Origin of the sequence: Streptomyces sp. NPDC002889 (genome assembly GCF_042888425.1) — a bacterium.
In the GTDB taxonomy this organism is placed as follows: domain Bacteria; phylum Actinomycetota; class Actinomycetes; order Streptomycetales; family Streptomycetaceae; genus Streptomyces.
The window spans coordinates 57,672-147,355 of record NZ_JBIAPT010000017.1 but is presented as its reverse complement, the minus strand read 5'-3'; the positions used below and the strand labels follow the sequence as shown (position 1 = coordinate 147,355).

Annotated in this window: 83 protein-coding genes, 1 tRNA gene and 1 riboswitch (1 of these 85 only partly in view); of the genes, 32 read left to right on the top strand and 52 right to left on the bottom strand. The window is 71.2% G+C overall.

Annotated features, from left to right (window positions below):
* Nucleotides 1-133 precede the first annotated feature (133 nt).
* Nucleotides 134-1,291 carry an acyl-CoA dehydrogenase gene (locus ACFYWI_RS25250; protein ID WP_389236641.1) on the bottom strand — a complete coding sequence of 386 codons (1,158 nt, stop codon included), beginning with the start codon at nt 1,289-1,291 and terminating at the stop codon, nt 134-136.
* Nucleotides 1,292-1,459: 168 nt separating this feature from the next.
* On the opposite strand from ACFYWI_RS25250, the gene ACFYWI_RS25245 reads away from it, so the two are divergent.
* Entirely contained in the window at nt 1,460-2,800 is a 1,341-nt protein-coding gene (locus ACFYWI_RS25245) for a UDP-glucose dehydrogenase family protein (protein ID WP_389236639.1), read from the top strand.
* A 156-nt stretch (nt 2,801-2,956) separates the two neighbouring features.
* Nucleotides 2,957-3,499, top strand: coding sequence for a hypothetical protein (locus ACFYWI_RS25240; RefSeq protein ID WP_389236637.1), 543 nt, complete (start codon nt 2,957-2,959; stop codon nt 3,497-3,499).
* Nucleotides 3,500-3,602: 103 nt separating this feature from the next.
* Here the strand turns inward: ACFYWI_RS25240 and ACFYWI_RS25235 are convergent, their stop codons facing one another.
* On the bottom strand, nt 3,603-4,130 hold the full coding sequence (locus ACFYWI_RS25235) for a CGNR zinc finger domain-containing protein (RefSeq protein WP_389236635.1): 528 nt from the start codon (nt 4,128-4,130) through the stop codon (nt 3,603-3,605).
* 87 nt (nt 4,131-4,217) lie between these two features.
* Between ACFYWI_RS25235 and ACFYWI_RS25230 the strand changes: the two genes are divergently transcribed.
* Nucleotides 4,218-4,580 (top strand): VOC family protein, encoded by a 363-nt coding sequence (locus ACFYWI_RS25230; RefSeq protein WP_389236633.1) that lies wholly within the window; start codon nt 4,218-4,220, stop codon nt 4,578-4,580.
* A 4-nt stretch (nt 4,581-4,584) separates the two neighbouring features.
* Here ACFYWI_RS25230 and ACFYWI_RS25225 read toward each other — a convergent pair whose 3' ends face one another.
* From ACFYWI_RS25225 to ACFYWI_RS25210, 4 genes are all read right to left on the bottom strand, one after another.
* Nucleotides 4,585-5,820, bottom strand: a complete 1,236-nt coding sequence (locus ACFYWI_RS25225; protein ID WP_389236631.1) for a membrane dipeptidase — start codon at nt 5,818-5,820, stop codon at nt 4,585-4,587.
* Nucleotides 5,821-6,153: 333 nt separating this feature from the next.
* Complete coding sequence (locus tag ACFYWI_RS25220; protein WP_389236629.1) at nt 6,154-7,362, bottom strand: dipeptidase; 1,209 nt, start codon at nt 7,360-7,362, stop codon at nt 6,154-6,156.
* 6 nt (nt 7,363-7,368) lie between these two features.
* Complete coding sequence (gene purE / locus ACFYWI_RS25215; protein WP_389236716.1) at nt 7,369-7,866, bottom strand: 5-(carboxyamino)imidazole ribonucleotide mutase; 498 nt, start codon at nt 7,864-7,866, stop codon at nt 7,369-7,371.
* 32 nt (nt 7,867-7,898) lie between these two features.
* A complete protein-coding gene (locus tag ACFYWI_RS25210; RefSeq protein ID WP_389236714.1) occupies nt 7,899-9,017 on the bottom strand; it encodes a 5-(carboxyamino)imidazole ribonucleotide synthase in 1,119 nt (372 codons plus the stop codon).
* 302 nt (nt 9,018-9,319) lie between these two features.
* On the opposite strand from ACFYWI_RS25210, the gene ACFYWI_RS25205 reads away from it, so the two are divergent.
* A complete protein-coding gene (locus tag ACFYWI_RS25205) occupies nt 9,320-9,856 on the top strand; it encodes a GtrA family protein (RefSeq protein WP_389236627.1) in 537 nt (178 codons plus the stop codon).
* Nucleotides 9,857-9,866: 10 nt separating this feature from the next.
* Here the strand turns inward: ACFYWI_RS25205 and ACFYWI_RS25200 are convergent, their stop codons facing one another.
* Both ACFYWI_RS25200 and ACFYWI_RS25195 read right to left on the bottom strand, forming a co-directional pair.
* Nucleotides 9,867-11,135, bottom strand: a complete 1,269-nt coding sequence (locus ACFYWI_RS25200; protein WP_389236625.1) for an ATP-binding protein — start codon at nt 11,133-11,135, stop codon at nt 9,867-9,869.
* A gap of 57 nt (nt 11,136-11,192) precedes the next feature.
* The gene (locus ACFYWI_RS25195) at nt 11,193-11,870 is read right to left on the bottom strand and encodes a response regulator transcription factor (protein ID WP_389236623.1); all 678 of its coding nucleotides are present in this window, start codon (nt 11,868-11,870) and stop codon (nt 11,193-11,195) included.
* A 471-nt stretch (nt 11,871-12,341) separates the two neighbouring features.
* Between ACFYWI_RS25195 and ACFYWI_RS25190 the strand changes: the two genes are divergently transcribed.
* A complete protein-coding gene (locus tag ACFYWI_RS25190) occupies nt 12,342-13,838 on the top strand; it encodes a peptide MFS transporter (protein ID WP_389236621.1) in 1,497 nt (498 codons plus the stop codon).
* Nucleotides 13,839-13,914: 76 nt separating this feature from the next.
* Here the strand turns inward: ACFYWI_RS25190 and ACFYWI_RS25185 are convergent, their stop codons facing one another.
* The 6 genes from ACFYWI_RS25185 to ACFYWI_RS25160 form a co-directional block, all read right to left on the bottom strand.
* On the bottom strand, nt 13,915-15,252 hold the full coding sequence (locus tag ACFYWI_RS25185; protein WP_389236619.1) for a hypothetical protein: 1,338 nt from the start codon (nt 15,250-15,252) through the stop codon (nt 13,915-13,917).
* Nucleotides 15,253-15,266: 14 nt separating this feature from the next.
* A complete protein-coding gene (locus ACFYWI_RS25180) occupies nt 15,267-16,355 on the bottom strand; it encodes a hypothetical protein (protein ID WP_389236712.1) in 1,089 nt (362 codons plus the stop codon).
* Entirely contained in the window at nt 16,352-17,164 is an 813-nt protein-coding gene (locus ACFYWI_RS25175) for a hypothetical protein (protein ID WP_389236617.1), read from the bottom strand. Before ACFYWI_RS25175 ends, ACFYWI_RS25180 begins: the two co-directional genes overlap by 4 nt.
* Before the next feature lie 12 nt (nt 17,165-17,176).
* Complete coding sequence (locus ACFYWI_RS25170) at nt 17,177-17,839, bottom strand: peptidase (protein ID WP_389236615.1); 663 nt, start codon at nt 17,837-17,839, stop codon at nt 17,177-17,179.
* A 135-nt stretch (nt 17,840-17,974) separates the two neighbouring features.
* Entirely contained in the window at nt 17,975-18,565 is a 591-nt protein-coding gene (locus tag ACFYWI_RS25165; RefSeq protein ID WP_389236613.1) for an ATP-binding protein, read from the bottom strand.
* 185 nt (nt 18,566-18,750) lie between these two features.
* Nucleotides 18,751-19,119, bottom strand: a complete 369-nt coding sequence (locus ACFYWI_RS25160; protein WP_389236611.1) for an STAS domain-containing protein — start codon at nt 19,117-19,119, stop codon at nt 18,751-18,753.
* Nucleotides 19,120-19,444: 325 nt separating this feature from the next.
* On the opposite strand from ACFYWI_RS25160, the gene ACFYWI_RS25155 reads away from it, so the two are divergent.
* From ACFYWI_RS25155 to ACFYWI_RS25130, 6 genes are all read left to right on the top strand, one after another.
* Nucleotides 19,445-20,350 (top strand): RNA polymerase sigma factor SigF, encoded by a 906-nt coding sequence (locus ACFYWI_RS25155; RefSeq protein ID WP_389236609.1) that lies wholly within the window; start codon nt 19,445-19,447, stop codon nt 20,348-20,350.
* Nucleotides 20,351-20,522: 172 nt separating this feature from the next.
* Entirely contained in the window at nt 20,523-21,773 is a 1,251-nt protein-coding gene (locus ACFYWI_RS25150) for a DegT/DnrJ/EryC1/StrS family aminotransferase (RefSeq protein WP_389236710.1), read from the top strand.
* Nucleotides 21,774-21,903: 130 nt separating this feature from the next.
* Nucleotides 21,904-23,940 (top strand): lipopolysaccharide biosynthesis protein, encoded by a 2,037-nt coding sequence (locus tag ACFYWI_RS25145; protein WP_389236607.1) that lies wholly within the window; start codon nt 21,904-21,906, stop codon nt 23,938-23,940.
* Between the two features lie 64 nt (nt 23,941-24,004).
* The gene (locus ACFYWI_RS25140; protein WP_389236605.1) at nt 24,005-25,795 is read left to right on the top strand and encodes a glycosyltransferase; all 1,791 of its coding nucleotides are present in this window, start codon (nt 24,005-24,007) and stop codon (nt 25,793-25,795) included.
* Nucleotides 25,792-26,250 (top strand): hypothetical protein, encoded by a 459-nt coding sequence (locus ACFYWI_RS25135; RefSeq protein ID WP_389236603.1) that lies wholly within the window; start codon nt 25,792-25,794, stop codon nt 26,248-26,250. The genes ACFYWI_RS25140 and ACFYWI_RS25135 overlap by 4 nt, the downstream gene beginning before the upstream one ends.
* A gap of 47 nt (nt 26,251-26,297) precedes the next feature.
* Nucleotides 26,298-27,371, top strand: a complete 1,074-nt coding sequence (locus ACFYWI_RS25130) for a glycoside hydrolase family 26 protein (protein ID WP_389236601.1) — start codon at nt 26,298-26,300, stop codon at nt 27,369-27,371.
* Nucleotides 27,372-27,375: 4 nt separating this feature from the next.
* Here ACFYWI_RS25130 and ACFYWI_RS25125 read toward each other — a convergent pair whose 3' ends face one another.
* The 3 genes from ACFYWI_RS25125 to ACFYWI_RS25115 form a co-directional block, all read right to left on the bottom strand.
* Entirely contained in the window at nt 27,376-28,188 is an 813-nt protein-coding gene (locus ACFYWI_RS25125) for a polysaccharide deacetylase family protein (protein WP_389236599.1), read from the bottom strand.
* Nucleotide 28,189: 1 nt separating this feature from the next.
* Nucleotides 28,190-29,548: a glycosyltransferase gene (locus ACFYWI_RS25120; RefSeq protein WP_389236708.1), complete on the bottom strand. Its 1,359-nt coding sequence runs from the start codon at nt 29,546-29,548 to the stop codon at nt 28,190-28,192.
* 114 nt (nt 29,549-29,662) lie between these two features.
* Nucleotides 29,663-30,724: a GNAT family N-acetyltransferase gene (locus tag ACFYWI_RS25115; protein WP_389236706.1), complete on the bottom strand. Its 1,062-nt coding sequence runs from the start codon at nt 30,722-30,724 to the stop codon at nt 29,663-29,665.
* A gap of 220 nt (nt 30,725-30,944) precedes the next feature.
* Between ACFYWI_RS25115 and ACFYWI_RS25110 the strand changes: the two genes are divergently transcribed.
* Together ACFYWI_RS25110 and ACFYWI_RS25105 are read left to right on the top strand one after the other, a co-directional pair.
* Entirely contained in the window at nt 30,945-32,150 is a 1,206-nt protein-coding gene (locus ACFYWI_RS25110) for a cytochrome P450 (protein ID WP_389236704.1), read from the top strand.
* Between the two features lie 182 nt (nt 32,151-32,332).
* Nucleotides 32,333-33,211 (top strand): NmrA family NAD(P)-binding protein, encoded by an 879-nt coding sequence (locus ACFYWI_RS25105; protein WP_389236597.1) that lies wholly within the window; start codon nt 32,333-32,335, stop codon nt 33,209-33,211.
* Nucleotides 33,212-33,221: 10 nt separating this feature from the next.
* Here the strand turns inward: ACFYWI_RS25105 and hutI are convergent, their stop codons facing one another.
* From hutI to hutU, 4 genes are all read right to left on the bottom strand, one after another.
* A complete protein-coding gene (gene hutI, locus ACFYWI_RS25100; RefSeq protein WP_389236595.1) occupies nt 33,222-34,409 on the bottom strand; it encodes an imidazolonepropionase in 1,188 nt (395 codons plus the stop codon).
* 129 nt (nt 34,410-34,538) lie between these two features.
* Nucleotides 34,539-35,873 carry a formimidoylglutamate deiminase gene (locus tag ACFYWI_RS25095; protein WP_389236593.1) on the bottom strand — a complete coding sequence of 445 codons (1,335 nt, stop codon included), beginning with the start codon at nt 35,871-35,873 and terminating at the stop codon, nt 34,539-34,541.
* Entirely contained in the window at nt 35,864-37,069 is a 1,206-nt protein-coding gene (locus ACFYWI_RS25090; protein WP_389236702.1) for an allantoate amidohydrolase, read from the bottom strand. Before ACFYWI_RS25090 ends, ACFYWI_RS25095 begins: the two co-directional genes overlap by 10 nt.
* A 107-nt stretch (nt 37,070-37,176) precedes the next feature.
* Complete coding sequence (gene hutU / locus ACFYWI_RS25085; protein ID WP_389236591.1) at nt 37,177-38,835, bottom strand: urocanate hydratase; 1,659 nt, start codon at nt 38,833-38,835, stop codon at nt 37,177-37,179.
* 159 nt (nt 38,836-38,994) lie between these two features.
* Here hutU and ACFYWI_RS25080 point away from each other — a divergent pair, with 159 nt between their 5' ends.
* From ACFYWI_RS25080 to ACFYWI_RS25055, 6 genes are all read left to right on the top strand, one after another.
* Nucleotides 38,995-40,320, top strand: a complete 1,326-nt coding sequence (locus tag ACFYWI_RS25080) for a diaminopimelate decarboxylase (RefSeq protein ID WP_389236589.1) — start codon at nt 38,995-38,997, stop codon at nt 40,318-40,320.
* 65 nt (nt 40,321-40,385) lie between these two features.
* Nucleotides 40,386-40,850: an SRPBCC domain-containing protein gene (locus tag ACFYWI_RS25075; protein ID WP_389236587.1), complete on the top strand. Its 465-nt coding sequence runs from the start codon at nt 40,386-40,388 to the stop codon at nt 40,848-40,850.
* A gap of 220 nt (nt 40,851-41,070) precedes the next feature.
* Nucleotides 41,071-41,451 carry a hypothetical protein gene (locus ACFYWI_RS25070; RefSeq protein ID WP_389236585.1) on the top strand — a complete coding sequence of 127 codons (381 nt, stop codon included), beginning with the start codon at nt 41,071-41,073 and terminating at the stop codon, nt 41,449-41,451.
* 11 nt (nt 41,452-41,462) lie between these two features.
* Nucleotides 41,463-42,203, top strand: coding sequence for a transcriptional regulator (locus ACFYWI_RS25065; protein ID WP_389236583.1), 741 nt, complete (start codon nt 41,463-41,465; stop codon nt 42,201-42,203).
* Nucleotides 42,204-42,241: 38 nt separating this feature from the next.
* Nucleotides 42,242-42,634 carry a roadblock/LC7 domain-containing protein gene (locus tag ACFYWI_RS25060; RefSeq protein WP_389236581.1) on the top strand — a complete coding sequence of 131 codons (393 nt, stop codon included), beginning with the start codon at nt 42,242-42,244 and terminating at the stop codon, nt 42,632-42,634.
* 105 nt (nt 42,635-42,739) lie between these two features.
* Complete coding sequence (locus ACFYWI_RS25055) at nt 42,740-43,114, top strand: hypothetical protein (protein ID WP_389236579.1); 375 nt, start codon at nt 42,740-42,742, stop codon at nt 43,112-43,114.
* 7 nt (nt 43,115-43,121) lie between these two features.
* On the opposite strand, the gene ACFYWI_RS25050 is transcribed toward ACFYWI_RS25055, so the two are convergent.
* The 4 genes from ACFYWI_RS25050 to ACFYWI_RS25035 form a co-directional block, all read right to left on the bottom strand.
* A complete protein-coding gene (locus tag ACFYWI_RS25050) occupies nt 43,122-43,682 on the bottom strand; it encodes a hypothetical protein (RefSeq protein ID WP_389236577.1) in 561 nt (186 codons plus the stop codon).
* 250 nt (nt 43,683-43,932) lie between these two features.
* A complete protein-coding gene (locus tag ACFYWI_RS25045) occupies nt 43,933-44,769 on the bottom strand; it encodes a MurR/RpiR family transcriptional regulator (protein ID WP_389236575.1) in 837 nt (278 codons plus the stop codon).
* 131 nt (nt 44,770-44,900) lie between these two features.
* The gene (locus tag ACFYWI_RS25040) at nt 44,901-45,182 is read right to left on the bottom strand and encodes a glyoxalase (protein WP_389236573.1); all 282 of its coding nucleotides are present in this window, start codon (nt 45,180-45,182) and stop codon (nt 44,901-44,903) included.
* Nucleotides 45,179-45,310, bottom strand: coding sequence for a hypothetical protein (locus ACFYWI_RS25035; RefSeq protein WP_389236571.1), 132 nt, complete (start codon nt 45,308-45,310; stop codon nt 45,179-45,181). The genes ACFYWI_RS25040 and ACFYWI_RS25035 overlap by 4 nt, the downstream gene beginning before the upstream one ends.
* A 103-nt stretch (nt 45,311-45,413) precedes the next feature.
* Here ACFYWI_RS25035 and ACFYWI_RS25030 point away from each other — a divergent pair, with 103 nt between their 5' ends.
* Nucleotides 45,414-45,833: a hypothetical protein gene (locus tag ACFYWI_RS25030; protein WP_389236569.1), complete on the top strand. Its 420-nt coding sequence runs from the start codon at nt 45,414-45,416 to the stop codon at nt 45,831-45,833.
* Nucleotides 45,834-45,844: 11 nt separating this feature from the next.
* Here ACFYWI_RS25030 and ACFYWI_RS25025 read toward each other — a convergent pair whose 3' ends face one another.
* On the bottom strand, nt 45,845-46,606 hold the full coding sequence (locus ACFYWI_RS25025; protein WP_389236567.1) for an SDR family oxidoreductase: 762 nt from the start codon (nt 46,604-46,606) through the stop codon (nt 45,845-45,847).
* 138 nt (nt 46,607-46,744) lie between these two features.
* Here ACFYWI_RS25025 and ACFYWI_RS25020 point away from each other — a divergent pair, with 138 nt between their 5' ends.
* A complete protein-coding gene (locus tag ACFYWI_RS25020) occupies nt 46,745-47,602 on the top strand; it encodes a helix-turn-helix transcriptional regulator (RefSeq protein WP_389236565.1) in 858 nt (285 codons plus the stop codon).
* Nucleotides 47,603-48,096: 494 nt separating this feature from the next.
* Here ACFYWI_RS25020 and ACFYWI_RS25015 read toward each other — a convergent pair whose 3' ends face one another.
* Nucleotides 48,097-49,488 carry a cystathionine beta-synthase gene (locus ACFYWI_RS25015; protein ID WP_389236563.1) on the bottom strand — a complete coding sequence of 464 codons (1,392 nt, stop codon included), beginning with the start codon at nt 49,486-49,488 and terminating at the stop codon, nt 48,097-48,099.
* Nucleotides 49,489-49,657: 169 nt separating this feature from the next.
* Between ACFYWI_RS25015 and ACFYWI_RS25010 the strand changes: the two genes are divergently transcribed.
* The 3 genes from ACFYWI_RS25010 to ACFYWI_RS25000 all read left to right on the top strand — a co-directional run bounded on the left by ACFYWI_RS25010 (nt 49,658) and on the right by ACFYWI_RS25000 (nt 53,259).
* The gene (locus ACFYWI_RS25010) at nt 49,658-50,713 is read left to right on the top strand and encodes an SGNH/GDSL hydrolase family protein (RefSeq protein ID WP_389236700.1); all 1,056 of its coding nucleotides are present in this window, start codon (nt 49,658-49,660) and stop codon (nt 50,711-50,713) included.
* Between the two features lie 113 nt (nt 50,714-50,826).
* Entirely contained in the window at nt 50,827-52,047 is a 1,221-nt protein-coding gene (locus ACFYWI_RS25005; RefSeq protein WP_389236561.1) for an acetyl-CoA C-acetyltransferase, read from the top strand.
* Between the two features lie 363 nt (nt 52,048-52,410).
* A complete protein-coding gene (locus ACFYWI_RS25000; RefSeq protein WP_389236698.1) occupies nt 52,411-53,259 on the top strand; it encodes a hypothetical protein in 849 nt (282 codons plus the stop codon).
* A 163-nt stretch (nt 53,260-53,422) separates the two neighbouring features.
* On the opposite strand, the gene ACFYWI_RS24995 is transcribed toward ACFYWI_RS25000, so the two are convergent.
* Nucleotides 53,423-53,749 carry a hypothetical protein gene (locus tag ACFYWI_RS24995; protein WP_389236559.1) on the bottom strand — a complete coding sequence of 109 codons (327 nt, stop codon included), beginning with the start codon at nt 53,747-53,749 and terminating at the stop codon, nt 53,423-53,425.
* Between the two features lie 98 nt (nt 53,750-53,847).
* Here ACFYWI_RS24995 and ACFYWI_RS24990 point away from each other — a divergent pair, with 98 nt between their 5' ends.
* Nucleotides 53,848-54,078: a DUF4287 domain-containing protein gene (locus ACFYWI_RS24990; RefSeq protein ID WP_389236696.1), complete on the top strand. Its 231-nt coding sequence runs from the start codon at nt 53,848-53,850 to the stop codon at nt 54,076-54,078.
* A gap of 95 nt (nt 54,079-54,173) precedes the next feature.
* On the opposite strand, the gene ACFYWI_RS24985 is transcribed toward ACFYWI_RS24990, so the two are convergent.
* Together ACFYWI_RS24985 and ACFYWI_RS24980 are read right to left on the bottom strand one after the other, a co-directional pair.
* Nucleotides 54,174-55,046, bottom strand: a complete 873-nt coding sequence (locus ACFYWI_RS24985) for a Bax inhibitor-1/YccA family protein (RefSeq protein WP_389236557.1) — start codon at nt 55,044-55,046, stop codon at nt 54,174-54,176.
* A 210-nt stretch (nt 55,047-55,256) separates the two neighbouring features.
* Nucleotides 55,257-55,339 (bottom strand) — tRNA-Leu (locus ACFYWI_RS24980).
* Nucleotides 55,340-55,672: 333 nt separating this feature from the next.
* Here ACFYWI_RS24980 and ACFYWI_RS24975 point away from each other — a divergent pair.
* Both ACFYWI_RS24975 and ACFYWI_RS24970 read left to right on the top strand, forming a co-directional pair.
* Entirely contained in the window at nt 55,673-56,482 is an 810-nt protein-coding gene (locus ACFYWI_RS24975) for an ABC transporter ATP-binding protein (RefSeq protein ID WP_389236555.1), read from the top strand.
* A 207-nt stretch (nt 56,483-56,689) separates the two neighbouring features.
* On the top strand, nt 56,690-59,230 hold the full coding sequence (locus ACFYWI_RS24970; protein ID WP_389236553.1) for an ABC transporter permease: 2,541 nt from the start codon (nt 56,690-56,692) through the stop codon (nt 59,228-59,230).
* Between the two features lie 143 nt (nt 59,231-59,373).
* Here the strand turns inward: ACFYWI_RS24970 and ACFYWI_RS24965 are convergent, their stop codons facing one another.
* The 13 genes from ACFYWI_RS24965 to ACFYWI_RS24905 all read right to left on the bottom strand — a co-directional run bounded on the left by ACFYWI_RS24965 (nt 59,374) and on the right by ACFYWI_RS24905 (nt 73,097).
* Nucleotides 59,374-60,669 carry a class I SAM-dependent methyltransferase gene (locus ACFYWI_RS24965; RefSeq protein WP_389236551.1) on the bottom strand — a complete coding sequence of 432 codons (1,296 nt, stop codon included), beginning with the start codon at nt 60,667-60,669 and terminating at the stop codon, nt 59,374-59,376.
* A 247-nt stretch (nt 60,670-60,916) separates the two neighbouring features.
* A complete protein-coding gene (locus ACFYWI_RS24960; protein WP_389236549.1) occupies nt 60,917-62,302 on the bottom strand; it encodes an NAD(P)/FAD-dependent oxidoreductase in 1,386 nt (461 codons plus the stop codon).
* A gap of 364 nt (nt 62,303-62,666) precedes the next feature.
* Nucleotides 62,667-63,593 (bottom strand): exopolyphosphatase, encoded by a 927-nt coding sequence (locus tag ACFYWI_RS24955; protein ID WP_389236547.1) that lies wholly within the window; start codon nt 63,591-63,593, stop codon nt 62,667-62,669.
* Nucleotides 63,590-64,129: a DUF501 domain-containing protein gene (locus tag ACFYWI_RS24950; RefSeq protein WP_389236545.1), complete on the bottom strand. Its 540-nt coding sequence runs from the start codon at nt 64,127-64,129 to the stop codon at nt 63,590-63,592. Before ACFYWI_RS24950 ends, ACFYWI_RS24955 begins: the two co-directional genes overlap by 4 nt.
* A gap of 56 nt (nt 64,130-64,185) precedes the next feature.
* Nucleotides 64,186-64,659: a septum formation initiator family protein gene (locus ACFYWI_RS24945; RefSeq protein ID WP_389236543.1), complete on the bottom strand. Its 474-nt coding sequence runs from the start codon at nt 64,657-64,659 to the stop codon at nt 64,186-64,188.
* A 134-nt stretch (nt 64,660-64,793) separates the two neighbouring features.
* Nucleotides 64,794-66,080 (bottom strand): phosphopyruvate hydratase, encoded by a 1,287-nt coding sequence (eno, locus tag ACFYWI_RS24940; RefSeq protein WP_389236541.1) that lies wholly within the window; start codon nt 66,078-66,080, stop codon nt 64,794-64,796.
* Nucleotides 66,081-66,414: 334 nt separating this feature from the next.
* Entirely contained in the window at nt 66,415-67,062 is a 648-nt protein-coding gene (locus ACFYWI_RS24935; RefSeq protein ID WP_389236539.1) for a transglycosylase family protein, read from the bottom strand.
* 3 nt (nt 67,063-67,065) lie between these two features.
* Nucleotides 67,066-67,236, bottom strand: a riboswitch (cyclic di-AMP (ydaO/yuaA leader).
* A gap of 265 nt (nt 67,237-67,501) precedes the next feature.
* A complete protein-coding gene (locus tag ACFYWI_RS24930; RefSeq protein ID WP_389236537.1) occupies nt 67,502-68,437 on the bottom strand; it encodes a transglycosylase family protein in 936 nt (311 codons plus the stop codon).
* Between the two features lie 147 nt (nt 68,438-68,584).
* Nucleotides 68,585-69,823, bottom strand: coding sequence for a cytochrome P450 (locus tag ACFYWI_RS24925; RefSeq protein WP_389236535.1), 1,239 nt, complete (start codon nt 69,821-69,823; stop codon nt 68,585-68,587).
* Nucleotides 69,824-69,864: 41 nt separating this feature from the next.
* Nucleotides 69,865-70,857, bottom strand: coding sequence for a nucleoside triphosphate pyrophosphohydrolase (locus ACFYWI_RS24920; RefSeq protein WP_389236533.1), 993 nt, complete (start codon nt 70,855-70,857; stop codon nt 69,865-69,867).
* A gap of 19 nt (nt 70,858-70,876) precedes the next feature.
* Nucleotides 70,877-71,527 (bottom strand): SurA N-terminal domain-containing protein, encoded by a 651-nt coding sequence (locus tag ACFYWI_RS24915; protein WP_389236531.1) that lies wholly within the window; start codon nt 71,525-71,527, stop codon nt 70,877-70,879.
* 146 nt (nt 71,528-71,673) lie between these two features.
* A complete protein-coding gene (locus tag ACFYWI_RS24910; protein WP_389236529.1) occupies nt 71,674-72,123 on the bottom strand; it encodes a GtrA family protein in 450 nt (149 codons plus the stop codon).
* Nucleotides 72,120-73,097 carry a glycosyltransferase family 2 protein gene (locus ACFYWI_RS24905; protein WP_389236527.1) on the bottom strand — a complete coding sequence of 326 codons (978 nt, stop codon included), beginning with the start codon at nt 73,095-73,097 and terminating at the stop codon, nt 72,120-72,122. Before ACFYWI_RS24905 ends, ACFYWI_RS24910 begins: the two co-directional genes overlap by 4 nt.
* Nucleotides 73,098-73,230: 133 nt before the next feature.
* Here ACFYWI_RS24905 and ACFYWI_RS24900 point away from each other — a divergent pair, with 133 nt between their 5' ends.
* Together ACFYWI_RS24900 and ACFYWI_RS24895 are read left to right on the top strand one after the other, a co-directional pair.
* Entirely contained in the window at nt 73,231-75,621 is a 2,391-nt protein-coding gene (locus ACFYWI_RS24900) for a YfhO family protein (protein ID WP_389236525.1), read from the top strand.
* 95 nt (nt 75,622-75,716) lie between these two features.
* The gene (locus ACFYWI_RS24895; protein ID WP_389236523.1) at nt 75,717-76,643 is read left to right on the top strand and encodes a class I SAM-dependent methyltransferase; all 927 of its coding nucleotides are present in this window, start codon (nt 75,717-75,719) and stop codon (nt 76,641-76,643) included.
* A gap of 93 nt (nt 76,644-76,736) precedes the next feature.
* On the opposite strand, the gene ACFYWI_RS24890 is transcribed toward ACFYWI_RS24895, so the two are convergent.
* A complete protein-coding gene (locus tag ACFYWI_RS24890; RefSeq protein ID WP_389236521.1) occupies nt 76,737-77,582 on the bottom strand; it encodes a trypsin-like serine peptidase in 846 nt (281 codons plus the stop codon).
* Between the two features lie 503 nt (nt 77,583-78,085).
* On the opposite strand from ACFYWI_RS24890, the gene ACFYWI_RS24885 reads away from it, so the two are divergent.
* A complete protein-coding gene (locus ACFYWI_RS24885) occupies nt 78,086-78,763 on the top strand; it encodes a DUF4328 domain-containing protein (protein WP_389236519.1) in 678 nt (225 codons plus the stop codon).
* A 22-nt stretch (nt 78,764-78,785) separates the two neighbouring features.
* Here ACFYWI_RS24885 and ACFYWI_RS24880 read toward each other — a convergent pair whose 3' ends face one another.
* From ACFYWI_RS24880 to ACFYWI_RS24870, 3 genes are all read right to left on the bottom strand, one after another.
* The gene (locus tag ACFYWI_RS24880) at nt 78,786-80,312 is read right to left on the bottom strand and encodes a protein kinase (protein ID WP_389236517.1); all 1,527 of its coding nucleotides are present in this window, start codon (nt 80,310-80,312) and stop codon (nt 78,786-78,788) included.
* Nucleotides 80,309-80,950, bottom strand: coding sequence for a hypothetical protein (locus ACFYWI_RS24875; protein ID WP_389236515.1), 642 nt, complete (start codon nt 80,948-80,950; stop codon nt 80,309-80,311). Before ACFYWI_RS24875 ends, ACFYWI_RS24880 begins: the two co-directional genes overlap by 4 nt.
* A gap of 123 nt (nt 80,951-81,073) precedes the next feature.
* Nucleotides 81,074-83,254, bottom strand: coding sequence for an N-6 DNA methylase (locus ACFYWI_RS24870; protein WP_389236513.1), 2,181 nt, complete (start codon nt 83,252-83,254; stop codon nt 81,074-81,076).
* Nucleotides 83,255-83,465: 211 nt separating this feature from the next.
* Between ACFYWI_RS24870 and ACFYWI_RS24865 the strand changes: the two genes are divergently transcribed.
* Complete coding sequence (locus ACFYWI_RS24865) at nt 83,466-84,290, top strand: DUF4352 domain-containing protein (RefSeq protein WP_389236511.1); 825 nt, start codon at nt 83,466-83,468, stop codon at nt 84,288-84,290.
* A gap of 90 nt (nt 84,291-84,380) precedes the next feature.
* Here ACFYWI_RS24865 and ACFYWI_RS24860 read toward each other — a convergent pair whose 3' ends face one another.
* From ACFYWI_RS24860 to ACFYWI_RS24850, 3 genes are all read right to left on the bottom strand, one after another.
* The gene (locus ACFYWI_RS24860; protein WP_389236509.1) at nt 84,381-85,127 is read right to left on the bottom strand and encodes an N-acetyltransferase; all 747 of its coding nucleotides are present in this window, start codon (nt 85,125-85,127) and stop codon (nt 84,381-84,383) included.
* Nucleotides 85,128-85,326: 199 nt separating this feature from the next.
* Complete coding sequence (locus ACFYWI_RS24855; RefSeq protein WP_389236507.1) at nt 85,327-86,088, bottom strand: HNH endonuclease family protein; 762 nt, start codon at nt 86,086-86,088, stop codon at nt 85,327-85,329.
* A 280-nt stretch (nt 86,089-86,368) separates the two neighbouring features.
* Nucleotides 86,369-87,235 carry a hypothetical protein gene (locus ACFYWI_RS24850; RefSeq protein ID WP_389236505.1) on the bottom strand — a complete coding sequence of 289 codons (867 nt, stop codon included), beginning with the start codon at nt 87,233-87,235 and terminating at the stop codon, nt 86,369-86,371.
* A 95-nt stretch (nt 87,236-87,330) separates the two neighbouring features.
* Between ACFYWI_RS24850 and ACFYWI_RS24845 the strand changes: the two genes are divergently transcribed.
* Entirely contained in the window at nt 87,331-87,888 is a 558-nt protein-coding gene (locus ACFYWI_RS24845; RefSeq protein ID WP_389236503.1) for a TetR/AcrR family transcriptional regulator, read from the top strand.
* A 185-nt stretch (nt 87,889-88,073) separates the two neighbouring features.
* Here the strand turns inward: ACFYWI_RS24845 and ACFYWI_RS24840 are convergent, their stop codons facing one another.
* Both ACFYWI_RS24840 and mfd read right to left on the bottom strand, forming a co-directional pair.
* On the bottom strand, nt 88,074-88,733 hold the full coding sequence (locus ACFYWI_RS24840) for a C39 family peptidase (RefSeq protein WP_389236500.1): 660 nt from the start codon (nt 88,731-88,733) through the stop codon (nt 88,074-88,076).
* A 24-nt stretch (nt 88,734-88,757) separates the two neighbouring features.
* Nucleotides 88,758-89,684, bottom strand: the 3' portion of a protein-coding gene (gene mfd, locus ACFYWI_RS24835; RefSeq protein ID WP_389236498.1) for a transcription-repair coupling factor. 2,604 nt of this gene lie beyond the right edge of the window; only the last 927 of its 3,531 coding nucleotides appear in the window; its start codon lies off the right edge, out of view; its stop codon occupies nt 88,758-88,760.

Sequence of the window (89,684 nt, the reverse complement as noted above, 5' to 3'; positions counted from 1 at the left end):
GGGCGTGGGGGGGGGCGGGGGGGGCCGTGCTCGGGGTGGGCGGGCCCGGTCCCGGTGGGGGCCCGGCGGTCGGGGGGGTACGTGCCCCCCCCGGAGGGGTGCCTCTTCCCGCGCTTGCGGCCGGAACATCCGGTTACGGGAGGTTCCTCGCCATCACGATCCGCTGGACCTGGTTCGTGCCTTCGTAGATCTGCGTGATCTTGGCGTCACGCATCATGCGCTCGACCGGGTAGTCGCGCGTGTAGCCGTAGCCGCCCAGGAGCTGGACCGCGTCCGTGGTGATCTCCATGGCGGCGTCGGAGGCGTAGCACTTGGCCGCGGCGCCGAAGAAGGTGAGGTCGGCGTCGACGCGCTCGGACTTCGCGGCTGCCGCGTAGGTGAGCTGGCGGGCGGCCTCGAGCTTCATGGCCATGTCGGCGAGCATGAACTGGACGCCCTGGAAGTCGGCGATCGGCTTGCCGAACTGCTTGCGCTCCTGGACGTAGCCCTTGGCGTAGTCGAGGGCGCCCTGGGCGATACCGAGGGCCTGGGCCGCGATGGTGATGCGGGTGTGGTCCAGGGTCTTCATCGCCGTGGCGAAGCCGGTGCCCTCCTCGCCGATCATGCGGTCGGCGGGGATACGGACGTTGTCGAGGTAGACCTCGCGCGTCGGGGAGCCCTTGATGCCGAGCTTCTTCTCCGGGGCGCCGAAGGAGACACCTTCGTCGCCCTTCTCGACGACGAAGGCCGAGATGCCCTTGGAGCGCTTGGTCGGGTCGGTGACGGCCATGACCGTGTAGTACTCGGATACCCCCGCGTTGGTGATCCAGCGCTTCACGCCGTTGAGCACCCAGAAGTCGCCGTCGCGGACGGCCTTGGTCTTCATGCCCGCCGCGTCCGAGCCGGCGTCCGGCTCGGAGAGACAGTAGGAGAACATTCCGTCACCCTGGGCGAGCGGGCCGAGGTACTGCTTCTTCAGCTCCTCGGAGCCGGAGAGGATCACCGGCAGCGAGCCCAGCTTGTTCACGGCCGGGATCAGGGAAGAGGACGCGCAGACGCGGGCCACCTCCTCGATCACGATGACCGTGGCGAGCGCGTCGGCGCCGGCGCCGCCGTACTCCTCCGGGACGTGGACGGCCTGCAGGTCGGCGGCGACCAGGGCGTCCAGCGCCTCCTGCGGGAAGCGGGCCTCCTCGTCCACCTGCGCGGCGAACGGTGCGATCTTCGCCTCGGCGAGTGAGCGGACCGTCTCACGAAGCATGTCGTGCTCTTCGGACGGGCGGTACAGATCGAAGTCAGGCGTTCCCGCCAAGGTCTTTCACTCCCCAGAGCTGCTGCTAACGACCGTTAAGTAACTCAAATTTTAATGGGCTCGCCCCGACGAGGCATACGTGACCTTGCCGACAGCGAAAAACTGCCCCCGCTCCGGCCCGACTATGCTCGGGCCCGCTGTCCCGTCCGTACCCCCAGGAGCATCTCAATGGCCCTCAAGATCACCGTGATCGGCACCGGCTATCTCGGCGCCACCCACGCCGCGGCCATGGCTGAGCTCGGCTTCGAGGTGCTCGGCCTCGATGTCGTACCCGAGAAGATCGCGATGCTCGCGGCAGGCCGGGTGCCGATGTACGAGCCGGGGCTCGAGGAGCTGCTCGCCAGGCATGTCGCCGGGATCGAGGGGTCCAGCGGGCGGCTGCGGTTCACGACGTCGTGGGACGAGCTCGAGGAGTTCGCCGGCGATGTGCACTTCGTGTGCGTGAACACGCCGCAGAAGCACGGCGAGTACGCCTGCGACATGTCGTACGTGGATGCCGCCTTCGACGCGCTCGCCCCGCGGCTGAGGAGCGGCGCGCTGGCCGTCGGCAAGTCGACCGTGCCGGTGGGGTCGGCGGACCGGCTCGCCCGGGTGCTCGCCGAGCGGGCGCCGGAGGGCGTGGAGCTGGCCTGGAACCCGGAGTTCCTGCGCGAGGGCTTCGCCGTGCAGGACACGCTGCACCCGGACCGGATCGTGGTGGGTGCACACAGCGAGCGCGCGGAGAAGCTGCTGCGCGAGGTGTACGCGACGCCGATCGGCGAGGGGTCGCCGTTCGTGGTGACGGACTTCCCGACGGCGGAGCTGGTGAAGACCTCCGCGAACTCCTTCCTCGCGACCAAGATCTCCTTCATCAACGCGATGGCGGAGGTGTGCGAGGCGGCCGGCGGCGACGTGGTGAAGCTCGCGGAGGCGATCGGCCATGACGAGCGGATCGGGAAGAAGTTCCTGCGGGCCGGGATCGGGTTCGGCGGCGGCTGTCTGCCCAAGGACATCCGGGCGTTCATGGCGCGCGCGGGCGAGCTGGGCGCGGACCAGGCCCTGACGTTCCTGCGCGAGGTCGACTCGATCAACATGCGCCGCCGCGGGCACATGGTGGAGCTGGCGCGGGACGCTGTGGGCGGTGACTCCTTCCTGGGGAAGCGGGTGGCCGTGCTGGGCGCGACCTTCAAGCCGGACTCGGACGATGTGCGTGACTCGCCCGCGCTCAATGTCGCCGGGCAGATCCATCTGCAGGGCGGCCAGGTGACGGTGTACGACCCCAAGGGCATGGACAACGCGCGCCGGCTCTTCCCGACGCTGGGTTACGCGGACACGGCGCTGGAGGCGGTGCGCGGCGCGGATGTGGTGCTGCACCTGACCGAGTGGCGTGAGTTCCGCGAGCTGGACCCGGCGGAGCTGGGGGCGGTGACGTCGTCGCGGATCATCCTGGACGGCCGGAACGCGCTGGACCCGGTGGCGTGGCGCGAGGCGGGATGGACGTACCGGGCGATGGGGCGGCCGCGCGCCTGACGCACGGCACCGGCGAAGGCCCTCGCGGGCCGTGCCGTCGACGTGGCGGTGAACACATTTCGTGAGTGAGCGTCAATTCCCGCAACCGGAACGGGTTGAGCTGCTGTCATAAGCGGCTGACAGGAAGATCACGCGTCACTACACGGAGGTTCCTGCGTGACCAAGCTCAACCGCACGGCCATCACCGCTCTGCTCACCGTGACCGCTGTCGCGGGCACCGTGGTGGCGACCGCCGCCCCGGCCTCGGCGCTCAGCTACCGGTGCAACACCAGCACCAAGAGCATCGACGACCCGGCGTACGACGGCCCTTGGGCCGACAACTGGGACTTCAAGGTGACGGTCTGCGCGGCCCGCTCGGGGTCCACCGTCTACACCTACTCCAAGGTGTCCTGGGACGGACCGGTCTACGGCGCAGTCGACGACACCGGGATATTCAACGCCGCCTACCTCCGGCAGCAGGTGAAGAAGTCGGTCTCCGGCACGGATCCCGTGCTCAAGAAGACCGACTTCACCGCGATCGAGGGCAAGTTGGAGAACAGCGACGGCAACGCCAACTACAACGGCTCCTACACCACCGGCACGGTCAGCTACCGGGTCGGTTCCGCGAGGGGACTGGGCGACGCCGAGCTGAAGCTCGAGTGGGCGAACGACGGGGCCGGGTACAAGACGTACCTGTTCACCGCTTCCCCGGTGGTCTGATCCCCACCGTTCGACCGTGCCCCCGGCCGCCGGCCGGGGGCACGGCTGTGTCCGGGAGTGCCGCGCGGTCTCGTGGAGCGGGGTCGGTGTTTCACGCGCAGGTTCAGGCCGACGGTTCGGGCGAGGACGACCGCCGCGCGCGGTAGGTGCGCATCTTGGTGCGGGCGCCGCAGACCGACATGGAGCACCAGCGGCTGCGGGCCGCCGGACTGCGGTCGTAGTACGCCCACCGGCAGGTCCGCGCCTCGCATGCCTTCAGGCGTGCCCACGTTCCGTCGGCCGCTGCCGCCGCGATGGCCTCGGCTATACGCGAGGCGAGGGTGGGCGGGCCCGCCGGCCGGAGGACGGCCGTGCCGTCGTCGGTCACCGTGACCCGCAGCGGGGCCTGCGCCAGGAGACTGTCGAGTGCCGCCGGTGAGCGGCCGGGGACGGGGTGGCCCGCATGGGCCAGGCAGGCGTCGCGCAGCGCCTCGCGGAGTTCGCGCGCGGCGGGGACATCGGCCTCGGTGAGGCGGAACGCGGCGCGGCCGCCGGGCGTGTCCAGCTGATCCGCGCCCGTCTCGACGTCCAGCGTGTTCACCAGGGCCTCGACGAGAGCGAGGCCGCCGGGTGCGGGCGGCCGGTCATTCATGCTTGCGACGTTACCTGCCAGGGGCGAGTATGGGGTAACCGTTACTGGATGAAGAGGTCTACCGGTAACACTATCGAGGAGGGCATCATGGGCATCGCCACACTGGGGGCCGTCGTGCTGGACTGTCCCGACCCCGTCAGGCTCGGCCGTTTCTACGCCGAGGTGCTGGGCGGGCAGATCGAGGACGACGGCGAGGGCTGGGTCGACCTCACCGGCGTACCGGGCGCGTCCCTCGCCTTCCAGATCGCACCCGGTCATGTACCGCCGAAGTGGCCGTCGCCGGACGCCTCGCAGCAGTTCCATCTGGATCTGACGGTCGACGACCTGGACGCCGCCGAGGCGCGGGTGCTCGCGCTCGGCGCTACGGCGCTGGATGCGGCGGACCCGTCCCGGACGTGGCGGGTGTACGCGGACCCGGCCGGGCACCCCTTCTGCCTCTGCGCCTGCTGATCGCTCAGGCGTCCAGGATGTCGATAGTGGCCCGTGACGGCGGCCGGCGGGCCTGGATCGCGCGGGCCGCGAAGTCCGCGTCCCGTACCACCCTGGCGATGTTCGACCAGGTCAGGGCGGCGACATCCGCCTCGGACCAGTCACGTTCCAGGAGCTCGGCGATCAGGCCCGGGAAGCACGAGACATCCCCGAGGCCGGCAGCGTGCGGAAGCCCGGTGTCGTACGCGCCGCTGAGCGCGACCGACTCCGGGCCCGCGACATCGCGTACGTGCTCGAGGAGGTCGACGGTCTCGGGCAGCGTGCCGGCCGTGCACATCACCATGCACACGCCGCAGTTGGCGCTCACCCCGCGCAGGATGTCGTCCGGCGGCGGCTCGGGGTGGTGCGAGAGCAGGACCGGGGCCTTGGCGACCGCGAGCGCACGGCGCATGGTGTCGGGCGAGCAGCCGGAGAGGTCGACGAGGATGCCGAGCCGGTTCATCTCCCGGACCACCTCGTGGCCGAAGGGGGTGAGTCCGTCGCCGCGGGTCCATCGGGTGCCTGCGAGGGAGAGGCTGCGGACGCCGAGGGTGTGGCAGGCACGCAGGGCGGCGAGCGAGTCGCCGATGGCGGGCCCCGCCACCGGACCGAGCAGGGCGGCGACGCGTCCGCAGTTGCGGGCGTCGGCCATGTCGCCGGCGCTGAGCGCGAGCCGCAGCCCTTCGGGGCAGTCGGCCACCGTGGAACAGATCAGGTCGATCAGGTCGAGGGTCGCGGCGAGCGCGTGAGGGCCGGCGGGGTCCGGGACGTGCAGCGACCAGAACTGAGCGCCGACGCCGCCGGCACGCAGCCTGGGAACGTCTGTCTCCAGCAGGTTCTCGCCGGTCTCCAGGTCGTACGAGTGCATGCCGCCCAGCACCGGGCCGAGGCCGCTGCAGCCGTCGGCAACGGGGTGGGTGCGCAGGATCTCCCGGGCCCGTACGAGCGGTGGGACGGCCACCGGGGTCTCCGTGGCGGGCTCGGGGGCGGCGGGGGCGTCGTGCTCTGCCGGCGTCTCCCCGGGGGCGTCGGACTCGATCGCCACCTCCCCGAGGGCATCGAGCTCGACCGGCACCTTCCCGAGAACGAAGGACTCGACCGTCACCTCCCCGAGGGCATCGGACTCGGCCGGCGCCTCAGCCGGGCTCACCGGGTCCTCGAGGTCACCGAACGCGGTGGCCGGGGCGGTCACGGTATCGGGGCCGTCCTGCAGATCTGCCATCTGGTGCTCCGAGCGTTGCCGACGTGTGCCGTACGGCCACCGTGGCACGGGAGCGGCGAGGGTTCTCGGCGGATGGCGCGTTCGGGCGTACGCGGCACGCTCCGTACGGGAGGCCTTCCCGCCCGCGCCCGGGGCCCGGGACCATGGGGCGAACGGTCGCGCCCGGACCCGGGCGCGACGGGGAGGACCACCGCTCGCCCCGCGCACACGGCCGGCGGAACTCGAGCCGGCGGCAGGCGTACCGGGGGCCCTGCGTACGGAGAACTGCCCTGCCCGCTCACCGGGCGCACGGCACCGGGGCGCCGAACGCCCCGGCCCCGTACCCGCTCGCGCTCAGGCGGTCGTGGCGCCGTCCAGTTGGTCGATCGTCGCGTTGGACGGCCCGCGGCGCGCCCGCAGGTCCGTGGCGACGTCCTCGGCGGCCCGCAGCACCCGGACCGCGTTCTGCCAGGTCAGCTTGGCCAGGTCGGTGTCCGACCAGCCGCGGGCGAGCAGTTCCGCGATCAGGTTCGGATACCCGGCGACGTCGTCGAGACCGGCCGGGGTGAACGCCGTTCCGTCGAAGTCGCCGCCGATGCCGATGTGGTCGATACCGGCGACCTCGCGCATGTGGTCGAGGTGGTCGGCGACCGTCGCCGCCGTCGCGATCGGACGCGGATGCACCGCCTCGAACGCCTCGTGGATCTCCATCGCCCGGGGCGTGGTGTCCAGGTGGTGCAGCCCGTGCGCGCGCATGTTCTCGTCCGCCGCCTGCGTCCATTCGACTGCCGCGGGCAGGATGAACTTCGGTACGAACGTGGCCATGGCGACGCCCCCGTTGCCGGGCAGCAGCGCCAGCACGTCGTCGGGGATGTTGCGCGGGTGGTCGCAGATCGCCCGGGACGAGGAGTGCGAGAAGACGACCGGCGCGACCGACGTGGCGATCGCGTCACGCATCGTCGTCTCGGCGACGTGCGAGAGGTCGACGAGCATGCCGGTGCGGTTCATCTCCCGCACGACCTCGTGGCCGAACGCCGAGAGGCCGCCGACGCCCGGCTCGTCGGTCGCCGAGTCGGCCCACGCGATGTTGTCGTTGTGCGTGAGCGTCATGTAGCGCACGCCCAGCGTGTACAGGGCGCGCAGGGTGGCGAGCGAGTTGTTGATGGAGTGCCCGCCCTCGGCGCCCATCAGCGAGGCGATCCGGCCGTCCGAGCGGGCCTTCTCCACGTCGTCGGCGGTCAGGGCACCGGCCAGGTCCGCGGGGTAGCGGGCCAGCAGCTGGGTGACGGCGTCGATCTGTTCGAGGGTCGCGCTGACCGCTTCGTCTCCCGCCAGGTCGCTGCGCACGTACACCGACCAGAACTGCGCGCCGACGCCGCCGGCGCGCAGCCGCGGGATGTCGGTGTGCAGCCGGCCGGTCTGGTCGCTCGCGATGTCCATACGGTCCAGGTCGTAGCGGACGTGTTGCCGCAGTGCCCAGGGCAGGTCGTTGTGGCCGTCGACGACGGGGTGCGCGGCGAGCAGCTCGCGCGCCCGGCTGAGGTGGTCCGTGGGGGATTCCATCCGTTGTTACTTCCCGAAGCCGAAGGACTCCGCACCTGCGACCTTGACCCGCAGCCGCTTGCCCTTCTCGGTGGCCTGGTCGTTCAGCTCCTGCTGGAACTCACGCATGCGGCCGAGGAGTTCGTCGTCCTGCGTGGCCAGGATGCGGGCGGCGAGCAGTCCGGCATTGCGGGCGCCGGCGACGGAGACCGTGGCGACCGGCACACCGGCCGGCATCTGCACGATGGACAGCAGCGAGTCCATGCCGTCGAGGTACTTCAGCGGGACGGGTACGCCGATGACCGGGAGCGGGGTGACGGAGGCGAGCATGCCCGGGAGGTGGGCGGCTCCGCCGGCGCCGGCGATGATCACCTTGAGCCCGCGGTCGGCGGCCCCCTCGCCGTAGGCGACCATCTCGCGCGGCATGCGGTGCGCGGAGACGACATCGACCTCGTACGCGATCTCGAACTCGTCGAGGGCCTGGGCCGCGGCCTCCATGACCGGCCAGTCGGAGTCGGACCCCATGACAATGCCAACGACGGGGCGGGTCTGGCTGTTCACTCGACGATCGTTCCTCGCAGATAGCCGGCGGCGTGGCGGGCTCGCTCGAGCACGTCGTCCAGGTCGTCGCCGTAGGTGTTGACATGACCCACCTTGCGGCCGGGCTTCACGTCCTTGCCATACATATGGATCTTGAGCTGCGGGTCGCGGGCCATGCAGTGCAGATAGGCCGCATACATGTCGGGGTAGTCGCCGCCGAGCACGTTGCACATGACGGTCCACCTGGCGCGCGGTCGCGGATCTCCGAGCGGCAGGTCGAGCACGGCACGGACATGGTTGGCGAACTGCGAGGTGACCGCGCCGTCCTGGGTCCAGTGGCCGGAGTTGTGCGGGCGCATCGCGAGCTCGTTGACCAGGATGCGTCCGTCCGTCGTCTCGAAGAGCTCGACCGCGAGATGGCCGACGACGCCGAGTTCCTTGGCGATCCGCAGGGCGAGCTGCTGGGCCTGGCCGGCCAGCTCCTCGTCCAGACCGGGAGCGGGGGCGATCACGGTGTCGCACACGCCGTCGACCTGCTGCGACTCGACGACCGGGTAGGCGACGGCCTGGCCGTGCGGGGAGCGGACGATGTTCGCCGCGAGCTCGCGGGTGAAGTCGACCTTCTCCTCGGCGAGGACGGGCACCCCGGCCTTGAAGGGGGCCTCGGCGTCGCCCTGCGTACGGACGAACCAGACGCCCTTGCCGTCGTAGCCGCCGCGCACGGTCTTGAGGATGACCGGGAAGCCTCCGACCTCCTCGGCGAAGGCCGTCACATCGGCGGGATCGGACACGATGCGGTGGCGCGGGCAGGGAACGCCGATGTCCATGAGCCTGGCGCGCATGACGCCCTTGTCCTGGGCGTGCACCAAGGCGTCGGGCCCCGGCCGGACGGGAATGCCGTCCGCCTCCAGGGCTCTCAGGTGCTCGATCGGAACATGTTCGTGATCGAAAGTGATCACGTCACAGCCGCGCGCGAACTCACGCAGCGTGTCCAGGTCGCGGTAGTCGCCGACGACGACATCGCTCACCACCTGGGCCGCCGAGTCCTGGGGGGTGTCACTGAGGAGCTTGAATCTGAGGCCGAGGGGGATGCCCGCCTCGTGGGTCATGCGGGCGAGCTGACCGCCGCCGACCATGCCGACTACCGGGAACGTCACGGTCCTAGGGTATCCGCCGCCCGTGCGGTGCCCAGCCGCCACCGCTTCCGGGGCCCGCCGCCACCGTTTCCTGGCCCTGCCACCAGCCGCTTCCGGGCCCTGCCACCACCGGTTCCGGAGCGTGACAGCAGACCTCCGCGACTCCGTACGCAGGTGTCACGCTCGCCACACCACCCTCACCACTCCCGGGCACTGCCGCCGGGCGCTGGTTAGCATGACTGATGTATACGCGTGGACGCGCCCGCGTCGGCGGTGTCGAATCGATGGGCTGGACTCTCACGATGAGTGAACGAGGCAGAGGGCTGCGCGATCAGCTGAGCCGGCTCCTGCGCGAGGTCGCCAAGTTCGGTGCGGTCGGCGGCGCGGGCCTGCTGGTCAACCTCGGGGTCTTCAACCTCGTGCGGCACACCACCGACATCCCGGTTGTCCGGGCGTCCGTCCTGGCCACCGTCGTCGCGATCGCGTTCAACTACGTGGGCTTCCGCTACTTCACCTACCGCGACCGCGACAAGAGCGGACGGACCAAGGAGCTGACGCTCTTCCTGCTGTTCAGCGTCGTCGGCCTGGTGATCGAGAACGGCATTCTCTACGCGGCGACCTACGGCTTCGGCTGGGACAGCCGGCTGCAGAGCAACATCTTCAAGTTCCTCGGCATCGGTATCGCGACGATGTTCCGGTTCTGGTCGTACCGCACCTGGGTGTTCCGGACCCTGCCCGCACGCGAGGCCGTGGCGACCGCAGAATCGTTCCTGGAGGAGTCCCCGCCCGAGGTACCGAAGATACGCAGTGAGGCCGGGCGGGGCCGGGCCGTCCGCTGAGCGAGGGGGGTCAGCGGACCGTCGGCCGCGGCGGGTGCTTGGGCTTGCGCGCCACCCTGCTGAGGAACAGCGCGAAGACCGGGGGGTGCTGCTGGAGCAGCTCCAGGCGTCCGCCGTCCGCCTCCGCCAGGTCCCGCGCCACGGCCAGTCCGATGCCGGTGGAGTTGCGGCCGCTGATGGCCCGCTCGAAGATCCGCGCCCCGAGGTCCGCCGGTACGCCCGGCCCCTCGTCGGTCACCTCGACGACCGTCTGGTTCCCGGTGACCCGGGTCCGCACGGCGACGGTGCCGCCGCCGTGCATGAGGGAGTTCTCGATCAGGGCCGCGAGCACCTGTGCGACCGCGCCGGGCGTCCCGACGGCCTGCATGCCCCGCCGTCCGGAGTGGACGATGGCCCGGCCCGCGCTGCGATAGGCGGGGCGCCACTCCTCCAGCTGCTGCTTGACGACCTCGTCCAGGTCGAAGACGACGGCCGAGCCCGTGCGCGGGTCGCGGGAGTTGGTGAGCAGCCGCTCCACCACGTCCGTGAGCCGCTCCACCTGGTTCAGCGCGATGCTCGCCTCCTCCTTCACGGTCGCCAGGTCGTCGGTGACGGTGATCTCCTCCAGCCGCATGGACAGTGCGGTCAGCGGCGTACGCAGCTGATGCGAGGCGTCCGCGGCGAGTCTGCGCTCCGCGGTCAGCATCCGGGCGATCCGCTCGTTGCTCGCGTCGAGCACATCGGCGACCCGGTCCAGCTCGGGGACGCCGTAACGGCGGTGGGCGGGGCGGGGGTCGCCGGAACCCAGGCGTTCGGCGGTCTCGGCGAGGTCGGTCAGGGGGGAGGCGAGCCGGTTCGCCTGGCGTACGGCGAGCAGAACCGCGGCGACGACGGCGAGCAGCGCGACCGCTCCGATGATCAGCAGACTCCGGCCGACCTCACCGGTCACGACGGAGCGCGACTCCTCGACGGTGACACTCGTGCCCCGCCGGCTCTCCGCGTGGCCGCGGATGACGCTGCCGGTGGGCCGCTCGCCGATCTCGATGGGGCCCCGGCCGGGGATGTGGACCAGGGCGTACCGCCTGGCGCCGCTCTGCCCGGCGAGAATGCCGGGGCTGACCGGCTCACCGCCGATGAGCCTGCCGTCGACGATGCTGACCAGGCGCAGGGCTTCGGAGTCCACGCGCTCCTGGGCGCTGCTGCTGATGGTGCGGGTCTCGACGAACACGAGGGAGACCCCGAACACGGCGATCACGACAAGCACCACGGCCAGCGTGGAATTGATCAGACGGCGGCGCACGGTGCCCTCCGGGCGGGTTCAGCAGGGGTTACGGGGGAAATGAGACCCCCGCCCCCTTCAGCTCTTCTCGAAGCGGAAACCGACGCCGCGCACCGTCGCGATGTAGCGAGGGTTCGCCGCGTCGTCACCGAGCTTCTTGCGCAGCCAGGAGATGTGCATGTCGAGAGTCTTCGTGGACGACCACCACGTGGTGTCCCAGACCTCGCGCATCAGCTGGTCGCGGGTGACGACCCGGCCGGCGTCCCGGACCAGGACCCGCAGCAGGTCGAACTCCTTGGCCGTGAGCTGGAGCTCCTCGTCGCCCATCCAGGCACGGTGGGACTCGACGTCGATCCGCACACCGTGCGTCGCCGGTGCGGGTACCGGCTCGGCGGCACCGCGGCGCAGCAGCGCCCGGACGCGGGCGAGGAGTTCGGCGAGGCGGAACGGCTTGGTGACGTAGTCGTCGGCACCGGCGTCGAGACCGACCACGGTGTCCACCTCGTCGGCGCGCGCGGTCAGCACCAGGATCGGGATGGTGTGACCCTCGGCACGCAGCCGCCGGGCGACCTCGAGACCGTCCATGCCGGGCAGTCCGAGGTCGAGCACGACGAGGTCGACTCCGCCCGCGAGCCCGGCGTCCAGGGCGGTCGGCCCGTCCTCGCGCACTTCGACCTCGTAACCCTCCCGACGCAGTGCGCGGGCCAGTGGCTCCGAGATGGATGCGTCGTCCTCGGCGAGCAGTACACGGGTCATGGGGTGATGGTAGTCCGCGTTGCGCAGCCGTCGGAGCGTGATCGCCAGGCCCTTCACGTATGGGATGCGATCCTGGTGACAGCCTTCGAATCATGGAGACTGGTTCCACGATTACCTGTGATTCATCTCTCAAGTCCTTCCATATGCCGCAGTGTCGTGTCGTATGGTGGCGATAAGCCTGAAGTAGTGATGAGGGACCTTTGGCGCGCCCTGCGCACCAAAGGTCTCTTTTCTGCGCAGGGTTGGGTTGCCGGCTCCGACGGCAGCGAGAACTGAATGACCTGCGGGCCGGGCCTCGCGCGCATTGGTGTGCGGGGCAGGGACCCCGGTGCGGACTGTCCTTCGTCTCCGTCACGAGCGGAGCCGACCCCCAACGCGTGGGGCTGGGACCACCCGTGCCGGTGCCGGCCTCCCCCCACCGGGCGCGTACCGCTCACGAAGCGCCGCGTCCCGAGCAAGCAAGGATCGACCATGGCGTCCAGCCTGACGAAGGACTCGGCCACCGCTGGTTCCGAGAAGACCTTCCTCGGCCACCCCCGCGGCCTGGCCAACCTCTTCATGACCGAGATGTGGGAGCGGTACAGCTTCTACGGAATGCGGGCCCTGCTCGTGCTCTACCTGGCCACCGAGGTGGCCGACGGTGGACTCGGCATGAACGACGCGACCGCCGTCGCGATCTACTCCGTCTACAACGCGATGGTCTACCTGCTCGCGCTTCCCGGCGGCTGGCTCGGCGACCGCGTCTGGGGCGCCCGCAAGGCCGTCGCGGTGGCGGGTGTCATCATCATGACCGGCCACTTCCTGCTGGCGGTCCCGGCACAGATCTCCTTCTTCGTCGGCCTCGCGTTCATCGCGGTCGGATCCGGCGTCCTCAAGGCCAACATCTCCACGATGGTGGGCCATCTCTACCGGGACAAGAACGATCCGCGCCGTGACGGCGGCTTCACGATCTTCTACATGGGCATCAACCTCGGTGCCTTCGTCGCCCCGCTGACGATCGGCTGGGTCGGCCAGAAGGTGAGCTGGCACCTCGGCTTCGCGATGGCCGGTGTCGGCATGGCCATCGGCCTGATCTTCTTCTTCCTCGGCTTCCGCAACCTGGCTCCCGACTCCAGCCGCGTCCCGGCTCCGCTGGACGCCGCCGGACGTGCGGCCCTCATGAAGAAGGCCATGATCTGGCTGGCCGTCGCCGCGGGCACGTACGCCGTCATCGGCCTGTCCGGCGTCTTCACCATCGACTGGGTGCTGTGGCCGCTGACCATCCTGGGTCTGGCGCTGCCGGCCTGGTACCTGATCCGCGTCAGGCGGGACAAGGACCTCGAAGAGGTCGAGCGCAGCCGGATGTCGGCGTACGTGTGGTTCTTCGTGGCCGCCGCCGCCTTCTGGGCGATCTACGACCAGTCCGGCTCGACCCTGTCGCTGTTCGCCAAGAACAGCACCCAGTCCACGCTGTTCGGCTTCTCCTTCCCGGAGAGCTGGTACCAGTCACTGAACCCGCTGTTCGTGATGGCTCTCGCACCCCTCTTCGCCTGGGTGTGGGTGGCGCTGTCGAGGCGCTCCAAGGAGCCCAGCACGCTCAGCAAGTTCGCCTTCGGCCTGGTCCTCATCGGCGCCTCGTTCGGCGTGATGATGCTGGCGCAGGGAGTCGCCTCGGGCGACACCAAGGTGACCCCGATGTGGCTGGTCTCGGTGTACTTCATGCAGACCATCGGTGAGCTGACGCTCTCCCCGGTCGGCCTGTCGCTGACCACCAAGCTGGCACCGCAGAAGTACGCCTCTCAGATGATGGGTGTCTGGTTCCTGGCCGTGACGGCGGGCAACTCGGTCATCGCGCTGCTGCAGCTGCTCGGCGCCCCGACCGACACGCAGGGCTGGTTCGCCAGCCTGGGTGCGCTCGCCGCGGTCGCCGGTATCGCGATCTTCATGTACCGCAAGAAGGTTCAGCCGCTCATGGGCGGCGTGCACTGAGGACGTCCGTACGGTCGTAAGGGCTGCCGCACCGGCTTCCGGTGCGGCAGCCCTTCGCCGTTCACGTGGCCGATCGTCAGCGCCCGAGCCGCTGCCACGGGGTGAACGTGAAGACCGCGCCGCCCAGCAGGATCACCGTGCCGGCGACCAGGGCGAGGGCGCGCAGAGCGCCGGTGTCCTCCGCGCCGGTCTGGGCGAGGCCGCCGCTGCTGTTCGTGCCCCCCGCGCCGGAACCGCCGCTGGTGCCTCCTGAGCCCGTGCCGCCGGACGCGCCGCCCGGCTGGGCCGCGCTGTCGAGCTCCAGGGAGACCTGGACATCGGCGGGCGGCGTGCAGGTCGTCGTCGTACCGAGCGCCTTGACCGTGAGGACGCCCGGGCTGAGCGTCGCCCTGCCCGTGGCGCCGGGCCTGTACGTACCCGTCAGATCGGGGACCTCGATGGGGTCTCCGGACTTGATGGGCTCCTTGTTCGTCGGACCCTCGACATGGACGAAGCCCTTGTCGGCGCCGCCGAGTTTCACCTCCATGGACGGCTTGACGGAGTCGGCCGGTATGTCCGCCGGGCTGTCCATGACGGACTTGGAGAACTTCACGGTCAGGTCGTAACTGCCGCCGCTCTTCTTGGCGTTGATCTTCACAGGGGAGACGGCGTCCTTGTCTCCGATGGGCGTCTTGCAGGAGTAGGCGACACTGACCTCCTTGCCCTCGAAGTCCGTCCCGCCTCCGCCGCCCCCGCCTGTGCTGCCGCCGGAGGACGTACCGCCCGAGCTGGTTCCCCCGGACGTGGTGCCGCCGGACGTCGTTCCGCCCGAGGTGGTACCACCGGACGTGGTGCCGCCGGAGGACGTACCGCCTGCGGTGCTGCCGCCGGAGGTGGTACCGCCCCCGCCCTCCGACACCTTGATCGTCGCCGCGACCGGGACCGTCTCCTTGGGCGCGCACTTGGTGTCCGTCGAAATCGGCTTCGAGACATTGATGTTGTAGGCACCGGGCGTCAGCGTGATGTCGCCCGCCTTCTCCAGCTTCAGCGTGCCCTTCATGTCGGGCAGCACCATCGGGCTGTTCTTGGGGATCGGCGGGTTCTGCCGCGGCCCCTGCGTCCTCAGTTCCCCCGTGGCCGCGCCGCCCAGCGTGATGGTGCCGGTCGGTTTGACGGTGTCCTTCCCCAGGTCCAGCACGTCCGGGTTCCTGGACGCTGCCTCCACCGTCTTCCACACCACCTCGACCGTGTCACCGACCTTGGCCTCGGCCGGCGCGGTGATCAGCACCTTGGTGGTGCCCTGTACCGGTGGCAGACCCGAGATGGGCGGGGGAATGCACTCCGTCCGGTACGAGACCTCGGCGGCATGGGCGGGGCTCGCGGCCAGCAGGATCCCCGCGCCGCCGAGCATCAGCGCGACCCCGGCCGCACTCATCCTCCGTTGCGTACTCACGAATGTCCCTTCGTCGTGGGCCGGTTCTCTGACGGTGCGGAGTCAGGGCTGAACCACGGCAGCGGGGCCGTGGTGGCAGGTAGGGGTGGTTCGGTGCCGTTGACCGCCCCGTCGTGGAGACGGCCGGGGCGGGCAGGACGGGTCCGGGCGTGCCGGGCGGCCGGAGGGCGGGCCTTGTCGACGATCGCCATGCCGATACGGAACAGGGCGGCCGGTACCACCACGGCCAGCAGGATCCAGAACAGCGTGACGCCCCAGGGCCGGCCGACGCCCCAAGGCTGTTCGGCGAGCACCTTCGTGCCGTACTTCACCGAGACCGAGTAGTCGCCGTGGGCGCTCGCCGGCAGCTGCACGGGCAGTTTGATCTGCGCCTTGCGCCCCGGCGCGATGGTGCCGCGCCACTGCTGCTCCTCCCATTGCGGGGCGAACACCCCGTGGGCGGTGCCGATCTGGAATACGGGGTCGACGACGGGGTCGGAACCGAGGTTGCCGACCGTGAACTCGAGCCGCCGGGAGGGTGGGGCGCCGAAGAAGACGAGGATGCCGGAGTCACCCTGCAGCCGGGTGGTGGTGAGCACGGCGAGCCTGCCGCCGACGCTCTGCCGCGGGAGGGGGGCGGTGGGGTGCCCCGCGACGATGAACGCGGCGTCGGCCGTGGCCTGTTCACCGGTGACGGTGGCGACGTGTACGACACAGGGGCAGGGCGTGGGCGGCTCGGCGACCGGCATCTTCTTGCTGAAGGCACCGTCCGCGCCGGTGGTGACGGCCCGGCCGTCGGCGTTGGCGCAGGAGTTGGTGCCGCCGATCACGCCCTTGCCCGGGGCGGACTGCCCGCAGATGAGCAGCATCAGCAGGGTCTTGGGCCGCCACCCGGTCCCGCTGACGGCGAGGTCGTTGCCCTTGCCGGCCTGGGGTGCGGAGAGCTTGACGTCGGGGCGGGGTTCGGCGGCGGCCGCCCGGGCGGCGGGCACGAGCAGGAGGACGGCGGTGAGGAGGCCGGCCAGGACATCCCGCAACGCTGCCGGCCTGTGGGGCCGCGTCCGGAGCAGGGGCCGGGACCCGAGCGGGGCGCCTTGCATGGTCAGGCTCCTGATCTCGCCGGGCGGCGGTCGGCGGCGGGGGCACGGCGGCGCAGGTACCACCAGGTGGCGGCGGCCGGCAGGAGCAGCAGCGGGGGTGCCAGCCATCGCCAGGGGACGAACGTCGTCGAGAGGGTCGACTCGGCGCGGGCGGCGCCGGGAGCTGTGACGCTGAGGCGGATGTCGACCGAGTCCAGGGGCGGGGGGTCGGGCCACTTCTCGGTGAGGGTGACGCGCGCCGCCGGGGGCAGCCGCAGCGCGAGCGTGCGCGGCGGGCGGTCGAGGAGCTCGCCGAACAGCCCGTCGGCGCGCAAGGACAGGCGCGGGGCCAGGGTCGTGTTGCCGCGGTTGACAAGGGAGTAGCGGAGCTCGCGGCCGGAGTACGTCACGTCCTCGACGGTGAGCGCGGCGAGCCTCGGGCCGCTGATCCGCAGCCGGAGACGTACCGTCGACTCGCGGCCCCCGGCCGCCGCCGTGATCGCGAGCGGGTGGTCACCCGGCGGCGCGTCCGCGGGGACGGTGACCGTGAAGGGGATCTCGGCCCTGGTACGGGCCGGGACGGCCACGGTGCCGGTGGCCAGTGCGAGCCACGGGCCGGTGGCCTCGGTGCGGTGCGACGGGCGCAGCCGGAGGGTGATCGGCCCGGTGGCCGGGTTGGTCACGGAGAGCCGGTCCTCGAGCACGCTGCCGGACACGCCCTCCAGGTAGACGTGCTCCCTGTCGAACGTCCACCCCGGGGACGCCGCCGCGGGGGTGAGGGGCGCACCCGTCGCGCACAGCAGTGCGGCGAGGAGGAGGGCGGGGCGCACCGGCACGGCCCGCACGGCTCAGCTCGCGGTCCGGCCGCCGCGCCGGGTCAGCCACAGGACGCCCACGGCCCCGGACAGCAGGACCGTTCCGCCGAGTGTGGCGAGTGCTCTCGCCGAGTCGAGGGGACCGGTCCTCGGGAGCTCGCCGGGCGCCGACGCCTGGCTGGTGCCTCCGGCGGCCGTGACGTCCAGTTCCAGGGAGGGCCTGGGGTTGTTCCTGGGCGTGCAGGTCGTGGTCGTGCCGAGCGCCTTGATGGTGAGCACACCGGCCGTGAAGGTGACCTTCCCGCTCTTCCTCGGGGTGTACGTACCCGTCAGATCATTGATCTTGATGGGGGTGTTGGCCGGGATGGCCGCGGCGTTGGACGGCCCCGAGACCTGCAGCTTTCCCGCCTCCGCACCGCCCAGTCCGATCACCGCGCTCGGGTTCATCGCCCCCTTGCCCAGTTCGACGGGGCTGGAGGAGACCCCCTTTCGGAAGGACATGGTGAGCCTGTACGAGCTGCCGGTCCTGACTGCCTTGATGTCGATCGGCGAGACCGCGCCCTTGGGACCGATGGGGGTCCGGCACTGGTAGTCGACGTCGACGACGGTGGCGTGCGCGGCGGGGGCGGCCATCAGAACCACCGAGCCCGCCACCGCTGCTGCCAGCGCGCGAGCTGTCCGCTTCTGGTACGACACTCGTTCTCCCCTCATGCCGCGCCCTATTGACTGACGACACATCAGATCGGGCGCTCAAGGTACGCCTGAGGCCTTGGGGAGGGAAGACAAAGAGCACGCCTTGTCGACGTGCTCTCCAAGAGTTTCAAGAACGCCTCACACGGGCGCCGCGAGCTCCGCCCAGACCGTCTTGCCCGCGGCGCCGGGGGTCCGTACAACTCCCCAGTCCAGACAGAGCCGTTGGACGATGAACATGCCGTGCCCGCCGGGCCGGCCGGCCCGGTGCGGGGTGCGCGGTGCGGGCTGCCCGGCGCCACGGTCGGTGACTGCCAGGCGCAGTACCTTGCCGTCGCATGCGACGCGGAGCTCTTCCGGACCGTCCGCGTGCAGGCACGCGTTCGTGACCAGTTCGGAGACGACCAGCAGCACGTCCTCGGCGGCCGCCCTGCGGTCGGCGGTCGCGGCGGGCAGCCAGCCCCAGTCGTGGAGCGCCTGCCGGGTGAAGTCCCGGGCGAGCGGAACGATGCCGCTCGCACTGCCCAGTGCGAGGCGGCGCAGGCCGCCGTCGGGCGACGCGGCTCCCCCGGGAGCTCCGGGCGCGGCGGCGCCAGGCATCGCGGACAGGCCGGGCGCGACCGGAGCCGCGGCTGCGGGCTCGGGGGGCACGACGGGCAAGGCGGGCGCGGCGTCGGCCCCGTCCGGCTCGGGGCCGAGGTCGCCCGGCGGTTGCTGCCGGGTGGTGCTCATCAGCGCTTCACCTCACCGATTCACCGGTTCACCATTGACTTCATGTACACACACAGCGCAAGGCTGTAAACGTTCTGAGGGGTACTCCTGCCCGGCCGAATCGCGAAAACACCCCTGATGCCTGCGTGAGCCGCGTGACGCGGACAACACCGTCAGGTCCGTCGGGGCGGCCGGCCGGCCGCGCGCTAGTCGGCCAGTGCCGCTTCGAGGGAGTCGTGCACGGTGAAGACCGCTTCGGCTCCGGTGATCTCGAAGACTCTGGCCACCACAGGCAGCATTCCGGCCAAGTGCACCCCTTCCCCGCCCGCCTCGGCCTTCAGCCGGGCGCCGAGCAGCACGTTGAGTCCGGTGGAGTCGCAGAACTCCAGCTGTGAGCAGTCGATGACCAGCCGTACCCGGCCCCGCTCGATGGCGTCGTCCAGGGGCGCGCGCAGCAGATCGGCGGTGTGGTGATCGAGCTCACCCACCGGTTTCACCACCTCGCTGCGGCCCTCGGTCCGAACCTCGACCTGAAGCCGGCCCCGATTCGCGCTGCCGACCGTCCCGCGGTCCATGCCCGTCCCTCTTCGCCGTGTCGTTCGCTGTCGTTGGCTGTCGCCGGCCCCCGAGGGCCGTATACCTGCCGTGTCGTCCGCCATGCCGTGCGGCACGTCACACGCCCTCCTGCCGGAGGGCGCGGATGCCGGTTGAACCCTACGCCCTCGCCACGCCGTCCGGTAGCCGAACTAACCACCAAATCAGACATACAGGACATACGCTACTTGCGATGGCCGGTACCGAACCGGTAGGGCTAGTAGGGACACAACCGACCCGGCCGGCTTTGGAGGCGCCGCTCACCGCAGCAGCATGCACGGCATCGGCAGCCATATGCCGAGAACGATGGAGGAGACCATGTCACCCCGGCTCGACGATTCGCGTACCCCTACAGCGCCGTCGACACTGCCCACCGCCACCGGCGAGCAGTCCGCGGACCCGGAACACCTTCCTGAGATTCCCGGGACACCGTCGCTGGACGAGGTACGTCCGCTGGACGCACGCGAGCTGTCCAAGACACTCTTCGCGCGCCTCGCCTCCCTCGAAGAGGGCACGCACGAGCACGCATACGTCCGCAACACCCTCGTCGAACTGAACCTGGCCCTGGTCAAGTTCGCCGCCTCCCGCTTCCGCTCACGCAGCGAACCGATGGAGGACATCATCCAGGTCGGCACGATCGGCCTGATCAAGGCGATCGACCGGTTCGAGCTCAGCCGCGGTGTGGAGTTCCCGACCTTCGCGATGCCGACCATCATCGGCGAGATCAAGCGCTTCTTCCGCGACACCAGTTGGTCGGTGCGGGTCCCGCGCCGCCTGCAGGAGCTGCGGATCGAGCTGGCGAAGGCGGGCGACGAACTCGCCCAGCAGCTCGACCGTGCGCCGACCGTCGGCGAGCTCGCCGAGCGCCTGGACATCACCAAGGACGAGGTCGCCGAAGGCATGGCGGCGAGCAACGCGTACACCGCGAGTTCGCTGGACGCCCAGCCCGAGGAGGACGACGCCGAGAGCGCGCTCGCGGACCGTATCGGCTACGAGGACCACGGACTCGAGGGCATCGAGTACGTCGAGTCGCTGAAGCCGCTGATCGCCGGCCTTCCCCCACGGGACCGTAAAATCCTCTCCCTCCGTTTCGTCGCCAACATGACGCAGTCGGAGATCGGCGAGGAGCTCGGGATCTCGCAGATGCATGTGTCCCGGCTGCTGACGCGCACCCTGGTCAGGCTGCGTAAGGGGCTGACCGTCGAGGAGTGACGGGGACGCGCCGCCCAGGCCGACCGAAGGGCCCGTTCCGTCAAGGAACGGGCCCTTCCCCGTTATTGACGGGCAGTCCGGTTTGGTCCACATTGAGCCAGGGGTAAATGGGGGGAAACCAATGGCTCTTGGGGAGGGCTGCCCGGCGGCGTACGCACCACTCGAAGAGCTCATGCGCCGCCGCCTGGGCAGGGAATGCCTGTATGTGCCGTCCTGCCGTCTCGGGCTCTATCTGGCACTGCGCCACTGGTGCCCGCCCGGCGGTCGTGTACTGATGTCGCCGGTCAACGACGACGTGATCTTCTTCGTGGTGCTCGCCGCGGGGCTGCGGCCGGTGCAGGCACCGCTGCGCGCCGACGACGGCTCCATCGACAGCGCTGCCGTCCCGGAATCCACCTGGCGCGGGCTGTCGGCGGTACTGACCGCCAATCTGTACGGAAACCCCGACCCCGCGCCCGAACTGCGGGCCCGCTGCGACCGGTTGGGGATACCGCTGATCGAGGACGCGGCGCACGCCATCGGCAGTGTGGTGGCGGGCCGGCCGGTGGGCGGCATCGGTGACGCGTCCGCCTTCAGCCTCTCCAAACACACCGGCGCCAAGACCGGCGGCTTCCTCACCGTCGCCGACCCAACGCTTCGCGAGGAGCTGGCCCGGGCCAGGGACCTGCTGCTGGAACCGGCACGGCTCACCGCGGAACTGGCGTACGGACTGCGTCCCTACGCCGAGGCGGGGGTGCGGGGGCTGCGGCTGACCGGGGCGGCCCGAGCCGCACTGCGGCTGCTCGGCCGCGAGGAGCGCACCGGCATCCGGATGGAGCTGCGGCCGAACGAGCTCGCGCGGGCGCTGACGGCGGCGCCCGCGCTCGACACTCTCCACCCCTGGGTACGGGTGGATCTGCACGACTACCGACTGGCGCCGGGCCGGCTGCGGCTGCGGCGCACCGAGCGGCTGCTGACGGGTCTTGACGAGCGGCTCGCCGCCCATCTGGAGGGCACTCAGCGGCTGTTGGACACCCGATGGGCGCTGCCCCGGCCGGGCCCCGCCCAGCCGTTGTTCCGGGTGCCGCTGCTGGTCGCCCACCGGGACGCCGCCATCGCCGCGCTCGCCCGCCGCCGGATCACCGTCGGCTATCTCTACGATCCGCCGCTCGACACCTACGCCGGGGAACGCTTCACGGATCCCTCTCCCCGGCCGGGGCCCGCGGCCTGGTTCGCGCGGCACGCCCTGCCGGTCGATCCGCTGCGGGCACGGCAGGTGATCTCCGTCCTGACGGAGATCGACGCACAGCCCGCGCGGCCGCCGGTGACGCGGCACGCACCGGTGCGGGTACCGCGGATGCAGAAGTACGCACCGCCGACGACCCCACCGACGGCACGGACTCCACCGGCGCAGCTGCCGGTACGGGGCGAGCCCGGTGTCTGACACCACCCGGCTGCGACGCGAGCAGCCGGCGACGGGGGGCGCCGCGGGCGCGCCTGCCGCGGGCGGCTCCGCGGCTCCGCGGGCCCGGCAGGGGCCGGCCGGCCCTCCTGCGCGCGCAACCGCTCCGGCCATGGCCCGCCGAGCCGGCCAAGGGGCCGGGCACGGGTCCCGCGGCGGTGACTCGATGTTCCGCAACGCCTACGCACTGATGCTCTCCACCGGCGTCTCGGCCGCGCTGGGACTGGGCTTCTGGCTGTTCGCGGCCCGCTACTACTCGCAGGAGGCCGTCGGCCAGGGCTCCGCCGCCATCGCAGCGATGCGGCTCCTGGCGTCCGTCACCGCCACCACCATGATCGGAGCGGTGGTGCGCTACGTGCCCCGGGCCGGGCGGGCGACGGGTCCGCTGGTGTGGCGGGCCTATGCGGTCAGCTCGCTGGTGGTGTGTCTGGCCTCCATGGCGTTCTTGTTCACGCTCGATCTGTGGGGGCCTTCGTACGCTCCGCTGCGCGGCCCCACCGCCGGCCTGGTCTTCACCGCGGCCTGCGTCGGCTGGGCACTTCTGACCCTCCAGGACGGTGTGCTGACCGGGCTGCGCCGGGCCGTGTGGGTGCCTATCGGCAACGCGGTGTTCTCGATCGGCAAGCTGGCGCTGCTCGCCGTCCTGGCCGGTGTGCTGCCCGCCCTCGGCATCTTCGTGTCCTGGGCCGCGGCCATCGCCCTGTCCGTCCTGCCGCTCGGCTGGCTGATCTTCCGGCGGCTCATACCCCGCCAGGCCGCCGCCGACCACGACCGCGAACCGCTGAGCCTGCGCGACATGGGGCGCTTCCTGGCGGGCGACTCGGTGGGGGCGCTGTTCTCCCTGGCGATGATCAACCTGCTGCCGGTCATGGTCGCGGTCCGCTTCGACGCCGCGCACAACGGCTTCTTCTACATCGCGTACACGGTCGGCGGAACGATGGAGTTCATGGCCATCAACATGGCCTCGTCGCTGACCGCGCACGCCTCGCACAGCCCCGGGACCCTGGCGGCGGGGGTGCGCGGCGCGCTGCGCCGGATGGCGTTGCTGCTGGTGCCGGTGGTCCTGCTCCTCGTCGTCCTCGCCCCGCAGATCCTCGCCCCGTTCGGCGAGGACTACGCCGCCCAAGGCACCACCGTGCTGCGCCTGCTGGCCGCCGCGGCGCTGCCGCGTGTGGTGGTCGAGCTCTATATCGGCGTACTGCGTGTGCAGGGGCGTACGGGGATGCTGGCCGTGCTCCAGGGCGTGATGTGCGCCCTGGTTCTCGGCAGTGCGGCGCTGTTGCTCGGCCGCAGCGGGATCGACGGGGCGGGCTGGGCCGTGCTCCTGTCGATGACGGTGATGGCCCTGGCGTCCGCGCCCGGCCTGCGCGCCGCGCTCACCGGCCGGGAGGGCCCGCCACGGCGGCACGCCGGTCCGCCGCCCGGGGAGTACGGCACGACCTGGGCGCGGCGTGCGGCCGAACGGCGCGGCGAGGCTGCGGCCAGGTACTCGTCGCGGTACGGCACCGGGCGGGCACGCGGGACGCCGTACCCGCGGGCCGCTCACGAAGCCACGACGCCCGCGTCCGGCACCCGGCCGACCGCCGACGCCGGAGCGGCGCAACAGGCCGGCCGCGAGCCCTCGCGCGCAGAGGATTACGCCGTCACCGCGCTGTGGATGCTGCTCGGGGTCGTCTGCGGGCTGTTCTGGGCTCCCCTGGTACGGGCGCCCGACCTCTCCGCTGCCGCCCCGCTGTCCGGGGTCGAACTGGTGCAGGTCCTACCCCTGTTCACCGTCGGGGCCGCTCTCCTGCTGGTCGTCGTGCAGTGTGCGGCCCTCGCGCTGCCGCGGCCGCAGGGCGTGCTGCTCGGAGCCACCGTGGCGGTCACCTTCGCCGCGTTGCACACCGCGCCCGCGTTCCTCGGGCGCCCGCCCGAGTCCGGCCCACTGCCCGTGGCCTGCCAATTACTGTGCCTGGCCGCTGTGCTGACGATCCTGCACCAGGCCCGGCTGCCGGTCCGCGCACGATGGAGCGTGCTGTGGCTGCTCGCCGTGAGCGGCTGGGCGCTGCAGCGGCCGCTCGCCCCCGTCCTCCTCCCTCTGCTGCTGCTCCTCATCGGCACGGCGTGCGCACTCGCCCTGCTGCGCCGACACCGACGTACCGATTGATCAGGGGGAAAGCGTGCGCCAGCCAGTCCCATCGGCCGACAGAGCCGTGGCCGAGCCTTCCTCGATGGATCTCGCCGATCTGCCGGGTCCCGCCCGATCGCCCTGGATCGGGCCGCTGTGCCTGGCGGCGCCGCTCGTCGCCGCACTTGGCCTGTGGGCGTACGCCGTCTCCCGCACCGACACCGGCACGCTCGGCGACTTCGGACTCGTCGGGGCGCTGCCCGTGGCGTACTGGGCGGGGCTCGCGCTGCTGACCGCCGGCTTCTGGATCTGCGTACGTGACCCACGGCGTCGCAACCGGTGGCCGCTCGCGTACACACTGGGCCTGCTCGTGATGGAGCGGGCCACCCAGGCGCTGGTCTACTCCACGCCGCTGTACGCGTGGGCGTGGAAGCACGACGCGGTCATCGAGCATCTGCTGAGCGCGGGCCGCCTCGAGACGACCGGCGGCCGCCTCGGCGACATGGCCGTCTACGACCAGTGGCCGGGGTTCTTCGCCGCGCAGGCCGCCCTCGTGCGCCTGACGGGGGTGGAGAACTCCCTGGCGTACATGGCCTGGTGGCCGCTGCTGTCCAGTGTGCTGCTGCTCGCGCCGCTGATGCTGATCTACCGCACCTTCACCCAGGACCGCAGGCTGCTGTGGACCGCGCTCTGGCTGTTCTGTGTCGCCAACTGGGTCGGCCAGGACTACTTCTCGCCCCAGTCGCTCGCGCTCGCCCTCTATCTGTCCGTGATTGCGATCCTGCTGCGCCGCGGCGAACGCCCGGTGCGCGGCAGCCGGTCCCGGCGGCTGATGTGGGCCGTGCTGCTGGTCCCCCTGATCGCCGCCCTCGTCATTTCGCACCAGCTCACGCCGGTCATGCTGATCGTCGCGCTCGCGGGGCTGTGCCTGCTGCGGCGCTACCGCGACTGGCTGCTGCCCGCCGTGCTGCTGCTGGTGTTCCTCGCCTGGAACCTCACCGCGTCGCTGCCTTTCCTGCGCGAGGCGGTGCCCGACATGGTCCGTTCCTTCGGGGATCTGCGGGGCAATCTGGAGACCGGGTACGGCTCGACACCGACCGGTACCGGGCCGGTGATCGTCTCCTGGATCTCCCGGCTGCTCTCGGCGGCCGTCCTGCTGCTCGCCGCGCTCGGCGTGTGGCGCAGACCGGCCCTTCGGCACCGGGCCCGGCCGCTGCTGCTGCTCGCCGCGGTCCCACTGCTGATGCTGGTCGCCAACGACTACGGCAGCGAAATGATCTTCCGGGTGCTGCTGTTCATGCTGCCGGGGGTCTGCTTCTTCGCGGCCGCGGCGCTGCTGCCCGACGTACGCCCGCCGGCGGCGCGGCCCGAGGCCGCCGGGGCGCCGCAGCCCGCGCGCGGACTGCGCTTCGCAGTGCTGCCGGGGGTGGCACTGCTCGCCCTCACGGCGGCCTTCGTGCCCGGCTATGCCGGCAAGGACCGGCTCAGCCACTTCCCGCCACAGGAGGTCGCCCTGGTACGGGAGGTCGTCGAGCATGCCCCGCGAGGCTCGCTCGTGGTCGCCGCGCACCGCAACTACCCGCTCGCCTACGACGGTTACTGGCGCATCGGGCACTACTGGTTCCTCGACGACAGCGTGGACCATGTCGAGGAGATCCTGCGGGACCCGGCGGGCACGCTGGCCCGGGACATGGCCGGGGTGGAACCGCCCGGCCGCGCCTACTTCCTGCTCACACAGGGCCAGATCGCCAACTCCGAGATGAACGGCATGCTCACGGCTCGGCAGCTGCGGGCCATCGAGGAGTCCGTTGCCGCCTCGCCGCTCTTCGAGCGGGTGGCCGGCAACGGAGCGGGCGCCGTCTACGAGCTGAAGCGCACGGAGGCCACCGGATGACCAGCGGATCCCTCGCCGCCCGGCTGCTGCCGCCGCTCGCGGGCTGCGGCGCGATCGCCGCCACGCTGCTGCCGGACGGCTCACCGCTGCGGGCCGCCGCCGTCGCCGTGTTCCTCCTCGCGGGCCCGGGCGCGGCCGTGGTGCGCGTCTGCGCCCCGGCGCTGCGCGGACAGCGGCCGGCCGGCCCGGCCGAGAGCTGGGACGCGGACTTCGCACGTGACTCGGGACGCCTCGAACTGCTGGTCCTGACCGTCTTCCTGAGCGCGAGCGCCGCGGTCGTGTGCGCCACCGCGCTGCTGGCCGCCGACGCCTTCAGCGGGCTGGCGGTCCTCGTCGCGCTCACCGCGCTGACCGCGCTCGCCGCCTGCGTCCCGCCCGTGACCGGGGCCGAGGCCGCGGACCGGGATCCGGCCACGCGCGCACCCTCGAAACCACAGAAGGGCTCGACCACGTGACACCACGCCGACGCCTCTTAGGCCCTGTCCGGCCTCCCGGACAGGGCTTGGCCGGGGCGCCCGGAAGTCATCGTCAGCACACACCTCACGAGCGACGCGGGCGGTGGGCGGCGACCGGCGTCCTGGTCGCGTTGCTGCTCGGCGGCGTGCTCGCCCTCACCTTCACGGGCCCCCAGGACCCGCCGCCGCGAGGCAGCGCCCGGTGCCGGCCGACCGAGCAGCTGGTGCCGAACTGCGGCGCGTGGTTCGGCGCTTACGTACGGCACGACAAGCCCGATCTGGAGGAGAAGGTCCTGGCCTACGAGCAGCGGATCGGCCGCAGACTCGACATCGTGTACACGTACCACGACATGTCGACGGACGGCCTGGAGGGACAGCTGCTGACCGAACAGGAGCAGCGCGTCGGCAGGGACCGGATGCTGCTGCTGTCCTGGGAGAGCAAGTGGTGGAACGGCACGGCTGCTCAGCAGCCGAGCTGGCGGCAGATCGCCGCGGGCCGGCTCGACCACGCGGTGATCGACGTCCAGGCCCGGCGGATCAGGGACTACGGGCGGAAGGTGTTCGTCTCCTTCGACCTGGAGATGGACACCCGCACTCCGGCCGCCGGTACTCCCGCCGAGTACGTCGCCGCCTACCGCCACATCCACGACCGGTTCCGTGCGCTGGGCGTGAAGAACGTCGTGTGGACATGGATCATCACGGGCTACACCGGGCACAGCGGGATGTTCCGCAGCCTGTATCCGGGAGACGACTACGTCGACTGGATCGGCTACAACCAGTACAACTACTTCCGCTGCCACAAGACGTCCTGGCGCAGCTTCGAGCAGACGCAGCGGGATACGCACGAGTGGATCCGCGCGCACCTCTCCGCGGACAAGCCGCTGATGCTCTCCGAGTTCGGCACGGCCGACGATCCGCGGCGACCACGGGCGCAGGCCGACTGGTACGCGGAAGTACCGCGGGTGGTGAAGGAGTTGGACGGGGTGCGGGCGGCCCTGCAGTGGAACCACCGCGACCCCGGCCCCGGCTGCGACCTGTCGCTGGCCCGGGACACGTCGTGGCAGAGCCTGCGCGAGGCCGTGTCGGACCCGTACTTCCGCCAGCCCCTGCCGGACCGCTGACACCTCAGCCCGCGAACACCGGACCCTTGACGGCAGCGCGGGCGCGCCGGTACAGCCGCCAGCCGAGCGTCGGAAGCGAGTCGGGGAACGGCGCGACCGGTGCGCCGCGCCCTTCCATCCATGCCTCGACGTCCAGGGCCGTATGGCCGCGACGCACGATGAGCCGCGCGATGCGGTACGTCTCGTCCCTCTGCGAGCTCAGCGCGTGCCGTACGGCGGCCGCCGACACATAGCCCGCGGCGGCCGCGGCCCTGCGTACCGCCCGGCTGTTGTAGCCGTGCGGATAGGCAAGATGCCCCACCTCGTGGCCGAGTACGTCCTCCAGGGCAGCCTTCGGCTCGTCCAGCTCGCGGCGGAGCGCCGTCGGCGGCAGTGTGTCCAGCTGCGGATGGGTGAGTGTGTGTGCGCCCACCTCCATGCCGTAGTGCTCGAGCAAGGGGGCCCGGGACAGCGTCATCATCGGCGCGGGCGGCAGCAGGCTGCTGCCGCCCGGGGTGATCGCCCCGGTGGTGAGATACGCGGTTGCGGGCATGCCGCGCCCCGCCAGCGTCTCGGCGGTGGGGCCCGGCAGATCGGCGAACCCGTCGTCGAAGGTGAGGACGACCGGCCGCGGCGGCAGCACACCGCCGTCGCCCGTGAGCCCGTCGACGAGGGTGCCCACGGTGACCGGGGTGCGGCCGCTCGCCGCGATGGCGTCCAGCTGTGCGGCGAACTGCCGTGGTGTGACGGTGAATTCGGCGATCCAGTCGGGCGGATCGTCCATGACGGCGTGGTAGAGCAGGACAGGGATACAGGCGCCGGCACCGCTGTGTGCCATGTCAGCGCTTCCCGTCCCGGTCGTCGGGCGACGGCAGCGGTACGCCGCGCAGGCGCAGCCGCGCCCGTACGTAGCCGAGCGGCCCGGCCAGCATCCCGCGGCGCTCCAGCCGGGACAGATGGCGCGGCCAGGGATGGTCCTGCGCCCCGTGCCGCCCGGGCGACGCGGCGCCGGCGCGCCCCTCGCGGTGGGCGGTGATGGCGCGGGCGTGCGCGAGGCCGCGCGGCAGCTTGCGCAGCAGGGCGGGCAGCAGGTCGGGCCTGCGCACCAGCAGGGCGGTGAGATAGGCGGTGAGGCCCGCGCCGTAGCCGTACGCCTGGTTCATCAGGTCCTGCCACGTCTCCCGGTGGTGGTGCCAGACCAGGGCTTCGGGCGTGTAGCGCAGCCGGTGGCCGGCGGCGAGGACGCCGGCGAACGCGTACAGGTCGTCGCCCCCCCTGGCGGGTGTGCCGGTGCCGGTGGCCGGGTCGAAGCCGCCGATGTTCCGCAGGGCCGTGGCGCGGAAGGCCATGTTCGCTCCGGAGCCGAAGCTGCCCGCGGTGAAGGGGAACAGCGGTTCGTCGGCGGGCGGATGTGCCGGGTCGTAGGTGCGCGGGGCGAAGCCCTTGGCGAAGCCGCCGTGGCTCTCCAGGAGGATCTGGGCGGGGGTGCTCAGCCGGGCGGGCAGGATCAGCCCGGTCGTGCAGCCCAGCCGCGGGTCGTCCGCGAACGGCGCGGTCAGGGCGGTGAGCCAGTGCGGGTCGGCGACGACGTCGTCGTCGGTGAAGGCGATGACCGCTCCGTCGGCGAGGGCGACACCCCGGTTGTGGGCGACGGCGAGACCCGGCACGGGCTCGCGCACACAGCGGACGCGGACGCGCTCCCGGTCGGCGTACTTGAGCCGGACGAGGTCCTCGGTGGCGTGGGTGACGGGCGCGTTGTCGACGACGACGATCTCGAAGTCCGGGTGGTCCTGCGCGAGCAGGGAGTCGAGCGCACGGGCGAGCCGGTCGGCGCCCTCGCGGGTGGCGACGACGACGCTGGTCCGGGGCAGATCGTCCGTCGAGCGCGGGACGGCGGTGGCCGGCGGTGCGGGCGGCTCGCGGCCGGCGAGCCTGGCGCGAGCGGCCGCGGCCACGGCGTCGGAGGGGTCCCGGCCCGGCGGGATGCGGCAGACGACCGTGGCGACGGGCCGGCCGCGCAGCCGGACCAGGGCATAGACGTCCCTGTCCCGGCCCGCCGCCGGCCGGGCCCCTGACCGGCCCGTGCCGTACCCGCCCCTTTCCGGGTCGGAGGCCGGCCCCACTGCTGGGCCGGGAGCAGGACGGAAGGACAGGACGGCACCGTCGGGGCCGTCCAGGTCCAGTTCGACGACTCGCATGGCGGCCGGCAGCTGCGGCCTGCGGGACGCGCTCGGGCCGTGCGGTGTGCTCGGGCGGTGCGGTGTCCTCGGCATACGTCTCCCCCACTGTCGTCGTTCTGCGTCACCACCCCGTCAGCGGCGGCGCAGGCTTCCCACCCGGTTCAGTGTCTGCTGCGCATATCCGGCCAGCCGTGGTCTGCTGCGTACGAAGCTGTGCGCGCGGCGCACCGGCTCGCGGCCCAGCCACAACAGGGCGGCTCGCGCTCCGGGCCGTACCGACGCGCCTTCGTGGACACGCAGTTCGCCGGTCTTCAGCGCGTCCTTGTACTCGGCGTCGCCGCGCCCCAGGTCCAGCATCCCGATGCCCGCGGCCGCCGCGCCCTCGGCCATCCGCAGGTGCAGGGCCAGACCGGGCGAGTACTTGGCGAACTCGGGGTCGTACGCCGGGAACCAGCAGGACAGCACGGTGCGTGAGCGCAGCCCGAAGTGCGCGGCGACGGGTCTGCCCGCTGTATAGAGCACGGACAGCACGCCGCTGCAGCCGGGCGCGCGGGTCTCCTGCAGCCGCCGCACCAGGATGCTGATCCAGTCCTGGGCGAACCGGTCGCGGCGGCCGGTCCTGCGGTACTGGGCGGACTTCCAGCCCATCAGCGTGTGCAGGGCGGCCGGATCGCGCTCGTCGAAGACGAACCGCACCTCGCCCACCTGGCGACCCAGCCTGCGCTCCTTGGCGAGGGTGGTCTTCAGGAACTTGGGCGACTGGCCGCGCAGGACATCCTCGTAGGCGGCGTATCCGGCACCGATGTCGACGACCGGCGAGCCGAACTCCTCGGCCGCGCCCGCCCCGAACGTTTCCTGGCCCGCTTCGAGATTGTCGAACTCCCAGGTGGACAGGCCACAGGCACGCAGCAGCTCGCGCGGGGCGATCCGCAGTCCCGGGCGCAGCACGGCTCCCTGGCAGTCCGAGACTCCTAACCCGATCGCCCGCCCGTGGCCCAGAGGCCCCTGCTCGTACGGGAAGAAGCCGGCCGGCTGCCCGTCGTCCCACAGCACCGCGACCCTGGCGGCGGATCGCACCCGGCCGACGGCCAGCGTGAACTCCGGTTCCATGAACGGATTGGCCGGTGCACCGCTCTTGGCGCGTAACTCCCGCCAGGCATCGGTCTCCCGCGCGCCCAGTTCCGACGGTGTCATCACATGAATGCGGACATCGCTCAACGTGCCCCCGACCTTCCCCCTTGAGCCTTCAACTTTGTTTCCCCGGAAGGAAGGTACCGGTGGAAATCGAGACAGGGTAGGGAGCATCACCCTTGTGGTGATGTCTTGTGGTGTGCACAGGCAAGGACTGATGATCGAAGCCCATGTCGCAGTCAGGAGAGCTCCGTTGACGACATCACCCCGCACCCCCCACCGGATGGACCCGGCCGGCGGCTGCCCGCACGCCGCCAACGCCCGGCTGCTCGCCCAGGGCGCCGTGGCGCCCGTCGTGCTCCCCGGCGATGTCGAGGGCATGGCGGTGCTCGGACACGAGGCGCTCAAGGAGTTCCTCGCACACCCCGATGTGGCCAAGGACGCCCAGCACTTCGCCGCGCTGCGGGCCGGGCTCGTCCCGGACGGCTGGCCGCTGAAGACGTTCGCCACGGTGCAGGGCATGACCACGGCCGACGACGCGGACCACCGGCGGCTGCGTTCGCTGGTGAGCAAGGCGTTCACGGCCCGGCGGGTCTCGCAGCTGCGACCGCGGATCGAGACGGTGACCGCGCAGCTGCTCGACGGGCTTCAGGAGGCTGCACAGGCGCAGGACGGTGCCGTGGATCTGCGGGCACACTTCGCGCTGCCGCTGCCGATGGGCGTGATCTGCGAACTGCTGGGCGTGCATGCCGGGTTGCAGGACCGTCTGCATCATCTGTCGAACCGGATCGTCGCCACCGACATCGGCCCCGAGCAGGCCGTGGCGGCCAACCGGGAGATGGTGGAGGTGCTGAGCGCCGTCGCCGCGGGGCGGGCCGAGAGCCCGGGGGACGATCTGACCAGCGCGCTGATCGCCGCCCGCGAGGAGGACGGGGACCGGCTCAGCCCGCACGAGCTGATCGGCACCCTGATGCTGATGATCATCGCCGGGCACGAGACGACGCTGAACCTGATCACCAACGCGGTCCGCGCCCTGTGCGCCCACCGCGACCAGCTCCAGCTGGTGCTCTCGGCCAAGGCCGCGTGGGCGGACGTGGTCGAGGAGACACTGCGCTGGGACAGCCCGGTCAGCTACTTCCCCTTCCGCTACCCCACCCGGGACCTGACCCTTGACGGGACCGTGATCCCCCAGGGCACCCCGGTGCTGGCGGGTTACTCGGCGGCCGGCCGCGACACAGCGGCGCACGGTCAGGACGCGGACCGCTTCGACATCACCCGGGGTGGCGGAGTACGGCATCTGTCGCTGGGCCACGGCCCGCACTACTGCCTGGGCGCGCCGCTGGCCCGGATGGAGGCGACGATCGCGCTGGAGCGGCTGTTCACCCGCTTCCCGGACCTGGACCTGGCGGTACCGGACGACGAGCTGCCGCGCCACGCCAGTTTCGTGGGCAACAGCGTGCGGGAGCTTCCGGTACGGCTCGGGGTCTGACGCGGCGGGGTGCCGCCAGGCCCCTGTCCGGGCGGCGCCTGCGGCGGGCCGCGCCTGCTCCCGTCGCCCGCCGGGTCCAGGGGCCCGATGGTTGGCCTCGCGCGGCCGGCGCATGTCGCGGACCGCACGGCCCGTGCCGCCCAGGACACTTGAGCCCACACCCGCACAGGAGGAGCCCGCCCATGACCCCAGTCACCGCCGTCACCGGAGCGAGCGGCAGCGTCGGCGGCCGCGTGGCGCGCCGCCTGTCCGCCGGCGGCGCCGCGATCCGGCTGCTGGGCCGGGACCCGGCTCGGCTGCCCGAGCTCCCCGGGGCGGTGGCCGCGCCGCCCGCCGCGTACGGCGACGGCGAGGCGATGCGGCGGGCCCTGGACGGCGCGGACACGCTGCTCCTGGTCTCCGCGCACGAAGCGCCGGCGCGGGTGCGGGAGCATACGACGGCCGTGGACGCCGCGGTCGCGGCGGGCGTCCGGCGGATCGTGTACACATCCTTTGTCGGTGCCGCGCCCGATGCGACGTTCACGTTCGCCCGCGATCACTGGCACACCGAGGAGTACATCCGCGCGAGCGGGCTGCGCCACACGTTTCTGCGGGACAACTTCTACCTGGGTGCGTTCCCGGCGATGACCGGGAAGGACGGGGTGCTGCGCGGCCCGGCCCGCCGGGGCCGCGTCGCAGCCGTCGCCCACGACGACATCGCGGACGCCGCCACTGCCGTGCTCCTGGACGACGGCGGCGCGCACGAGGGCGTGGTGTACGACCTCACCGGGCCCACTGCCTTCTCTCTCGCCGAGGCCGCCGAGGAACTGGGCCGGGTCACGGGACGGGCGGTGCACTATGTCCCGGAAACCCCTGAGGAGGCGTACGCCTCACGCGCCGGGTACGGCGCCGAGGAGTGGGAAGTGACCGGCTGGGTCACCTCGTACGAGGCGATGGCCAACGGCGAGATGGCCGCCGTCTCCGACGCGGTGCCCCGGCTCACCGGACACCCGGCGCAGTCCTTCCACGCCTACCTGACCGCACACCCGCGCAGCTATGCGCATCTGCTGCCGCAGCCTTAGAGGCACTGTTTCAGCGGGCGCGCCGGCCGGAGCGCCACACCGCGCTCACCAGCGGCACACCCGGCCGGTAGGCGAGGTGCACATGGCTCGGGGCGTCCAGCAGTGCCAGGTCGGCGCGGGCGCCCGGGGTGAGGCGGCCGATGTCGGTGCGGCGCAGGGCCGCCGCACCGCCGGCGGTCGCCGACCACAGGGCCTCGTCCGGGGTCATCCCCATGTCGCGTACCGCCAGCGCGATACAGAACGGCACGGAGGACGTGAAGGACGAGCCCGGGTTGCAGTCGGTGGACAGCGCCACCGTCACACCCGCGTCGAGCAGGCGGCGTGCGTCGGGCCACCGGGCGCGGGTGGAGAACTCCGCTCCGGGCAGCAGCGTCGCCACGGTGGCGCTGTTCGCGAGCGCGTCGACGTCCGCGTCGGTCAGGTGCGTGCAGTGGTCGGCGCTGGCGGCGTCCAGCTCGACGGCGAGCCGGACACCGGGGCCGTACGACAACTGGTTGGCATGCACCCGGGCGATGAGGCCCTTGGCCTTGCCCGCGGTCAGGATCGCGCGGGCCTGATCGCCGTCGAACGCGCCCTTCTCGCAGAAGACATCGACCCAACGGGCGTACGGGGCACAGGCGTCGAGCATCTCGCCGGTGACGAGGGATACATACGCGGCGGGGTCGTCGGCGTAGTCCGGGGACACGACATGGGCACCGAGGTAGGTCACCTCGTCGGTGTGGCGCGCCGCGATCCGCAGGGCACGGGCCTCGTCCTCGACGGTCAGCCCGTACCCGGACTTCGTCTCGAAGGTGGTTGTGCCCTGTTGGAGCGCCTCGCGAAGGTAGCGGGTGAGGTTGGCCTCGAGCTCGTCGTCGCTCGCCGCGCGGGTCGCGGCGACGGTGGTGCGGATGCCTCCGGCGGAGTAGGCGCGGCCGGACATACGGGCGTTGAACTCCGCGGTGCGGTCGCCTGCGAAGACGAGGTGGGAGTGCGAGTCGACGAACCCGGGGATGGCGCAGCGGCCGTCGGCGTCGTGGACGTCGTCGGCGGCGGGCGCGTCGGCGGCGCGCCCGACCCAGGCGATGCGGTCGCCGTCGAGGACGACGGCGGCGTCCTGGACGAGGCCGAGGGGGCTGCCGTCGCCGAGGGCGGGGTCGTTGGTGACGAGGCCGGCGATGTTGGTGACGAGGGTGGTGCGGGTCATGGTTCCTCTCATTTCCCGGCGGGAAGATCCAGCCCCGCCGGCGTTCGAGGCGCGGGGGTCCGGGGGCGGACCCCCCGGTCACGGGAAGTGGGGGTCCCCCTCGCCGCCAGGCGTTGGGGGAGGGGGTGGGGAACTACAACGTCACGAACGCAGCGCGCCCACCGCCTCGGCCAAGGCCCCCGCCACATCCGGCACCAGCGCATGCACGCCGTCGCGGACCACATGCCGCCCCGCGACCACCGTGTCCCGCACATCCGCGGCCGTCGCCATGAAGACCGCCGTCTCCGCGCCCAGCCGCGGCAGCGGGCCCGACGTACGGACCGAGTCCAGGGCCACGGTCGCGAAGTCCGCCTGCGCGCCCGCCTCCAGGCGGCCCGCGTCCGGCCACCCCAGTGCGGCATGGCCGGAGGCGGTCGCGGCGCGCAGCAGCGCCGCCGCCGTCCAGTGGCCACGGGTGCGCGAACGCAGGCGCTCGTTCAGTTCCATCGCGCGCGCCTCCTCCAGGAGGTCGATGACCGCGTGGCTGTCGCTGCCGAGCGACAGCGGCGAGCCCGCGCCCTGGAGCGCGGGAGCGGGGCCGATGCCGTCGGCCAGGTCGCGTTCGGTGGTGGGGCACATACAGGTGCCGGTCGACGTGCCGCCCAGCAGCGCGATGTCCTCGGGCGTGAGGTGGGTGTTGTGGACGCCGGTGGTGCGCGGGCCGAGCACTCCGTGGTCGGCGAGCAGCCGGGTGGGGGTGCAGCCGTGCGCGGCGAGGCAGGCGTCGTTCTCCGCGGTCTGCTCGGAGAGGTGGACGTGAAGGGGCGCATCGCGCCCCGCGGCCCACTCCGCGACCGTGGACAGCTGCGCCGCCGGGACGGCTCGTACGGAGTGGATCGCCGCGCCGATCCGCACCAGCTCGCTGTCCTTCAGCTGCGCGGCGCGCTCGGCCCAGGCGTCCGCGGTTCTGTCGGAGAAGCGGAGCTGGTGGGTGTTCGGCTCCTCTCCGAAGCCGGACGACAGATATGCCGTGTCCAGGAGGGTGATCCGGATCCCCGCGTCGGCCGCCGCGGCGATCAGCGCCTCACCCATCGCGTTGGGGTCCGCGTACGGGGTGCCGCCGGGCGCGTGGTGCAGGTAGTGGAACTCGCCGACGGCCGTGATCCCGGCCAGCGCCATCTCCGCGTACACCGCCCGCGCCAGTGCGTGGTACGTCTGCGGGGTGAGCCGGGACGCGACCTGGTACATCACCTCGCGCCAGGTCCAGAAGGTTCCCGAGCCGACCTGGACCGTGCCGCGCAGTGCCCGGTGGAAGGCGTGCGAGTGGGCGTTCGCGAGTCCTGGGATCGTCAGCCCTCGCAGTACCGTCGCACCCGGCTCCGGGGCCTCGACCCCGGTCCGTACGGCAGCGATCCGGCCCTCGTGCACATCCAGGGCCACGCCCGGCTCCACATGGGTGTCGAGCCAGGCGTGCTCCGCCCAGTAGGTCAGCTGCACGCGAGACCCTCCAGTACGTCGGCGAGCGCGATGACCCCGGCGACACAGTCGTCCTCGGCCGCGTTCTCGGCCGGGGAGTGCGAGACGCCCGTGGGGTTGCGTACGAACAGCATGGCGGTCGGGACGGAGGCTGACAGGATTCCCGCGTCGTGTCCCGCGCCGGTGCCGAGGACGGGAACGGCCCCGCCCAGGATCTTGTTCAGCTCGTCGCGCAGGGCGTGCTCGAACTCGACCACGGGCGTGAAGGACTCCCGGACGACCCGCAGATCCACGCCGTCACGGTCCGCGCGCTCCTTCGCGGCCTGCTCGACCGCGGTGACGACCGTGTCCAGCGTGGCCTGGTCGGCGGCGCGGGAGTCGAGCCAGCCACGGACGAGCGAGGGAATCGCGTTGACGCCGTTCGGTTCGACGGAGATCTTGCCGAACGTGGCCACCGCGCCCGCGAGTTCCGCCTCGCGGCGGGCGGCGAGCACGGTCTCCGCGTACGTCAGCATCGGGTCGCGCCGGTCCACGAGGCGTGTGGTGCCCGCATGGTTGGCCTCGCCGTGGAAGTCGAACCGCCAGCGGCCGTGCGGCCAGATGGCGGAAGCGATCCCCACCGCGTCCCCGGACAGGTCCAGGGCACGGCCCTGCTCCACATGCAGCTCGACGAACGCGCCGATACGGGCGAGGCGTTCGGGGTCCGGGCCGATGGCGGCCGGGTCGTGACCGGCCGCCTCCATGGCCTGCGGCAGGCTGATCCCGTCGCTGTCGCGCAGCTCGTACGCCTTTTCCTTTGTCAGCTGTCCCGCGGCCAGCCGGGAGCCGACACAGGCAAGCCCGAACCGGGCGCCCTCCTCGTCACCGAAGTTGGTGATGGCGAGGGGTCTGGTGAACTCCGCACCCCTGCCGCGGAGTTCGTCGAGCGCCGCGAAGGAGGACACGACGCCGAGGGGGCCGTCGAAGGCGCCGCCGTCGGGGACGGAGTCGAGGTGCGACCCCGTCACGACGGCATCCCCGGCGGCGACGTCCTTGTAGGACGCCGCACCGAGCCAGGCCCACTGGTTGCCGTTGCGGTCGAGCTCGTAGGCGAGGCCGCGGGACTCGGCCTGCGCCTTGAACCAGGCACGGCATTCCTGGTCCGCGCCGGTCCAGGCGTAGCGGCGGTAGCCGCGGGTGCCGGCGTCGCGTCCGATGGGTGCGAGCTCGGCCCACATGGCGTGGAACGAGGAGCCCGGCCCCGCCGGGGAGCGCCCGCCCGCGGTCAGGGCTTCGCCCGGGCCCTCCCCCGCTCGCCCGGCGGCACTGTCGCCCACCGCAGAGCTCACGACTCCTCCCGCATCGGGACCCGGACGCCCTTGTCGTCCGCGACCGACTCGGCGATGTCGTAGCCCGCGTCGACGTGCCGGATGACGCCCATCCCGGGGTCGTTCGTCAGCACGCGGCGGATCTTCTCGCCCGCCAGCTTCGTGCCGTCCGCGACCGAGACCTGACCCGCGTGGATCGAGCGGCCCATGCCGACACCGCCGCCGTGGTGGATGGACACCCAGGAGGCGCCCGACGCGACATTGACCATCGCGTTCAGCAGCGGCCAGTCGGCGATCGCGTCGGATCCGTCGAGCATGGCCTCGGTCTCGCGGTACGGGGAGGCCACCGAGCCGCAGTCCAGGTGGTCGCGGCCGATCGCCAGCGGCGCGGCCAGCTCGCCCGAGGCGACCATGTCGTTGAAGCGCTCGCCCGCGCGGTCGCGCTCGCCGTAGCCCAGCCAGCAGATACGCGCCGGGAGGCCCTGGAAGTGGACGCGCTCGCCCGCCATCTTGATCCAGCGGTGCAGTGACTCGTTCTCCGGGAAGAGGTCCAGCATCGCGCGGTCGGTCTTCGCGATGTCCGCCGGGTCGCCGGACAGCGCGGCCCAGCGGAACGGGCCCTTGCCCTCGCAGAACAGCGGCCGGATATAGGCGGGTACGAAGCCGGGGAAGGCGAACGCCCGGTCGTATCCGGCCAGTTGCGCCTCGCCGCGGATCGAGTTGCCGTAGTCGAAGACCTCGGCGCCGGCGTCCATGAAGCCGACCATCGCCTCCACGTGCTTGGCCATCGCCTCCCGTGCGCGCTGCGTGAAGTCCGCCGGCTTGGACGACGCGTACGACTGCATGTCGTCGAAGTCGACGCCCAGCGGGAGGTACGCCAGCGGGTCGTGCGCCGAGGTCTGGTCGGTGACGATGTCGATGGGCGCGTTCATGGCCAGCAGCTGAGGGACCAGCTCGGCCGCGTTGCCGAGGACACCGATCGACAGCGGCTTGCGCGCGTCGCGGGCCTCGACGGCGAGCTGGAGGGCGTGCTCCAGGGAGTCGGCCTTCACATCCAGGTAGCGGTGCTCGATGCGGCGCTCGATCGCGCGCGGGTCGCAGTCGATGCAGATCGCGACGCCGTCGTTCATGGTGACGGCGAGCGGCTGGGCGCCGCCCATGCCGCCGAGACCGGCGGTCAGCGTGATGGTCCCGGCCAGCGTGCCGTTGAACTTCTTCGCCGCGACCGCGGCGAAGGTCTCGTAGGTGCCCTGCAGGATGCCCTGGGTGCCGATGTAGATCCACGAGCCGGCCGTCATCTGGCCGTACATGGTCAAGCCCAGCTGCTCGAGCCGTCGGAACTCCTCCCAGTTCGCCCAGTCGCCGACCAGATTGGAGTTGGCGATGAGCACCCGGGGGGCCCATTCGTGGGTCTGCATGACGCCGACCGGGCGGCCGGACTGGACGAGCATCGTCTCGTCCTGCTTCAGCGTCTTCAGCGTGCGCACCATCGCGTCGAAGGAGCGCCAGTCCCGGGCCGCCTTGCCCGTGCCGCCGTAGACGACGAGCTTGTCCGGGTGCTCGGCGACCTCGGGGTCGAGGTTGTTCTGGAGCATGCGCAGGGCGGCTTCCTGCTGCCACCCCAGGGCGCTCAGTTCCGTACCGCGCGGTGCCCGAACGGGGCGGGGTCCTGACATGGCAATGCCTCCTCGCGACTGCGACTGCGACTGCGACTGCTGCGATCGACCGCGGACGACCGCGACAATCGGTGTTGAATAATCTATTCACATCCTGACGTTCTGAATAGTTGTAGTCAACAGCTGCGCGGTACCCACCCGGATGATTGGCTGACACACATGTCTGACGACCTCCGCGACCGCAGGGATCAGGCCGTGCGAGCGGCCGTCGAGCAGGGGCTGCTGAGCGAGGCGGAGCCAGTGGCCGCCCTGCTCGACGTGGCGGGCATCCGCGCATCGGCGGCCGCCCTGCGTGCGGCGTTCGCCGCCGTCACCGACGCGCCGGTGCTGCACGCCTTCGCCGTGAAGGCCGCGCCGCTGGTGCCCGTGCTCGCGCTGCTGCACGCCGAGGGCATCGGCGCGGAGGTGGCGAGCCCGGGCGAGCTGGCCCTGGCCAGGGCGGCCGGTCTGCCCCCCGGCCGCACCGTCCTGGACTCCCCCGCCAAGACCCCCGCCGAGCTGCGCGAAGCCCTCGCGCTGGGGATCGCCGTCAACGCCGACAACCCCCAGGAGCTCGCCCGCCTCGACACCCTGCTCCCCGGCGGGCCCACCGCCTCCCCGCTCGGCCTGCGCGTCAATCCGCAGGTCGGCGGCGGTTCCATCGACGCGCTGTCGACGGCCACCGCCACCTCCAAGTTCGGGGTCGCCCTGCGCGACGAGGGCGCGCGCGCCTGGGTCGTACGCGCCTTCCTCGACCGCCCCTGGCTCACCCGGCTGCACGCCCACTCCGGCTCCCAGGGCGTGCCGCTGAACCTCATGGCCGACGGCATCCGGGTGGTGTACGAGCTGGTCGAGGAGATCAACGCCGCGGCCGGCCGACAGCAGATCGACACCGTCGACATCGGCGGCGGCCTGCCGGTCAACTTCTCCTCCGACGAACAGACCCCGACCTTCGACACCTACGCCCACCTGCTGAAGGAACGCGTGCCCGGCCTGTTCGACGGCCGCTACGGCCTGGTCACCGAGTTCGGCAGGTCACTGCTCGCCAAGCACGGCACCCTCATCGCCCGGGTCGAGTACGCCAAGTCCGCCGGCTCCCGGCCCATCGCCGTCACTCATGCCGGTGTGCAGGTGGCCACCCGTACCGTCTACGACCCCGCGTCCTGGCCGCTGCGCATCGCCGCGTACGACGGCGAGGGAGAGCCCAAGCCGGGGCCGGCCGTCGCCCAGGACATCGCGGGGCCCGCCTGCTTCGCCGGTGACCTGATCGCCGTGGGACGGGCGCTGCCACTGCTGGAGCAGGGTGACGTGATCGCGGCGCTGGACACCGGCGCGTACTACTTCTCCAGCCACTACGGCTACAACAGCCTGCCCCGCCCGGCCGTCCACGGCTTCACCGCCGGGCCGGACGGCGAGGTCCGCTTCACGACCGTACGGGCGGCCCAGACGCTCGACCAGATCGTCACGGAGTCCGGCGGCGCCCACGCCGACGCCCTGATCCGGTAGCGGCCTCCGGCGCAGGGCACGGTCGAGCGGGGGCGGTTGTCGCAGCCCGGTGGTTCCATGGGTCCATGGCAACCAGGACTGTCGTCGTCGAGCGCATGATCCGGGCATCTCCGGAACGGGTGTGGGAGGCCCTGACCGACCTTCGGGGCACGGAGCGCGTGCTCAGCGGGGTGGAACGGATCGAGGTCCTCACCGAGGGCGGCTTCGGGGTGGGCACACGGTGGCGCGAGACCCGGCGGATGCTGGGCAAGGAGGCCACCGAGGAGATGTATGTGACCGCGAGCGAGCCGCCCGAGCGTTTCGTGGTGGAGGCGGACTCCCAGGGCGCCCACTATGTGTCGGAGTTCGTGCTGCTGACCGCCGGCCCCGAGGCGACGACGGTGCGGATGACGTTCTCGGCCGTCCCGCCCGGCGGATTCATGGGCCTGCTCGCCAAGCTGCTCGGCGGCCTCGGCGTCAAGGCCGTGAGCAGGGCGATCGCGAAGGATCTCGAGGATGTCGCCGCTGCGGTGGAGAGCCGCAGGGGCTGACGCCGAACACTTCGCGGGGATCGTCCTCGCCTGCTTGCGACCGGGCGGGGGCACGCCGAACAACCCTGGGTGCGAACAGGGCACGGCGGACCCTATCGGACCGCACGCATGTTCCGACGGAAATTGCCAGAACTTCCACCAGCGGTCAGTACGGTGCGTAACGTCGCCGTCACGGACGCACGTCCGAGCCGTTCGTACACGCGCTGGAGGGGAGTTCCGCGTGCCCGGAATCGACGAGTGCCTGCTGCACGCCATGCGGCTGCCCGGAGCACGCGGCGCCGCCGTCGTCGACTGGACCAGCGGGCTCGCCCTCGGCACGGTCGGGGACGCGGCCGGCGACGACCACGAGACGGCAGCGGCCGAGACGGCCGAACTGGCGCGGATGGCCGCGGAGCACTCCACGTTCGCCCCTGCGGACAAGAGCCTTGATGTCGAGGATCTCGTCGTCACCACCCGCAGCAGCTACCACCTGCTGCGTTTCGTCGACACGTCGTTCGACAGCAGTGTGCTGCTGCATCTGTGGCTGGACCGCACCGACGGCAATCTCGCCCTCGCCCGGCTGCGGATGCGGGAGCTGACCGAGCGGCTGGTGCTGGAGTGACCGTCTCGCCCATGCTGCTGCGTCTCGCCTCGGAGCGGGCCACCGGTGCGCTGCTGCGCGACCGGGGCACGCTCTACCTCGTCGACGGCCAGGTGGTGCACGCCGAGAGCCCCGCGGCGCCGGGCCTGGACGTCCTGCTGACGGCGGGCGGCCTGCTCGGCGAAGAGGGCTGGCAGGAGGCCCTGCGGGAGGCCGGGGCACACGGCGGGGTCGGCCGGTACCTGGTCGAGCGCGGCCGCCTCTCAGGCGGCGAGCTGGAGATCTGCCACCTCGGAGCGCTGTACGACGCGGCGTTCTTCGCACTCGCCCCCAGCCGCGGACCGAGCCGGTTCCGTTACGGCGTTGCCCACTGGATCGGTCCCGTACGGCCCGTGACCGCCGAGGCCGTCGAACGGGAGACGCTGCGGCGCCGGGAGGTGATGAGTCGGCTCTGGGCGCACCCCGAGCCGGACATCGCACCGGTCGTCCCCACCGGGGGACCACCCGGGGTCCGGGTCGCCGCACGGCAGCGGGCCGTGCTCGACCTCGCGGACGGCGTACGGACCCCGGGGGACATCGCGCGGACCCTGGGGCGCCCGGCCTTCCACACGCTGGTGGATGTCCACCGGCTGGCCGCGGCGGGCCTTGTCGAACTGCCCCGGACGCCGTCCACGCCCTTACTGCCGCCCGTCATCACACGGGCGGAGACGTTCCCCGACCCTGATGTCGCCTTGCTCCGCCGGCTCCGTGACGCCTTGGAGGCAACGCTGTGATTCGCGCGCTCCGGCAGCGCGCCGAGAGGAGACAGCTGATGGCCGCGAGTAGCGGAGTCCTCGACGAACTGCGCCGGTTGAGGACCCGGTTGCCGCAGCTCACCGGCGCCTTCGCGGCGAGTGTGGACGGTCTCGTACTTGCCAGGGACGCCGCCGACACGGAGGCGGAGAGCGTCGCGGCGCTCACCGCGGCCGCGCTCGGCGTCGCCCAGCGGCTGACCGAGACGACCGGGCAGGGCGGCTTCCGGGAGCTGCTGGTCCGGGGAGAGGGGGGCTATGTCGCCACCTATGCGGCGGGCTCGTCCGCCGTGCTGACCCTGCTGGCCGAGCCCCGCATCAATGTCGGCCGGCTCCACCTCGAGGCCCGTCGCGCCGGTGTCCGGATCGGCGAGCTGGTCGACGACGCCCTCGACCGACCGGAGAACGCCTGACCCATGGCAGCCACCCCCGCGACACCACCTGGCCGGAAGTCCGACAGAACACCCACGAGAACGACCACGCGAACAACCAACAGACGGAAGGGAAGTGCGTCTCTCATGGCCAACACCGAAAGCGCCCTCAAGGAAGCCACCACGACCATCGAGGGTGCCATCGGCGCCGCACTAGTCGACTACACCAGCGGAATGGCCCTCGGCACCATTGGCGGCGGCAAGGATCTCGACCTGACCGTGGCCGCGGCCGGCAATACCGATGTGGTCCGGGCCAAGGTCCGCACCATGGAGCACCTCGGCCTCAAGGAAGATATCGAGGACATCCTGATCACCCTCAGCTCGCAGTACCACCTGATCCGGCTCCTCAAGGGCCGTGGCACCAGCGGGCTGTTCCTCTATCTGGCCCTGGACAAGCAGCGCGCGAACCTTGCCATGGCCCGGCACCAGCTGAGGCAGATCGAGAACACGCTGGAGGTCTGACCGGGGCTCAGCGCCGACGCCGCGCCCCGCCGGGCGCGGCGTCGCCGGCCGCGACGCCCGTGGTGCGAAATCCCTTGGTCCGCTTGCCTACCGGGCCGTTCGGCACCCAGTCGGTACGCACCCACAGCAGCCTCTCGCCGGCACGCTCGAGGCGGCCGAGCCACAGAGCCTTGGCCCACAGGCCGACGCCCGCGCCGGCCAGCAGTGCCCCACCCGCGGTGGGCAGCGCGAACGAGCTCCCTACGGCGCCGGCGAAGGCGAGCAGCAGCGACCAGCAGTGGGCACGCCGCCACACCCGCAGGGTCACCCGGCGGTCCTGGAGGATGTCGTGCCGCCCGGCGCGTGTTGCGCACCCGGCGAGACGGCTGTAGCGCCCGCGCCGTACGAGAGCGGCCACGGCGGCCGCGGCCAGGAACAGTGCGGCCCCGGCGAGAACCCCGATCCGCCGACCGGTGAGCCCGGGCAGCAGGGCGCCGATTCCTGCGGCGAGCAGTCCCAGCCACCACAAGGGCGCCGCCCCTGCCCGTACGACCACGGCCACGCGCCCCAACGACTGCGCCCCGCGCACGCCCCGGGTGGCCCCTTCACCGGCCCCCGGCACCAACGCCCCCTGGCCTGCCCGAACCCGGCCCCGTCCCCCGCCCCCGCCCCGGGCGGACCCTCCACCAACACCGGCCACCAACGCCCCCTGGCCTGTCCGAACCCGGCCCCGTCCCACGGTCGTCATCCCTCCGCCTGCCTTGCCGATTCCCCTTTCGGCCGCGGAGATTAGTCGCTCTTACTGAGCGGCGCCTGAGATTCCGGCTAACCGGCGTTCCTCACTCCACGAACAGGCCGCGTGCCGCCGCCTGGGTGTCGAAGTCCTCCAGACGCGCCTGGGCGTCCGGCAGGTCGTCGCACATGGCCTCGAGCAGCACCCGCCCCAGCAGCATCGGGGCGCACGCCGTGTCGAAGGCCAGGCCGGTGCCGACGGCGGCCGGGATCAGCAGATCGCTGTGGGCGGCGACCGGAGCGAAGGCGGAGTCGGCGACCGTCACCACGGACAGCCCGGCCGCCCGCGCGTACGCGAGCGTGTCCACGACCTCCTTGGGGTGGCGCGGCAGCGCGAAGCAGAGCAGCGCGCTCGCGCCGGCCAGCCGGGCCGCGTCGATACGGTCGGCGAGCATCGATCCGCCCTCGTCGAGCAGGCGCACATCCGGGTGCACCTTGGACGCGAAGTAGGCGAACCCGCGGGCCTGCGAGGACGCGGCGCGCAGCCCGAGCACGGGCAGCGGACGGGAGGCGGCGAGCAGCCGGCCGGCCCGCTGGAGCGGCTCGGGGTCCTCGAGGAGTTCGGAGAGGTGCCGCAGATTCTCGATCTCGGCCTGTACGGCCTGCTGGTACTCGTTGTGGGCGTCCTTGCCGGCGACGGCCTCCGGCGGGGCGACCTCGCGCAGGTGCTTGCGCAGGGCCGGATAGCCGTCGAAGCCGAGGGCGACGGCGAAGCGGGTGACGGACGGCTGGCTGACCCCGGCGAGCTCGGCCAGCTCCACACTGGACAGGAACGGCACATCCGCCGCCCGGCGGACCATGCTGTGCGCGATACGACGCTGCGTGGGGGTGAGCCGGTGCCCCTCGAAGAGCTGCTGCAGTCGCGCGGCAGGGCTGTCGTTCATGCCATCCCCCTCATCGGATCCTCTCGTCACGCACTCGGCCGGACGGCCCAATTATTCAGCCACCCAAAACTCTGCATGACGATATGCAGCCCCGGCAAGGGGAAGGGTCGCGGCCCAGCGGGAGACCGGCGTCAGACCGCGGGCCGCGGCCCGAGGAACTCCAGCCGGTTGCCGAGCTTGTGGAAGGCGTAGAACCGGTCGTGGCCCGGGAAGTCGTCGTCCCAGGTCACCTCGTGGCCGCACTCCTCCAGGCGCTCGGCCGGGTCCCGCAGCGAGCGGACGAGGATGCCGGGGTGCGCCTTGCGGGCCGGCCCGAAGTTCTCCTCGACCCCGAGGTGGACCTCCGGTCCGCCGCCCCGGAACCAGCAGCCGTCCCGGGCGGCCGGCACAGCGGGCTTCGCCACCTCGGTCATGCCAGGACATCTCCCCAGAACTGCCGGCACAGGCCCTCGCCGCCTTTGGGGATGGCGAGCCGGACATGGTGCAGGCCGCCGAACGCGAATGCGGTGCCGGTGGACGGGGCGGCGCGTTCAGCAGTCATGGTGTCTTTGTACAACGGCTTGTGGATCTCTGGCTGCCCCTTGGGAAAAGAGGGGTGCTGGCCCCAGTGACGGGACTGACCGGCGCCCGTAGCGTGCCGTGGCATGGAAGCCCGCGACCCTGAGCTCAAGAAGGAGCTCGACGCCACCCTGCACGCCCGCCGCGAGCTGGGCGAGGAGTACGACACCGCACTCGTCGAATCGTTCCTGGAGAAGGTCGAGCAGAGGCTCGACGGCACGGTCGACCGCCGTGTGCGCCGCCGGCTCGCCGAGCAGCAGATGGTCGTCGCCCGCGGCGGCGACCGCCCGAAGTCCCCGGAGGGGAACTTCGGGGAACGCTTCGGCTTCGGGATCGTCTCGCTGGTCCTGGCCATCCCGCTGTCGGCGATCGCCGTGGCCAGCGCCGACCTGGCGGGCCTGGTCGTCGCCTGGCTCGGCATCGTCGGAGTGAACGCGGTGCACGCGGCCCGCGGCCGGACCTGGCTGCGCGGGCCGCAGCGCGAGAAGTCCGACTGGGAGGACTGAGCGCCCGGCGCTCACGCCTGTCGGGTCGGCAGCACGACGGCTTGGCGCAGATTGATGTGCCGGGCGCGGCTCGCGGTGTACGCGATGAGGTCGGCGATGTCCTCGGAGGTGAGCACCTCCACCGCCCTGAACAGCGTCTCCAGCTGCCCGGTCAGCTCCGGGTTGTCGATGTGGTCGCGCAGCTCCGACTCCGTGAGCCCCGGCTCGATGTTGGTGATGCGCACATCGCGCGGGCCGAGCTCAGTGCGCAGCGACTCGGACAGATGGGTGAGCGCCGCTTTGGTCGCCCCGTACACCGCGTAGTTGGGGAAGGTGAGATGCGCGGCGACGGAGGAGATGTTGACCAGGTCGGCGCTGCGGCCGTCCGCGGCCACCGCCACCAGGTCGGCGGTGAACGCCCTGATCACGCGCAGCGCGCCGGTCACATTGGTGTCGATCATCCGCTGCCACTCGTCGATCCGGCCATGGTCGAGCGGGTTCGGCAGCATCACCCCGGCACAGTTGACCACCAGGTCGGCCGGCCCGTACGCGGAGTGGATCCGCTCGACCGCGGAGGCCACCGATTCGTCGTCGGTGACGTCCGCGGTGACCGCGAGGGCCTGGCCGCCCTCGGCGGTGATCTTCCCGGCCAGTTCGTCGAGCCGCCCGGTACGGCGGGCCAGCAGCGCCACGCGGACCCCATGGGAGGCGAGCACCTGGGCAGTGGCGGCACCCATGCCGCTCGCGGCCCCGGTGATGACGGCGGTACGTCCGGCAAGACTGTCGTAGCTCATGATGTGTGCTCCTGTGTACGCGTTCGGCAGTGGACGTTCACCAGAGTCCGCGCCGGGCCGGGGCCTACCCAGGGCTGCGCTCTTCCTGGGTCTGTCAGTACCAGGACGGCCGTCACGGCCTGGCCTACGCTCGAGCCCATGGACGGTGACATCGGAGACTTCCTTCGCTCACGGCGTGCCCGTATCCAGCCCGAGGAGGTCGGCCTCACCCCTTACGGCAGACGTCGGGTGCCCGGCCTGCGCCGCGAGGAGGTCGCCCAGCTGGCGGGGGTCAGCGTGGACTACTACATCCGCCTCGAACAGGGCCGCGGCGCTGGGGGCTCCTCGCGGACGAAGTCCGGGGGAGTCTCGGACGCCGTGCTGGACGCGATCGCTCGCGTGCTGCGCCTGGACGAGACGGAACACGCGCATCTGCGGGACGTGGCCCGCCCGAGGAAGCCCGGACCCGACGCACCGTTCGAGCGGGTACGCCCGGGGCTGCGGCTGCTCCTCGACACGATCGCCGCCGCGCCCGCCTATGTCTTCGGCCGGCGCCTGGATGTGCTCGCCTGGAACGCGCTGGGCGACGCCGTCATCACCTACTCCCGCATGCCCCCTGCCCAACGCAGCATCCCCCGCCAGGTGTTCTTCGATCCGGCCGCGCGGGAGATGTACCCGGAGTGGGAGGCGGTGGCCGCGGAGATGGTCGCGTACCTGCGGCTGTCCGCGGGCCGGCATCCCGACGACCGCCGGCTCACCGCGCTGGTGGGCGAGCTGTCGGTGAAGAGCGAGGACTTCCGGCGGCTGTGGGCGGACCACCAGGTCAAGGAGAAGACGCACGGGGTCAAGCGCATGATCCACCCGGTGGTGGGCGAACTGGCGCTCCCGTACGAGACGCTCGCCCCACCCGGCGACCCGGACAAGCTCCTGGTGGTCTACACCCCGGAACCGGGCTCGAGGACCGCGGAACGCCTTGCGGTCCTGGCCAGTTGGGCCGCGACGTCGGTCGGCGGCTGAGGGCGCGGCACCGTCGGACCCGGCAATGCCCGGGTCCGCGAATGAGCCGAAGGGGCGCGGCTCCGTCGAAAGGGTGGGGTCCCCCGGACGGAGTCCGGGGGGAGCGCGGAGGCCGCGAGGGCGGTTTCGATATGCGGCTCCGCCGCGCGAGCGGCCGAGCACGGTCGACCGCCGACGACGTCTCAGGCGCCCGGAGGAGAACCGGGCGCCGAAAAGGATATGGCGGGGACCGCCGCACCCCCGGCGAACCGGGGGGCGGGACGACGGCGGTCCCCGCGAAGGACACGGACCGGGTCAGGGCCGGTCTCCGCGTCCGTGGCGTCCGAGAGGTCCGGGAGCCGCTCCGGAAGTCCTGGACGCCGTTTGTGGTGTCGGCCGGGATCCCTGCCCGGTTCCCCTGCCGACATCCACCAATGTGCCGGACGCGTGTTAAGCGGGTGCTGCGCGAACGTGTCGCGCGCGTACCGTTTGCGCGAAACCCTGTTCGTGCTGCGTCACTTGGCGTCGCCGGCGAGGAACGCCAGCAGGTCCTGACGGCTCACCACACCGGTCGGCTTGCCCTCGACCAGCACGATCGCCGCGTCCGCGACATCACCGAGCACCGACATCAGGTCGGCGACCGGCTCGCCCGAGCCGACCTGCGGCAGCGGCGCGGACATGTGCTTCTCGAGCGGGTCGTTCAGCGAGGCGCGCTGGGTGAACAGGGCGTCCAGCAGCTCGCGTTCGACCACCGAGCCGATGACCTCGGCGGCCATCACGTCCGGGTGACCGGCGCCCGGCTTGACGATCGGCATCTGGGAGACGCCGTACTCGCGCAGCACCTCGATGGCCTCGCCGACCGTCTCCTCCGGGTGCATGTGCACCAGACTGGGGATGCGGCCGCCCTCCTTGTGGCGCAGCACGTCGGCGACGCTCGCGGACGGGCCTTCGCCCTCCAGGAAGCCGTAGTCGGCCATCCACTCGTCGTTGAAGATCTTGGAGAGGTAGCCACGGCCGCTGTCCGGGAGCAGCACGACCACGACGTCGTCGGGGCCGAGGCCCTCGGCGACTCGCAGCGCGGCGACGACCGCCATGCCGCAGGAGCCGCCGACGAGCAGGCCCTCCTCCTTGGCGAGGCGGCGGGTCATCTGGAAGGAGTCCTTGTCGGACACGGCGACGATCTCGTCGGTCACCGTCGCGTCGTACGCGGAGGGCCAGAAGTCCTCGCCGACGCCTTCGACGAGGTAGGGACGGCCGGAGCCGCCGGAGTAGACGGAGCCCTCCGGGTCGGCGCCGATGACCTTGACCTTGCCGTCGCTGATCTCCTTGAGATAGCGGCCGGTGCCGGAGATCGTGCCGCCGGTGCCGACGCCCGCGACGAAGTGGGTGATGCGTCCCTCGGTCTGCTCCCACAGCTCCGGACCGGTGGTCTCGTAGTGCGAGCGCGGATTGTTGGGGTTGGAGTACTGGTCGGGCTTCCACGCGCCCGGCGTCTCGCGCACCAGGCGGTCGGAGACGTTGTAGTACGAGTCCGGGTGCTCGGGGTCGACGGCCGTGGGGCAGACGACGACCTCGGCGCCGTAGGCACGCAACACATTGATCTTGTCCGTGGACACCTTGTCCGGGCAGACGAAGATGCACTTGTAGCCCTTCTGCTGGGCCACGATCGCAAGTCCGACGCCGGTGTTGCCGCTGGTGGGCTCGACAATCGTGCCGCCGGGCTCGAGCGCGCCGCTCTGCTCGGCCGCCTCGATCATCCGCAGGGCGATCCGGTCCTTCACCGACCCGCCGGGATTGAAGTACTCGATCTTGGCGACGACGGTCGCCTGAATGCCTGCGGTCACGCTGTTCAGCTTCACCAGCGGGGTATTGCCGACGAGACTGATCATCGAGTTGTGGATACGCACAATGTTCTCCGGGGTCTCCGTAATGGTGTCGCCAGCGTATGCCGGATGGGCGTGGGATTGGGCGACGGCAGCTACGGGGCAGTTAGCTCTTGTACGGCGACGAGGCCGGCGCGGGGCTGCGGCCTGCCGGGGCTGTGAGGAGGTGGCTCGGACTGTGTCGAGGGCGAGGGTGGCCAGGCGCATCGCGGCGGGCGCGGCATACGGCGGGGGCAGTATCGGCCTGCTCGGCGCCGCCGCCGTGGGGCTGGTGCTGGCGGAGGTCCAGCTGGCGAAACGGTCGGTCGGCGGGGGCAGCGCTCCCATCCCTCCACGGGGAGACGGGCTGTACGGGATGGCCTTCGGCCGCAGCGATCCGCTGTATCTGGCGGTGCTGGGCGATTCGACGGCCGCGGGCCAAGGGGTGCGCCGGGCGGGGCAGACCCCGGGGGCGCTTTTGGCGTCCGGCCTCGCGGCGGTCGCCGAGAGGCCGGTCGCGGTGCGCAACATCGCCCTGCCGGGCGCCCAGTCGGACGATCTGGAACGCCAGGTCACGCTGCTGCTGGCGGACCGTACCCGCACGCCGGACGTCTGCGTGATCATGATCGGCGCGAACGATGTCACCCATCGGATGCCACCCACCCAGTCGGTGCGGTATCTGGCCTCGGCGGTGCGCAGGCTGCGTACGGCGGGGGCGGAGGTGATCGTCGGCACCTGTCCGGACCTCGGCACGATCGAGCCTGTGTACCAGCCGTTGCGCTGGCTGGCCCGCCGGGTGAGCCGGCAGCTGGCGGCGGCCCAGACGATCGTGGTCGTGGAGCAGGGCGGGCGTACGGTCTCGCTGGGCGACCTGCTGGGCCCGGAGTTCGCGGCGAATCCGCGCGAGATGTTCGGTGTGGACAACTACCACCCGTCGGCGGAGGGGTACGCGACGGCGGCGATGGCCATGCTGCCCACCTTGTGCGCGGTTCTCGGGCTGTGGCCGGAGAGCGACGCCCTGGACGTCGACCGTCACGAGGACATGCTGCCGGTCGCGCGGGCCGCGGCTACGGCCGCGGCGGAGGCGGGCACCGAGGTCACGGGCGCCCGCGCACCGTGGGCACTGCTCAAGCACCGGCGGCGGCGCCGGCTGCCCGCGGCAGAGGCAGCGGCCGAGGCGACGGCGGCCGAGGCCGTCGAGTCCGCCGTGGAGGCGGCCTCCGAACAGCCGGAGCAACCACCTGCCCGTGGCTCGGTGACACCCAACTGAGCAAGCGCCCGCTTAGAAAAGAGGCCCGCATCACACGACTCGCACGGTGACCCGCGGAGTACGTACGGGTAACTTCCCAGACAGTCCTGCCTCATCCCCCTCCTGGAGCCGTGATGCCCGAAGCCGTGATCGTCTCTGCCGCCCGTTCACCCATCGGCCGGGCCTTCAAGGGGTCCCTGAAGGACCTGCGCCCCGACGACCTGACCGCCACGATCATCCAGGCCGCCCTGGCCAAGGTCCCCGAGCTGGACCCCAGGGACATCGACGACCTGATGCTCGGCTGCGGCCTCCCCGGCGGCGATCAGGGCCACAACCTCGGCCGTATCGTCTCCGTGCGGATGGGGATGGACCACCTCCCCGGCTGCACCGTCACCCGCTACTGTTCCTCGTCGCTGCAGACCTCCCGCATGGCGCTGCACGCCATCAAGGCGGGCGAGGGCGACGTCTTCATCTCGGCGGGTGTCGAGATGGTGTCCAGCTTCGCGAAGGGCAACTCCGACACCCTGCCGGACACCCACAACCCGTTCTTCGCCGAGGCCGAGGCCCGCACCGCGGCCGTCGCCGAGTCCGAGGGCTCGACCTGGCACGACCCGCGCGAGGACGGCCTGGTCCCGGACGCGTACATCTCGATGGGCCAGACCGCCGAGAACCTGGCGCGCCTCAAGGGCATCACCCGCGAGGACATGGACGAGTTCGGCGTACGGTCGCAGAACCTCGCCGAGGAAGCCATCAAGAACGGCTTCTGGGAGCGCGAGATCACCCCGGTCACCACCCCGGACGGGACCGTGGTGAGCAAGGACGACGGCCCCCGCGCGGGCGTCACGCTCGAGGGCGTCCAGGGCCTCAAGCCCGTCTTCCGCCCCGACGGCCTGGTCACCGCCGGCAACTGCTGCCCGCTCAACGACGGCGCCGCCGCCCTGGTGATCATGTCCGACACCAAGGCCCGCGAGCTCGGCCTGACCCCGCTCGCCCGGATCGTCTCCACCGGCGTCTCCGGCCTGTCCCCCGAGATCATGGGCCTCGGCCCCGTCGAGGCGTCCAAGCAGGCGCTGAAGCGCGCCGGGCTCGGCGTCGGCGACATCGACCTGGTCGAGATCAACGAGGCCTTCGCGGCGCAGGTCATCCCGTCCTACCGTGAGCTCGGCATCGACCTCGACAAGGTGAACGTCAACGGCGGCGCCATCGCCGTCGGCCACCCCTTCGGCATGACCGGCGCCCGGATCGCCGGCACGCTGATCAACAGCCTCCAGTTCCACGACAAGCAGTTCGGCCTGGAGACCATGTGCGTGGGCGGCGGCCAGGGCATGGCGATGGTCATCGAGCGGCTGAGCTGAGCTGAAGCGGAGGGTAGAAGTCGCCTGGCACTGCCCGGGTGCGGTGCCGCCTGCCGGCGAAGGCGGCACCTGCCCGCAGCGGTAGCGTGACCAACAGAGCGAGCGGCTGAGCTGATCCGGCACGAGTCGACGCGGTTTTTGTTTCAGCCAGATCTCAGTTCGTGACTGAATCTCCCCCAGGATGTGACCTACGCCCTGGGGGAGAGCCCTTTTCCCAGCTCAGAGCGTTTCGTGGTTAAACCCGGGACAGGAACTCATGTCCATTTCGTGACGTTACGCACTGACAGAACGCGCGGGCCCCCCGCAAGCTGATGTAGGAAGTCGGGGGGATCGATTGAAACCGGGAGTACGTCAGTGAGCGCCATGTCTCTTGCCCTGCTGCTGACCACGGCCGCCGCTACGGCCGTGGGCGCCGCTGCCCTGCACGCCGTGCACGGGCTCCGTAAGCAGGTCTCCGCCCTGCGTGCCGAGCTCGCCACGTCCTACGGGCCCGGCAGCCGCAAGGCATCCGTCCCTCATGCCCGCAGCAGCGACACCGCGGAGATACGCGCCGCCGTCGCCGACGCGCTCGCCGAGGAGCGCGAGCGCGAGCTGGCCGAGGCGCGCGCCTTCTGGGCAGCGCAGGAGGCCCGCGACGCCTCCGACGCCTCGCACCGCTTCGGCGGCGGGAGCACCGCCGCGCTGCTCGGCGGTCTGTCCGGCACCAGCGACGAGCTTCCGCCGTTCTACGTCCCGCGCCAGGCCGACTTCGTGGGCCTGGAGTCCATGGACCTGGACGCCGTCGAGGCGCTGGACGACGTGGCCGACCTTCCCGAGGTGACGGAGTTCGCCGAGGATTCCCCCGAGCTGGCCGCCGCTCGCCGCCGCCACCCCTCGCACCCCGATTTCGTCCCCGTCCAGACGCCGGTCGTCACCGACCATGAGCGCACGGTGGCGCGCCTCGAGGAGCTCGCCGAGACGGCCACCGAGCTCGCGGACGTCCGGCCCGGCCCGCTCGGCACGCTGGACGTGTACGTCTTCGCCGACGGCACCACGCTCTGTATGACCCCCGGTCACCGTGAGACCGCGGAGCGGCTCGCCGACGCGCTGCGCGCGGGCCGCACCCCGGTGCTGCTGGGCGGTTCGGGCGTCTCCGGTGCGTACTCCCTGACCTTCTCCTGCGGCGACGAGAGCGTCTACATCCTCGCGGACCGCGTGATCGCGTCCCACTGACGGCCACGGCGCACATCCGCGCCACACGCCTCCTGCGCGCCTCCTCGCGCCTCGGTGCACCCCAGGACGCTCCCGGCCCCTCCGGATCCGCCCGGGGCCCGCTCCCGGCCCCGCCCGGGCCCCTCCGGGCCCGGCGCCCGTACTCCCGGCCCGGTGCGGCCTGCTACAGGGCGGCCCGTCCCTGAGCCGCGCGCACCAGATCCACGGCCTCGTCCAGTTGTGCCACAGCGCCGGTCGGCGCCGACCGCAAGGCCTCGGCCAAATCCCGACCCGCCACCGTCAGTTGATCCGCGACCGCGAACGGTCCCGCCTCCGGCATGATCCGCGGCTCGCCCCCGGGCTCCTCGATCCGCTGGGCACGCACCGCCAAATCCCTGGCCAACGCCAATCCTTCGGCCGCCGCGCCACGCTGCAGCCTGCTCTGTGGAGCGGCGCGCAGCCGGTCGGCGAAACGGTCCACGGCGACGGTCAAATCGGTCGTATCAAGCACGCCGCGACCCTACGCGCCCCGACCTGACTGTTGCCAATACGCGAACGCTCAGGCACGGTGGCGTGAAGAGCACACGCGCAATGCGTCCGGAGGCGCCGATGTCCCAAGTCTTCTCCGAAGAGACCCACCGAAATCTGCTCTCCCGAATCCCTCACTGCACCGGTCGTGAAATCACCGACTGGTTGCGCACCGTCGAGGAAGGCCCATCCCTCTTCCGCTTCGAGGAGAAGGTCAGCTGGCTACGCAGCGAACACAACCTCGCGTACGGCCATGCGAAAGCGATCATCCATGAGTACGACCTGAGGCGCGCCGCACGCAAACTGCTTTAGCGCCCGGCCCGTACCGGCAACAAGGCCGAAGGGCCCGCAGGCACTGCCTGCGGGCCCTTCGGCGTGTGTCCGCGCGCCGGGGCGCGCGGCGACGGCTAGTCGTCGCCGCTGAAGATCGCAACCAGGCGCAGCATCTCCAGGTAGATCCACACCAGCGTCACGGTCAGACCGAAGGCCGCGAGCCAGGACTCCTCGCGCGGCGCGCCGTAGGCGATGCCGTCCTCGATCTCCTTGAAGTTGAGGGTCAGGAAGAAGCAGCCGATCAGGATCGCCAGGATGCCGACGATGGCGCCGAGCGGACCCATGCTGCGCAGACCGCCGTCCTCGGCGACGCCGAAGACCACCAGCAGGAGGTTGACGGCCATCACAACGATGAAGGCGATCGCGATGGTCATACCGATGCGGGCGTACCGGGCGGTGACCCGGATCCAGCGGGCCTTGTACATGAACAGCGTCGCGCCCGTGACCGCCATGGTGCCGAGCACCGCCTGGAACGGCGCGCCGTCCCAGCGAGCGTTGAACATCTCGCTGATCACGCCGAGGAAGATGCCCTCGAAGGCCGCGTAGCCGAAGATCAGAGCCGGCACCGGGGTCCGCTTGAAGGACTGGATGATCGCGAGGACGAAGGCCACCAGGGCCGCGCCGATCGCCAGGCCGTAGCTGGTGGAGGACACCGGGAGGACCGTCCACGCGAGGACGGCGCCGACGACCACGGTGCCCAGGGTCATGGCGGTGCGCGAGACGACGTCGTCCATCGTCATCGCGTCCGTACGAGCCGGCGCCGGAGCGCCGTACTGCGTGCCCGCCGGGGCGTAAGGGTTGGTGGCGTACGGGTTGCCCGCCCCCTGTGCGTAAGGGTTGGTTCCTACGGCGGGGCCCCCGGCCTGCGGCTGCTGCGCGTTGAAGCCCGCGTAGCCGTTGTCGCGGCTGAACCCCCGTCGCGAGAAGACCGGGTTGCTGCTCCTCATCTCACTCCTCCATGGCCACCCAGCGCGGCCTTGGAGTCAAGAGTAATGCGCAAGCAAAAGGAACACTCTAGTGCTCGGGGAGGATCTTTCCGGGATCGTGACCGGACGGGTGATCCTCCGGTCCGGCGCCGATGACCCGCCAGGGCTGTCGTGGTGGCCCACCGGGCCGGTGACTGGCGGACCACCGGGCCGGAGAGGACGTCCTCGATGTGCCCGGAGCCGGACTCGAACCGGCACGCCCCCGAGGGGCAGCGAGGTTTAAGCTCGCCGTGTCTGCGTTCCACCATCCGGGCGTGGTCCGCGCCTCCGCGTTGGCACCCGAGCCTATCCGGGTAGATCGCTCCGCCATGTGGAGCGATGGCCCGAAGTTGTCTGATTTTATTGGTGCTTGAGGGTGCGTCAGGCCAGGTAAGAGGGTATTCGTACCCGCCCCGCCCGGTCCGCGCTCCCTGCCGCGCCCCTCCGGGAATGACGGAAAAATGCCTCCCTGGATCTACGGCGCCCCCTCATCCGTCCTCGGGGGCGCCGTCATACCAAAGGAGGACGGGCGAGCTCTGCGGTGCGACCCGAGGGGGCCCCGGGAACGGGCACGGGGACTGACGATCCGCGGCCGAGCGGCCGACACGATGGGGTGGTCCCCGCAGCAGACCGCGACAGGAGCCCATCTCGTGACCACCACCACCGCTCACCGCGCCACCGCAGTGGCAGCCCGCGCCACGGATCTGTCCAAGGTGTACGGACAGGGCGAGACCAAGGTGGTCGCGCTCGACCGGGTCAGCGTCGACTTCCGCCGGGCCGAGTTCACCGCCATCATGGGCCCCTCCGGCTCCGGCAAGTCGACACTGATGCACTGCGTCGCCGGCCTCGACAGCTTCAGCTCCGGGTCCGTACGCATCGGCGAGACCGAGCTCGGCAGCCTCAAGGACAAGCAGCTCACCCAGCTGCGCCGGGACAAGATCGGCTTCATCTTCCAGGCCTTCAACCTGCTGCCGACGCTGACGGCGCAGGAGAACATCACGCTCCCCATGGACATCGCGGGCCGTAAGCCCGACCAGGAGTGGCTGCGCCAGGTCATCGACATGGTGGGCCTCAGGGACCGGCTCAGCCACCGTCCGACCCAGCTCTCCGGCGGCCAGCAGCAGCGTGTCGCCGTCGCCCGGGCGCTCGCCTCGCGGCCCGAAATCATCTTCGGTGACGAGCCGACCGGAAACCTCGACTCGCGCTCGGGCGCCGAGGTGCTGGGCTTCCTGCGCAACTCCGTACGCGAACTCGGCCAGACGGTCGTGATGGTCACGCACGACCCGGTGGCCGCCTCCTACGCCGACCGGGTGATCTTCCTGGCGGACGGCCGGATCGTCGACGAGATGCTGAGCCCGAGCGCCGACGGCGTCCTCGACCGGATGAAGGACTTCGACGCCAAGGGCCGTACCAGCTGACGCTCCCCGGCCCTCCGGCCGCCGGGTCGCCCCCCGCTCCGGGCGGGCACCCGGAGCGGGCGGTGCCGTCGCGGCCGGCGCTTGCGCTGCCGCCCTCGGAGACGCGCGCGCCCTCCCCCAGACCTCTTCACCCACCGTCCGGCCACCACGGCCGAGCCCGCCGGGGCTCGCCGCCGCATGCGCCGGCGCCCACTCCCAGGACACCTCATGTTCCGTACCGCCCTGCGCAATGTGCTCGCGCACAAGGCCAGGCTGCTGATGACCGTGCTCGCCGTGATGCTCGGCGTGGCCTTCGTCTCCGGCACCCTGGTCTTCACCGACACCCTCGGCAACGCCTACCGCAAGCAGTCCGCCAAGAGCTACGACAACGTCGCGGTCGCCGTCACCACCTACGCCGACCGGACCGACGGCCACAAGGACGCCGGCATCGACAACAGGACCCTGGACAGGATCCGGGGCCTGGACGGAGTGGCCGAGGCCACCGGGCGGGTCTCCGGCTTCGCCGGGGTCGCCGACCAGAACGGCAAGTTGATCGGCAACGGCTGGTCCAACACCGGCGCCAACTTCGCCCCCGGCAGGGACGGCAAGGATGCCGCGTACACCTTCACCGACGGCTCGGGTCCCGCGCAGGCCGGCCAGATCGCGCTCGACACGGACTCGGCGTCCAAGGGCGAGTACCGCGTCGGCGACACCGTACGGGTCGCCACCAACGGCCCGGTGAGGGAGTACACCCTCTCGGGTGTCTTCACCACGGAGGACGGCGCGGTCAACGCGGGCGGCAGCCTGGTGCTGTTCGACACCGCGGTCGCCCAGAAGCTGTACCTGGAACCCGGGTACTTCAAGGACGTCACCATCACCGCGAAGCCCGGTGCGTCGGACCAGAAGATCCTGGACGCCGTGCAGCCGCTGCTGCCCGAGGACTCCCAGGCGCAGACCGGCAAGGAGCTCGCGGAGGAGCAGGCCCGCACCATCGAGGACGGCCTGTCCAACCTCAACACGATGCTGCTCGCCTTCGCGGCCATCGCACTGTTCGTCGGTGTCTTCCTGATCGGCAACACCTTCACCATGCTGGTCGCCCAGCGGACCAGGGAACTGGCGCTGCTGCGCGCCGTCGGCGCCTCGCGCCGCCAGGTCAAGCGCTCGGTGATCCTCGAGGCGCTGGTCGTCGGAGCGGTCGCCTCGGTGGTCGGCTTCGTCCTCGGTCTCGGTCTCGCGACCGGACTGCGGTCCGCGATGAGCATGTTCGGCGCGAAGGTGCCCGCGGGTCCGCTGATCATCTCGCCCACCGCGATCGCCGCCGCGTTCGGCGTCGGTGTGCTGATCACCGTACTGGCCGCGTGGCTGCCCGCCCGCCGGGCCGCGAAAATCGCCCCGGTGGCGGCGATGGGCAGTGCGCACGCGGTGGCGACCACCAAGTCCCTCGTGGTGCGCAACACCATCGGCGGGATCATCACCCTGCTCGGCGCGGCAGGCATAGTGGGCGGTGCGGGGGTCGGCAAGGAGACCGGCCGACTGCTCATCGGCGGCGGGGCCTTCCTGAGCCTGATCGGCGTCATCGTGCTGATCCCGCTGCTGTCCCGGCCGGTGATCGCGCTGGCGCGGCCGCTGCTGCACCGGGTGTTCGGCGTCTCCGGCAAGCTCGCCGGGCAGAACGCGGTCCGCAACCCGCGCCGCACCGGCGCCACCGCGTCCGCGCTGGCGATCGGCCTCACCCTGGTCACCGGACTGTCGGTGCTCGGCGCGACGATGGGCCGCGCCGTGGACAAGATGACCACGGACCACATCCGGGCCGACTACATGGTCTCGATGGCCAGCGGCGGCGGGCTCGACACGTCGGCGCTCACCGCGCTCCAGAACGCGAAGGGCGTCAGTGCGGTCTCCCCGCAGCAGTCCACCTCACTGGAGATCAAGAACGAGTGGCACTCGGCGTCGGCCGTGACCCCCGGCGCGGTCGAGAAGGTCTTCGACCTCAAGGTGGTCTCCGGCTCGCTCGGTTCGCTCGGCAAGGGCCGGATCGCGGTCGACGAGAAGACCGCGAAGTCGAACGGCTGGAAGACCGGTGACACGCTGCCCGCGAAGTTCGGCGACGGCAAGGCGGCCAAGACCGGGAAGGTCACGGTCGGCGCGATCTACCAGGGCAACGAGTTCCTGTCGCCGGTGCTCATCGCCACCGATGTCGTGGCACCGTACGAGGCCAAGCCGTACATCCCCGAGATCTGGGTGAAGATGGACGGCGGCGCCACCGGGGCGAACGAACAGGCGCTGGTGGATGCGCTGGGCGACAACCCGGCGATGAGCATCATGGACCAGCAGGACATCCGGAACATGTTCGGCGGCTTCATCAACACCGCGCTGAACATCATGTACGGGCTGCTGGCGATGGCCCTGCTCATCGCGGTGCTCGGCGTCATCAACACCCTGGCCATGTCCGTCTTCGAACGCCAGCAGGAGATCGGCATGCTGCGGGCCATCGGCCTGGACCGCGGCAAGGTCAAGCGGATGATCCGTCTGGAGGCCGTGGTGATCTCGGTCTTCGGCGCGTTGATCGGCATCGGCCTGGGCACGTTCCTGGCCTGGGCGCTCGGAGAGACGTTCCGCTCGGGGGTCCCTGGTTACGCGCTGGTGCTGCCGTGGGACCGGATCGGCCTGTTCCTGCTGCTGGCCGGGGTGGTCGGCGTCCTGGCGGCGATGTGGCCGGCGCGGAGCGCGGCGAGGCTGAACATGCTGACGGCGATCAAGACGGAGTAGCCACGAGCCCGCCTCCGTCCCTGCCTGGCCCGCGCCCCGACCCCGTCGGGCCCGCGGGCCAGGTCCGATGCGGGTACGGCCTTGGCCGTGCCCGCCGGCGTTTTGAGGCGCGGGGGTCCGGGGGCGGAGCCCCCGTGACCGTGTCAGCCGTGCCAGGCCCGGGCCCGCAGCGGGACGCCCGACACGCCGTTGGGCGGGGTTTTCACCGCCAGGATCTGGTTGACGCCGATTCTGTTGCGCTCGAAGGCCAGCGCGCACGCGGCCATGTACAGCCGCCAGACACGCGCGCGGCCCGGTGAGGTGAGCCGGACGGCCCGGGGCCAGTCGGCCTCCAGGTTCGCCACCCATACGCGCAGGGTGCGAGCGTAGTGCTCGCGGATCGCCTCGACGTCGCGGACCTCGAAGCCCGCCGCCTCCAGGGTGGTGACCGTGCGGCCGAGCGGCGCGAGCTCGCCGTCGGGGAAGACGTAACGGTCGATGAACTCGTCGACCTCGTAGGCCGATTCGTCCTGCTCCGGGCGACGCGCGATCTGGTGGTTGAGCAGCCGCCCGCCGGGCCTCAGCAGGGTCAGCAGCTTGTCGGCGTACTCACGGTAGCGGACCTCGCCGACGTGTTCGGCCATCCCGATGGACGAAATGGCGTCGTAGGGGCCGTCCATGACATCCCGGTAGTCCTGGACCCGGATCTCGATCCGGTCGGTCAGCCCCTCCTCGGCGATGCGCTTGCGGGCGTACGTGGCCTGCTCCCGGGAGAGGGTGACGCCGGTGACCTGGGCTCCGTGTTCACGCGCCGCGTGGATCGCCATGGAGCCCCAGCCGCATCCGACGTCGAGGAGCCGGTCGCCCTGCGCCAGGGCGAGTTTGCGGCAGACGAGGTCGAGCTTGTCGCGCTGGGCGTCCTCGAGGGTGCCCGCGTCGTCCCAGTAGGCGCACGAGTAGACCATGGACGGCCCGAGCACCAGCTCGTAGAAGTCGTTGCCGACGTCGTAGTGGTGGCTGATGGCTTCCTTGTCGCGCCGTTTGGTGTGCAGCGGGCCGGTGCGGCGGCGCACCTCCTCGGCGGGCGGGGCGGGCGGCGGCAGTGCCCCGCCGAGTTGCAGCAGTCCGCGGGCGGCGGTCCGCATCCGCGGATCCAGCAGCGGATGGACGGCTGCGGTATCGGTATCGGGGCCGCGTTCCCAGAGGAACCCGGCGAGCAGCTCGAGCGCGGCGTACAGGTCGCCGTCCACGTCGATCTCCCCGGCGACCCAGGCACGGGCGAGCCCCAGCTCGCCCGGCCGCCACAGCAGCCGGCGCAGCGCACGCCGGTGACGCACGACGAGTACGGGAGTGTCCGGCGGCCCGGACTCGCTGCCGTCCCAGGCCCGGACGCGGACCGGGAAGGGGGCTCCCAGCAGCTCCTTGGCAAGAGCGGTCAGCCGCAGCGCGATGTCGGCCATGGCGCACACCTCCGTGACGTGGTTCCCACGAAAACGCCCGGGCCTCCCCGCCCTGGCGGGAGGCGCGGTACACCTTCACCAACTATGCGACCACTGTGTGTACTTCCCCACACTACGCAACGCACAGGCAAAATGTCTGTTCCGCACACCTAACGACCTGGTCGCGGTTCCGGGAACGCCGAAGGGGCCGCCCGCACCACGGATGGCGGGCGGCCCCTTCGGAGCTGTGCTCCGTGCTCCGTACGGGCTAGGAAGCCTTGGCCTTCTCGGCCTCCTGCTTGGCCGCGGCGACGGCCGGGGCCGGCTTGGCAGCCTCGTAGAACTCCTCGCGCGGCGTCTCCATCGCACCGAGGGAGACGACCTCGCGCTTGAGGAACATCGCCAGCGTCCAGTCGGCGAAGACCCGGATCTTGCGGTTCCAGGTCGGCATCGCCATGCCGTGGTAGCCACGGTGCATGTACCAGGCGAGACGGCCCTTGAGCTTGATCTTCACCTTGCCCATGACGATCATCGCGACGCCCTTGTGCAGGCCGAGGCCGGCGACCGCACCCTTGTTGGCGTGCTCGTAGGCCGCCTGCGGGAAGCCGCGCATCCCGGAGATGACGTTGTCGCCGAGGACCTTGGACTGGCGCAGCGCGTGCTGGGCGTTCGGCGGGCACCAGGCGTTCTCGACACCGGCCTTGCGGGCGGCGACGTCCGGGACCTGGGCGTTGTCGCCCGCGGCCCAGATGTAGTCCGTGCCCTGGACCTGCAGCTTCTCGTTGCAGTCCACGTGGCCGCGGGGGCCGAGCGGCAGGCCGAAGCGGGCCAGCGCCGGGTTCGGCTTCACACCGGCGGTCCACACGATGGTGTTGGAGTCGACCTCGAGGCCGTTCTTCAGCACCACGTGGCCGTCGACGCAGGAGTCCATCGAGGTGGACAGGTAGATCTCGACGCCGCGGGCCTCGAGGTGCTCCTTGCCGTACTTGCCCAGCTTCGGGCCGACCTCGGGAAGGATCTTGTCGGCGGCGTCGACGAGGATGAACCGCATGTCCTCGCGCTTGACGCTCTTGTAGTACTTGGCGGCGTCCCGCGCCAAGTCCTCGACCTCACCGATGGTCTCCGCGCCGGCGAAGCCGCCGCCGACGAAGACGAAGGTCAGCGCCTTGCGGCGGACCTCCTCGTTCGTCGTCGAGTCGGCCTTGTCCAGCTGCTCGAGAACGTGGTTGCGCAGCCCGATGGCCTCCTCGATGCCCTTCATACCGATTCCCTGCTCGGCGAGGCCGGGGATCGGGAAGGTGCGGGAGACGGCGCCGAGAGCGATCACCAGGTAGTCGAAAGGCAGTTCGTACGCCTCGCCGACCAACGGAGAGATCGTGGCGACCTTCCGGTCCTGATCGATGGTCGTGACCCGACCGGTGAGAACCTCAGCCTTGGGCAGCACGCGTCGCAGCGGGACGACGACATGCCGAGGCGAGATGCTGCCTGCGGCAGCTTCGGGGAGGAAGGGCTGGTACGTCATGTACGAGCGCGGGTCGACGACCGTGACGGTCGCCTCGCCGTAGCGCATCTTCTTCAGGATGCGACGTGCCGCGTACAAACCTACGTACCCACCGCCTACAACGAGGATCCTGGGACGCTCCGTGGTGCTCATGCCATCGAGTATCCACCCCCCTCGGAGGGGGTGCTCGTGAGCCCCTTCACAAGGTATCGACGCGGCTCTGCTACACTCCGCCGCCCACGTGACCGAGGTCATGGCGCCAGGGGGAACCACCGTGTACAGGGGAGTGGTGTCCACCCCTCGTGAGCTGGCCCCTAAGGACCGACCGCAGGTGGACCACGCCCCTTGGCCTCGATGGGCGACGGGCCCCGAACACCTTCAAATGTGCACCTGCGGGCCCAACTGAGAGGCACGAAGGGGCGTTCAAGGCCTCCTCCGACCCCTCAGGACGCTTTTCCTTGTGAAGAACTTCACGAACTTTCTCGCGAGAGTGGCGCCGGACGTCGCCAGAGCGGCTCTAAGCCAGGCTCCAGGCGATCCCGTCGAGGATGTCGTGCTCGCTGACGACCACCTCGCGGGCCCCGGTCCGCTGCATGATCGTGAGCAGTACGAGCGCCCCGGCGGCGATCACATCGACCCGCCCGGGGTGCATGACGCCGATCCCGGCACGCTCGTCGTGCGTGGAGTTCAGGAGCATGGCGGTGACCTCCTCGACCTGCTCGTAGGAGATCCGCGAGTGGTGGATGGCGGCCGAGTCGTACTCCTCGAGCCCCAGCGCGATCCCGGCCACGGTGGTCACCGAACCCGCGAGGCCGACCAGGGTGTGCGCCTCCAGGATCGGCACGGTCCGCTCCACGACGTCGAGCGCGGCTTCGACGTCGGCACGGACGGCGGCGATCTGCTCCGGCGTGACCGGATCCCCGAGAGCGTGCCGCTCTGTCATCCGTACGCAGCCGATGTCCACGGACCTGGCGGCCTGCACATGCTCCTCGCCGACCACGAACTCGGTGGAGCCGCCGCCGATGTCGACCACCAGATACGGCGTGGCCAGATCGGACCTGCCCATCAGTTCCTTGGTGGCACCGGTGAAGGAGAACTCGGCCTCCTGGTCACCGGTGATCACCTCGGGCTCGACGCCCAGGATGTCGAGGACACCCCGCACGAAGTCGTCACGGTTCTCGGCGTCGCGCGAGGCCGAGGTGGCCACGAACCGGATCCTCCCGGCACCGAGTTCCTTGATCACGGCGGCGTACTCGCGGCAGGCCGCGAAGGTCCGCTCCAGCGCCTCGGGGGCGAGCCGGCCGGTGCGGTCCACTCCCTGGCCGAGCCGGACGATGATCATTCGGCGGTCGAGGTCGACGATCTCCCCGGTGTCGGGGTCGGCGTCGGCGACGAGCAGGCGGATGGAGTTGGTGCCACAGTCGATGGCCGCGACCCGCGTCACTTCTTGTCCTCCTCCTCGGCCGCGCAGCCGCTCACGCACGGGCCCTTGCGCCACCACTCCGGCAGCATCGCGATCGCCTCGTCGCCCAGCGGGTTCACCCCGGGCCCGGCCGCGAGCGAGTGACCCACGAGCACGTGCAGGCACTTGACCCGGTCGGGCATACCGCCCGCGCTGGGGAACCCCTCGAGCACCTCGATGGCATCCCGGCGCGCGATGTAGTCCTCGTGCGCGGCGCGGTAGGCCGCGGCCAGCTCCGAGTCGGTCGCCAGGCGCTCGGTCATCTCCTTCATGACGCCGTTCGCCTCGAGCGTGCCGATCGCGGACGCGGCCCGCGGGCAGGTCAGGTAGTACAGCGTCGGGAACGGGGTCCCGTCGGGAAGCCGCGGGGCGGTCTCGACGACATCCGGCTGACCGCACGGGCAGCGGTGCGCGATCGCGCGCAGGCCGCGCGGCGGCCGGCCGAGCTGCTCCTTGAACGCGGCGATGTCCTCGTCGGTGGGCTCGGTGTGGTCGGTGGTGGGAGGAGGGGTTTCCATGCCTGCCTTGTTCGCTGCTTCGGTTCGCTGCTTCGGTTCTGTGCTTCTTCGGTTCGTCAGTCGCGGTCGGCGTTGTCCACGCCGTTCCAGACGTTCGAGTACCAGGGCTGGTCGGCCGCTTCGTCGTCCGCCCTGCGCTCCTCGGCGGCCCTGGGGTCGATCATGATGTAGCCGGTCTCCCGCGGGAGCACATAGTGCAGATGCTCGCGCGCGAGGCGCTGGATGTACATGTCGTCCTGGAGGCGCGCCTTCTCGTCGCGGAGCTGCTCGACGCGCTCGCGGGCCTCGGCCATCCGGCGCTTCTGCTCGGCGATCTCGGCGCGCTGGGAGACGTACTGGCGCATCGGATAGGCGAGCGCGACGACCAACGAGCAGACGACCAGGGCGAGAAAGGCGGCCCGCCCGGTGAGGCGGGAGCGGCGGGCCTGGCGGCGGCTCTGCGACCGGTAGACACGGGCGGCGGTCTGCTCGCCGAGCAACCGCAGCCTGGTCGCGGTGGAGAACCGGTCCGCCTCCGGCCTGCGCGCCATGGTCTCGCCTCCCCTTCACACGCGTACGTCCCCGGACACGGTACGGGACCGCGGCCGGGGACGTACGGACGCCAGGGCGTCAGCGGGTGATCAGGCGGCTCACCGGCCTGGTCCGCCGGTGGCCGGGCCGGTGATCAGTCCTTGAAGCGCGGGAACGCGCTGCGGCCCGCGTACACCGCGGCGTCGTCGAGGATCTCCTCGATACGCAGCAGCTGGTTGTACTTGGCCACACGCTCCGAGCGCGCCGGGGCGCCGGTCTTGATCTGGCCGCAGTTGGTGGCGACGGCCAGGTCGGCGATGGTGACGTCCTCGGTCTCACCGGAGCGGTGGGACATCATGCACTTGAACCCGTTGCGCTGGGCGAGCTCCACGGCGTCCAGGGTCTCGGTCAGCGAGCCGATCTGGTTGACCTTGACGAGCAGCGCGTTGGCGGCGCCGTCCTCGATGCCGCGGGCCAGGCGCTCCGGGTTGGTGACGAACAGGTCGTCGCCGACGAGCTGCACCTTGGCGCCGAGCTTGTCGGTGATGGCCTTCCAGCCGGCCCAGTCGTCCTCGAACAGCGGGTCCTCGATGGAGACCAGCGGGTAGGCGGCGACGAGCTCCGCGTAGTACTCGGTCATCTCGGCGGCCGAGCGGGACTTGCCCTCGAACTCGTACGAACCGTCCTTGTAGAACTCGGACGCGGCGACGTCGAGCGCGAGCGCGATGTCCTTGCCGGGGGCGTAGCCGGCTTCCTTGATGGCCTCGAGGATCAGGTCCAGGGCGGCGCGGTTGGACTCGAGGTTCGGGGCGAAGCCGCCCTCGTCACCGAGGCCGGTGGACAGGCCCTTCTGCTTCAGGACCTTCTTGAGGGTGTGGTAGACCTCGGTGCCCCAGCGCAGGGCCTCGGAGAAGGACTCCGCGCCGATCGGGGCGATCATGAACTCCTGGATGTCCACGTTGGAGTCGGCGTGCGAGCCGCCGTTCAGGATGTTCATCATCGGAACGGGCAGCAGGTGCGCGTTCGGCCCGCCGAGGTAGCGGAACAGCGGGAGGTCGGAGGCCTCGGAGGCGGCGTGGGCCACGGCGAGCGAGACGCCGAGGATCGCGTTGGCGCCGAGCGAGGACTTGTCCGGGGTGGCATCCAGGTCGAACATCGCCTGGTCGATCAGCCGCTGCTCGGTGGCGTCGTAGCCGACGAGCTCCGGGCCGATCTGCTCGATGACGGCGAGGACGGCCTTCTCGACGCCCTTGCCCTGGTAACGGTTGGGGTCACCGTCGCGAAGCTCGAGGGCCTCGAACGCACCGGTGGAGGCGCCGGACGGGACTGCAGCACGACCCGTGCTGCCGTCGTCGAGGCCAACCTCGACCTCGACCGTGGGGTTGCCTCGGGAGTCCAGGATTTCCCGGGCTACGACGACGTCGATGGACGGCACGAGCATCTCCTTCTGGGATGTGACGCTGGTAGTGCAGGGTCTCATTGGCCTTGCGGCAAGAGCCTAACCGCCTCCGGGGCGCCGACTGCCCGATGCCCGCACCCTGGGACGAAAAAGGGCATCAAGACCGTGGTTACTGGACAAAGTGTGCCGATCTACCCGCCAGTAACCTGCCCGCGCCGCACTCGGTCCCGTAAGGGAAAGGCCCCGGCCCGGCGCGTACGGGGGTATGCGCGCCGGACCGGGGCGACCGGGGGACGGGATACCTCGGGCCGGTGGTCCGCCGGGTCCACCGGGCTTCGGGAGCCCGTCGGGAGGGACTGCACGAGTCCCCGGAACGTCAGCTCAGGTGGAGCTGCTGGCCCGGGTGGATCACGTTGGCGTCCTCGATGATGTCCTTGTTCAGGTCGAACAGCTTCTTCCAGCCGCCCTCGACCTTCTCGGCCTCGGCGATGGTGCTCAGGGTGTCGCCGGCCTTGACCTTGTACTCGCCGTCGCCCTTCTTGACGGGCTCGGGGGCCTTCTTCGCCGGGGCAGCGGCACGCTCGGAGCGGGTGACCGGGGCCTCGGCGCGCTCGGGGGCGGGCTTGGGGGCCTCGGCGGCGCCGTCGTTGGCGGCGTTGGACAGGCCCACGCCGCAGTGCGGCCACGCGCCCTTGCCCTGGCCCGCGAGGACCTTCTCGGCGATCTCGATCTGCTGCGACTTCGACGCCTGGTCGGCGGTCGCGGCGTAGGCGGTGCCGCCGTAGGAGGCCCACGTGGAGGCGGAGAACTGCAGGCCGCCGTAGTAACCGTTGCCGGTGTTGATGGACCAGTTGCCGCCGGACTCGCACTGGGCGACGGTGTCCCACTCGGAAGTGGTCGCGGCGGAGGCGGAGGTGGCGCCGAGCACGGGGACGGCGATGGCGGCACCGGTGACGCCTACGAGCGCGGCGAGACGGGCGGCCTTGGACGGGCGGCGGTGCTTGGCCTGGGTGGAGCGCAGCATGGGACATCTCCTCACCGACGCCTGCGAGGTGAGCTGTCGGGTTCGGGCCGTGAGTGCCCGGCCGCGCGTTCTGGCGCGCGGCTTCACCCCAAGCCGGTTCCGTCCGTCTCTCTCAACGTCCGGTCCCGGCACTTACCTTGGGTCCCCCGCTCCTGCCTTCGGCGCTGTGAGCGACGACTGTTCCCCCCGACCGACGGCAGGATTCGGCGTGACGGTCGACGGAGCCCGCAATGGCGAGCGGTCAGACCGTAGACACAGCTCTCCCCGATGTTCAAAGAGTGAACATCGGGGAGAAAACCACCCAATCCGGACGGCGGGAAAGTCCCGTTTTCGCAGGTCGGGGGCGACATGGCTGGATCTGGCAGGTAATTTGCGCCAGTTGCAGCAAAGAGACCCTTGTCTCACTTGCACAGAACGGACATAAGACCGTGAACTGCCGCTACTTCAGGTCGAGATCAAGGTTCTGACCGGGGAGGATGAGATCCGGGTCCGAACCGACGGTCTCCTCGTTGGCTTCGTAGATCGCATTCCAGCCGCCGGGCACTTCACGCTCGTCGGCGATGACCGACAGGTTGTCGCCGGGCTGGACGGTGTACGCGCCGGGATCGGCGCTCGCGTCCGCACCCGCACGTGGCGAACCGTCACCTCGCGACGCGTGGCGGCCATTTTCACGCCCACTGTCCGCATTGACCGTTTCGTCATCATTCGTCGCGGGTTCGCCGCGATGCTTGCCGGTGCCGCTCGTCGCGCCGTCGGACGAGTCGAACCCGGATGCGTCGCTGTCCCTGGGTTCCGGGGTCCCGGGAACATACAGGGGCGTGTCCGCCTTCCCGGCCGCATCGGACTCGTCCGCCGCACTGGGAGACCCGGACGGCTCCGGACCGTCCGCAGCGCCGCTCGGTGCCTTGCTTTCGGGAGCCTTCGACGCGGCCGGAGCGCTCGACTTCGGCGTCGCCACGTCTCCCAGATCCACGCCCGGATCGACACCGGTCGCGGCGTCGTCGCCCGTCAGCCCCGCGAGCGCGCCGCACATGGGCCACGCCGCGGGGCCCTGCGCTTCGAGCACCTTCTCGGCGACGGCTATCTGCTGGGAGCGGCTGGCGAGATCGGCGCTCGGCGCGTACGCCGTGCCGCCGAAGTCCTCCCAGGTCTCCTGCGTGAACTGCAGTCCGCCGTAGTACCCGTTGCCGAGGTCGGCGCTCCACATGCCACCGGTCTCGCACTCGGCGACGCGGTCCCATGTGGTCGCGTCGGCCGCGGAGGCGGCGCCGGCGCCGAGCAGCGGGATCGCGATGGCCGATCCGGTCACCCCCGCCGCGACGATGAGGGCCGGAGCCTGACGGGGTCGGCGGTGCCGTCCGTTCCCGGAGCGCATGCGGTTGCCTTTCGCGTGACTACTGATTACTGCCGTGTCTGCAGGTGCCTGCTGAGTCGACGGTGAAGGTAGCGGCATTCGAATGTAAGTCACAAGTCGATGCAGCGGAGATCACGTGAAAGTCACAGAATTGACGCTCCGTCAGTTCTATGAGGCAGTGAACTCAACGGGCAGAGTGCGCAATCCACGCATAATGAGCCCCCCACGCCATCGCAAATCGGCCGGATCCCCCGCAAGCCGCAAGTCCGGCATTCTCCTGAGCAGCGTGGCAAGCGCGGTCTGCCCCTCCAGCCGGGCCAGCGGGGCGCCGAGGCAGTAGTGGATGCCGTGCCCGTACCCCAGATGCGGGTTGTCCCGCCGGGCGAGGTCGAGGGTGTCCGGGTCGTCGAAGCGCTCCGGATCACGGTCGGCGGCGGCGAGTACGACCAGGACCGGGTCGCCCGCCGCGATCGGCTGCCCGCCGATGGTGAGCGGCTCGGTGGCGAACCGCCAGGTCGCGAGCTCCACCGGCCCGTCGTAGCGCAGCAGTTCCTCGACGCCGGTCGCCAGCAGCTCGCTCTCGCCCGCATCCAGGGAGCGCTGCAGCCGCTCGCGCTGAACAGGATTGCGCAGCAGCGCGTACACACCGTTGCCAATGAGATTGACGGTGGTCTCGAAGCCGGCGAAGAGGAGGATGAAGGCCATCGCCGCGGCCTCGTTCTCGGTGAGGTGCTCGCCGTGGTCCGACGCCTTGATGAGCCCGGAGATCAGGTCTTCGCCCGGTTCCTCCCGTTTCCGGTGGATCAACTCGGCGAGATATCCCCGCATTTTCTTCACCGAACGGGCCACTCCGCCACGCGGGCCGCCGCCGTGCCGGATCATCATGCCCGCCCAGTCGCGGAAGTCGTCCTGGTCCTCGCGGGGTACGCCGAGCATGTCGCAGATGGCGTAGATGGGCAGAGGGAAGGCGAACTCATGGATGAGGTCGGCCTCCCCCTTCTCTGCGAAGCCGTCGATGAGCCGGTCGGTCAGCTCCTGCACACGCGGCGCGAACTCGGCGACCCGGCGCGGAGTGAACGCCTTGGAGACGAGGCGGCGCAGCCTGGTGTGGTCGGGCGGGTCGATGTTCAGCAGATGCGTCATCAGCTCGGCCTTGCGCTCGCCGGGGATGCCCGTCTTCCCCTTGGCGTGCGCCGGCTCGTCGTGGTGCGCCGGGTTCTTGGACAGCCGCTGGTCCGCCAGCGCCTGCCGGGCATCCGCGTACCGGGTCACCAGCCAGGCCTCGACCCCGCTGGGGAGCGCGGTCCGGTGCACGGGGGCGTGCTCGCGCAGCCAGGCGTAGGCCGGGTACGGGTCGGTCGCGAACTCCCAGGTGAAGAGTTCGGGGGCGGCGGATGCGTCGTTCACCCCATGACGTTATCCGGCGCCGGGAGGCCGCGTGCCGGGCGCTAGCCCTCTGCCGCCAGGATGGCGTCCCGGTACGCGCGGGCTGCGGCGCGCAGGGCGGCCTCCGGGTCGGTGCCGTCCGCTTCCGCCCGTACGGCCAGGGCCAGGAGCTCGTAGCCGATGCCGGCCCCGGCGGGCAGCGGCACGTCGAGGCCGGCCGTACGCACCCGGGAGCCGAGCTTCGCCGCGAGGGCCAGGCCCGGCTGGCCGAGCGGGACGCCGTCCGTGACCGACTCGCGCTGCTTCTCGATCGCCTTGGTGCGCAGCCAGTGCGCCTTGACGTCCTCGGCGGTCTCGGCGGTCTCGTCGCCGAAGACATGGGGGTGCCGGTGGATCAGCTTCGCGACGATGGTTCCCGCGACGTCGTCGACCGAGAACGGCTCCTCGGTGTCCTCCTCGGCGATGCGCGCGTGGAAGACGACCTGGAGGAGTACATCCCCCAGCTCCTCGCGCAGCTCGGCGCGGTCGCCGTCCTCGATGGCCTCGACGAGTTCGTACGCCTCCTCGATGCCGTACTTGGCGAGCCCCTTGTGGGTCTGCTGCGAGGACCAGGGGCACTCGGCCCTGATCCGGTCCATGACCTGGACGAGATCGAGCAGCCGCGCGCCGGGCAGATCGTACGAGCCGGGCAGCAGTTCCAGGTCCGGCATCTGCACCCGGCCGGATCCGGCGAGGCGGGCCAGGCCGTCGGTCAGGGTGCGGTCGCCCTCGCCGACGGTCACGTTGACGACCGTACGGCCCCCGGCGCAGGCGTCGACGAGCTCCTGCGCGGTGGGCGCGGCCTGCTCGACGGTGATACCGGCCTCGCGCAGATACGGCAGTTGCGGATGCTCGTCGTCGGCACAGAGCACCTGGTCGGCGGCGTGCAGCGTCTGCCACGCGGGCCACGACAGCAGTCCGGGCGCGACGCGGTGGCTGGCGGTGAGCAGGACGATACGGCCCGGGGCTGCGGGATCGGTCCGTTCAGCGGGGTCGATGGGGGGCACTTCGGTCACCCGTCGAACCTACCTCGGCTCACGCACCGGCCTCGACGGGTTCCGGCACCTTGCTGACCTGGGTGATCCAGGGAGCCTTGTAGGTGCCGAGCTCGAGCTTCTGATCGTCCCAGGCGCCGTAGCGCGGATTGACGTCGATGTGCAGCGCCTTGGCGGCGGCGGTGAAGACGTCGTTCATCTTCTGCTGGCCCTCGGGGCTGCTCGTCGCGCCCAGCACGGCGGCGATCTTGCTCACCAGGACGTCGCGGCGCACCACGTCGTCGAGCTGGTCCGGGGCGATGCCGCGCTGCTGCAGATACATGGCGGCGAGCTGCTTCTGGCCGCCGGACTGTTCCACCAGGACGGCCCGGGCGTCCTGGACCTCCTTGCGGCTGGCCTTCACCCCGGCGTCGTCGGCGGCGCGCTGTACGACCCGGCCGACGATGAGGTCGTAGAGCTTGGCGCGGCCGAGCTGACCGCTGTCCTTGATCAGCTGCGCGGCCTGCGGGGAGGCCTGCTGCGCGGCGCGCACGTCCTCGACCTCCGCCTGGACGGTGGACACCTCGATCCGCTTCCCCCCGACGACGGCGGCGGCCCCCGGGTGCGCCTCGCTGCCACAGGCGGCGAGGAGGGGCGCGGCGGAGACGAATGCGGCGGAGACGGTGAGCGCGGTGCGACGACGGCGGTGCAACGGAGCCTCCCGATGAGTTTGTGCGGCAGTGCACAAAGTCCTGCGGTGATCGATGTTAGGCAGTCCGAGTGGCGTGGGCCACTCATTCGCCAAACGATTCGCCTGCGGCTACGGATGCGCCCGGGCGAGGTCGGCCGCCCGCGAGGTCATCCGTTCCCGGACCGTCCCGCGACCGCACGCTCCACCGGGGGCTCCTCCGGGGCGGCCGGAGCCGGCGGCGTGCCGCGGTCCGGGCGGAGCATGATCGTCCGGGACACCACGAACGTGATCGGGATCGCCGCGGCCGCCGCGATCAGCGGCGCGTACCGGCTGCCGAAGTGCAGCACGTCCACCAGCAGGTACACCCCGCTCGTCGTGACGACGAAGTTCGCCAGGTTGGTCAGCGGGAAGAGCAGGAACTTCCGCCAGGTGGGGCGGGTCCGGTAGGTGAAGTACGAGGTCAGGAAGAACGATCCGACCATGCTCAGCAGGAAGGCGACGACATGCGCCGCCACATAGGGCAACCAGGTCAGCAGGGCCAGGTACAGGCCGTAGTACGTCCCGGTGTTCACCACCCCCACCAGGGCGAACCTGACCATCTGGACCTGGACCGTCATCGTCTTACTAGCTCCCCCGTGCACCGGTGCCGCTCGTCGTCGTCCTGTCGTCGAAGGTCCGCGTCGGTCGCCTTCACCAGGAAGTGCGGTCGCCGCTTCACCTCGTAGTAGATGCGGCCGACGTACTCGCCGACCACCCCGAGCATCAGCATCTGTACGCCGGCGAGCGCGATGACCGCTACGAGCAGGGTGACATACCCGGGGGTGTCCACGCCGTTCACCAGGGCGACACCGACGATCCAGGCCGCGTACGCCATGGCCACGGCCAGCAGCAGCATTCCGAGACAGAGCGCGGCCCGGAGCGGTCTGTTGTTGAACGAGAGCACTCCGTCGAGACCGTAGTTGAGCAGCTTGCCGAAGCTCCATGTGGACCGGCCCCGCTCACGTACCGCATTCTCGTACGCGAACGCCGTGGTGCGGAATCCGACCCAGGCGAAGATGCCCTTGGAGAAACGGTTGTACTCGGTCAGTTCCAGGGCCGCGTCGACCGTACGCCGCGACAGCAGCCGGAAATCTCCCACGCCGTCGACGAGTTCGACATCGACGAACCGGTTGATCAGCCGGTAGTAGGCGCGCGCCGTGAGGGTGCGGGTGACCCGGTCACCCTTGCGGGTGCGGCGGGCGATGACCTGGTCGAAGCCCTCCCCGTACAGGGCCAGCATGCGCTTCACCAGCTCCGGCGGGTGCTGCAGGTCGGCGTCCATGATGACGACGGCCTCGCCCTTGGCGTGCTGGAGGCCCGCGAGCATCGCCGCCTCCTTGCCGAAGTTGCGGCTGAAGGAGACGTAGCGGACGCGGGGGTCCGCGTCGGCAATGTCCCGGAGAAGAGGAAGGGTCCGGTCCTGGCTTCCGTCATCCACATAGACCAGCTCGTATTCCTGCTCGAGCAGGAATAGCTCTTCGGTCACGCGCTCATGGAAACGGCCGATGATCTCCTCTTCGTCGAAGCACGGCACCACTAATGAGATCAGCACGGTAGAACAACAACCCAGCCTTGTGTCCCGCGCGGATTCACGACGTGACACCTGGGCGACCATTGCGTGAACTGGCGTAGGCACAGCATGTTTTGCCGGACATCGCTGGCATATTCGAGACATCATGTGGACTTTGCCCTCCGCGCGCGGCCGTGCCGCCGCACTCGCCGCGCTCATCACCGTCGGGACCGTGTGCGCGGGTGACGCGATCGCCCGCAGCCACCCGTTCGGAGCACGCACCCGCAGCGTGAACGACCTCGGCAATCAGTTCATCCCGTTCCACGCCCATCTGTGGGACCTGCTGCACGGGCGCGCGGACGGCGGACTGTTCGTCAACTGGCAGTCCGGTTACGGCACCAGCTTTCTGCCCGATCTCGGGACCTATCTGACGAGCCCGTTCGCCGTAGCGGTCGGGCTCTTTCCACGGGACCGGATCGACCTCGCCCTGTACGTGGTCACGCTGCTGAAGATGGCCACGGCCGCCGCTGCCATGACCTGGCTGCTCACCTCGCTGCACAAGGGCACGGACCGCAGGTGGACGGCGTCGGTGCTCGGCGCCTCGTACGCCCTGTGCGGCTGGTCGGTCCTCGAGGCCTCGTACAACCCCATGTGGATGGACGGGCTGATCGCCTTACCGCTGCTGTGCCTGGTCGGCGAATGGGCGCGCACGGGCCGGCGGCCGCTGCTGGGGCCCGCGATCGTGGCGGTGGCATGGATCGCCAACTTCTACACCGCGTACATGGCGACCATCGGGGCGGCGCTGGTGCTGGCCGCGCGGCTGCTGCCGGAGCGGGCGCAGGCACGGGAGCAAATACGGGTCCTGGTGCGCGCCGCCCGGACCCTCCTGCTCGGCATCGCCCTGGCCGCGCCCGTCCTGGTCCCCGTGTTCCTCGGCTCGAAGCACGCCTACCCGGGCTGGACCAAGGAGTTCGCGCCCGCGGGCTGGACCGATGTGTTCGCCCGCACGCTGCCGGCGACGTACAGCTTCTTCACGCCCGCGCTCTTCGTCGGCGGCGGCGCGATCCTGCTGGCCGGCGCGCTCGCCTTCAACCGGGCGGTGCCGCGGCACACACGGTGGGTGTGGACCGGGCTCACGGTCGCGGTCGCCGTCTCCCTGCAGTGGGGCCCCACACATCTCGTGTGGCATGTCTTCGCCACGCCCAACGGCAGCCCCTACCGGCAGACCTTCGTCCTCGCGGGGATGGTGGTGATCACGGCCTGGATGTGCCTGTCCGCGGGCTGGCCGGACCGGCGCGCCCTGCTCGGCGGCGCAGCGGTCGTCACGGTCATCGCGCTCGCGGGCGCCACCAGCGAACTGGTCACCGGCTGGACGTTCCCCCTGTTCGCCGCCGGGCTCGCCGCGGTGGCGGGCGGCCTGGTGCTCGCCCGGCGCGGCAGACTCACGGTGGTCGCGGCACTGCTGCTGACCGGCGCACTCGTCGGGCAGGCCGCCGCGACCGCCGCCTACGCGGACCGGCAGCGCCTCGGCCGGTTCGACGACTACCCGGTCTGGGGCACGGCGCACAGCGAGCGCGCCGCGGCCGTCGCCCGCGCCGACGGCTGGCCCGCCTACCGCACCGACCCCGGCCGTGACCAGACCACCGGCAACGACCCGATGCTGATGGGGGGTCAGGGCGCCGCGTACTACAGCAGCCACACGCCCGATGTGCTCACCCGCACACTGGCGGCGCTCGGCGCGGGCTGGACCTCCAACGGCCGCAACGTGCAGTCCCTCGACAACCCGGTGACCGACGCGATCTTCTCGGTCGGCGCGCGGGTACGCGCACCTGTCGGCAAGCACCCCGAGGTCACCCGGGCGGAGCGGACGCCGCCGCTGGTGACCGTACGGCCGCCCGGTCCCCCGCTCCGCTACGGCGACTCGCCGTTCCACAACCAGGAGCTGCTGCTCGGCGCGGACGTGTACACCCCCGCCGTCGCGGGCGCGTGCCCGGTCGGCAGCGAGGTCTACCTGTGGGCACCCGACTTCACCGGCACGGCGCGGCTCGGCGACGGCGAAGCGGTGAGGCTGCGCGGCGGACAGCCCAAGCGGCGCGCCGCGCTCACCCCGCTCGGCACGGTCACCGCTCCCGGCGCCTCCCTTTCCTACGGCAAAGGTGCGGCGGCCCCGCCCGGCGCGAGCGTCGAGTGCCTGGACCGGAAACGGCTGAACGCCGCCGTGGCCGGGCTGAGCGCGACCGGCGCCGTTTCCGTCGAGGTGTCCGGCAGCTCCATCAGCGCCCAGCTGCCGCCCGGCACCAAGGGGACGGCGGTCGTCGCCGCGCCCCGGATCGCGGGCTGGAGCTGCGACGGCCGCCCCGCCGACTCCCATCTCGGCCTGATCGCCGTGCCGTTGGACGGCAGCAGCACCCGCATCGACTGCTCGTTCCGGCCGCCGGGCCTTCTCGCGGGCTCGGCCGTCGGGGCCGCGGCGCTGTCGGCACTCGTCGGCAGCGCTCTGCTTCCGGCGCTGCGCCGCAGGCGGAGGCTGACGCCGGAGGCCGACGATGTGGTCGGAGCCGCCTGATGCTTCGCCTTCTTTGCCGCGGTGACATCAACACTTCACCCGCGCAACACTGACGCGTGGTGTGCGTGACGACGGTTCACGCGTACCTTCCCGGCATGCCCTCTCTGCTGCGCAACAGTTTGACGAAGCGAGTCCTGCGCTCCGCCCTCACCGCAATGGATCAGCGTGTGGAGCGGGGTGTGGCACGTACGACCCGGCCCCTGCGGACGGAGCTCGATGTCCTGCGGCGGGAGGTGGACGAGATGCAGCAGCGGCAGTACGCGCTCGGTCTGCTGCTCGACGGCACGGCCAGAAGCGGGCACCGCATGCCGCGTCCCGCCCAGATCGACACCCTGGTGCGCCAGATAAAGGACGTGAGCGGGGACAACGAGCACGCCCGCCGCGGTGTGGTCGTCGCCTACCGCACGCTGATCGCCATGGAGGCCCTCGCCGTCGGCAGGGTGGCCGGTTCCACCTCCAACATCTGCGGAAAGCTCGCGACCGTTCCGCTGCTCTCCCCACCCAACGGCAACATCCTCGAGATCGGGACCCTGTACGGCGTGTTCGCCTCCGCCCTGGTGCGGATGGTGCACCGGGCCGGCATCGAACCGGACCTGACGATCGTCGACCCGCTGGCGGGCCTGCAGCTCCAGCCCGGCACCGCCCAGAACGCCGACCCGACGGGCACCCCGGTGCGCGAGGACGTCGTACGGGCCAACCTGGCGCTCGGCGGCAACCGTGCGGCGCTCGAGGCGCGGATCCAACAGGGGTTCTCCTCCGACCCCGAGGTGCGGGCCGCGGTCTCCGACCGGGAGTACGGCGTGATCATCGTGGACGGCGACCACTCCATGGAGGGAGTGGCCTCCGACCTCGAGTGGGTGGAGCAGATCGTCGCGTCCGGCGGCATCGTCGTACTCGACGACTGCGGCGACAAGGCCTGGCCGGGCGTCCAGGAGGCACTCGACAAGCACCTGGCGACCGGGACCTCGCGACTGGAACTGCTGGGCACGGTCGCGACGTCGGCGTATCTGCGGGCGGCCTGAACGCGGGGGCGTGGTCCGGTCCACCCGGACCGGACCACGCCCCGTCCGCATCGTCACGTCCTCTCCGGCTCGCCCGACGCGGGCGGACAGCCGTTACGGCTTGGGCAGCGCGCAGCCCGGTCGGCTCAGGTCGATCCGGCTGCCGGCTCCGATGCACGGCACGAGCGTGTAGGTCTGCTGCGCGTAGTTGATTCCCGGCCGTACGGTGACGTTCCCGTTCGCGTCGACCTCACAGGGGTTGTTGTCCGTGCAGCGGCCACCGTCCTCGTTGCCGGTGTTGTTGACGGCCACCACCTTGCCGGTGGCGTTGTCGATGACGGGCGAGCCGGAGGTTCCGCCGATGGTGTTGCAGCTGGAGGTGTAGCGGACCGAGTCCTTCCAGGTCCACGAGCCTTCCTTGAGGAGGTAGGCGAAGCCGTCGACGTTGCAGCTGTAGATCCGCTTCCAGTAGCCGGAGACGACCTTGATGGCCGTGCCCTGCACGGGGTGCGCGGCGTTGAGTTCCAGCGCCTTGATGCCGTACCGGGACTCGATCTGCGCGTAGGTGCTGGTGAGCTGGTACAGCGAGACGTCGGTGTCGGTCATCGTCGCGTACGCGATCTTGCTCGCGCGCAGTGTCGCGACTCTGGTGCCACCGGAGTTGAGCAGGCCGAAGCTGCGGGTGGACGCCTGGTTGAGCACGACCTCGCCGGGCTCCGGGAAGCCGCTTTCTATGCAGTGGCCGTTGGACAGGACGAGCGCGGGATCGGTGGGCTGCGATCCGGGCGCCTTGACGACGGAACCGGAACAGTTGCTGAGCGCGACGGTTCCGGCGAAGTCGACCGCCTTGACGTCCACGGCGGGTTCTGCGGGTTCTGCGGGTTCCGCGGCGACTGCCGGTGCGGCGCCCGCTCCGAGGAGCGTGAGCGCTAGCAGCGTGCCGGCGAGAGGCTTGTTCATGTGGGGGTCCCCTCTTGCGACGTGAGTGGCCGAAGTGACGACTTCGACTTGTCATGCGCATTGTCGAGGGGTGGGCCCATGCCATCAAGGCGCCGTTTTCGGCCACCAACGTCCGTACGCCGTCCGGTGATTGCCGGGCGCCAGGAAGTCCCTGCCCTGTTGGAGATCGTGTACACGGAATCCGGTCTCACCGGAATCCGTGTACACGATCCGCGCCAGCGGGCGCGGGAGCCGGGCCGAGGGAGGCGTTCCGGCGTCGGCCCCGCAGTTGAGCGGCGGCTGAGCCGCGCAATCGTGCTGGACCGGGGGCGCACTGGGGACATAGGTTCCGTCACGGCCGTCCCTGGGGAGGGGACGGCACTCCTTGTTACTCACCCGTGGGGGGTTTCTCCGTCATGCTCTGCTCCAGATGTGGGACGAATGCGGCTGTGGCCGGCCGGAGCGAAGATCTCTGCCATGGTTGCGCGACCGTCCCGGCACACCCGACAGCCGCGGGGCCGGGTATGGGCGCCGGAGCGGATCTGTGCTCACCCATGGGACTGGGGCGGGCAGTTGTGGCGATGCTCGGTGCCGTCATCGTCACCGACGTGGCGAACAGTGCTGCGGCCGTGAAACTCCTGACCGTGCTGGCCAGTACGGGCGTCGGCGACGTGATGGCCTACGACATCGACGAGGCCGAAACGGCGGAACTGCTGCTGGGGTTCGCGTCCGGGCTGCAGCGCCTCACATTCCTTGCGACCGCCGTTGTCTTCATCGTGTGGTTCCACCGGGTGACAAGGAATGCCGGAGCGTTCGCCCCGGACCTGCCGGCCCATGGGCCCGGCTGGGCCATCGGTGGCTGGTTCGTCCCCGTCGCACAGCTGTGGATTCCGCGAGGGATCGCCGCGCAGGTGTGGCAGGCGAGCCGCAAGGATCCGTACACGGGCCGCGAGCACGCGTCGAGCACGCTGCTGAATGTGTGGTGGGGGTCCTGCATCGCCGTATTGGCGCTCTCCTGCTTCGCCGAGTGGCGATTCGACATGGCCGAGTCCCCGAAGGAGCTCTTCACCGCAACAGCGACACTCGTCCTCGCCGACGTGCTGGACACCGCCGCGGCCGTCCTCGCCATCCGCCTCGTCCACAAGCTGACGCAGATGCAGCACGCGAAGGCGCTGCGCGGCCCCGAGCCGGTCGCCGTGTGAGGCCGGCTCGGGCGCGGATCGATCAGCGCGTGCGGAACTGCTGCTGGCGCTCCAGGGCGCGGCGCAGTTCGGCCGGGAGCTGGTGGTACGGGCCGTAGGCGCGCTCCGTGTCGTAGAGCAGGGACTGGAACGAGTGCTGCGCCGCCGTGTGGTCGCCGACCGCGAGCAGCAGATGGCCGATGCGGTGGCGTACCTCGAAGGCCCGTCCGCCGTCCGTGCCGCCCGACTTCTGCTGCATCTCGTAGTGGGGCAGCACCGCGCGGTACTCGGCGAGTGCCGCGGCCGGCTGGCCCAGTTGCTCGAGGCAATGGGCCGCGTCGTAGCGGAACTGCAGGGTCTGCGGGTCCGCCGGGCCCGCCTCGGCGGTGCGGTCGTCGGCGAGGCGGCGCAGCTCGGGCAGGGCGCGGCGGTACTGGCCGTCGTCCATCAGCGTGGTCGCATACTGCTTGCGCAGGATCCGTACCACCGGTGAGCGCTCACCGTGTTCGGCGGCGGCCGCGGGCAGGATGCCGCCGAGGATGTCGACGGCCTGGGTGATGCTGCCCTCGCCGAGCAGTCGCTTGACCTCGTCGACCGCGGCCGCGACATCGGGCCGGGGCGCGGCGGGTGCCGGTGGTGCGACCGGGGGTGGCGGGGTGCTCACGCGGTCGGGCCAGGGGGCGTGCGGGCGCAGGAAGGGGCGGGTCGGGTCGAGCGGTCCCCCGGGGTTGCCCCGGGCGGGCAGCAAGGGCGCGAGCGCCTCGTACACCTCCTGCGCACCGGACGGGCGGTGCTGCGGGTCCTTGGCGAGCAGCCGCAGTACCAGGGCCTCGAGGGCTTCGGGTATCTCGGGGCGCAGCTGGCGCACCGGCAGCGGAGGCTCGTACAGGTGGCGGTGCAGCACGCCGAGGGCGGTGGAGCCCGCGAACGGCACGTTGCCGCTGAGGAGTTCGTGCAGCAGCACTCCGAGCGCGTACAGGTCCGTGTACGGGCCGACCGCGCCGCCCATGGCCTGTTCGGGGGCCATGTAGGCGGGGCTGCCGATGGGCGATCCGGTGTGGGTGAGCCGCGTGGTGTCGGTGTCGATGACGGACGCGACACCGAGGTCCAGCACGGTCACCGTGCCGTCCGGTTTCACCATCACATTGCGGGGCTTGAGGTCGCGGTGGACGATCGGCACAGCGTGCACTGCGCCGAGGACGGCGCACAGCTGCGCGGCAACCGCGACGGCCCACTGCCAGGGATAGGGGTCGTGCTCGGCCAGGTGGTCGGCGAGGTCGGCGCCCTCGACGTACTGCATCACCAGATACAGGTCGTCGCCGTCGCCGCCCGCGTCATGGACGGTGACCAGCCCGGGATGGCAGACCTGCGCGGTCACCCGGCACTCGCGCACGAAGCGGCGGCGCATCTCGTCGGCGGCGGTGGCGGCCGCCATGTGGTCGGGGCGCAGCAGTTTGACGGCGACCCGGCGGTCGAGGCGGCCGTCGTACGCCGTCCAGACCTGGCCCATTCCGCCTTGGCCGATGAGGGCGGCGAGCTCGTAACGCTCGCCGATGACGCGTCCGTTCACCGGCCGTCGCCCTGTTCCCTGCGGAGGTAGTCACTCAGCTCGTCGAGCTCGGCCCGGACCTGGTCGATGCGGGGGCTCTTGTCGCGCTGCGGGGGCGCGGGCGGAGGCGTGGGGGCAGGTGCGGGCGGAGGCGTGGGCGTGTGCTGGGGCTGGGGGGACGCGGGCGGGTAGCCGTATCCCGTCGGCCGCTGCGGTATGCCGTACGGCGTGGAGGGCGTGGCCGTGTACGGCGAGCCCGCCTGCACCGGTGGCGGTGTCCAGCCCGGCGGACGCGGGTCCTGGTAGTGGCGGATGTCCGCGACCAGATAGTGGACCGGTACCCCGATCGCCATCCCGAACAACACAATGACGAACACGTAGTCGATCGGCCCGGGGTCGGCATCCTTGGAGCCGGCCAGTTCCGCGTCCGAGCCGAACTCGCCGATGACCACCATCGTGATGATCACGAGGCCGAGGCTCACCCAGAACAGCACCCAGTCCAGCCGACGGCGGCGCATGATCGCGATCCGCAGCATCGTCGCCCAGGCCAGGAGGCCGCAGCTGAGCAGTGCCAGCGCCACGAAAACCGTGCGCAGGGCGACCAGCACCCCGGTCGACGGGCGCTGGGGATGCGGCGGCGCATAGCCGTGGCCGTGCATTTCTGCTCCTGACGGGCCTGGGGACGAGGCGTAGGGGACTGAGCGTATACACCGACACGGACAGGGGGTCCCGGGTTGTACGGACTGGGTGTCCGGTACGTCACTCCAGGGCCGCGGACGATGTCATTCAGGCAGGACCGTGCCGTCGGTCAGTCCGTCGTACAGCCCCTGGACGAGCTGCTCGCCGAGCCGCCCGGCGAGGCGCAGCGCGTCCTCGAAAGCGGCCAGGGTGCGGAAGCGTTCGCCGTAGCGCTGCTGGTCGGCCAGGGGCAGCCGGGGCAGTTGGAGGCGACGCACATCGAGCCGGGTCGCGGTGGAGGCGTAGCTGCTGGCCTGCCGGTTGTTGGCGGTGCCCCGCAGAAAGCCGGCGAGGAACCACGGGTCGAGTGCGGCCGGGTCGGGGTGCAGGAGCTGGAGGTTGCGGCCGAGCGCCGCACCCGCGGTGCACCCGTCGATGACGCGCACGACGGATCCGCCGCCGAGTACGGGTACGACGACATCGCCCTCCTCGACCCGTACCGGCTCCTCGTCCGTGGTCTCGGGCAGCGTGCCGGAGGGCTCGGTGCCGGCGAGGACGTCCTGCTCGGTGAGTACGCGGACGGGGTGGTCGGCGCCCGGGGCGGTCCGGGCCTGGGACGAGGTTCCCACGCCGCCCGCACCGCCTGCTCGCAGCACCAGCGCGCCCGCGCGGGACAGTTCGCCGACCGTGGTGGCGGGCCAGGGCGCGGGCTCGGTGGACCGCGCGGGCTGCGGGGTGAGCTCGCCTGCCAGCCGCAGGGTGTCGGTCAGACGCTCCTGTACCCGCGCGAGCTCCCGTGCCCCGCCGGCCGCCGCCGGCGGTGGCAGATGCCGGGCGGGGGCCAGATCCACGTCGTCGTCGAGGAGTTCGATGACCGGGACCGAGCGGCTGATGCCGGGCTGCTCGGTGGCGGTGCCGTGCCGTTCGAAGGGCTGCCAGGCCTCCAGCACCGTGGTGTGCACGGTCTGCCAGTCGAGCCGGTCGCGCCCGCCGCCCGCGCCGCTCGCACCGGTCGGCTCGGCGGCGTCGACGAGCAGCAGCTCGGGCGGGGGAGCCTGCCCGGCGTCGGGCTTGCGCAATATCCACAGATGGAGCGGGATGCCGTACGGGGGTGCGGCGCCGGCGGGCAGGGCGACGACGGCGCGCAGCGCTCCCCGGCGCAGCAACCCGGCCCGGACGCGGCGGCCCGAGCGGCGGGACGCGGCGGCGGGCGGCATCAGCAGGACGGCGGTGCCGCCGGGGCGCAGCCGGGCGAGTGCGTGCTGGACCCAGGCCAGTTCGGACTCGGTGCGGGCCGGGAAGCCGTATTCCCAGCGCGGGTCGTAGGCCAGTTCGTCGTGGCCCCAGTTGCGTTCGTTGAACGGGGGGTGGCACAGCACCGCGTCCACGGCGAGCTGCGGGAAGGCGTCGGCGCGCAGGGCGTCACCGGAGGCGACCCGTACCTCGGCGTCCGTGTGCAGGGCCAGGCGGAGCCCGGTGAGGGCGGCCAGTTCGGGGTCGGTCTCCTGGGCGTACAGCGCCTCCGGGCGGTCAACGGCCCGCAGCAGCGTGCCGGTGCCGGACGCGGGGTCGAGGGCGGTACGGGCGGGGCCCGCGAGCGCGGCCATCAGGGCGGCGGGGCCTGACGGGGTCAGCGTGTACTGGCGCGGGTTGGCGTCGAGCTGACGCCCGAGCAGGAACTCGAAGGCCTGGCGGGCGCCGAGTTCGGCGGCGAGCTCGGCGACACCGCGCAGCAGCGGGACCGAGGGGCGCAGTGCGGCGGTGTCCGGGGTGTTCACAACGCCGCCGGTCGCGCCGGAATCGGTGTTCACAGACGGGGCGTGGGGGTGGGCGGCGGCCGGGTTGCCCCGTCGGCTGATGTCGGTCGGGGTGTTCACAGCCGGGTCGGTGTCGCCGAGACGTCGGCGCAGCACCGGGTCGAGGGCGGCGGGCAGCACCTCTGCGAGCCGTTCGTCGGAGACGGCTGCCGACTCCAGCCAGGCGGTCGGCCGGTCGCGCAGGAACAGCAGGACGCAGCCTGCGTGGACCAGTGCGGTGACGGCGCCCGCGGGGTGGGACGCGAGCTGTTGCCAGACCCGTTCACGCAGCGGGACTTCGGCGAGTTTTCCCTGGTCGCGCAGCCACTGTTCGACATCGGCGAGGGCGAAGGACGGGCTGGTCTCGGTACCGCCGACGGGCTTGGGGAAGTCCGCGTGGCGGCGTCGCCAGTTGCTGACCGCGGCGCGTCCGACCCCCGCGAGCCGGGCGATTCCGGCGGCGGTCACCTCGCTCGAATCCTTCGGCACAGGCCGACTCCCTCATCCGCAACGACCGTTGTACCGGCCTCGGTTGTGCCATCGAGCATACGCCGCAACGACGAGAGACCACTTCACATTGTGGACCGACTCGTCATCTGTGAACAGTGTTGACTCGGTTCACAACCTCTGCTCTTATTAACCCATCGCTACACGGGATTCGCAATGAGTCCCGACCACATCCATGTCCGGGAGGGCATCCATGTCCCACTCCACGCAGCAGCCCCAGTACGGCCAGCCCCCCGTCCCGGCGCAGCCGATACGCAACGGACTCGGCACGGCCGCCCTGGTGCTCGGGATCATCGGCACCCTGTCCGGCCTGATCCCCCTCTTCTTCTGGCTGGCCGGCATCCTCGGACTGATCGCCCTGATCCTGGGCCTGTCGGGACGGGGCCGGGTCAAGCGCGGCGAGGCCGGCAACAAGGGAGTGACCACCACCGGTGCCGTCCTCGGACTGGTGGCGCTGATCCTCTCGGTGGTCGGTGCGGTGCTCACCTTCAAGGCCGTGGACGACGCGGTGGACGAGATCAACAAGGCCACGAGCGGCAGCAGCGCGTCGAAGGAGCCCGCCGCCGGCAAGGGCAAGGACGACAAGGGCGGCGCGTCCGACAAGGGTGAGGACAAGGGTGACAAGGGCAAGGGGCTGGAGGCCGGGGACGGCGCGATCTACGACGACGACCTGAAGATCACCGTCAGCGAGCCCAAGCCCTACACCCCCGACGAGTTCGCCTCCGGCCACACCAAGGGCAACAAGGCGTACAGCGTCACGATCGTCATCGAGAACGGCGGCAAGGAGAAGTTCGACGCGACCCTGCTGACCGCCGACGCCACGGCCGGCGAGGACGGCGTCACCGCCGAGGAGATCTTCGACGGCAAGGTCGGCTCCGGCTTCACCGGCAACGTCCTGCCCGGCAAGAAGGCCACGGTCCAGTTCGCCTTCGACGCCCCGGCCGACGCGAAGACGCTCACCGTCGAGGTCAGCCCCAGCTTCGACTACAACGCCTCGCAGTGGGAGCTGAAGCTCTGAGCCCCTTGAGGGCCCGGACAGCGTGAAGGCCGCCCCGTGGGCGGCCTTCACTCGTCAGGCGTGCGCCTCGGATGTCGTGACGCTCATGTGTCACAGCCGGTGGCGCACCCACACATTGGGCTCCACGTACACGGCGTACCCGCGCTCCGCCTCGCAGTGCACCGGCACCAGCGCACCCGGCACCTCGACCGGGCCGGTCGTCCCGAAGGGCAGCCCGGTCCACGTGCGCCACTGCTCCAGCGAGCCGGCGACCGTCATGGAGGCGGGCGCGACCTTCTCGATCGCCCCGCCGGCCCGCACATGCACCCGCAGCCAGGGGTCGTGCGGCAGTCCGTCCGACGCGCGGGTGCGGTACGCGTACTCCTGGATGAGCGCGTTCGTCTCGGCGCTCTTCGCACTCGGCCGCACCGGCGCGACCAGTTCGGAGAACCCGAGCCGGCCCACGTTGTCGCGCAACGCGGCCAGCAGCATGCCCGAAATGCCGCGCCCCTGGAGATCCTTGGCCACGGTGATCTCGATCGCGCTCACGATGTCCGGGGTCCGGCCGTGCCGCAGATCGGAGAAGGCCCACAGCACCACCTGGTCCCAGCCGCCGTCCGGCAGCTGCACCCGCCCGTCGGCGGCGAGCTGGAACGGCACGCTGAACGCCCGTCCCGCGACCCGCCCTTCGGAATCGGTGGCGACCAGCACGTATTCGGGCAGCTCGGAGACGATCCGCCCGATGTTCGCCCAGGCGACCGGATCGTTGATCACGAACTCGGGCCAGGTGTCGACCATCTGCCACATGGCGCCCTGCAATTCGGGCCGGTCGGCAAGCGTGGTGATGTGCAGATCCATCCCGGCAGACTAGCCAGGTGCTGCCGCGCAACCCACCGGTTGTCGACCGGTGATCGGCACCTTGCTGAGCGGGGCGATCGGCGGCATGCTGCGCCTCGTGGCGCTGTACGACCGAAGGCCCCGGCTGACAAGGCTCCGGTCACGGACCGGGTTTGAAGACCGTCCGGTCCGCCGACTCCGAGACTTCTCCCTGCTGCCGTCAGCCGCCGCACTGCGCGAGCATCGCCCGCTTGTCGGCGGCGGTCACCGGCATCTCGTACTTCACGGCCACCTGGGCGATGCGCACCACGTACGCGCAGCGGATCCGCTTGCTCGGGGGCAGCCAGGAAGCGGGCCCGGAGTCGCCCTTGCGGCTGTTGGACGGGCCGTCCACGGGCAGCAGATTCAGCGGGTCGTTGGCCAACTGACGTCGCTTGGCGACGCCCCAGCGAGCCGCCCCCATCTGCCAGCTGTACGACAGCGGGACGACATGGTCTATCTGTACCTCGGTCGCCTGCCGCTTGCGCCACTCGATGGCTTCGCCCGTGTACGGATCGTGGAGCGTCATCGACACGACCACACAATCCGAGCCGGAACGGAACCGGAGGTCCTGACCATCGCGGTTCAGGAGATCGTTCCGAGTGTCGCAGCCGTTCCGGGCCAGCGGTACGCCGTCGGCCGTGTCCATCCAGGCATAGCCGAACCGGTCACGGTCGTAGCCCGTCTTCGGGCCGCGTCCCTTGGTGGCCACCCGTGCGATCAGCTCGCGGGCCTCGGTCCGCTCCCGGTCGGTGGTGAGAGGGGCGAGGCCGGGCCGGGTCCCCTGCGGGTTGGCGAGCGGGCTGGTCGCCCCGGGCGCCGCTGTCGCGCCGCCGCCCTCGGTCAGCCCGGTGCCGTCGCACCCGGTGAGCAGGCTTCCTGTCAGCAGGATTCCGGTGAGCAGCGCAGCCGGCACCGGCCCGCGCGCGAGCAGCCGCGCCATCGTGTCCCCTCCCCGAGCGTGGACCCATACCCTACTGAGACACGACGCGCAATTTTCGCCAGGGGGGCGTAACGTGGAAAGGGACCTGGTCCCCTTCGGAAGGACGACTGGATGGGGATGTCCGAAAGGTTCTAGCAACCAGACACAAGTACGCACACGCACACACCGCCTGCGGAGCCGAGCCGGCAATCGTGGGCGGTGTCTCTGTGTGTGGACCCGGATACCGGATGCGGGACGACCCGGATACGGGGTGCCTGGATCCGGATGACCGGCCGCCGTATCACACCTTGCCGATGCCGAGGGTGTTCTCCCCGGGCAGCAGGCCGGTGCCGATCACCCCGACCCAATACGTACCGAGCAGCTCCTCCAGCCGCGCCGTGTCCTCGGCGCCCAGGGCCGCCCAGGGCCCTGCGGCGAGCTCGTCCGTACGCCGCTCGACCTCGGCGCGCAGCTCGCGCCCGGCGGCGGTGGCCTGCCCGTCCTCGTCCATCAGGCCGCGTGCGCCGAGCCGCTCGCGTGCCGCGGTCCACTGCGCCGCGCTCCAGCCGCGGCTCCTGAAGACCGGCACGGGAGCCGCGCCGACGCCGGCGAACGAGACAAGCGCCTCGACGGGGCCCAGCCCGGCGGTCAGCAGCGCGGCGAGATGCCCGTCGCCGCGGTGCTCGCGCAGGATCGTCGCGGCCTGCCAGAGCACGAGGTGAGGTGCGTCCGGCCACGGCAGGGCCGCATTGCCGGCGGCGAGCGGGCGCCCCGCGTGCTCCGCGGCCTCGGCCGCGCGCCGGGCGAGTGCCGCCGCCTCGGCGAGCTCCGGGGAGTCGATCGCGTCCCCGAGCACGGTCCGGTACGTGCGGTCGACGGCCCGCAGCCTGGCGGCGAGCACGGCGTCGGGTGCCGCGACCCGCCAGGCGTCGGGCACGTACTGCTCGACCATCTCCGGGCTGAAGCTGTAGAACGCCGAGGTCACCCGCACCGCCCCGGCCTCCCCCAGTGGCGCTGCGCGCCAGGCGAAGTAGCTGGGCCAGCGCTCGTCGGTCCTGTAGCCGAGTTCCGCGGCCTCCTCGAATGCCGCCGGCGCGTAGTAGAGCACGGCGTGCAGAGGCTCCAGCAGATGCCACATCTGTCGTACGCGTCCCAGGTCGTCGGACATGACAACTCCTCGGTCCAGGCGGTTATCTAGCCACCGACTAGATTGCTCCTCCGGAGAGAACTTGTCAATGCCTAGATTCCGCGTAGCCTGAAGCCATGAGCCGACCGACGTACCACCACGGCGACCTGCGCCGGGCCGTGCTGACCGCCGCACTCGACGTCATCCGCACCGAAGGCCCCTCGGCCCTGAGCCTGCGCGATCTGGCCCGCCGCGCGGGCGTCTCCCACGCGGCCCCGGCCCACCACTTCAAGGACCGGGCCGGCCTGCTCACAGCGATCGCGGCCGAGGGCTTCGACCTGCTGGCGTACTCCCTGGCCGAAGCCCCCGACCTGCGCGAACGCGGGGTGCGCTATGTCCGCTTCGCGCTCGACCACCCCGCGCACTTCCAGGTCATGTTCCAGCCGGAACTCCTGCGCCCCGACGACCCCGACCTGCTGGCGGCCAAGTCCCGCGCGGACGCGGAACTGCGCGCGGGCGTCACACAACAGCGCCCCGCCGAGGACACCGACCTGATGTCCATGGCGGCCTGGTCGGTCGCGCACGGCTTCGCGACCCTGCTCCTGACCCGCAATCTGGACCGCCCGCTGGGTGATCGCGACCCGGAAGAGGCATTCCGGGCACTCGCGGGGACGATGTTCGGCCCGGCGCGCTGATCACCACCGTCATCCGTCATCCGTCATCGGGGGCGTCGCCCGGATCCGGGTCGGGGGCGGGACCTCGCCGGGACGCCGTCATCGCGTCGGGGTAGCGGGATCCGAGGCGCCCTGCGGCAGGGTCTCCCGGTCCGGCTGCTCGGCGCTCCGCTCGGCCCGATCCTGCGCCAGATCGCGCCGGGAGCCTAGGGACACGTACTGCGCCGGCGCCCGTTCCCCAGCACCACGCCCCGCCCGGCGTAGTACCGGTCCAGCACGTCCCAGGAGATGCGGGCGAACTCCTGTGAGTGGCCCGGGAAACCCGACGGATTGTGGATGACCACGTGGTCCTCGGTGGTGCCGACGGCCAGGACCAGGTGGCCGCCTCGGTGCGGCGGGGACGGGGACAGCTCGCGGATGGACGGGTGCACCGAGAGCAGCAGCAGCCGGCCCGAGGCGATGAGCTCGGGGATCTCGCTCCCGGGCAGTTGGGGGCGCGCCTCGGCGTGCAGCCCCCATCTGCGTTCGGCGTAGACCGCGAACGGCGCGTAGATCAGTCCGTCCAGGCCGTCGGGACGCTTCACATACGCCCCGGCCTCGACGCACTCCGCCGCCAGGGCCATGGGCGTCGGTACGGGCTGCTGCCAGAAGCCGAGCGCCATGCGCAGGCAGGCCATGCCGCACAGCCGCCAGGACCACCACTCGTACTCCTGCGGGCTCTTCGCCCCGTACGCGGACCACAGCGGATCATCGGCCGCCCGCATCGCGCCGCCGATGATCGCGGGCACCAGATCAGGTGAGGCCCACTGGGCGTAGTACGGAACCGAGTGGATGACCGTGGCGCCCCCGTACAGGGGCCGCGCCATGGGGCCGTTGCTGCCGCCCACCCGCTACGAGCCGAGAATCGTGGTCAGGAACTCGCCTGTCCAGGAGAGCAGTTCGCGCCCCACCACCGGCTTGCCGCCGATCTTGCCCGTCGTGGGGCGCGGGACCAGGATCTGGTGGGCCGTCGGCTTGATGACGGTACGCGGGTGCAGGCGCTTCAGGCGCAGCTCCTGCGATTCCCTCAACTCCACCGGCGCGAAGCGGATGTTGGGGCCCTGCAGCACGATCTCTCCTACGCCGCATGCGCGGGCCAGCATCCGCAGGCCCGCCACCAGGAGGAGGTTCTCGACCGGCTCGGGCAGCTTGCCGTAACGGTCCGTCAGTTCCTCGCGGACCGCCTTGATGTCCTCCTCCGAGTTGGCAGAGGCGATCGCGCGGTACGCCTGCAGGCGCAGCCGCTCGCCCGGCGCGTAGTCGTGCGGGACGTGCGCGTCGACCGGCAGCTCGATCTTGACCTCGAGTGGGGGCTCCTCCTCCTCGCCGCCGTCGACCGCGGCGCGGTAGTCGGCGACCGCCTCGCCCACCATGCGGATGTACAGGTCGAAGCCGACGCCCGCGATATGGCCGGACTGTTCGCCGCCCAGGAGGTTTCCCGCTCCGCGGATCTCCAGGTCCTTCATGGCGACGTACATGCCCGCGCCCATCTCGGTGTGCTGGGCGATCGTCGCGAGCCGCTCGTGGGCGGTCTCGGTGAGCGGCTTCTCCGGCGGGTAGAGGAAGTAGGCGTAGCCGCGCTCGCGGCCACGGCCCACGCGGCCGCGCAGCTGGTGCAGCTGCGAGAGACCGAAGTTGTCGCCGCGCTCCACGATCAGGGTGTTCGCGTTGGAGATGTCGATGCCGGACTCGACGATCGTCGTCGAGACGAGCACGTCGAACTTCTTCTCCCAGAAGTCCACCACGACCTGCTCGAGCGCCGACTCGGGCATCTGGCC

Bases quoted from the DNA above. Each gene is read 5' to 3' on its own strand.
- ACFYWI_RS25245 (WP_389236639.1), top strand. From the start codon at position 1,460: ATGGCCCTCAAGATCACCGTGATCGGCACCGGCTATCTCGGCGCCACC.
- ACFYWI_RS25235 (WP_389236635.1), bottom strand. From the start codon at position 4,130: ATGAATGACCGGCCGCCCGCACCCGGCGGCCTCGCTCTCGTCGAGGCC.
- ACFYWI_RS25230 (WP_389236633.1), top strand. From the start codon at position 4,218: ATGGGCATCGCCACACTGGGGGCCGTCGTGCTGGACTGTCCCGACCCC.
- ACFYWI_RS25225 (WP_389236631.1), bottom strand. From the start codon at position 5,820: ATGGCAGATCTGCAGGACGGCCCCGATACCGTGACCGCCCCGGCCACC.
- ACFYWI_RS25220 (WP_389236629.1), bottom strand. From the start codon at position 7,362: ATGGAATCCCCCACGGACCACCTCAGCCGGGCGCGCGAGCTGCTCGCC.
- purE (WP_389236716.1), bottom strand. From the start codon at position 7,866: ATGGGGTCCGACTCCGACTGGCCGGTCATGGAGGCCGCGGCCCAGGCC.
- ACFYWI_RS25210 (WP_389236714.1), bottom strand. From the start codon at position 9,017: ATGGTCGGCGGCGGTCAGCTCGCCCGCATGACCCACGAGGCGGGCATC.
- ACFYWI_RS25205 (WP_389236627.1), top strand. From the start codon at position 9,320: ATGAGTGAACGAGGCAGAGGGCTGCGCGATCAGCTGAGCCGGCTCCTG.
- ACFYWI_RS25195 (WP_389236623.1), bottom strand. From the start codon at position 11,870: ATGACCCGTGTACTGCTCGCCGAGGACGACGCATCCATCTCGGAGCCA.
- ACFYWI_RS25190 (WP_389236621.1), top strand. From the start codon at position 12,342: ATGGCGTCCAGCCTGACGAAGGACTCGGCCACCGCTGGTTCCGAGAAG.
- ACFYWI_RS25185 (WP_389236619.1), bottom strand. From the start codon at position 15,252: ATGAGTGCGGCCGGGGTCGCGCTGATGCTCGGCGGCGCGGGGATCCTG.
- ACFYWI_RS25165 (WP_389236613.1), bottom strand. From the start codon at position 18,565: ATGAGCACCACCCGGCAGCAACCGCCGGGCGACCTCGGCCCCGAGCCG.
- ACFYWI_RS25160 (WP_389236611.1), bottom strand. From the start codon at position 19,119: ATGGACCGCGGGACGGTCGGCAGCGCGAATCGGGGCCGGCTTCAGGTC.
- ACFYWI_RS25155 (WP_389236609.1), top strand. From the start codon at position 19,445: ATGGAGGAGACCATGTCACCCCGGCTCGACGATTCGCGTACCCCTACA.
- ACFYWI_RS25150 (WP_389236710.1), top strand. From the start codon at position 20,523: ATGCGCCGCCGCCTGGGCAGGGAATGCCTGTATGTGCCGTCCTGCCGT.
- ACFYWI_RS25145 (WP_389236607.1), top strand. From the start codon at position 21,904: ATGGCCCGCCGAGCCGGCCAAGGGGCCGGGCACGGGTCCCGCGGCGGT.
- ACFYWI_RS25140 (WP_389236605.1), top strand. From the start codon at position 24,005: ATGGATCTCGCCGATCTGCCGGGTCCCGCCCGATCGCCCTGGATCGGG.
- ACFYWI_RS25135 (WP_389236603.1), top strand. From the start codon at position 25,792: ATGACCAGCGGATCCCTCGCCGCCCGGCTGCTGCCGCCGCTCGCGGGC.
- ACFYWI_RS25125 (WP_389236599.1), bottom strand. From the start codon at position 28,188: ATGGCACACAGCGGTGCCGGCGCCTGTATCCCTGTCCTGCTCTACCAC.
- ACFYWI_RS25120 (WP_389236708.1), bottom strand. From the start codon at position 29,548: ATGCGAGTCGTCGAACTGGACCTGGACGGCCCCGACGGTGCCGTCCTG.
- ACFYWI_RS25115 (WP_389236706.1), bottom strand. From the start codon at position 30,724: ATGACACCGTCGGAACTGGGCGCGCGGGAGACCGATGCCTGGCGGGAG.
- ACFYWI_RS25110 (WP_389236704.1), top strand. From the start codon at position 30,945: ATGGACCCGGCCGGCGGCTGCCCGCACGCCGCCAACGCCCGGCTGCTC.
- ACFYWI_RS25105 (WP_389236597.1), top strand. From the start codon at position 32,333: ATGACCCCAGTCACCGCCGTCACCGGAGCGAGCGGCAGCGTCGGCGGC.
- hutI (WP_389236595.1), bottom strand. From the start codon at position 34,409: ATGAGAGGAACCATGACCCGCACCACCCTCGTCACCAACATCGCCGGC.
- ACFYWI_RS25090 (WP_389236702.1), bottom strand. From the start codon at position 37,069: ATGTGGGCCGAGCTCGCACCCATCGGACGCGACGCCGGCACCCGCGGC.
- hutU (WP_389236591.1), bottom strand. From the start codon at position 38,835: ATGTCAGGACCCCGCCCCGTTCGGGCACCGCGCGGTACGGAACTGAGC.
- ACFYWI_RS25080 (WP_389236589.1), top strand. From the start codon at position 38,995: ATGTCTGACGACCTCCGCGACCGCAGGGATCAGGCCGTGCGAGCGGCC.
- ACFYWI_RS25075 (WP_389236587.1), top strand. From the start codon at position 40,386: ATGGCAACCAGGACTGTCGTCGTCGAGCGCATGATCCGGGCATCTCCG.
- ACFYWI_RS25065 (WP_389236583.1), top strand. From the start codon at position 41,463: ATGCTGCTGCGTCTCGCCTCGGAGCGGGCCACCGGTGCGCTGCTGCGC.
- ACFYWI_RS25060 (WP_389236581.1), top strand. From the start codon at position 42,242: ATGGCCGCGAGTAGCGGAGTCCTCGACGAACTGCGCCGGTTGAGGACC.
- ACFYWI_RS25055 (WP_389236579.1), top strand. From the start codon at position 42,740: ATGGCCAACACCGAAAGCGCCCTCAAGGAAGCCACCACGACCATCGAG.
- ACFYWI_RS25045 (WP_389236575.1), bottom strand. From the start codon at position 44,769: ATGAACGACAGCCCTGCCGCGCGACTGCAGCAGCTCTTCGAGGGGCAC.
- ACFYWI_RS25040 (WP_389236573.1), bottom strand. From the start codon at position 45,182: ATGACCGAGGTGGCGAAGCCCGCTGTGCCGGCCGCCCGGGACGGCTGC.
- ACFYWI_RS25035 (WP_389236571.1), bottom strand. From the start codon at position 45,310: ATGACTGCTGAACGCGCCGCCCCGTCCACCGGCACCGCATTCGCGTTC.
- ACFYWI_RS25030 (WP_389236569.1), top strand. From the start codon at position 45,414: ATGGAAGCCCGCGACCCTGAGCTCAAGAAGGAGCTCGACGCCACCCTG.
- ACFYWI_RS25025 (WP_389236567.1), bottom strand. From the start codon at position 46,606: ATGAGCTACGACAGTCTTGCCGGACGTACCGCCGTCATCACCGGGGCC.
- ACFYWI_RS25020 (WP_389236565.1), top strand. From the start codon at position 46,745: ATGGACGGTGACATCGGAGACTTCCTTCGCTCACGGCGTGCCCGTATC.
- ACFYWI_RS25005 (WP_389236561.1), top strand. From the start codon at position 50,827: ATGCCCGAAGCCGTGATCGTCTCTGCCGCCCGTTCACCCATCGGCCGG.
- ACFYWI_RS25000 (WP_389236698.1), top strand. From the start codon at position 52,411: ATGTCTCTTGCCCTGCTGCTGACCACGGCCGCCGCTACGGCCGTGGGC.
- ACFYWI_RS24990 (WP_389236696.1), top strand. From the start codon at position 53,848: ATGTCCCAAGTCTTCTCCGAAGAGACCCACCGAAATCTGCTCTCCCGA.
- ACFYWI_RS24985 (WP_389236557.1), bottom strand. From the start codon at position 55,046: ATGAGGAGCAGCAACCCGGTCTTCTCGCGACGGGGGTTCAGCCGCGAC.
- ACFYWI_RS24975 (WP_389236555.1), top strand. From the start codon at position 55,673: ATGGGGTGGTCCCCGCAGCAGACCGCGACAGGAGCCCATCTCGTGACC.
- ACFYWI_RS24970 (WP_389236553.1), top strand. From the start codon at position 56,690: ATGTTCCGTACCGCCCTGCGCAATGTGCTCGCGCACAAGGCCAGGCTG.
- ACFYWI_RS24965 (WP_389236551.1), bottom strand. From the start codon at position 60,669: ATGGCCGACATCGCGCTGCGGCTGACCGCTCTTGCCAAGGAGCTGCTG.
- ACFYWI_RS24960 (WP_389236549.1), bottom strand. From the start codon at position 62,302: ATGAGCACCACGGAGCGTCCCAGGATCCTCGTTGTAGGCGGTGGGTAC.
- ACFYWI_RS24950 (WP_389236545.1), bottom strand. From the start codon at position 64,129: ATGGAAACCCCTCCTCCCACCACCGACCACACCGAGCCCACCGACGAG.
- ACFYWI_RS24945 (WP_389236543.1), bottom strand. From the start codon at position 64,659: ATGGCGCGCAGGCCGGAGGCGGACCGGTTCTCCACCGCGACCAGGCTG.
- eno (WP_389236541.1), bottom strand. From the start codon at position 66,080: ATGCTCGTGCCGTCCATCGACGTCGTCGTAGCCCGGGAAATCCTGGAC.
- ACFYWI_RS24935 (WP_389236539.1), bottom strand. From the start codon at position 67,062: ATGCTGCGCTCCACCCAGGCCAAGCACCGCCGCCCGTCCAAGGCCGCC.
- ACFYWI_RS24930 (WP_389236537.1), bottom strand. From the start codon at position 68,437: ATGCGCTCCGGGAACGGACGGCACCGCCGACCCCGTCAGGCTCCGGCC.
- ACFYWI_RS24910 (WP_389236529.1), bottom strand. From the start codon at position 72,123: ATGACGGTCCAGGTCCAGATGGTCAGGTTCGCCCTGGTGGGGGTGGTG.
- ACFYWI_RS24895 (WP_389236523.1), top strand. From the start codon at position 75,717: ATGCCCTCTCTGCTGCGCAACAGTTTGACGAAGCGAGTCCTGCGCTCC.
- ACFYWI_RS24890 (WP_389236521.1), bottom strand. From the start codon at position 77,582: ATGAACAAGCCTCTCGCCGGCACGCTGCTAGCGCTCACGCTCCTCGGA.
- ACFYWI_RS24885 (WP_389236519.1), top strand. From the start codon at position 78,086: ATGGGCGCCGGAGCGGATCTGTGCTCACCCATGGGACTGGGGCGGGCA.
- ACFYWI_RS24875 (WP_389236515.1), bottom strand. From the start codon at position 80,950: ATGCACGGCCACGGCTATGCGCCGCCGCATCCCCAGCGCCCGTCGACC.
- ACFYWI_RS24865 (WP_389236511.1), top strand. From the start codon at position 83,466: ATGTCCCACTCCACGCAGCAGCCCCAGTACGGCCAGCCCCCCGTCCCG.
- ACFYWI_RS24860 (WP_389236509.1), bottom strand. From the start codon at position 85,127: ATGGATCTGCACATCACCACGCTTGCCGACCGGCCCGAATTGCAGGGC.
- ACFYWI_RS24855 (WP_389236507.1), bottom strand. From the start codon at position 86,088: ATGGCGCGGCTGCTCGCGCGCGGGCCGGTGCCGGCTGCGCTGCTCACC.
- ACFYWI_RS24850 (WP_389236505.1), bottom strand. From the start codon at position 87,235: ATGTCCGACGACCTGGGACGCGTACGACAGATGTGGCATCTGCTGGAG.
- ACFYWI_RS24845 (WP_389236503.1), top strand. From the start codon at position 87,331: ATGAGCCGACCGACGTACCACCACGGCGACCTGCGCCGGGCCGTGCTG.
- ACFYWI_RS24840 (WP_389236500.1), bottom strand. From the start codon at position 88,733: ATGGCGCGGCCCCTGTACGGGGGCGCCACGGTCATCCACTCGGTTCCG.